Here is a 113082-nt window from a genome sequence, read left to right as displayed (position 1 = left end):
TCAGTGCCCGGGCGCTGATGTCGTCCAGGTTGCCGATGGGCGTCGCCACCACATAAAGCGAGCCAGCAGCGGAATTCGGGGAACCTGGAGCAGTCAAAGCGCACACCTCATGATCGGTAAAAGCGGCCATTGTAGCGCGTCACGAGGCTTGCGTTGCGCTCTGCCCGAGCACGGTTTTGCACGCTGTAACGCAGCGCCGCAACATTTACTCCAGCTAAATTGACCGTTTCACGCCACTAACATCGCGCCCCGGCCAGTGCTTGGGTACAATTCCACGCTAATTTGATCGAGTATCAGGAACACTTACATGATCGCTTGTCTGCGGCTGTTCACTGCCCTCTGCCTCGCTGCCTTATTGGCGGCCTGCGCCAGCTCCCCTTCCTCCAGCCTTGGCGAACTTCCACGGACTCCGGACGCCAGCATCGAGCAACTGCTCGCGCAGGCCAGCCAGGCGAGTACCCCGGAAAAAGCTGCCCTGTTGCGCCTGAGCGCGGCAGATCTGGCTTACCACCAGGGCGATGCCGGACGCTCCGCGCAAATCCTGCAACAAGTGCCGATGGAGCAACTGAAGCCCGGCCAGCAGATTTTCGCCAGCACGCTGAACGCTGAACTGGCGATGACGCGCAACCAGCCGAAAGCCGCGCTGACCGCTCTGAGCCATCCAAGCCTGCAGCATCTGGGCGAAATGCCTGAAGAGCAGCAAGTGCGCACCGGCACCGTTCACGCCCGCGCGCTTGAAGCCGATGGTCAGACCCTGGCTGCCGCTCGCGAGCGCGTCTTTATCGCGCCGCTGCTGAAGGGCGAAGCCGCCAGCAAAAACCACGAAGCGATCTGGACACTGATTGCCTCGCTGCCGACCGATCAACTGCAAGCCAACACCACCGACGACCTCGGCGGCTGGATGGGCCTGGCACTGGCGGTGAAATCCGCCGGTACGCTGGAACAGCAACAAGCCGCGATCGACACCTGGCGCGCGCAGAATCCAAAGCACCCTGCTGCGATCAACCTGCCGCAGCCGCTGACCAAACTCAAGGAACTGGCCAGCCAGCCCCTGAGCAAAATCGCCCTGCTGCTGCCACAAGATGGCCAACTGGCTGCCGTCGGCAAAGCACTGCGTGAAGGTTTCATGGCGGCGCACTATCAGGCGCAACAGGCCGGGCAGAAGCCACCCGCTATCGAGTTCTACGACAGCTCGAAACTGACCTCGATGGACGAGTTCTACCGCAAGGCTCAGGCTGACGGCGTGCAACTGGTCGTCGGGCCGCTGGAAAAACCACTGGTCAAACAGCTGAGCACTCGCCCGCAATTGCCGATCACCACCCTCGCGCTGAACTACAGCGAAGGCGATCAAGGCCCGGCGCAACTGTTCCAGTTTGGTCTGGCGGCTGAAGACGAAGCCCGCGAAGTGTCGCGCCGCGCCCGTGCTGATGGCCTGCATCGCGCTGCAATCATGGTGCCGAAAGGTGAATGGGGCGACCGCGTCATGCGCGCGTTCAGCCAGGACTGGCAGGCTAACGGCGGCACCATCGTTGCCACCGAGCGCGTTGATCAGCCGGTGCAACTGGCTCAGCAGATCGCCGACATGTTCCAGCTGCGTCAGAGCGAAGCGCGCGCCAAGAGCCTGCAAAACGCTGCCGGCACCAACGTCGCCGCACAGCCTTCGCGTCGTCAGGACATCGAGTTCATCTTCCTCGCCGCCACGCCGCAACAGGCGCAGCAGATCAAGCCAACCCTGAACTTCCAGTACGCTGGTGATGTTCCGGTTTACGCCACCTCGCACGTTTACAGCGCCAGCGGCGACGTCAACCAGTACAACGACATGAACGGCATTCGCTTCTGCGAAACCCCATGGTTGCTGGACAACAGCGACCCACTGCGCCAGCAAGTGGTTGCACAGTGGCCGCAAGCTGCCGGCAGCCTCGGCCGCCTGTACGCGATGGGTGTTGACGCCTATCGCCTGGCCCCGCGTCTGGATCAGCTCAAGGCATTGCCGGACAGCCGCATCGATGGTGAGTCGGGCAGCCTCGGCATGACCCAGACCCAGCGTGTGGTGCGTCAGTTACCTTGGGCACAGTTCGTCAGCGGTCAGGTGCAGCGCCTGCCGGACACCCCGCGCTAATGCCCGACAGGTCACGCTCGCAAAGCGGTAAGGATGCCGAGCGCCAAGCGCTCGAGCATCTTCAACAACAAGGTCTGCGCCTGTTGGCGCAGAACTGGTTTTGTAAACGCGGCGAGCTTGATCTGGTCATGCTTGATGGCGATACAGTAGTATTCGTTGAAGTTCGCTACAGAAAAAACACTCAATGGGGTGGCGCGCTCGCTAGCATCGATGGGCGCAAGCAGCAGAAACTGATTTTTGCCGCACAGTATTTTCTTCAGCGCGAGTCGCGTTGGGCCAATTCCCCCTGCCGCTTCGACGTGGTGGCCATCGACAGCCATCCGAGTCAGCTGAACTGGTTGCAGAATGCTTTCGACAGTTGATCGTCGGCGCTGCAATCCGGACAATCCCACCGACAAATTTTGCTCTTTGCTTTGCGGGCTGCACTTTCATGTGCCGAATAGCCGCGCTACTTAAGGTCACACAGATGGACATGCAATCCCGAATTCGCCAGCTTTTCCAGGCCAGTATCGACACCAAGCAACAGGCGATGGACGTACTTGCACCGCACATCGAGCAAGCCAGCCAGATCATGGTCAACGCCCTGCTCAACGAAGGCAAAATGCTTTCGTGCGGCAACGGTGGCTCGGCCGGTGACGCCCAGCACTTCTCTTCGGAGCTGCTCAACCGCTTCGAGCGCGAGCGCCCAAGCCTGCCGGCCATTGCCCTGACCACTGACACGTCGACGATCACCTCGATCGCCAACGACTACAGCTACAACGAAGTGTTCTCCAAACAGATCCGTGCGCTCGGTCAGCCAGGCGATGTCCTGCTGGCGATTTCGACCAGCGGTAACTCGGCGAACATTATTCAAGCGATCCAGGCCGCACATGATCGCGAAATGATTGTCGTAGCTTTGACCGGACGCGATGGCGGCGGCATGGCCTCGCTGTTGCTGCCCGAGGACGTCGAGATTCGCGTTCCGGCCAATGTCACTGCACGTATTCAAGAAGTCCACTTGCTGGCGATCCATTGCCTCTGCGATCTGATCGACAGCCAACTGTTCGGGAGTGAAGAATGACCCCTAATCGCCTTGGCCTTCTGGCCTTGACCCTGTGCCTCGGCATCAGCGGCTGCACGTCGGTGGTGAACGCCAGCCGTGAAGCACCGATCGATGACGACCGTGGCACGCGCACCTTCGGCAGCAAGATCGACGACTCGTTGATCGAAACCAAAGTGGGTGTGAACGTGGCGAAGGCCGACCCGGCGCTGGACAACGATTCGCACATCGTCGTGACCAGTTTCAACGGCGTTGTTCTGCTCGCCGGCCAAACTCCTCGTGCCGACCTGAAAGCCAAGGCCGAACAGGCGGCAGCCGCCGTTCAACGGGTCAAAACCGTGCATAACGAGCTGCAGGTTATTCCGCCGTCCGGTTTCCTGGCTCGCCAGAACGACACCTGGCTGACCTCCAAGATCAAGACGCAGATGCTCACCGATGCGAGCATTCCCGGCTCGCGCATCAAGGTTGTGACCGAGAACGGTATCGTCTACCTGCTGGGTCTGCTGACCAAACAGGAAGCCACTCAGGCTACCAACCTGGTGCAGGGCGTTTCCGGCGTGCAGAAGATTGTGAAGCTGTTCGAATACATCGACTGATACACATCTCTATGTAGGAGCTGCCGAAGGCTGCGATCTTTTGATCTTGCTTTAAAGATCAGGATCAAAAGATCGCAGCCTTCGGCAGCTCCTACAGTTTTGAGATGTATATGAAGTTTTGAGATGCGCATGCAGTTTTGAGATGTGTATGCAGATTTGAGATGTATGTGAAGTTTTGAGATGCGCATGAAAAAGGCGATCCATCCGGATCGCCTTTTTTTATTTCACCACTTTCAAACTTGGCCGGCCTGTTGGGCGCGGCGGTTCGCTGTCCGGTGGTGGCAAGTCGTCATCCGACTCGATCTCTTCCTCGTCATCCATCGGCGACTCGAGATCAAACACCATGCCTTGACCGTTCTCCCGGGCGTAGATCCCCAGGATGGCGCCAATCGGCACGTACAGGCTGTGCGGGACGCCACCGAAGCGACCTTCAAAGGTCACCACGTCGTTGTCCATGTGCAAATGCCGTACGGCACTTGGCGAGATGTTCAGGACAATCTGCCCGTCACTGGCGAAACCCTGCGGCACTTGCACCGCCGGGTACTCGGAGTTGACCAGCATGTGCGGGGTGCAATCGTTATCCACAATCCACTCATAGAGCGCGCGAACCAAATAAGGTCGACTGGAGTTCATAGCGGCTCCTTAAGCCTTAGCGCATATCGCGTTCGACACCAGACAGACTCGCCTGGAAAGCCTCACGCGCAAACGAGCGCTCCATGTAATCAAGCAGCGGCTTGGCTGGCCGCGGCAGTTCAATACCCAAAATCGGCAAACGCCAGAGTATTGGCAATAGGCAGCAATCCACCAGACTTTGTTCCTCACTGAGGAAAAACGGCTTGTCGGCAAACAGCGGCGACACGCCCGTCAGGCTTTCACGCAATTCCTTGCGCGCCACGACACGCGCGGCCTCTTTGGACTTTGGATCAAGAATCAGATCCACCAGACCACACCAGTCGCGCTGAATACGATGAATCAGCAGTCGACTGTTGGCACGCGCCACTGGATAAACCGGCAACAACGGCGGGTGCGGGTAACGCTCATCCAGATATTCCATCACCACAGTCGACTCCCACAGCGCCAGGTCACGATCGACCAGCGTAGGCAGACTTCCGTAAGGGTTCACCTCAATCAGTTTAGGCGGCTGACGACCAGCTTCCACATAAATGATTTCGGCGCTGACACCCTTCTCTGCAAGCACGATGCGCACTCGGTGGGAATAGTGGTCGGCGGGGTCGGAGTACAGGCCAACCGATTGGTCACGCCCATGGCGATCCTCCTCGCTTGTTGAAATGATTGGAACCGGAAAAACGCGCGCGCCCAGAGGGCGCCTCCCGCAATGTCTGGCGAACCAGACGTTGCGTTATCGGAGGCGCCCTTGGGCGCGCGCGATTAACAGCAATGCTTTGAAGCGTATCAGTGCACGTCTTTCCAGTATTCACGCTTGAGCAGGTAGGCGAACACAAAGAAGAACGCCAGGTACAGCAAGACGTAGGTACCGATGCGCTGATGTTGCAGCTTAACCGGGTTAGCCGAGTAAGCCAGGAAGGTTACCAGATTCTTGACCTTCTCATCGAACTGCTCTTCGTTCAGAGCACCGGATTTCGGCACGATGGTCAATTGATCGCACGCTTCATGAGTCAGCGGCGTACCGGTCAACGGATCATATTGCTTCTTGCCGTCTTCGACGATCTGCACCTGTTTGCAGCCCACCACTTGGCGACCTTGCAGGCCGACCAGTACGTTAGGCATGCCGACGTTCGGGAAGACCTTGTTGTTCACACCCCATGGGCGTGCCGGATCTTCGTAGAACGACTTCAGGTAACCGTAGAGCCAGTCGGTGCCACGCACGCGAGCCACCAACGTCAGATCCGGTGGTGCTGCGCCGAACCAGGTTTTGGCGTCCGCCGGCTGCATGCCGATGGTCATGTGATCACCGATCTTGGCACCGGTGAACACCAGCTTCTCCAGCATCAGTTCGTGCGGCACGCCGAGGTCGTCGGCAACGCGCTCGTAACGCTGGAACTTGGCGCTGTGGCAACCCATGCAGTAGTTGGCGAAGGTGCGCGCACCGTCCTGCAAAGCAGCTTTATCGGCGACATCGATGTCGACTTTTTCCAGCTCCGCACCGTGTTCAGCAGCGAACGACAAGACAGGCAACGCAGCAAAAATCAGAGCAAAAAATAACTTTTTCATCAGCCAGTCACCCTTTCCGGAACCGGTTTGGTCTTCTCGAGCCTGGTGTAGAACGGCATCAGAATGAAGTAGGCGAAGTACAGGAAGGTGCAGACCTGCGACAGCAAGGTTCGCTCCGGCGTCGGCGCAAGCACACCGAGAATGCCGAGAATCACGAACGAAATGCAGAACACTACCAGCCAGATTTTGCTCATCCAGCCTTTATAGCGCATCGATTTGACCGGGCTTCGATCCAGCCACGGCAGCACGAACAGCACCGCAATCGCCGCGCCCATGGCGATAACGCCCATGAGCTTGTCCGGGATTGCCCGCAAGATTGCGTAGAACGGTGTGAAGTACCAAACCGGCGCAATGTGCTCTGGTGTCTTGAACGGGTTAGCTTGCTCGAAGTTTGGTTTTTCGAGGAAGTAGCCGCCCATTTCCGGGAAGAAGAACACAATAAAGCAGAAGATAAACAGGAACACAACGACACCGACAATGTCTTTCACGGTGTAGTACGGGTGGAAGGCGATGCCGTCCAGCGGGATGCCGTTTTCGTCTTTGTGCTTCTTGATGTCGACGCCGTCAGGGTTGTTCGAACCCACTTCGTGCAGCGCCAGAATGTGCAACACCACCAGACCGAGAATCACGATCGGCAGCGCAACAACGTGCAAGGCGAAGAAGCGGTTCAGGGTAATGCCGGAGATCAGGTAGTCACCACGAATCCACTGGGTCAGGTCGTTACCGATCACCGGTATCGCACCGAACAGCGAGATGATCACCTGGGCACCCCAGTAGGACATCTGACCCCATGGCAGCAGATAACCCATGAAGGCTTCGGCCATCAGCGCCAGGTAGATCAGCATGCCGAACACCCAGACCAGTTCACGCGGTTTCTGGTACGAACCGTAGAGCAGCCCACGGAACATGTGCAGATAAACCACGATGAAAAACGCCGAAGCGCCGGTCGAGTGCAACAGACGCAAAATCGAGCCGTACTCGACGTCGCGCATGATGTATTCAACGGAAGCGAACGCTTCTTCTGCCGACGGCGTGTAGCTCATCGTCAGCCAGACACCAGTGACGATCTGATTTACCAGAACCAGCAGTGCCAGAGAGCCGAAGAAATAGAAGAAGTTAAAGTTTTTTGGCGCGTAATACTTGCTGAGATGGTCTTCCCACATTTTTGTCGCGGGAAAGCGCGCATCAACCCAATCCATGAACTTGCTCATCACGCTTTCTCCGTATCGACGCCAATGACAATCAGGTCATCGGTCTCATAGGAATGCGGGGGAACTGGCAGGTTCAAAGGCGCAGGTTGCGACTTGTAGACGCGGCCAGCCAGATCGTAGTGGGAACCGTGGCAAGGGCAGAAATAACCGCCTACCCAGTCTTTACCCAGATCCGCAGGTGCCACTTCGGGACGGAAGGTCGGTGAGCAACCCAGGTGTGTGCAGATCCCGATCAGCAGCAGAATTTCCGGCTTGATCGATCGCACTTCAGGGTCGACATAGGTGGGTTGCGTGGAGTTTTTGGATTCAGGATCGGAGAGCTGGCCCTCGATCTTTTTCAGATTATCCAGGATTTCCTTGGTACGGCGGACAATGAACACCGGCTGGCCACGCCATTCAGCAATCATCTGCTGTCCTGGCTCGACTTTGCTGACATTCACTTTCACCGGTGCACCGGCGGCTTTCGCCTTGGCACTGGGAAACCATGACCCCACGAACGGGACCGCAGCCCCCACCGCTCCTGCAGCACCCACCACGGATGTGGCTGCTACCAAGAAGCGACGCCGGCCTGCATTCACGCCGTCATTGCTCATTCAGTCCTCTCCCATCAGCTTTTGTGGCCTGTTAAATCAGGCATCTACTAAATAAATCAATGTTACTTATAAAAATTTTGCCGAATGGTAATGAAAAGCCCCAATTCTGACAAGGGAATTACCCGGAGCTCTTACCCTCAAGCCTTGCAGTATAGGGGGTCTACGGAAGTGGCAAGTTGTCGCAGCGCAATTCTTTGATAAATCACAGGCATAAAAAAACGCCCGCTTCCGTGAGGAGGCGGGCGTTCTTTTTGAACGTGGAAGCGGAATTAACGCTTCGAGTACTGCGGACGCTTACGCGCTTTACGCAGACCAACTTTCTTACGTTCAACTTCACGGGCGTCGCGAGTAACGAAGCCAGCTTTGCGCAGAGCGCCACGCAGGGTTTCGTCGTAGTCCATCAGAGCGCGAGTGATACCGTGGCGGATTGCGCCAGCTTGACCACTTACACCACCGCCGATCACGGTGACGTAGATGTCGAACTTCTCGACAGTCTCAGTCAGCTCCAGCGGCTGACGAACTACCATGCGGGCAGTTTCGCGGCCGAAGAAGTTTTCCAGCGAACGGTTGTTGATGGAGATGTTACCAGTACCCGGACGCAGGAAAACGCGTGCGGTTGCGGTCTTGCGACGGCCAGTGCCGTAATTTTGAGTCGCCGACATAATGTACTATTCCGTTAAAACTTCAGTTCTTGGGGCTGCTGAGCAGTATGTGGGTGTGCAGCGCCCGCATAGACTTTCAGCTTACGGTACATGTCGCGACCCAGTGGGTTTTTAGGCAGCATGCCTTTAACCGCGGTCTCGATCACGCGCTCAGGGGCTTTAGCGATCAGCTTTTCAAAGTTGATCGACTTGATGCCGCCCGGGAAACCGGAGTGGGAGTAGTAGATTTTGTCAGTGGTTTTAGCACCGGTAACACGAATCTGCTCAGCGTTGATTACGACGATGTAGTCGCCGGTGTCAACGTGAGGAGTGTACTCAGGCTTGTGCTTGCCACGCAGACGGCTCGCGATTTCGGTGGCCAGACGACCCAGGGTCTGACCAGCAGCGTCGACGACAAACCAGTCGCGCTTTACTGTTTCTGGTTTAGCAGTAAAAGTTTTCATTCTTTATAGCCTCAGGGGCCGCCCTGTAAATTAGACGGCGGATCTTACTGAATAGTGCGTACTTTGACAAGTCAAAGGCAGCCGGATACAGACGCTTTCGGGGGCTCGGGTCGGCGCGTCCGTTCAACGGCAAGATTCTTCGGCGGCGGCGCATCACTTCCACTGCAGAAAGAGGTCGGCAATTATGCAGATTGCGAAAAATAATTCAACCTGCTTTTATGATTGTTTTGCCCAAGGAGTTCCCGATGGACTATCGCCAGCTAGGCCGTACCGACCTGAACGTGAGCGCAATCTGCCTCGGCACCATGACCTGGGGCGAGCAAAACACTGAAGCTGAAGCCTTCGCCCAGATCGAACGCGCCAAGGAAGCCGGGATCAATTTCATCGACACCGCCGAGATGTACCCGGTGCCACCGAAAGCCGAAACCTACGCCACCACCGAGCGTTACATCGGCAATTATTTCAAAAGTCGCGGCGATCGTGCCGACTGGATCCTAGCCAGCAAGATCGCCGGCCCGGGCAACACCATCGACTACATCCGCGATAAAAACCTGCGTCACAACCGCCAGCACATCACCGCCGCGGTGGATGCCAGCCTCGAGCGCCTGCAGACCGATTACATCGATCTGTACCAATTGCACTGGCCGGAGCGCAGCACCAACTTTTTCGGACAACTGGGCTACAAGCACAAGATCGAAGCCAATCTGACACCGCTGGAAGACACCCTCGAAGCGCTCGACGAGCAAGTGAAGGCCGGCAAGATTCGCCACATCGGTCTGTCCAACGAAACGCCGTGGGGCACCATGCGCTTTCTCGCACTCGCCGAAGCCCGTGGCTGGCCGCGTGCGGTGTCGATCCAGAACCCGTACAACCTGCTCAACCGCAGCTTCGAAGTCGGTCTGGCAGAAATCGCCATCCGCGAACAGTGCGGCCTGCTCGCCTATTCGCCGCTGGCGTTTGGTTTTCTGTCAGGCAAGTACGAAAGTGGCGCACGTCCGCCGAAAGGCCGTCTGAGCCTCTATAGCCGCTTCAGCCGCTATTTCAATGCGCAGTCGGAAGCAGCGTGCAGCCGTTACGTCGCCCTCGCCCGTGAGCACGGTCTGGATCCGGCACAGATGGCGCTGGCGTTCGTGACCCAGCAACCGTTCGTCACCAGCAACATCATTGGCGCGACGACGCTTGAACAACTGGACAGCAACATCGCCAGTTTTGATCTGAAGCTTTCCGATGAAGTGCTGGAAGGGATTGAGGCGATTCACAAGGATCATCCGAACCCCGCGCCTTGATCGGTAGATAAACCGCCTTCGCGAGCAAGCTCGCTCCCACAGGAGATCACCGTACCTGTGGGAGCGAGCTTGCTCGCGAAGAGGTCTATCAGATCACCTCCGAAGCGGAACGCAGAGCGTCCCCGGCGGCATTCCCACGCAGAGCGTGGGAACGATCAAAACCTAGAGCGACCGCGCAATGATCTCTTTCATGATTTCATTGGTACCGGCATAGATCCGCTGCACGCGCGCATCCGCCCACGCCCGGGCCACCGGGTATTCCCACATAAAGCCGTAGCCGCCATGCAGTTGCACGCATTCGTCGAGCACCTTGCATTGCAGGTCGGTGCCCCAGTATTTGGCCATCGCCGCCGTCGGCACATCCAGCTTGCCTTGCAGATGCAGTTCCAGACATTTGTCGACAAACACTCGGCCGATCTGAATTTCAGTGGCCATCTCGGCCAGTTTGAAGCGAGTGTTCTGGAAATCGGCAATCGCCTTGCCGAACGCCTTGCGATCACGGGTGTAATCCAGCGTCCATTGCAACGCTGCTTCGGCTGAGGCCAGACCGCCAATCGCCACCGTCAGGCGTTCCTGAGGCAACTCCTGCATCAGATAAGCAAACCCTGCCCCGGCCTGCCCCAGCAGATTTTCTTTCGGCACGCGTACGTCCTGGAAGAACAATTCCGACGTGTCCTGCGCCTTCATCCCTACCTTCTCGAGGCGTTTGCCCTTCTCGAAACCCGGCGTATTCGCTTCGACCAGAAACAGGCTGGTGCCCTTGGCGCCAGCCTTGGGATCGGTCTTTGCAACGACGATCACCAGATCCGCGAGGAAGCCGTTGGTGATGAAGGTTTTCGAGCCATTGATCACGTATTCATCGCCGTCGAGAACAGCGGTGGTTTTCACGCCTTGCAGGTCGGAGCCCGCGCCAGGTTCGGTCATCGCGATGGCGGTGACCATCTCACCGGAGACCAGTTTCGGCAGGTATTTGTGTTTCAGCGCTTCACTGCCGTAATGCAGGATGTACGGCGCGACAATGTCCGAATGCAGCGAGAAACCGATGCCGGTCAGGCCCAGCCGGCCGACCTCTTCGATCACCACGGTGCTGTAGAGAAAGTCCGCCCCCAGCCCGCCGTATTCTTCCGGCAAATGCGAGCAGAGCATCCCCGCCTCCCCGGCCTTGTTCCACAGCTTGCGGTCGATGTGGCCTTGTTTCTCCCACTGCGCATGGAACGGCACGGCCTCTTTTTCGAGGAAGGTTCGTACGCTGTCGCGGAATAATTCGTGCTCGGAGCTGAACAAGGCTCTGGGGATCATGCGGCACCTTTCTTTCTTGTTGGAGGGAGATGACCCTCAGAGACTAAGCCTCCCCTCCGACACAGGACACTGGACACATCCGACAAAAAATAAGACGATCCAGCCGTCTGGTGACCACTTTCCCTTATAAAAACAAAACAAAAGTTGAATTATGTCCAAGCAAGTCTCCACGCCCTTGCGGCGCGTCAGCATCCTGGCTATCGACCGGGTTTTCGCCTTCACCCTCATGCAAGCCAAGGATTTTTTCCATGTGGCGAGCCTGCGCTACGGCAAACAACTGGGCCACGGCCTGACACCGGCGTTTGAAACGCGCATCGTCAGCCCCGACGGCAAACCGGTAACAAGCTTCAGCGATGTGGTGATCCCCGTCGACGGTGGTCTGGAAAACACCGATATCATCATCCTCCCGGCGTTCTGGGACGACTTCGAAACCCTGTGCACCCGTTACCCGCAAATCATGCCGTGGCTGCGTGAGCAACATGCTCGCGGCGCTGTGCTCTGCGGCGAAGCCACCGGGGTGTTCTGGCTGGCCGAAGCCGGGCTGCTGAATGGCAAGGAGGCGACCACGTACTGGCGTTTTTTCAACGCCTTCACCGAACGCTTCCCCAAGGTGCACCTGAATCAGGACAAGCACCTGACCGACGCCGACAACCTGTATTGCGCCGGCGGCACCACGTCGGCCTGCGACCTTTACATCTACTTGATCGAGCGCTTCTGTGGAGCCAACGTGGCGCAGGCTGTGGCCCGCGACATTCTTTACGAAGTGCAGCGCAATTATTCGCCGGGGCGCATTGGTTTTGGCGGGCAGAAGCTGCATCAGGACGTGATCATCCTGCAGATTCAGCATTGGCTTGAAGAGCACTTCGCCGACAAATTCCGCTTCGAAGATGTGGCGCGCGAGCATGGCATGAGCATTCGCAATTTCATGCGCCGCTTCCAGACTGCGACTGGCGACAAGCCGCTGCATTACCTGCAGCGGCTGCGCATCGAGACGGCGAAGGGCTTGTTGTCCGGCAGCCGCAAGAGCATCAAGACCATCAGTTATGAGGTCGGTTACGACGACGCGAGCTTCTTTGCGCGGTTGTTCCGTCAGCACACCGAGCTGTCGCCGAACCAGTATCGGCAGCAGTTTCAGCAAGCTGCCTAACCCTCCCCCCCGATGATCGTTCCCACGCTCTGCGTGGGAATGCTGCCAATGGACGCTCTGCGTCCGCCCCGGAATGTGACGCAGAGCGTCACGGTATGCATTCCCACGCGGAGCGTGGGAACGATCAAGATCGCAGCCTGCGGCAGCTCCTACAGAATGGCGTATACCTGTAGGAGCTGGCGAAGCCTGCGATCTTTTGATCTTCAGCGCATAAAAAAGGGCCTGCAATTGCAGGCCCTTTTTATTTGCCGAAATCCGCTTAAGGCTTGTGCGCCCGCGACAGGAATTCGTGCGATTGCATTTCCAGCAGACGACTCAGCGTGCGCTGGAATTCGAAGTTCAGACGGCCGCCGGTGTACAGATCCTTCAGCTCGACTTCAGCGGAAATGATCAGCTTGACGTTACGGTCGTAGAACTCGTCGACCATGTTGATGAAGCGGCGAGCGATGTCGTCAGTGGTGACGCTCATCTGCTCGACACCGCTGAGCAGCACGGCGTGGAAGATCTTGCCCAGTTCGATGTAGTCGTTCTGGCTACGCGGGCCGTCGCACAGTTCGCGGAAGTCGAACCAGGCCACGTCGTCGCAAGTACGCAGGGCGCGGATCTCGCGGTTTTCGATCATCAACACGTCATTCTCGACCGCAGCGGTGCATTCCGGCGTCAGCGCGCGGAAGCTCTTGCGCAGGCTTTCGTGGGACGCTTCGTCGAGCGGGAAGTGGAACAGCTCCGCTTGTTCGAGGTGACGCAGGCGATAGTCGACGCCGCTGTCGACGTTGACGATCTCGGTGTTCTGCTTGATCAGCGCGATGGCTGGCAGGAAGCGAGCGCGTTGCAGACCGTCCTTGTACAGACCGTCCGGGACGATGTTCGACGTCGCGACCAGAGTCACGCCGTTCTTGAACAACTCTTCCATCAACGTGCCGAGGATCATCGCGTCGGTGATGTCGGAAACGAAGAATTCATCGAAGCAGATCACTCGCGACTCGTCGGAGAAACGCTTGGCAATGATGGTCAGCGGGTTTTTCTCGCCGCCGAGGGTTTTCATCTCTTCGTGCACGCGCTTCATGAAGCGGTGGAAGTGGGTGCGGGTCTTTTCCTTGAACGGCAGCGCTTCGAAGAAGGTGTCGACCAGGTAAGTTTTGCCGCGACCGACGCCGCCCCAGAAATACAGGCCCTTGACCGGCGTCTGATCCTTTTTGCCGAACAGCTTGCTCAGCAGACCCGGCTTGTTTTGATCGGCGGCGATCAGATCATCGTACAGACGCTGCAAATGACGCACAGCAGTTTCCTGCGCGGCATCATGGAAGAAGTCCGGGCGTTTCAGATCAGCTTGGTATCGTTCTAGGGGCGTCATAATTCGTTAGCAAGGCAACAAAAACGGGCCGTCACTGTAGCGATGGCCCGGAGGAATGGCAATCGGCCCTTGGTCGGGCCGTGCCGCCGATTAGTCTTGAACCGGGGTCAGCGCGACGCGTACAGCAGCGATTCCTGCATCCCGAGAGTCGTTGTCATTGAATGCTGGACCGTCCGCAACGTGCTCCCCACCAACCCAGACCGAGAACTTGGAGCGGAGCTCATTACGAATTTCGTACGCGTGGCCAGATTGCAACGACTTGACTACTGCTCCAGCGGCTTTTCCGTCTTCAAAGTCCAATGAGCGCAACATTTCTACCCCATCCGGAGAGAGAAGGCGGAAACGGAAGCGTCCATCCTCGTCGCGGAAGCTGACGAAACGCGCGGCTTTCGCGGCTTTCTTCTTGGTGGTTGCGGCAACCTGAACCTGATTGACGAACGAACGCAGGCCAACGGCTTCGCGCAGTTCGTTGAGGAACGGAGTAGCCACAGCACGGGCCTTTTTCGCACCGATCTGCAGGATATCTTCCAGATCCGCCGGACGTTCGATCAGTTGGTGATACTTGTCGCGCGCTTCGCCGAGATCGTTGTCGAGCAACTGGAACAAACGGCTCTTCGCCTCGCCCCAACCCAGACCGCCGAGCAGTTCGCTGCGGAATTCGTCAGCCTGTGCTGGCGTGGCGAAGGCCTGGAACAGGGTGAACAAATGCGAGTTGTCCGGATCTTTCGCTTCGCCTGGCGCTTTCGAGTCAGTAACGATCCGCGAAATCGCGTCCTTCATGTCTTTGGCGCTGGAGAACAACGGGATGGTGTTGTCGTAGCTCTTCGACATCTTGCGACCGTCGAGGCCCGGCAACGTCGCCACGCTTTCTTCGATCAGCGCTTCGGGCATGGTGAAGAATTCTTTGCCCTGACCGAACAAGTGGTTGAAACGCTGGCCGATGTCGCGGGCCATCTCAACGTGCTGGATCTGGTCACGACCGACCGGCACCTTGTGCGCGTTGAACATCAGGATGTCCGCGGCCATCAGCACCGGGTAGCTGTAAAGGCCCATGGTGATGCCGGCGTCCGGGTCTTCACCGGTTTCAACGTTCTTGTCCACCGAGGCCTTGTAGGCGTGCGCACGGTTGAGCAGGCCCTTGGCGGCGACGCAGGTCAGCAGCCAGGTCAGCTCAGGGATTTCCGGGATGTCGGACTGGCGGTAGAAGGTCACGCGGTCGACATCGAGGCCACCGGCCAGCCAGGTCGCGGCGATTTCCAGACGCGAGCGCTGGATGCGCAGCGGGTCATCGCATTTGATCAGGGCGTGGTAGTCGGCCAGGAAGTAGAACGAATCGGCATTGCTGTCGCGGCTGGCGAGGATCGCCGGGCGGATGGCGCCGGCGTAGTTGCCCAGGTGCGGCGTGCCGGTGGTGGTGATGCCGGTGAGGATACGGGTACGGTTCGTCATGGGTAATCGCTTGTCAGACTGCAATCAATTCGAGAGACGCGGCAGGATCAGATCCTTGAGATCGGTCAGCTTGCCATGAAAAAAGTGTCCGCATTCTGCCACTTTCAGCAGCTCATGGGGGCGCTGGAGTTGTTCCGACCAGTCGTAAACCAATTGCGGATCGATGACTTCGTCGGTTTCCGGCTGGATCACGGTGAGTTCGCCCTGCTGCGGCAGTTGATCCTGCTCGCCAAGACGCATGACCGCCGGGGCGACCATGAACAGGTGCTTGAGCTGCACGCCTTGGGCTTCAAGACGACCGCCGAGACTTGCTGCAACAAATCCGCCGAAGGAGAAACCGAACAGGGTCAGCGGCAAGTTCGGATGTTTTTCGCGCAGCCATGCCGCAGCCGCCTGGGCATCATCGACTTCACCGGTGCCCATGTCGTGCGAACCTTCGCTGGCGCCGACGCCGCGATAGTTGAAGCGCAAGGTAATCAGGCCGGCGTCGCGCGCGGTGCGCTGCAGGGTCGAGACGACTTTGTTGAGCATGGTGCCGCCCTGCACCGGGTTCGGGTGGCAGATCAGCGCGATGCCGCGCGGCTGCTCGTTATCGAGGTACAAGGCTTCGATTTGGCCGACTGGGCCGGCAATCACTACAGGGGTTTCACGCATCAGCAAGGAAGGAACTCCGTGACCTCGAATCGGGTCGACTCGTCTAGCAAATTGTCTGTGCCAATCTATTGCGAGTGAATCGCGGTATACAGCGCAGGTTCGAGCCGTTAACGTAAAGCAAAGCCGTTTATAGAGGAAGGACTCGTGGAACACTCGCTCTTAGTTTGGTTGTTACCGACTCTTGCCCTGGTTGTGGGTGTCGCCATTGGATTCCTGATCGCGCGCGTTGCGCCGAACGCCGCGCCGAGCCGTACGCAGCGTCAACTGGATGATATCCAGGAGCGCTTCGACAGTTATCAAAACGAGGTGGTCACCCACTTCAACAGCACCGCGATGCTGGTCAAGAAACTGACCCAGAGCTATCAGGAAGTGCAGGATCACCTCGCCGAGGGCGCCAACCGTCTGGCCCTAGACGAGCAAACCCGCCAGCGCCTGATGGCCGCCCTGCACGCCGACGCGGCGCAGGCACCGCGCGAGCGCCTGACGCCACCGCACAACAATCAAGAACCGCCGCGTGACTACGCACCAAAAACCCCGAACGCGCCGGGCATGCTTGATGAGCACTATGGTTTGAAGAAGTAAGCAGTCTTCGCTGCAAACCAAAAGCCCCCGGACAGTGAAGTGTTCGGGGGCTTTTTTGTGTCTGGGGATGGGTATTGATTTTTAGATCCTCTTCGCGAGCAAGCCCGCTCCCACAGGGGAACGCATTTCCAATGTGGGAGCACCAGTCTTCGCTGAAACCCAAAAGCCTCCGGACAGTGATGTGTTCGGGGGCTTTTTTTGTGTCTGGGGATGTGTGTTGATTTTTAGGGCCTCTTCGCGAGCAAGCCCGCTCCCACATTTGGAATGCATTCCCCTGTGGGAGCGGGCTTGCTCGCGAAGGGGCAGGCACAGGTCACACAAAAAATGCCCGATCACCGGATCGGGCATTTCTTCATTCAGGCAATCGCTTACGGATACTGCTGAACCGTGCCCGGCTGCTGTTGCTGCGGCGCACCATACTGCTGACCCGGAATCGCCTTCAGGTTGACTTCAACCCGACGGTTCTGCGCACGGCCATTGACGTCACCGTTGCTGGCAATCGGATTATCCGGGCCGGCACCGCGCGCCGACAGGTTGGCACCGCTGACGCCTTGCGAGGTCAGGTAAGTCGCCACGCTCTGCGCACGACGCTGCGACAGATCCATGTTGTGCTGGCGGCTGCCGGTGCTGTCGGTGTAGCCGACGATCTCGATCTGGTTCTGGCTGAATTCCTTCAGCGAACTCGCGAGGTTGTTCAGTGGCTGATAGAAGCTAGAAGCGATGTTCGCCGAATCGGTGGCGAACGTGATGTTGCCCGGCATGATCAGTTTGATCTGATCGCCCTGACGCTGCACTTCAACGCCAGTGTTGGCCATGCTCGCGCGCAGCTTCTTCTCTTGCTGGTCAGCGTAGTAACCGTAACCGGCGGCAGAAGCACCGACCACGGCCGCGCCGATCAGCGCGCCTTTGCCACGGTTGTCGTGGCCGATGGCGGCACCGGCCAGTGCGCCGGCGAGTGCACCGAGGCCACCGTATTTGGCGGTTTTGCTCATTCCTTGGGAGCCACTGTCGGCCTGGCCCTGATTGTCATACGGGTTAGGCGAGGCGCAGCCGGACAGCAAGGCCACGGCAGTAGCGACAATAATCAAACGACGCGTGGTGAACATGAAGAGCTCCTACTTTTGCATTCTGTGGTGCAACGGCCATTGGCAATCGCCCGTGCGGGCGTTGGATCATGACAATGCACAAAAATTCCGCAGCAGACCCGTGACAAAATATTTAGGCTCGCACAAACGGGTTTTCGCGCATCTCATCCCCCAGACGCGTGTCCGGGCCATGCCCGGTCACGACAGTCGCGTCCTCGTCCAGCGTGTATAACCGCTGCTTGATCGACCGCACGATGGTCGCCTGATCGCCGCCCCACAAATCCGTGCGCCCTACGCCGCGACGAAACAGCGTGTCGCCGGCAATCAACAGCTTAGCCTCGGAAAACCAAAAGCTCATGGAACCGGGCGTATGCCCCGGCGTATGCAACGCCACGCCGCAGCCGCAGGCGAGTTCTTCGTCGTCGCTCAACCAGCGATCTGGCGACGGTACCGGCGTGTACGGCACGCCGAACATCTGGCATTGCATCTCGAGGTTGTCCCAGAGGAACTGATCTTCTTTGTGCAAATGCAGAGTCGCGCCGGTTTTCTCTTTCATCTGCCCCGAAGCGAGGAAGTGATCGAGATGCGCGTGGGTATGGATGATGCTGACCACTTTCAGCCCATGCGCATCGAGGCGCGCCATGATCAGATCGGGATTGCCGCCCGGGTCGACGACGATGGCTTTCTTGGTGATCGGGTCGCCGATGATAGTGCAGTTGCACTGCAAAGGGCCGACGGGGAAGGTTTCGCGGATTAGAAGAAAACTGCTCATCGCAATCCTTTATTATTTAATTAAAATTGATTCAAGTCAGCCTGAGCATTTTTTAGGGAACGCAGTACCAATCACGATCACGCGCAGAGCTATGCGAGCTCTGGCAGACTCACTTCATCCCTCGGCAACCAAGGCGAGAGGCAGATACTTCATCATCGTGCCTACATGAGTACTCAGAATCAACTCAAAGTCCCGTGTAACAATTTGCTTAGGAAGCTCGAACTGTGACTGCCCAAAACCTTATCTCAAATGGTATTGTGCATGCTATCCAGCAGCTAACGCCCAACCTAAACTTCGAGTATTGATATGACAGACTTTTTCGGGGAGCAAGGAATTCTCTTTTATGAAAACGTCCTTACATCAACCAAAACGTTAATTAGCTCAGGATTATGGAAAGATATAAATCTACGTTCCATTGAAAAATGGACGAAGTACTTCGAGAGCAGCGAAGAGAAAACCCTGTGTGGTCTCCTTCTGGACTCTCTCACATTCAGATCAAGGATACAGACCCAAGCGCTACTGTCTAACATCATTGAAAAATCAATCCCTCAAACAACTTTAATCTCCAACTTATCGAGCAAAACTCTTCAAAAGTCCCTTACAGCACAATACCCGGGAATACAAAAAGACATAATTAAAATAGTGCCAGTTATCAGCGACATGGACCCACCAACAAAAAGCGGCCCTCTAGTTGCACGCTTATACAAGAAAGAAATCGGAATAAACGAAAAATTCATGGAATGGCCTTGGAAACTCGAAGACCATGCCGACTCAGCAAAGCTAGTAATATTCATCGACGACTTCATTGGAACTGGCGATCAGTTCCTAGAATTCTTAGATCGTTTTTTTCCGAAAGGCAACTTCAAAGATGGAACTGATTATATATACGCACCACTGGGCGCATGCAAAAGCGGTGTAGATCACATTCTAAAAGAATCACCTAGAATAAAAATCTGCCATTCAGAATTAATACAGAAAGAAAACCATTTCTTCTCCGGCTTAAGCTCTCGATACAAAGAACTGGACGACGCGTTTGCGGACGAACTTCGCTTAGTTTATTTAGATTTTTTAAAAAAAGTCGGACTTAATGGTCTTAAAAACAAGTTTGGCTACGGCGATCTGGAACTGACATACGCTTACGCACATGGGACACCCAACGCGACGCTACCGATTTTTTGGGCAGCGAATGAAAATTACCAACCAGCTTTTTCGAGGTAATCATGGAGCTAAATTATAAAGACAGCCTAAGCGCAGTTCTCGCCAACAACCGAAGCGAGCACATTGGCATGGACGTATGGGAGGATTTTGTACTCCCCTATTTTTATAAAAAAATAGATTTCAATAGCAGTTTTCCTTTAAGAATTGAGGGGGGAGAGGTTGCGGAAAAACAATGCTTCTAAGATACCTGTCGTATCATAGTCGCTTCTCAGACAAAAGAACTAACATCCCTCTATCAGAACTAGAAGCTATTGGCCTTTACTTGCGAGCCGATACACAATTCCTAAGACAGCTACAGAAAAGAGGACTTGAAGAACATAAGTGGCAGTCAATCTTTTCACACTACATCAACATTTGCTTATTAATGGAGACGTCTAATGCCTTGATAAAAATATCGAGCGCTAGTTATTCAGAAGGCGAAAGCTTCGACGTCAGCAACTTAGAGTTGAGCTCGCTAAAAATATATGGCAGCAACTTCAGCGGTACAATTCTCGAGCTTTTTGAAGAATTTAGGAACCAAAGAAAACTTTGCGAACTTGCGGTCGCCAACCCTAGAATGATTGACGATCTTTTGATTCTTCCGGATTCAGCGTTGATCGACCTAATCAATGAAGTAAAAGAAAAAGTCGCCCCTAGAGAACTGAAATTCAAAGTCTACTTTGACGAGTACGAAAATTTACTTAAATACCAGCAACTCATCATTAACACTCGAATGAAACACTCAGAGCCACCTCTTATATTCAATATCGCGGCAAAGCTCAATGGTGTTCCTCACTCAGAAACAACTGGCAGTGAATCGCTCTCCTACAAACATGATTACACAATTGAAAACTTAGACACAAGACTTGCAGAAGAGTCATTCGAATGCTTTGCAGCCGAGATACTATTTTTAAGACTTTCCAAAAGCGACGCGAAATACAAAGACACATTTAGCGGCGTCCAGTTGAACTCGATTACGGATTTAGAGAAGCGACTGGAGCACGGCTATCAAGAACGTGTATTACAAGCTGCCAAAGGATTACTTCCTGGAAAAACTCACGAGGGCCTCGCCGAAGAAATTTTTTCAGAACCAAAGCTCTTAAAAAAACTAAAGAACGAAATAACCATAGGCTTAAAAAACAAGTCCTCACATTTGGATCCTGAATTATTTATAGACACAAATAACAAAAAAGCATCGATCGTTGCCTCTTCACTGATATTTAGGAAAAAGCTAAGCCCCGACGATATCGCACAACAGCTGAAAAGCCTAAGCGAGGGCAAAGATAACAAGTTCACTGGAACTACATCATGGATCCAGAATTTTTTCATCGGCAGCTATCTAAAACTTATAAGGTCTTTTAAAACTGAATCAACCTTTTACGCCGGCTTCGATGTATATGTTCTGCTATCGAATGCTAATATGCGCCACTTTCTTGAGCTATGCCGAACCGCATTTTCCAATTTCACACTGAAAAGTTCTGAAAATTTAAGCATCGACTGTCGAGCTCAACATATTTCAGCAATGCAAACAAGTGAAATTCTTTTTCGCGAAATATCTAGCTTTATGCCTCACGGTAAGAGGCTAAAAATATTCTGCGGTCGGCTTGGCGAAATTTTTAGTCTTTTTCAAGAGCGAAACTCCCAAAGCGAGCCTGAGATAACCCATTTCAGTATTAAAGGTGGATTCCTAACCATTACTACAGAAGAGCAAGACTTCCTTAAAGAAGCGGAAAAATGGGGAATTTTATACAGAACCGACTCAACCAAAGGCAAAAGCCTCGATGTGAAAGACGATAGTGACTGGGTTCTTAACCCTATTTATACTCCGTATTTCTTCATAAGCTATAGAAAGATTCGGAAAACCTACTTTGAACCGGAAGAAGTAAGTGCGATAATTAACGAATCAGAAACAGACTTCGATAGCATCCGCAATATTCGGAAGAAAAAGTTAGATCTGATAGAAGACACGGAAAGTCAAGATAGCTTCTACCAGAAGGGTCTTTTTTAATGGAAATTACTGAATACAACTCCTTGTCTGAAATTTCTGACAGCAGATGGAACGTTGCGATTCACGGGAAACATGCCGATGACAGAGACAAAGAAATACGAACATTCTTTAATGAGCATTGTGATTATGTCCACACATTCCGCTACGACCGCATAGAAATGCAAGCCCACCTTTCTATGGACGTACTTGAACTGCATGACATAGAAGACGCACTTAAAAAACTTAGTGGATTAAAAATCGTTATCGACGCAACGTCTTTTGATGTAGCAGAGCTCGCCATCATATGTAAAAGCTTAAAAACAGCTGGAATATCAAATTTCGACGTTATATACGCAGAGCCTTCAGAATACTCACACAACTCAACCAATGGTGAAAAAAACTTCAACCTTTCCGAAAGCCTACTTGGTTTTGAAGAGGCAGGTATCCCAGGAATATCCAAAGCGATTCCAACTACGGATCCGAAACTTTTCATTTTTTTCATGGGATATGAGGGGGATAGATTCAAGAACGCATTGGAGCTTTCTGAAATCTCAGGAAAAGAATGCAATTTGGTTTTCGGGGTTCCTGCATTTAAGTTTGGGTGGGATAAAAACTCTCTACTCAGCAGCGCAAGATCAATTTTAGAAAACAGCTTACAGGATTCATTTTTATTCTGTGGCGCGACAAACATCTATGGGGTTTCGAGATTACTTGAAGAATTACGCCATAAATATCAGAATGAAACCTTTTTCCTAGTACCACTTGGCCCAAAGCCTATGAGCATTGGCGCTATAAAATTTCTGTGTGATGATAAAAATGCTTCATTGCTGTATGATCACCCAGCTCGATCGGCGAATAGATCGAAAGGCATTGCAAGTATCCATTTAGTTCGAGGGTTCCTTTCTTGAGGAATTGTTTTTTTCCAACACCAGACGCTGTAGTTCAGACTATCATCAAATCTGAGGCATCAGGGAATTACCAGTGCGTTCTAGAGCCCGCAGTAGGAGATGGTGCGTTACTACGAGCACTAAACAAAAACTATCGAAAACTGGTTGCCTTTGATATAAACCAAGAAAACCTGGATAAAGTATATACATTCACAAACACAAAAAAAACCGAACTTTTTTGTACTGACTTTCTAAGTGCGACGCTAGACTCTCATTATGATCTAATATTATCAAACCCGCCATTTAACAACAACTTAGCCCATCACGTAACTTATAACGGAAAAAAAATTCCTGTTGAGGCAGCATTTGTTCTCAAGTGCTTAGAGCACTTAAGTTTGGGAGGCAAAGCTATATTCATACTTCCTCCTTCCATCATAACGGGGGATAAAATGAAATGGCTAAGATGCTACTTGGCCACCAACTATAAAATATCCTCAATTTATAAACTTCCAAAATTCTCCTTCAACAAGGTAGAAGGCGGATTTTATGTACTTTGCGTTCAAAGAGTCCGAGAGTTAAATTACACGATCTTATTGAGCTCCGAAACTTACCCCAATCATTTCATAAGCTCTACTCAGCTTCAAAACTACCACTATCACCTTGACCCCGACCACCTAAAGCGTCTCGCGACGTATAAAAAACACCTAGAAACTCTTGGCAGTGTTTCTCTTTCTAAGATGGGGAGTATTGTGCGAGGAAATGTAGGTGCTACGGAAAATAGGAAGTCCGTATACCACTCTACTGATTTTAAATCTCATACAGCCCCAGAAAAGCCACTCGACGGACTAGTTAATAGCTCCGCAACCTTGAGCAAATACGACATAGTTATCAAACGTGTTTGCAGATCTGCCAGTGCCAGCTTTTCTATTTACACTGGAAGTGCAATGGCCCCATGTAGCGACTGCCTTATCGTAATCACTCCATCTATAAAAAACAAAAACTCTTCAGTTCGTCTTCTTCTTGCGCTTAGAGTCTCTGTACTACTAGGAGCAGAAGCAAATTTCGAGAATTCTGGAAGTGGTGCAAATTACATTTCACTTGGTCGACTCAGAGAACTTAACATCCCATCACAACTATTAAACATTGATAAAAAAATTGTAGAAAAATATTCTAGGTATATTTTTTCAGGAAAGACTCAGGAAGCATTGGAAATTGAGAATAGTCTTTGCAAAGTATTTAGCGGCGAGCTGACTCACCATGACCTCACCGAAAACCAAAAGTGCACACTCGCAGCAAGTTAAGTAGAAAATTCAACCTAATAAAGTTAAATCATATTGTTTACATACAACTTCTAAATTCACCCCTTCTTGATTTTATTTCTTCATTGAAGAAATAGTTATTCATTTTAACGTTCGGTTACTATCAGCTCAAAACTCCCAGGTCTTTGGCCCGCGCCACCGCCTGCGTGCGCCGCTCAACCCCCAACTTGCTGTTGATATGGCTGGCGTGGGTTTTCACGGTGTGCAGGGAAATGAACAATTGCTCGCTGATCTCCTGATTAGAGCAGCCTTGAGCGATCAGGCGCAGAACGGCCAGTTCTCGACTGCTGAGCTGTTCAGCCACCGAAACCTCAGCGACCGGACGCGCAGCGGGAACAGGTAGGTATTCGAGCAATTGCTGACTGACGGCTGTCGACGCGCTCACTAACAATTGCCCGCGCAACCAGTCGCCATGCTCCTTCACTAGCAGATCGAAAGGCTGCGCCACGCCGCCGGTCGCCGCCTCCAGCGCCTGATTCAGTGCTTTTCTGGCCTCCGGCTCACGCCCCCCCACCAGCAGCAACGCCACTTTCTGTGTCAGCGCCATCACACTGAGCAACTGTCGCCCGGTTTGCTGACCGTTCTCGTGCAACACGTTCAAGCGCCCTTCGGCGAGCATCGGCTGGCCCTGAATCAGGTCGAGCAACGCCTGCTGCAATTCAACGTGTAACGGCAGTTGTGGATGAAACTCCGGTGGCGCGGCGGCACGCTCGCCGGTGTAGGTCTGGCCCAGGCGCGCCAGCCAGGCCTCGGCGAGATCGGTGCGGCCCTGCGCCAGCCACAGCTCGCATTTGACCAGGGTAATCATCGCCAGATAGTAGATCGGCGGCACGTCCCAGATGTGCATCAGCCGTTCGGCTTCAGAGAGTTCAGCGAAGGCTTTGGCGAATTCGCCGGTGGCACCGTCCAGCCGCGCTATCACGCAATGGCCGATCAACACGCTGATATCACGACAGGCGCGCGCCTCGCCGATGCCGGCCAACAACCGCGTGCGGGCGACTTGCGGCTGCAAGCGCATCGCTAACAGAAAACCTTCGTATAACGTCAGCCGTGCGCGCACCGCGTACAGACGTTGCGGCGACAGACCGCGCAAGCGCTCCAACCCTTGATGCACTTCATCCAGTGCCCGCAGAATTTCGCCACGCGCCTGCAACACGCGAGCGCGATCGTAATGCGCCAAGGCTTCGAACAACGGATTGCCGACACGCTGCGCCAGCTCCAGCGATTCACGGTTAAGTCCACGGGCGCGCCACAGATCACCGTCGGCAATCGCCAGATTGGACAGCGTCGACAGGCACATCAGACGCTGGCCATAACGCTTGGCCGGCAGGCTCTCCAGCGCTTCGCTGCAATATTTCAGGGTCAGTTCACGATGGCCGCGCCCGCGAGCGATGATCCCGCTCAGCGCCAGCCATTGCGCCAGCATCGACTTTTGCGCAGTGGCTGAGGGTGCCGGCAGGAAGCGGCTCAAATGGCTGGAAAGTTCTTCGGCAGCATCGAGCTGACAGGCCAGTCCCAACGCCCAGCTGTACAGCACGATCAGCCGTGGCGTACTGATCAGCAGACTGTCAGGCAAGTCCATTTTCCAGCGCAGCAGCATGCCGACGTTTTGCTCGGCCAGCAGTTGTTCTTCGGAAAGGTTCTGTACCAGATTCGCCGCGACATCGAGGTGGCCGGCGCGCAACGCCTGCTCCACCGCTTCATCGAGCAAGCCCTGAGCATTGAACCAGCGACAGGCGCGCAAGTGCAGCGTCGCGGTCGGCACCATGGCGTGTGCAATCGGGCGGCTGCGCAACAGATCGGAGAACAAATGGTGATAGCGATACCAGTGGCCGTGCTCGTCCAGCGGCACCAGAAACACCTGATGCGCCTGCAGAAAACGCAGAATCTCGGCGCTGTCATGGGCTTCGCGCACGGCGTCGCACAGTTCGCTGCAAAAACGTTCTTGCGGCGCGGTGTCGTAGAGAAAGGCCTGCACTTCGGCCGGCAGGCAATCGATGACTTCTTCGAGCAGATAATCGCGGATCAGCCCTTCCCCGCCGTTCAGCGCTTGCGGTAACGCGGCATCGTTGCCGGCTTCGGCCACCGCGAGCAACCAGAAACGCAACCCGGCAACCCAGCCTTCGCTGCGTTGAATCAGACTTTCCAGTGCTTCGCCGCGCAATGAGCTGCTGTGGCGATCGAGCAAAGTCAGGGCTTCGTCGTGGGTCAGGCGCAGATCCTGTTCATGCAGTTCAAGCAACTGACGCGACAGGCGCAAACGCGCCAGATGCCAGTCAGGACGCTGGCGACTGGTGACCATTACCAGCAAGCCGTCGGGCAAATGATTGAGGAAAAATTGCAGGCAACGGTCGAGCACCGGGCCTTGGGCGAGATGGTAATCGTCGAGCACCAGCAGCAACGGTGTCGCGGTATCGAGGTGCAGCGCCAACTCGTCAAGCAGGCCGTCGAGCCATTCTTCAAAGGCAAACGGCTGATGGCGCTGACGCATTTTCAGCAGCCCCAATGCGCGGCTGCCCACTTGGGGAAAGTAGTCCTGCAGGCCTTCGAGCAAACGTTCGAGAAAGCGTCCGGGGTCGCTGTCTCGCGGGCTCAGGCCCAGCCACAGACTTTGCCAGTGCGCCGGCAGGCTCTGACAGAACTCCACCGCCAGCGAACTCTTGCCGAACCCGGCCGGTGCGCTGACCAGCAACAATCGCCCGCCGAGCCCGGCTTGCAGGCGTTCGCACAGGCGTGGTCGCAAAACATAGCCGTCGGGCAACGGTGGACGGAAGAAACGCCCGTCCAGTGCCGCGACGGCAACGCTTGCAGGACCCGGAAGTGGGGACAGATCAGTCATGGCCGGCTCTTGTTTGAATGGCTATTGGCGGCGTTGCAGATGTCCGCAGACTAGCCTTAAACGTACCGGTAATGAAGGTTGCTGCTACAAATGGCTACAAAAGTCTTTCCAGAATGCGCCATTCGCCCTGCATTTCGGTCGCCGACGGGTTTGTGTAGGAGCTGCCGAAGGCTGCGATCTTTTGATTTTGTTGTTTGGGTTTTGGGGGCATATCCGTTGCTGCGGTTGGGGCTTCTGGCGGTTTCGCTCTTACAGCGACTCACTTTTCCAGACGCCGAAAAGTAAGCAAAAGGCTTTGCCCCCGGCGTACGGCACTTCGCTGAGGCTCAGTGTTCCCTCGCTACGGTGTCCATCCGGGGGCATCGCCTACGGTTTGCTTCGCTGCACCTCCTCTCGATGTATGCGGCTGCGCCGCACGGCGCTGCGCGCCTGCCCCGAATGAACACCTTCGCTCGGCCTGCCGATGGGGGCGAAGATCAAAAGCCAAAGCAAGATCAAAAGATCGCAGCCTTCGGCGGCTCCTACAAAAGCAATTCAGAGGCGCCGCGAAAAGCGCAAAAAAAAACGCCCCGAACCAGTCGGGGCGTTTTTACGAGGATGCGGCCTCGGGTTTACTGCGGTTTAGCGAACGCCATCCTGACGCAGAGCGGCCGGAGTGAAGTCGCTGGTAGTAGCGGTGAAGCCGAAGTCATACGCCTGCTTCTCTTCGTTCTTCATGCCCAGTGCCAGGTAACGGCCGGACTGCAGGTCGTAGAGAGTTTCCAGGGCGTACCACGGCACTTGCTTGTCGTAGTAGTCCTCGGCATGCGCCTCGGCTACGCGCCACAGTTGACCACGACCGTCGTAATGGTCGATAACCGCTGCTTGCCAGGTATCCTCGTCGATGTAGAAGTCACGTTTGGCGTAGATATGGCGCTGACCTTCCTTCAGGGTCGCCACCACGTGCCAGACGCGACGCAGCTCGTAACGCGCCAGATCCTGGTTGATGTGACCAGCCTTGATGATGTCGGAGTACTTCAGCTTCGGATCGTCGAGCTTGTAGCTGTCGGAAGCGATGTACATCTCTTTCTTGCCTTCGAGTTTCCAGTCGTAACGATCCGGCGCACCGTTGAACATGTCGAGGTTGTCGGAGGTACGCAGGCCATCTGCCGCAGTACCCGGGCCGTCATAGGACACTTGTGGCGCACGGCGCACACGACGTTGACCGGCGTTGTAGACCCACGCCGAACGTGGCTCTTTAACCTGATCGAGGGTTTCGTGCACCAACAGCACACCACCGGCCAGACGCGCTGGCGCGGTCACTTTCTGCTTGAAGTAGAACAGGATGTTGCCCGGGTTTTTCGGGTCGTAGTCCTTCATCTTGTCGCGGAACACGAACTGATCCTGGAAGTACACCAGGCTGTACGAGCCGTTCGGTTGCGGCGTGGCCTGGGTTACCAGACGGGTCACGCTGCCGCCGCGATAGCGGGTGATGTGGTTCCAGATGACTTCCACACCGCTTTTCGGAATCGGGAACGGTACTGCGGTTTCGAAGTTTTCCAGACCGTTGCCGCCGGACACCAGATTGGTGTTGGTGGCGTTTTTCTTGATGGCGGCGAACACGTCATCCGGCACAGTCGCGCCACGGTGGGACGGGTACACCGGCATCTTGAAGGTGTCCGGGTAGCGCTTGAACATCGCGTACTGCCCCGGCGCCAGTTTGTCCTTGTACTTGTCGACATCCTTGGCGGTGATGGTGAACAACGGTTGCTCACTGGCATAAGGATTGGACAGGAAACCGCGCGCATCGACGCTGCCGGCATTCTTCGGCAGTGGCTTCCACGCCGGGATCGAACCGTCAGCATTACCGGCCATTTCCGCGCCCATCGGCGTCAGGCTCTTGCCCAGTTTGTCGGCTTCGGCAGCCGGGACGGCCGCCATTACACCGGTCGCCAGCAACGACAGACCCAGAACACCCGCGTGGAACAGACTCTTTGTTATTTTCATAAATTCGTTCGTCCTGAAAATGCAGTGCTTAGAAGTTCACGCCGAAGCTGAGCGCAACGAAGTCGCGGTCGTCCACAGTGGTGTACTTGCCGTCAAAGAAGTTGGTGTAAGCCAGACTGGCGGTGTAGGTGTTCTGGTATTCAGCGTCGACGCCGAGGCTGACCGCTTTGCGACCTTCCTCGAAGTTGCCGCCAGGGCCTGGCGAGTAGCCGCTGACGTCGTGCTGCCAAGCCACGTTCGGCTTGAGGTTCACACCGGCGAACACGTCGTTGTATTCCCAGATGGCACGGCCGCGATAGCCCCACGACGTCGCAGTGGTGAAGCCTTCATTGGTGCAGTTGCGGCTGCGGTTGTTCTGCGGCGAACCCGGGCCGGCACCGTTGATGGTGCTGGCGTTGAGGATGTTGGCGCAGGTGTCGATGCCGCCAGTCGCTGGCAGCTCACCCGGGCCGTAGACCGGATCACGGCCATAACGAACATCAGAAGTGCTTTCCAGACCGCCAACGTGAGTCACGCCGACTTCACCCACGACGGTCAGACGGCTGGCGCCCATGACCTGATCGAAGAAGTGCGTCAGGGTGGTCTGGAACTGCGTCACTTCCTTGCGACGGTAGCCATGCAGATCCTGACCCGGAACGCCGTTGAGCAGCGAAGCGTTGGTCAGTGCGCCGCCCAGCGGACGTACACCGGCGAACAGAATGTCGGTGGAGTTCAGTTGTACCGGTGCATTCGGACGGTAGCTGATCTCACCGCTCCACGCGGTACCGGTAGGCAGAGTGGTGGAGAAGCTCAGGCCATAAAGACGGATGTCTTCCGGATACTCAACGAAATACTCCGAGTTACCCGCGACCAACAGCGGCGCAAGTGCCGCGAATGGGCCTGGCAGTGCACGTGCGGTGTTGTATACCGATTGTGGCGCACCGGTGGCACTGAAGATCGGCGCACGGCTGTGGTAGTTCATGAAGTAGGCGCCGAACTCGGTATCGATCGGGTCGTACATGTACTTGAAGGACGCGCCCCACTGGCCGCTGTCACGGGCATCACGGTCGCCGCCACGGCGTACCAGCACGCCCTCTTCGTCGACGTTGACGCCGTTGGCCGCCAAAGGCCCCAGCGCAACCGCCGGAATCTGCGAACGCTTGTTCAGTACGCGCAGGTTGTTGTCGCAGCCATCGGCAATGATGTCGGGTTGCGAGAAGAACGTGCCGCAGTTGTCGACAACGGTCTGATCCCATTCCAGCTGATAGAACGCTTCAGCCGAGAGATTTTCGGTCAGACTCTGCGAAACGTAGAACATGTTGACCGGAATCAGGCCTTCCTTGATCTCGGCACCCGGACGGCGGAACGCAGACACGTCGATCGGGTTGATCGAGTTGATGCCGCCGCCGATGAAGGTACTTTCACCCCAGCTCACCACCTGCTTGCCCAGACGCACGGAGCCCGGCTGATCGGCGATCGAGTAGTTGTGGTAGACGAAGGCGTCGAGGATCTGCCCGCCGGAGGACTTCGCGCCTTCCTTGCGGTTGTTGTCGCTGATGTCCTTGAACTCACGGCTTTCGTCTTTGAGTTCGAAGTCGTACCAGTATTTGCCACGGACGAACACGCCGGTGTCGCCGTACTTCAGTTCAAGGTCATGGATGCCCTTGAAGATTTTCGAGAAGGTTTCGCCGCTTTTGAAGTTGGCGTGACCGTCATCGGAAGTCTGCGACAGGCCATGGCCACCGTTGTTGACGCCGATGAGGTTCTTGTTCGGGCTCTGAGTAGACCAACTGGCACCGAGCGACAGGGACGAGTCGAACTGCCCCTCGATTTCACCGACGTTGAAACTGACGCCGAATGCGGGCCCGGCGAGCGAAGAGGCAAGACTGACCGCCAGAGGCAGTTTTGCCCGGCGCCAGAACTGGTTTACTGAGGTCATCGACGCTACTCCATGTGCATTATTGTTATGGCAGTGAGTACTTTTAAAAACGCTGTGGATGAGCGGGCGCCAGGGCTGCCCGAATTCATTCCAGAGTTACTCGCCCCAATCAGTGCGTGTGCTCCGTTCTTAAAAATCCTTGAATGGACTATATCCAGCAGGGGGTACTGCTTGATCCCTCTAAAGTGTGATTTGCAGTGGCCAACCACTCTGGAACAGTCCTTTCGCCAGTCCGACAGTCGTCGGCACGGCAAGGATGGCTGATTTTTTTGATTTCACAAGCCAAGCGCTTGCTTGGTGGGGCTGGCGCGCCGTTTTCGGCGCGCCAGAAGACACTCAAAGTGTCGAGAGGAAGGTGCTGTTATTGGCCTGCCATTCGGTGATGTCGAGGCGGATGCGCTTCTTGTCGAGCTTGCCGACACTGGTCTTGGGAATTTCGGTAACAAGGGCGATCTGACTCGGGATCGCCCACTTGCTCAGGTGGCCCAATTCCACGAACGGCTTGAGGTGTTCCTTGAGCTCACGGGCCCCGATCACGTGCCCTTCGCGGATCACCAGCAGTGCAAACGGGCGCTCGCCCCACTGCGGATCAGCGATGCCGACCACTGCTACTTCGCGTACCGCGACGTGACGGCTGATCAGATCTTCGAGGTCCAGCGAGGAAATCCATTCGCCACCGGTCTTGATCACGTCCTTGATGCGGTCGCGGATGTCGATCACGCCCATGCTGTCGAGCGTGGCGACGTCGCCGGTGTGCAGCCAGCCGCCGGCCCAGAGCTCTGCACCTTTTTGTGGCTCGTTGAAATAACCTTCGGTGAGCCATGGCGCGCGCAGCACCAGTTCGCCTTGGGTCTCGCCGTCCGCCGGGAGGAAATTGCCCTCGGCATCGACGATCGCCGCTTCCACCAGTGGCCCCGGCACACCGGCCTTGATCCGGTAAGTGGTGCGCTCGTCTTCGCTGCCGGCCATCAATTCATCATTGAGGTGTGCGCAGGAAACCAGCGGACCGGTTTCCGACATGCCGTACGCGGCCGTCAGTTGAATGCCGCGCGTCTTGGCGGTTTCGTACAGCGAGCGATTGAGCGCACTGCCGCCGATGACGATCTTCCAGCCGCCAAAATCGGTGCCCTGCGCGCCTTTGGCGTTGAGCAGCATTTGCAAAATGGTCGGCACGCAATGGGAGAACGTGACCTTCTCCTTGCGCCACAACTCCACGAGATATTCCGGATCGTAGCGCCCCGGATAAACCTGTTTCAGCCCGAGCATGGTCGCCACATAAGGCAGGCCCCAGGCGTGGACGTGGAACATCGGCGTGATCGGCATGTACACATCGTTGGTGCCGAGCAGGCGCACGCTGTCGATGGAACCCATGATCGTCGACACGCCCATGGTGTGCAGCACCAATTGCCGATGGGTGAAGTACACGCCTTTCGGGTTGCCGGTGGTGCCGGTGGTGTAGAACGTGGTCGCGACGGAGTTTTCGTCGAAATCCTGGAAATCGTACTGCGGGCTCGCAGCCGCCAGCAGTTGCTCGTATTCGCCGACCAGATTCGGCAAGTCGGCGGTTTTTTCCGGCAGATCGGTCAGCAGCAGGGTCTTCTCGACCGTGGTCAGGTGCGGCGCGATTGCTTGATAAAGGCCGACGAACTCGCTGTTGACGAGCACAAAGCGGTCTTCGGCGTGGTTCATGGTGTAGAGGATCTGTTCCGGCGACAGGCGCACGTTGATCGTGTGGATCACCGCGCCGATCATCGGAATCGCAAACATGCATTCCAGGTAACGATGGCTGTCCCAATCCATCACCGCAACAGTGTCACCGGCCTTCACACCGGCCGCTGTCAGCACGTTGGCCAGCCGCGCAACTCGCTCGATCAGGGTCGGGTAGCTGTAGCGGATCTGGTCACGGTAAATGATCTCGCGGGTTTTCTCGTAACGGGCGCCGGACATCAGCAGCCGTTTGATCAGCAATGGATACTGGTAGGCCCCATCGGCCGGGGGAATGACGCGAGTCTGCAACATATGAATCCCTTTTCTGGCTGCACGGTGTTGGCATAGAGATTTGTACTCTAGAACCCTTATACGCCAGCCAAATCAGCCAAAGGAATGATTTGCAGAGCCGTACAAATGCTAGCTTTGCGCCAGCACTTGCCATCGCAGGACGAGCTTCAACACATGTAGGAGCTGCCGAAGGCTGCGATCTTTTGACTTTGTTTTTTAACAATCAAGATCAAAAGATCGCAGCCTTCGGCAGCTCCTACAGTGGGTGGTTTTGGTGGGATCAATGCATCTCGGTAAACGCGATTTTCACGCCGAGAGCAATCAGCACCGCGCCCATGGTGCGGTCAAACCAGTGGCCCATGCGGGCAAAACCGGCGCGTACACGTTGTTGGCTGAACAGCATCGCCACCAGGCAAAACCACACGGCCGTCGCGACCGCCAGATAAATCCCGTAACCGGCTTGCACCGACAGCGGCGTGTGCGGGTTGATTACCACGGTGAACAGCGACAGGAAGAACAGCGTGGCTTTCGGGTTGAGGCCATTGGTCACGAAGCCCGAAGTGAACGCGCCGCGAGCCGTGCGTACGCCGGCTTCTTTGTGCAGATCGTCGGTGACGGTTTTCGCCGGTTGCGCGCGCAAGGCCTTGAAGCCGATGTACAGCAGATAAGCCGCCGCCGCCCATTTCAACGCGTTGAACAGCACGATCGATTGCGACACGATCAGGCCGATGCCCAGCAGCGAATAACCAACGTGGAGGAAAATCGCCGTACCGACACCGAGTGCCGTCCAGGTACCGGCGCGACGCCCGTGGGTCACGCTTTCGCGCACCACCACGGCAAAGTCCGGGCCGGGGCTGGCGACGGCCAGCAGGTGGATCAGTGCAACGGTCAAGAACTCGGTCCAGTACATGGGGGCTCCTCTGAAATTGATCAGGAAAATTGGATTCACTGTATAGATGCGGCTCCTTGTGGGAGCGGGCTTGCTCGCGAATGCGGTGTGTCAGGCAACCTCTATTCGCCTGACTCGCCCCCTTCGCGAGCAAGCCCGCTCCCACAGGTATTGCGAGTACCTATGGCACTGAGTAACCAATTGTTTCATCTGGTAGGCTCGGCAGATTACGCCCAACGCTCAAAGCCTAAAAGGTACAGTTGATGACGAACACGCGCCGCGCCGTATTCCTTGATCACCCGTCGCTCGATCTTGGCGACCTCGACCTCAGTCCGTTGCGCGAGTGTTTCAGCGATCTGCAACTCTTCGCCCAGACCCTGCCCGAGCAAGTCAGCGAACGCCTGCAAGGCGCCACCGTGGCCATTTCCAACAAGATCCTGATCGACGCCGCCGCGATGGCTGCCAACCCTGATTTGAAGCTGATCCTGATCACCGCCACCGGCACCAACAACGTCGACCTCGCCGCCGCCCGCGCTCACGGCATCACCGTGTGCAACTGTCAGGGTTACGGCACGCCGTCGGTGGCGCAACACACGATCATGCTGCTGCTCAACCTCGCCACGCGTCTGGCCGATTATCAGAAAGCCGTCGGCGAAGGTCGCTGGCAGCAGGCGAAACAGTTCTGCCTGCTCGACTATCCGATTGTTGAACTGGAAGGCAAAACCCTGGGTTTGCTCGGTCACGGCGAACTCGGTGGCGCGGTGGCGCGACTGGCCGAAGCCTTCGGCATGCGCGTTTTGCTCGGACAGATCCCCGGGCGCCCTGCCCGCTCGGATCGTCTGCCGCTGGAGGAACTGCTGCCGCAAATCGACGCCCTCACCCTGCACTGCCCGCTCAACGAGCACACCCGCCACTTCATTGGTGCCCGCGAACTGGCGTCGATGAAACCCGGCGCCTTCGTGGTCAACACCGCGCGTGGCGGTTTGATCGATGAACAGGCGTTGGCCGATGCGCTGCGTAATGGTCACCTCGGCGGCGCGGCGACGGATGTGTTGAGCGTCGAGCCGCCGACCCAGGGCAATCCGTTGCTCGCGGCGGACATTCCACGGTTGATCGTTACGCCGCACAACGCTTGGGGCAGTGTTGAAGCGCGCCAGCGCATCGTCGGTCAATTGACCGAAAACGCTCAGGCGTTCTTCAGCGGTAAGGCGCTGCGGGTCGTCAGTTGATAAACTGCGGCACTTTTTTTTGAGGAGCAGTTATGGATCCGCGCAGTGAAGTACTGCTTCGTCAGCCCGAGTTGTTTCAAGGTTCGTTGTTGTTGGCCGGTTTGCCCGCCGACGATCTGCTCGGGCGCTTGCCCAACGCGTTCGGCTGGTGCTGGCATGCCGGCGATCAAGCGGCGCTGGACGCTCGCTTCGAAGGTCGCAGCCATTTCGGCGTGAATGTTCCGGAGCGTGAGTTTGATAGCGCTGTGGTGTTCTTGCCCAAGTCCAAGGATCTGACCGATTACATCCTCAACGCCGTGGCCTCGCGTCTGGCCGGTCGAGAAGTTTTTCTGGTCGGGGAAAAACGCAGCGGCATCGAAGGCGCGTCGAAACAGCTCAATCCGTTCGGCAAGCCGCGCAAACTCGACAGCGCGCGTCACTGCCAGCTCTGGCAAGTCACCGTGGCCAACGCGCCAGAAACGAAATCGCTGGAAAGCCTCGCGCAGACTTATGAATTGCCGCTGGCCGAAGGCCCGTTGAAAGTGATCAGCCTGCCGGGCGTGTTCAGCCACGGTCGTCTTGATCGCGGCAGCGCCCTGCTGCTGGAACATCTGGACAAATTGCCGAGTGGCCATCTGCTCGACTTCGGTTGCGGCGCGGGTGTGTTGGGCGCGGCGGTGAAGCGTCGCTATCCGCATAATCAGGTGACGCTGCTTGATGTCGACGCGTTTGCCGCTGCCAGCAGTCGTCTGACATTGGCCGCTAACGGTCTGGAGGCCGAGGTGCTGACAGGCGATGGCATCGATGCGGCGCCGATGGGTTTGAGCGCAATTTTGAGCAATCCGCCGTTCCATGTCGGCGTACACACTGATTACTTCGCCACCGAGAACTTGCTGCGAAAAGCGGCCAAACATCTGAAAAACGGTGGCGAACTGCGCTTGGTCGCCAACAGTTTCCTCAAGTACCAACCGCTGATCGAAGAGCATCTAGGCGTGTGCGCGATCAAGGCCGAAGGCAATGGCTTCCGGATTTACCGGGCCAAGCGCGGCTAGAACTTCTTTCAAAAAAGAGGCTTGCTCAATCGGATTTGCCTAGGCAGAATCCGCTCCGTCCTAGGGGAGTAGTCTCCCACGAGCGCCAAGCTCGTCCGGCATACGTCAACATACTTGATCCTCAGATCATGGCGTATGCGACCCAAGCGTCCGCATCAGACGGATCGCAGGGTTTGACAAGACCTATGACACGCACACCTTACCCGGGGCGGGAAGGCTGTACGTGTCATAGCCGTGTCGACCCGCCCCTTAGGAAAATCCTGATGCTGGACTCGTTACTCGTTCCCACCGCAATCGTTGCCTTGGCCGAAATCGGCGACAAGACGCAACTGCTCGCGCTGATTCTCGCCGCTCGCTTCCGCAAACCCTGGCCGATCATTGCCGGTATTGTCGCCGCGACCCTGGCCAACCACGCAGCAGCCGGTGCGGTAGGCGCCTGGTTCGGCAGTTTCTTCTCGAATGCGACGCTGCACTGGATCCTCGCCGCGAGCTTCACGGCCACGGCGCTGTGGACGTTGGTGCCAGACAAAATGGACGACGATGAAAGCAGCACGGCACGTAAGTTCGGGCCGTTCCTGACCACGCTGATTGCGTTCTTCCTGGCTGAAATGGGTGACAAGACTCAGGTCGCGACGGTGATGCTGGCCGCGCAATACCCTGACTTGTGGCTGGTGATTATCGGGACGACGGCGGGCATGTTGATTGCCAACGTGCCGGTGGTATTGGCCGGTAACTTTGCCGCCGACAAATTGCCGCTGACCCTGATCCGTCGCCTCGCGGCGTCGGCGTTCATGATTCTGGCAATTGTCGCGGTGTACAAAGCGATGCAGAGCAGTGGTTGGGTTTAACAACGCACGTCGATAAACCGCGTGATCGTTCTTCGCGAGCAAGCCCGCTCCCACATTAGATGGCAGTGGACACAGATTATGTGCTCAAGCACATCCAGTGTGGGAGCGGGCTTGCTCGCGAAGGGGCCATCAGCCTCACTGCAAATTCATCAGGATTTCGGGGCTTGTTCGTAAAGCGGCATGACCTTTGGAATCGCTGCCTGCAACGAAGCAATCCGGCTAGCCGATGCCGGGTGAGTGCTCATGAACTCCGGTGGTGAACCTTCCGAGGCCTTGCTCATCTTGTCCCACAGGGTGATCGCGGCATTCGGGTTGTAGCCGGCGCGGGCGGCCAGTTCCAGACCAATCAGGTCGGCTTCGTTTTCGTTCGCGCGGCTGTTCGGCAGCGTCATGCCGTAGTTGGCCACGGTGTCGGCCAGCGCCAGGCTGTCTTGGCCCAGACCGAGCAACGCACCCGCGCCCTGCTTGGCCATTTCAATCCCGTAGGCCTTGGACATCGCCTCACGGCCGTGCTCGCGCAAGGCGTGGGCGATTTCATGGCCCATGACCGCGGCGATTTCATCGTCGGTGAGTTTCAGGCTGTCGATCAGCCCGGTGTAGAAAATGATCTTGCCGCCGGGGCCACAGTTGGCGTTGAGCTCGTCACTCTTGATCAGATTGACTTCCCATTTCCATTGCGCCGCATCGGGGCGGAAGTTCGGCGCCTGAGCGATCAAACGGTCGGCGATCGCCTGAACGCGTTTGGCGTCGCTGCTGGTCTTGTCCAGCACACCTTTGGTGGACGCTTCGCCGACGGTCTTCTGATACGACTGGGCATACATCTGGTCGACCTCTTGCGAGGACAGCATGCTGAACATGTACTGCTTGCGCTCCACACCCACGGCGCCGCCGCTGGTGGTGTTGACCGACTGACAACCGGCCAGCAACAACGCTGCGCTCAGTGCACTTACAACCAATGTCTTGTTCATTCAAAAGCTCCCTGAAAACCTGCCGGGTATCCTAGGCGGGTAATTGTATCGACGCCAGATACAACGGACGTGTTGCAGTGACTTTCAGACATGTCCCACAGTTCAAAAGCCCCTCACCCTAGCCCTCTCCCGGAGGGAGAGGGGACTGACCGAGTTGTCTTGCGCCATACATCGACCTGAGAAAGCGTGGCGATTATGGATTCAAAACAGAAGGTTCAGGTCGGTGCATCGCGTCAATATCCCCCGATCAGTCCCCTCTCCCTCTGGGAGAGGGTTAGGGTGAGGGGCTCTTGATAGACCAGACAACTCAACCCGGCGTCAAACACTCCGGCCCATTGAGCTTCGGATCATTGATCAGATTCGCCAACACCCGCTCCCGCAACACCGCCGGCTCACTCGCCAGCAACGCCTGCAACACATGCAACGGCGTCTCGGGATCCAGCCACGCCGCCTGCCCCGCCTCATCCAGAATCAACGGTCGGCGCTGACCCGACGCCGACTGCGTAATCACCGCCGTACTCAACCAGACCTGTTCCTGCACCGGATACGCTTCCCAGATCGCCGCGAAAAACAGCGACGCGCCCTCCCCCGGCGTCAGCCAGTACGGGCGTTTGCGCTGAGTGCCGCGCCATTCGTAAAAACCATTCGCCGGCAGCAGGCAGCGACGCTGACGCAGCGCCTCACGGAACATCGGCTGTTCGGCCACGGTTTCCGCGCGGGCATGCGCCGGTGTTTTCGACAGATCGGTCAGCCACGGCGGCGTCAGCCCCCAGCGGGCGTGGGCCAGCGTGCGTTCGCCGGCGTCACCGGCACGCAGCATCAACACCGAATCGTTGGGGGAAATGTTCCACTGCGCCTGTTGATCGGCGGGAAAACCTGGCAGGGCCGCGAAATCGCGGTTCCAGCGAAACAGGGCATAACGTCCACACATGGGGCAACAAGACTCTAAATAAAACGATCGTCAGCCTAACAGACCAGCGTCCCGGGGAAGCTCTCCGGTTCGTCGCCGGGCAGCGGCAGCGCGGCATTGTACGCGGTGATCAGCTCGCGGGCGTATTCGGCCTGGTCGTTGTCGACCGACAGCCCGAGCAAGCCGAAGATCGGCAGCTCACCGGTGCCGCCGAGCAAATCGCGGCCAACCAGGTGCGCCTCAATGCCTTCGCTGGCGAGCATGCCCTTGAGCATTTCGCCTTCCATCAGGTTTTCCGGCTCGTAGATTCGCTGCATGGGCGCGCCTCACTCGTTTTCGCTGAAGACTTCCAGAAACCAATCCTCTCCGTGTACCTGCAAGACGAACGTGATCGGCCGGCAACACACCTGACAGTCCTCAATGTAGGTCTGATCACCGCCGGACAGATCCACCGTCGTTTCAACTTGCTCACCACAATACGGACATTCGTACAGTGCGCTCTCCAGCATCGCGGTCTCCCAAGTGACTTGTGCGTATAATCGCCGGTCTATTTGCAGGGCTATTTTTGTCTGGCTGACTTTTCAGACCGTGCCCCGTTGGTTTTCGATCAAAACCTTTACTTACCCTAGCCGTTTCTAACAAGAGAGCATGATGGGCGAATTCGATGCCATCCGACCTTACGACGACAGCGAAGTACCTGTGGTACTGGCAAGACTGCTCGGCGACAAGGCGTTTCTAGATATCCTCACCCACTTCCGCTTCCCGCGTTTTGCCGGTGCTTTCGGCTGGATGCTCAAACCACTTATAGCCCATCGGCTGCGTCGTGAGTTCGCCGACGTGACCTCGGTGGCGACGTTGCAGGACAAGGTCGAGTCCTACGTCGACCACACCATCGAGCGCGCCACCGACGGCGTGACCTACACCGGTGTCGAGCAATTCAAGTCCGGCAGCGCCTATCTGTTCATCGCCAACCACCGCGACATCGTGATGGATCCGGCCTTCGTCAACTACGCCGTGTACCACGCTGGCCTGCCGACGCCGCGCATCGCCATCGGTGACAACCTGCTGCAAAAGCCGTTTGTCAGCGACCTGATGCGCTTGAACAAGAGTTTTATCGTTCACCGTTCGATCACCGGCCGTCGCGAGAAAATGGCTGCGTATCAGCTGTTGTCGGCGTACATCAACCACTCGATCCGCAACGATTGCGCGTCGATCTGGATCGCGCAGGCTGAAGGTCGGGCGAAGGATGGCGATGATCGCACCGAGTCGGCGATCCTCAAGATGTTCCACATGAGCCGCAAGGATGAGCCGTTCGGCGAAGTCATTCGCTCACTGAACGTCACCCCGGTGTCGATCAGTTACGAATACGACCCGTGCGACCAGGCCAAGGCCCGCGAGCTGTACATTCGCGCCACCACCGGCACCTACGCGAAAGCGCCGGGCGAGGACGACGTGAGCATTGCCAAGGGCATCACCGGCTACAAGGGCCGCGTGCACGTGAACTTTGCTGCGCCGATCACCGAGCTGTTCGAAGACACCAAGCAATTGGCGGTCGAGATGGACAAGCAGATTCTCGGCGGCTACCGGTTATTCCCGGTGCATTACCTGGCGTACGCGCAGTGGGCTGATGCGGATCCGCAGTTGAATGTGCCGAAAGCTGCCGAGGTGTTTGCGGCGGATGAATTGGCCAAGGCGCAGGAAGAATGGCAGAGCCGACTGGATGCTTGCCCTGCAGAGCATCGTCCGTATCTGGTGCTGCAATATGCGACGCCGGTGCGTAACCAATACCGCGTTAAGGCCGGGTTGCCGCTTTAAATTTTCAGAGCAAGATCAAAAGATCGCAGCCTTCGGCAGCTCCTACAGTGGATTCATGTAGGAGTTGCCGAAGGCTGCGATCTTTTGCTTTTAGTAACGCGTGCTGATCCACGAGACGATCAGTGCCAGCCCCAGGCAAGCAAAACCAAATCGATAGAAAAACCGGTTCATGCGCAAGGTCGCCCAATCAAGAATGGGCTCGGCATTCGGCTGCGCGTTGCGCTGAGCGGCGATGCTGGCCATTGCGCGTTGTTCGCGGCGGCGCGTTGCGTGCAGCAGCCAACTGCCGGGGAACGCCAACAGCAGCGCCAGCAGGTTGATCAATTTGGCGGGATGGGCGGTAAACAGCGTCATCAAGTGCAGCGACATCACAGACCTCTATCTAAACCGGTGTGGCAGGCGCCAGACCGACGACCGCGGCGCGAATTCTACCGAAACACGCCTGCCCTGCCCCAGCCTTTACGACAAATAACGTAACAATCGACCGATGGCTGTCCTGTGTCACGGCATCGTCATCTGGATAAACCAAGATGCGCGCCTCGAAACCGACAGGGAACGCGTCATGCTCCACGCCGAAAACCAGGATCGCCTCTACCTCATCACCCCGACCGACGAACAACAAAGCCTCGTCGGCAGCCTTGCCTTCAATGTTCAGGATCGCCACTGGCTGGTGTATTGCGCGCTGGGCGGGCATCAGCATGCGGACTTGCCGGAGACGGATTTGTTGACGGGGGTTAGCGTGCTCGACTTTTACTCGCAGGCTGCCTGAAAGCAAAAGCCCCTCACCCTAACCCTCTCCCGGAGGGAGAGGGGACTGACCGGGTTGTTTGGTCGAGGTACATCGACCTGAAAAACTCGAGTTGAACTCCGGTTCTGAAAAGCCCCCGATCGGCTCCCTTTCCCCCTCGCCCCCCCTGGGGGAGAGGGCTGGGGTGAGGGGGTACGATTTCATGCCCCACAAAAAAGCCCGGGGTCATCACTGGCCCCGGGCTTTTTCACATCCGCTGAAAGCTTACTCAGCGAGCACCTGACCCACGGTCGGATCCTTGAACAGACGCGTCAGCGCATCGCTCAACACGTCGCTGACCAGTTTGGTGTTGGTTTCCTGGTTCGGCGCCATGCCGAAACGCTGATCCAGCGACGCGCCGTAACGGCCGCTGTAACGGCGGTTGGCGTTCTGCACGTCGGAGCGGAAGGTCGCGCCGATGGTCGCTTCCGTCACGTACATGCCTTCTTTCGGCGACTGGTATTTCAGCTCGGCCAGGGTCACGGTCAACTGAGGCGCGTTCGGTGCATTGTTGGTCGGGGTGAAACCGAGCAGACGCACGGCGGCTTCAGCCTGAGCTTGCAGCTTCGGCAGGATCTGCTCGCGCTGCACGGTGATGGCGCTGGTTTCCGGGTACAGGCCGCCACGGGTGCCGAGGGTTGGCGACGGACGCCCGTCAACCACACGCACGATAACGGGTTGACCACGGCCGACCGCAGGCAACTGCGTGGTCAGCTTCGGCTCCGGATTCAGTTGTTGCGGGCTGTGGGCGCAGCCGGCCAGGGTCAAACCGGCCACAGTGATCAAACCGAACAACAGGCGTTGCAACATGCTCTTCTCTCCAGAATCAGGCACAAACAGGCCGGCAGTATAGCGGTGGGCCACTGCGGGTCACCAGCGTCACACGGTGAATACTGAAATGTCTGACACAGCCGTGGCAGGCCGGTTCCTGTCACGCCGCTGTCATCTGCCGTACATGTTGACGTCACGCCCTGCTGGCAACCTTCAAACAAGTCCTCCAGCAAGGTAATCGGCCATGCGTTATTTGATCTCGTTGTTTGCGCCACGCCCGTTGCACCGCAGCTTTGCCCTGCTCGACCGCAACGGCCATTGTCAGGCATTCAAGCAGTGCAGCCTGCAACCGATGGGTGACGGTTGGGTGGAAATCGAAGAAATTCGTCTCAACTGGTTGCACCACCCATTGCCCGCCAGCGCCCGCGTCATAGCGCCGCAGCCTCGTGCACGCGCTCAGGCGATGTTGAGCATCTGACCGGATGCCTAATAAAAGTCATTAAACACGACCAACTCCCCGCATTTCTTCGATACAATCTCCCCCCGATTATAAGGACGTCTCCTGATCGGGCCCCGCAACAGCGTCAATGCGCATCGCATCGACATCAAAATCGCCCACAGAGAGCCGCCCACACAGATCGAGTGAAGTTGGCGCGCTTGCCTGTTCTTCCGGCAAAAACCCCGCTTTTCGCGAATCTGCAGAGCTGTCAAGACGCTCGGCCACCGCGTTGTTTTTGCCCTCGGGCACGGTGCCAAGCCAAGACAGCCCTTTTTTGAGGTTCACGTCTTCAAAAGAGCGTGAAAAAAACGGGTTTTCACAACTTCACAAGAGTGTGGCGAGCAAATGAATAGTTTTGCGTCTGAACATGCACCATTAGCGTCTGGAACAGCCCAACGACACAGGACCGGGTATACCTCGAATATCGGAGCCTGAAGCCTGTCCGCTACGGATTTGGTTGCACAAAAACGGATGTCTCGACCATAAGTCGAATTGCCAGCTGCGTGCTGAAATGAGTTCATGGAGCTCTTGAAGCCAGGCCGCATGCATCCGTCGAAGTTGCGAAAAATTGCGAAGATTCGGACATGGCGAACCTGACCACGGATAGCCTGGACACAATTGATCTGTCCCGGAACGCCTGGCAGCCATGCCGACAATTTGGTGCTGCAGATTTTGGAGACGCGTTAAATGGCGCATAACGAAGCAGTCGACGTAGTACTGGTTGGGGCCGGCATCATGAGTGCCACCCTCGCCGTACTGCTCAAAGAGCTCGACCCCGCGATCAAGCTGGAAGTCGTCGAGCTGATGGATTCCGGTGCTGCGGAGAGTTCCAACCCGTGGAACAACGCCGGTACCGGTCACGCTGGTCTTTGCGAGCTGAATTACACGCCGCAGGCCGCCGATGGCACCGTCGACATCAAGAAAGCCGTGCACATCAACACCCAGTTCGAGGTGTCGAAGCAGTTCTGGTCGTACCTGACCAAGAAAGGCACCTTCGGCTCGTGCAAATCGTTCATCAGCCCGGTACCGCACCTGAGCTTCGTGCAGGGTGATTCCGGCGTGTCGTTCCTCAAAGAACGCTTTGACGTGCTGCACAAGCACCACGCCTTCGCCGACATGGAATACACCGAAGACAAGGCGAAAATGGCCGAGTGGATGCCGCTGATGATGCCGGGCCGCTCGCCGGACGAAGTCCTCGCTGCCACCCGCGTGATGAACGGCACCGACGTCAACTTCGGCGCGCTGACCAATCAGTTGCTCAAGCACCTGACCAGCGCTCCGGACGCGCAAGTCAAATACTGCAAGCGCGTGACTGGTCTCAAGCGTAACGGCAGCGGCTGAACCGTCAGCATCAAAGACGTCAACAACGGCAACACCCGTGAAGTCGACGCCAAGTTCGTTTTCCTCGGTGCAGGTGGCGCGGCGTTGCCGTTGCTGCAGGCTTCGGGCATCGAAGAAAGCAAAGGCTTCGGCGGCTTCCCGATCAGCGGCCAGTGGCTGCGTTGCGACAACCCGGAAGTGGTCAAACAGCACCAGGCCAAGGTTTACAGCCAGGCCGCTGTGGGTTCGCCACCGATGTCGGTGCCGCACCTGGACACCCGCGTGGTCGACGGCAAGAAATCCCTGCTGTTCGGGCCATACGCCGGTTTCACCACCAAGTTCCTCAAGCACGGCTCCTTCATGGACCTGCCGCTGTCGGTTCGCGCCGGCAACATCGGGCCGATGCTGGCCGTGGCGAAAAACAACATGGATCTGACCAAGTACCTGGTCAGCGAAGTGATGCAATCGATGGAACAGCGTCTGGATTCCCTGCGCCGTTTCTACCCGGAAGCGAAAGCCGAAGACTGGCGTCTGGAAGTGGCTGGCCAACGGGTGCAGATCATCAAGAAAGACCCGAAAAAGGGCGGCATCCTGCAATTCGGTACCGAACTGGTGTCGGCCAAGGACGGTTCGCTGGCCGCGCTGCTCGGCGCTTCGCCAGGCGCTTCGGTGACCGTTTCGATCATGCTGGAACTGATCGAGAAGTGCTTCCCGAATCAGGCCAAGGGTGAGTGGGCGGCGAAACTGGCCGAGATCTTCCCGGCCCGTGAAAAGGTGCTGGAAACCGATGCTGCGCTGTATCGCAAGATCAACACGCAGAACAACATCGCGCTGGAACTGGTTGAAGAAAGCAGCGAGACACCAAGCTACGCTTGATCTTGCGGCATAAAAAACGCCCCGGACTCAGAGAGTGCGGGGCGTTTTTTTATGCGGATAAACAGTCAGCCACAAAATCTATGGTGTGAGTGACATCGCTTTCGCGAGCAAGCCCGCTCCCACAGTGAATCTCCTGTGCACACAAGATGTGTGGCAACAGAGATCAATGTGGGAGCGGGCTTGCTCGCGAAAGGGCCAGAGCCAACACCACCCATCTGGCAAGAATGTGTTTTTGCCAAATGTCAGGTACGGGACTTTTCGATCAGTTCGATGTAGTCCGGGGCATTACGCTGATCGGCGATCAGCTCAACAAAGGTCTTGCCCTGTTCGTCCTTGCCATCAACGTCATAACCGGCCTCAACGAAGAAACCCAGGAAGCGTTCGAAGTCGTCGATACGCAGACCACGGTAGGCCTTGATCAGTTTGTGCAGCGACGGCGAAGTGGCGTCGACCGGTTCAAAATCGAGGAACAGCTTGATCTGCTCATCGCCGATCTCGTCACCAATCACTTGTTTCTTATCTTTACGCATTGCCGACTCCAGCTCGCAGACATTACACGGGGCGGGCAGTTTACCCCTGCCCTGCCGCCGGGCTCAACGCGAACGCGTGCTGCCGGTGTGCAAATCAGCCCAGATATGGCCGTTGGCGTAACTGAGGAACTGCACATACACGGTATCATTGCGCAGCAGATCGATGATCACGCGGTATTGGGCCAGCGGATAAAACAACGTCAGGGTTTTGCTTTTGTCGTCGTAAATCGGCTTTTTCAGGCTTTTGCTTTCGCCGTCAAAATTGACCAGCACCTGCGTGATCGTCGCACCCTTGTTCAGGGATTTGCCCTTGAGGCGGATCAGCAGCGGAGACGTGACCGGAATCGGTTGTTGATTGGATTGACGTTGCGCGCCCACCACCACGGAATAATCGGTGACCTGCATGAGTTGCTGTTGCTCGGGCTCGGCATCGCGCACGGTCAGATCGTCCGGCGGCAGGAATTGACTGTGCATCGGCGCGGCGGACAGAGGCAGGCTGAAGATCAGGAAAAGCGCGGCGAGGCTGCGGATCAAGAGGCTCATGACAGGCTCCGGAGGGCGGGGCCGAGCACTCTAGCATGGGTATCACGAATGGATCAGCACGCACAAAACTACTGTGGGAGCGGGCTTGCTCGCGAAGGCGACCTGACATTCAAAACAAATGTCGACTGATACACCGCTTTCGCGAGCAAGCCCGCTCCCACATTGGATCGGGGCTTAAATTACATGCCTTTAACGGCAAAAATCCCGTTGGCGTTGCGCCAGTAGCCTTTGTAGTCCATGCCGTAACCGAAGATATAACGGTCGATGCACGGCAGGCCGACGAAATCGGCTTTGAGGTCAGGACGCGCTTTGCGGTCGTGATCCTTGTCGATCAGCACGGCGGTGTGCACTTTGCGCGCGCCGGCGTGTTTGCAGAAGTCGATGATCGCGCCGAGGGTGTGACCTTCGTCGAGGATGTCGTCGATGATCAGCACGTCGCGGTCGATGAACGAGACCTCCGGCTTGGCTTTCCAGAACAGGTCGCCGCCGCTGGTTTCGTTGCGATAACGGGTTGCGTGCAGGTAGGACGCTTCCAGCGGGAAGTGCAGATGCGTCAGCAATTTGCCGGAAAAGATCAGGCCGCCGTTCATCACGCAGAACACCACAGGGTTGCTGTCAGCCAGTTGTTCGTTGATTTGTGCACCGACACGGGCGATGGCCGCCTCGACTTCAGCTTCGGTGTACAGGCAGTCAGCCTCTCGCATGACTTGACGGATATGCTCGAGATCAGCGGACATGGCGCTCTCCAGGGGGTTCGATTTCGGAAAAGCGGGCAAAGGTACGCATCCCGCGAGGTCGAATCAAGCATTTGTGGACTAACGTACTGTATGTCCTATAGGACATCACCCTCGGATAGATTAATCTAGGCCGGTTTTTTTGCCCGCCGCCGGAGTTTTTCCATGCCCATCCTCGAGATCCGCCATCCGCTGATCCGTCATAAACTCGGCCTGATGCGCCGCGCCGATATCAGCACCAAGAACTTCCGTGAGCTCGCTCAGGAAGTCGGCGCCCTGTTGACCTATGAAGCTACAAAAGATTTGCCGCTGGAGTCCTACGATATTGCAGGCTGGTGCGGCACCGTGTCGGTCGAGAAGATCGCCGGCAAGAAGATCACCGTCGTGCCGATCCTGCGCGCCGGCATCGGCATGCTGGAAGGCGTGCTGAGCCTGATCCCGGGTGCCAAGGTTTCCGCTGTGGGTGTCGCCCGCAACGAAGAAACCCTGCAAGCGCACACCTATCTGGAAAAACTGGTTCCGGAAATCGACGAACGGTTGGCGATGATCATCGACCCGATGCTCGCCACTGGCAGTTCGATGGTTGCGACCATTGACCTGCTGAAAAAGGCTGGCTGCAAAGACATCCGCGCGATGGTGCTGGTTGCCGCGCCGGAAGGCATTGCTGCCGTCGAGAAGGCTCACCCGGACGTGACCATCTACACCGCGTCCATCGATGAGCGTTTGAACGAACACGGTTACATCATCCCTGGGCTTGGCGACGCCGGTGACAAGATCTTCGGCACCAAGCAGAAGGACGCGTAACCATGCAGCAAGAGTTCAACGATCCGCTCTGGCGCACGGTGCTGTCCGGCGCCCAGATGCTGTTCGTGGCTTTCGGCGCTTTGGTGCTGATGCCGCTGATCACGGGCCTCGACCCGAACGTGGCACTGTTTACCGCAGGTCTGGGGACGATCCTGTTCCAGATCGTCACCGGGCGTCAGGTGCCGGTGTTTCTGGCGTCGAGCTTCGCTTTCATTACTCCGATCATTCTCGCCAAGGGCCAGTTCGGCCTCGCCGCGACCATGGGCGGTGTGATGGCGGCCGGTTTCGTCTACACCTTCCTGGGCCTGGCCGTGAAGATCAAAGGCACCGGTTTCATTGACCGTTTGCTGCCGCCGGTAGTGATTGGCCCGGTGATCATCTCCATCGGCCTGGCCATGGCGCCGATTGCCGCGAACATGGCGATGGGCAAGGCTGGCGACGGTTCTGAACTGATCCACTACCAGACCGCGATGCTGATCTCGATGCCAGCGCTGCTGACCACGTTGATCGTGGCGGTGTTCGGTAAAGGCATCTTCCGCCTGGTGCCGATCATTTCCGGTGTGCTGGTCGGTTTTGCCATGTCGTTCTATTTCGGCGTGGTCGACACCGCAAAGATTGCCGCCGCGCCATGGTTTGCGATTCCGCACTTCACCGCGCCGGAGTTCAACTGGCAGGCGATTCTGTTCATCGTTCCGGTGGCCTTGGCCCCGGCCATTGAACACATCGGCGGCGTGATTGCTGTGGGTAGCGTGACCGGTCGCGACTATCTGAAGAAGCCGGGCCTGCATCGCACCTTGCTCGGTGACGGCATTGCCACCACCGCTGCCGGCCTGTTCGGCGGTTCGCCGAATACTACCTACGCCGAAGTGACTGGCGCGGTGATGCTGACCAAGAACTACAACCCGAAAATCATGACTTGGGCGGCGGTTTTCGCCATCACCCTGGCGTTCATCGGCAAGTTCGGCGCGCTGCTGCAAAGCATTCCGGTGCCGGTAATGGGCGGGATTCTGTGCCTGTTGTTCGGTTCGATCGCGGCGGTGGGCATGAACACCCTGATCCGTCACAAGATCGATTTGGGCGAAGCACGCAATCTGGTGATTGTCTCGGTGACGTTGGTGTTCGGGATTGGCGGTGTGCTGGTCGGTACTGGCACTGGCCCGGACGACTTCGGCCTCAAAGGCATCGCGCTGTGCGCGGTGGTGGCGATTGCGCTGAACCTGATCCTGCCGGGCAATGATGGCTGGAAGAACAAGAAGGCGGATGAGCCGCTGATCTAAACTTTTAGATCCTTGTTGTCTGATAGAGAGCTTTCGCGAGCAAGCCCGCTCCCACATTGGAATGCGTTCAAATGTGGGAGCGGGCTTGCTCGCGAAGCTGTTGGCTTTTAAAGGGCCAACGGTGCTCTTTCACAGAGGGTCGCCAACGCCTTCGCCCATTGCGGGTCGTCGTTCAGGCACGGCACAAGAATCAACTCCTCGCCTCCCGCTTCGCGGAACTGTTCCTTGCCGCGATCGCCAATCTCTTCCAGCGTTTCGATGCAGTCGGCGACAAACGCCGGGCACATCACCAGCAACTTCTTCACCCCGCTTTTACCCAATTCATCCAGCCGCGCTTCGGTGTACGGCTCGATCCACTTTGCCTTGCCCAACCGCGACTGAAACGACACCGACCACTTGCCGTCCGCCAATCCCATGCGCTCGGCAAACAGCGCGGCGGTGCGCAGGCATTGCGCGCGATAACAGGTGGCCAATACCGCCGGCGAAGCGTTCTTGCAGCAATCTTCGTTCTTGAAACAATGACTGCCCGTCGGGTCGAGCTTGGTCAGGTGCCGCTCCGGCAAGCCATGAAAGCTCAGCAACAAGTGATCGTAATCCTGCAGCAGATGCGGCTTGGCACTTTCAACCAGCGCGTCGAGGTATTCCGGCTGATCGTAGAACGGTTGCAGCACCGACAATTGCACATTCAACTTCTTCTCACGAATCACCCGTTTGGCTTCTTCGATCACCGTGGTTGTGGTGCTGTCGGCGAACTGCGGATACAGCGGCGCCAGCGTGATGCGTTTGTGCCCCGCCGCGACCAGCTTCAGCAAGCAGGTTTCAATCGACGGCTCGCCGTAGCGCATCGCCAGTTCGACCGGCCCTTGCGTCCACTGCGCCTTCATCTGCTGTTGCAGGCGTTGGCTGAGCACTACCAGCGGCGAGCCCTCCTCCCACCAGATCGACGCGTAGGCATGGGCTGATTGCTCCGGGCGTTTGATCAGGATCAGCGACACCAGCAACCGCCGCAGCGGCCATGGCAGGTCGATCACGTACGGATCCATCAAAAACTGATTGAGGTAACTGCGCACATCGGCCACCGAAGTGGAGGCCGGGGAGCCCAGGTTGACCAGAAGCAAGGCGTGATCGGTCATGCAACGTCCTATTTCAGAGGCGGCTGGAGAGATCATCCAAAGCCGCACGTAATTCCGTGAACTGGAAAGTGAAACCCGCTTCCAGCAAGCGTGCCGGCGTAGCCTTTTGGCCGCCGAGCAACAACAAAGACATCTCGCCGAGACCGACCTTCAGTGCCAGGGTCGGCATCGGCATAAACGCCGGGCGGTGCAATACGCTGCCCAGGGTTTTGGCAAATTCGCGATTGCGCACAGGTTGCGGCGCGCACGCATTATAAGGACCACTGGCCTGCTCGCGGTGCAGAAGAAAATCAATCAGGGCGATTTGATCATCGATATGAATCCACGGCATCCATTGCCGACCGTTGCCCAAAGGCCCGCCCAGCCCAAGCTTGAACGGAAACAGCAGCCGCGACAAAAAGCCGCCCTCGGCCGACAGCACCAGACCGGTTCGCACCAGCACCACGCGAATACCCAGCGCTTCAGCACGTTGCGCGGTTTCTTCCCAGGCGATGCACAGCTGACTGGCGAAATCATCGATCACCGGCGGCGATTCTTCCGTCAGCTCACGTTCGCCACCATCGCCGTACCAGCCGATCGCCGAGCCGGAAATCAACAGCGCCGGTTTCTGCGCGCGGGTTTCGAGCCACGCCAGCAAGGTTTCCGTCAGCGTGATGCGACTGCTCCACAGCAACGCCTTGCGCCGATGCGTCCACGGCCGATCGGCAATCGGCGCGCCAGCGAGGTTGATGATCGCGTCTAACGGCTCATCACCCAGGTCTTCGAGACGAGCGATGCCACGCACCTGTGCGCCGCAAATTTTCGCGACTTTTTCCGGCGTGCGGCTCCAGACCGTCAGACGATGACCCTGCGCGAGCCAGTGTCGGCAGAGTTGTCGGCCGATCAAACCAGTACCGCCGGTCAGCAATATGTGCATGACATCTTCCTCGCGTGGCGTTTAACCCGGATCACTAGTCTATTTTTAAAAGCAGGGATCTTTTCTATCGGGCAGGCTCTATTGTTTAACCATAGGCCAAGCTGTCAGAACGAGAACGCTAGAAGTTATACCAGAAAACAAAATTGTACAGGTTTCAATCACGGCGTAGTCTGTACAGAAAGGTAAACGAGGCCCCTATGACTGTACCTATCGCAATCATCGGCACCGGCATCGCCGGGCTCTCCGCCGCCCAGGCTCTGACAGAGACCGGGCATACCGTGCAACTGTTCGATAAAAGCCGCGGCAGTGGCGGGCGCATGTCGAGCAAGCGCAGCGACGCCGGTTCGCTGGACATGGGCGCGCAATATTTCACCGCCCGCGACCGTCGCTTCGTCACCGAAGTACAGCGTTGGCAAAGCCAGGGCTGGGTCGCCGAGTGGACGCCGCAGCTCTACACCTATCAGGGCGGGCAACTGAACCTGTCGCCGGACGAGCAGACACGCTGGGTCGGCGCGCCGCGCATGAGCGCCATCACCCGTGGTTTGCTCGACGGTCTGGAAGTGCATTTCGCCTGCCGCATCACCGAAGTTTTTCGCGGTGAAGAGCACTGGCATTTGCAGGACGCCGAAGGCTTCACCCACGGCCCCTTCAGCCACGTAGTGATCGCCACGCCGGCGCCGCAAGCCACGGCATTATTGGCCGCGGCACCGAAACTCGCCGGCGCCGCTGCGGGGGTGAAGATGGATCCGACATGGGCCGTTGCCCTCGCCTTCGACACGCCTTTGGATACGCCAATCGAAGGCTGCTTCGTGCAGGACAGCCCACTCGACTGGCTGGCGCGCAACCGCAGCAAACCCGGCCGCGACAACACCCTCGACACCTGGGTGCTGCACGCGACCAGCGCATGGAGTCGGCAACACATCGACTTGTCCAAGGAAGCGGTGATCGAACATCTGCACGGTGCATTCGCTGAATTGCTGCACAGCGCGATGCCAGCGCCGAGCTTCAGCCTCGCCCATCGCTGGCTCTATGCACGCCCGGCAACGGGGCATGAATGGGGCACGCTGGCCGATGCCGATCTGGGCTTGTATGCCTGCGGCGACTGGTGCCTGTCCGGGCGTGTGGAGGGTGCATGGTTGAGTGGTCAGGAGGCTGCGCGCCGCTTGCACGAACACCTGCAATGAACCGCATCAATCCGCGCAAATTGCTGCTGTCGAAATGGACAGCAGCCCACCCGCAGAATCGCGAAAAGCATTTTCTGGTGACCGAATTGTTCCGCGATGAGGAAGGCACGGTGCTGGAAGTTGAGTTGCAGGCGGTGCTGACCAAACGCGCCGAACGGCTTGATTGGCAGACGCTCCAAAACCACGCTGAATGGCTGCAAGGCTGGAAATAAACACCGGCCCCTGTGGGAGCGGGCTTGCTCGTGAAAGCGGTGTATCAGCTAATACAGGTGTTGAATGTTAAGCCGCATTCGCGAGCAAGCCCGTTCCCACAGGGGATTGTGTTCGGCCAGCAAAAAGTTATACAAACAATTTGACTTGTACACCTTTGAATCTATGCTAACGCAATGTTGTACAGAGATTGCACTCTGTACAGGTTTAGATTCGAGGTGCCTATGCTTGCCCTGCCCGCCGCCAAACCGAAAATCGCCATCAGTGCCTGCCTGTTGGGTGCCGAGGTGCGCTACAACGGTGGCCACAAGGAATCGCGCCTGTGCAGCCGCACCCTCACTGAATATTTCGAATTCGCCCCGGTTTGCCCGGAAGTCGCTATCGGCCTCGGCATTCCCCGCGAGCCGATTCGCCTCGTCGGTGATCCAGAGAATCCTGAAGCCATCGGCACAGTCAATCCGGCGATCAACGTCACCCAGCCACTGGCCGAATACGGCGAGAAAATGGCCGCTGAACTTGATGACATCTGCGGCTACATCTTTATGCAGCAATCGCCGTCCTGCGGGCTGGAGCGGGTCAAGGTTTATCACGCCAACGGCGCTCCGGTGAATGGCGGCGGGCGTGGCATTTACGCCCAAGCCTTCTGCGCGCAACACCCGGATTTGCCCGTGGAAGAAGCCGGGCGTCTCAACGATCCGGTGCTGCGGGAAAACTTCATCACCCGCGTGTTTGCCTACAGCGCCTGGCAGCAGGTACTCGCCGATGGCCTGAGCCGCCGCGCCCTCACCGAATTTCACTCGCGCTACAAATACCTGCTGATGGCCCACAACCCGCTGCAATACAAAGCGTTGGGCAAACTGCTGGGCAACATGGCGCACACCGATCCCGCCGAACTCGGCCCGCGCTACTTCAGCGAACTGATGGCCGCGCTGAAAAAATGCGCCACGCGCGGCACGCACTGCAACGTGCTGCTGCACATCAGCGGTTATCTGAAACAAGTAATCAGCGCCGAAGACAAACAGGAAATGGTGCACGTCATCGACCAATACCGCCTCGGCATCGTGCCGCTGGTGGTGCCGTTGACGCTGCTCAAGCATCACTTTCGCCAACACCCCGATCCGTACATCGCGCAACAGGTTTACCTGCAACCGCACCCGGAAAACCTCAGCCTGCGAAACGCCATCTGATGAACGACAAACTCGACTCCAGCGCCCAGGAAGACCTCGGCGCCGATTTCAAGAAAGCTCTTGATGAAGGCTGGTTGCCGATCCGCGAAGTCGCGCGGCAAACCGGCGTCAACGCGATCACTTTGCGCGCTTGGGAACGTCGCTACGGGCTGATCGTGCCGCAACGCACGCCCAAGGGCCATCGACTGTATTCGGCTGAGCATGTGCAACGAATTCTGGCGATCCTGACCTGGCTCAATCGTGGCGTTGCAGTCAGCCAGGTCAAGCCGCTGCTCGACACCCCGCAAGCCTTCAGCGAACCGGTGGAAAACGATTGGCAACGCCTGCGTCAAACATTGCTCGCCGCCGTCACCCAGCTCAACGAGCGCAACCTCGACGACAGCGTCAACCAAGCGATGGCGCTGTACCCGCCGCGCACCTTGTGCGAGCAGTTGTTGATGCCGCTGCTGGCTGAGCTCGAACAACGCTGGCAGGGCCAATTCGGTGCGCAGATGGAGCGCACGTTCTTTTTTTCCTGGCTGCGCAGCAAATTCGGTGCGCGCATCTACCATAACAATCGTCAGCTGCACGCCGCACCGCTGCTGTTGATTAACCACTCCGACCTGCCACTGGAACCGCATCTGTGGCTATGCGCGTGGCTGATCAGCAGCGCCGATTGCCCGGTGCAAGTGTTTGACTGGCCGTTACCGGCCGGCGAACTGGCGCTGGCCGTCGAACACCTGCAAGCCCGTGGCGCGCTGCTCTATTCGAGCAAGGCCATGAACCTTGCCCACCTGCCCAAGCTACTGAACGGAGTCAGTTGCCCGAAAATGATTGTCGGACCAACGGTATGCATCCACCACGCCGAGTTGTCCGTAAGAACTTCCGAGATCGCTGATGTGTACCTGGCTGAAGATGCGCTGTCAGCGCACCAGGTACTCGTTCAGCGTGGACTGATTTAATGATGGGCTTAATGTCATGCAATTGATCTGGCTGCGCAGCGACTTGCGCCAACACGACAACACCGCCCTCGCGGCCGCCGCAGCCCGCGGCCCGACCGTGGCCGTGTACCTGTTGAGCCCGCAGCAGTGGCTGGAACACGACGATGCCGCGTGCAAGGTCGACTTCTGGTTACGCAATCTCAAAGAACTGAGCAACAGCCTCGGCGAGCTGAACATCCCCTTGTTGATCCGCACTGCCAATCATTGGGATCAGGCTCCAGCGGAGCTGCTCAAGCTGTGCCGCGAACTGAAGGTCGAAGCGGTTCACGTCAACGAAGAATACGGCGTCCACGAAAGTCGTCGCGATGCCGCCGTGGCGGAAAGCCTGCAGGCCGAAGGCATCGAGTTTCACAGCTACCTCGATCAACTGCTGTTCAAACCCGGCACCGTGCTGACCAAAACCGACACCTATTTCAAGGTGTTCAGCCAGTTCAGAAAGGTCTGCTACGAACGCCTGCACCGCTCCATGCCGGCGCTGGTCAAGGCGCCCGGCAAACAGGCAACACTCAAGGTCGACAGCGACCCGATTCCTGACTCGGTCAAAGGCTTCGCCACCCCGAGCGAATCCTTGCAAGCCCTGTGGCCGGCTGGTGAAGAAGAAGCGCGCCGACGCCTCGACACCTTCACCGACGCGCAGATCGAATACTACAAAAGCGAACGCGACTTCCCGGCCAAACCCGGCACCAGTCAGCTCTCGGCGTACCTAGCCGCCGGCGTGATCTCGCCGCGCCAATGCCTGCACGCCGCGCTGCAAAGCAATCAGGGCGAATTCGAAAGCGGCAACGTCGGTGCCGTCACCTGGATCAACGAACTGCTGTGGCGCGAGTTCTATAAACACATTCTGGTTGGCTATCCACGGGTCTCGCGTCACCGTGCCTTTCGCCCGGAAACCGAGGAATTGGCCTGGCGTGATGCACCGGAGGAACTCAAGGCCTGGCAAGAGGCGCGCACGGGTCTGCCGATCATCGACGCGGCGATGCGCCAATTGCTCGAAACCGGCTGGATGCACAACCGTCTGCGCATGGTCGTGGCGATGTTCCTGACCAAAAACCTGTTGATCGATTGGCGTGAAGGCGAGCGCTTTTTCATGCGTCATCTGATCGACGGCGATCTGGCGGCGAACAACGGTGGCTGGCAATGGAGCTCCTCGACCGGCACCGACTCCGCGCCGTACTTCCGCATTTTCAATCCGTTGAGCCAGTCGGAAAAATTCGACAGCGAAGGCCTGTTCATCAAGCACTGGCTGCCCGAACTCGCCGGGCTGAACAAAAAGGAAATCCACAACCCGGCCAACCTAGGCGGGCTGTTCGGCGTTGCCGATTATCCGTCGCCAATCGTCAATCTCAGCGCCTCCCGTGAGCGCGCACTGGCCGCGTTCAAGCGCCTGCCATCGCGCACGGCAATGGAGGGCAGTGATGAGTGAATTCCTGCGCCGCTTCGCCCAACAATTCTGCGAGTTGAACAAAGACAACCTGCACCGGCTGGGCGAGCTGTACAGCGATGACATTCACTTCACCGACCCGTTGCACGAAGTGCAGGGGCTCAAGCAACTGCACGATTATTTCAGCGAGCTGTACGCCAACGTCAGCGAGCTGCGGTTTGATTTTCATGGCTTCGATCAGATCAGCGACGGCGAAGGCTATCTGCGCTGGGTCATGAGTTACCGCCATCCGCGCCTGGCGAGTGGTCAGGTGATTCGCGTCAGCGGCTGCTCGCATCTGCTCTGGCGCGACAAGGTTTATCGCCACCGGGATTACTTCGATGCCGGGGCGCTGTTGTATGAACATTTACCCGTATTGGGCCGGGTCATCGCCTGGCTAAAAAGGAGAATGGGATGAGTCGTACACCTCCACGACGCTATTGGTTGACCGGGGCCAGCAGTGGCATCGGCGCGGCGCTCGCTGAAGAGATTCTGAAAAGCGGCGCGCACCTGGCGGTCAGCTCGCGCTCGGTCGCGGCACTGAAAGTCTTGTCGCAACGCTATTCGGGCCAGGTTTTAGTGGTGCCGGGGGATTTGACCAACAGTCAGACCGTGCGCGAAATCGGTGAGCAGATCGCTGAAGTTTGGGGTTCGCTGGATTCGGTGATTCTCAACGCCGGCACCTGTGAATATGTCGACGCCAAGCAGTTCGATGCGTCGATCATCGAGCACGTGGTGCGCACCAATCTGCTCGCCAGCAGCTACTGCATCGAAGCCGCCCTGCCGCTGTTGCGCAAAGGCACCGCGCCGCATCTGATCGGCGTCGCCAGTTCGGTGACGTACCTGCCACTGCCTCGGGCCGAAGCCTATGGCGCGTCGAAGGCCGGACTGCGTTATCTGTTCGAATCGCTGCGCATTGATCTGGCGGATGAAGGCATCGAAGTCACCATCGTCAGCCCCGGTTTCGTCGAAACGCCGCTGACCGCGAAGAACGATTTCCCGATGCCGCTCAGTTGGCCTGTGGATAAAGCCGCGCGGCACATCTTCGCCAAGCTCAAGGATCGGCCACTGGAAATCGCCTTTCCGGCGCTGTTCATGGCGGCGCTGTGGCCGCTGTCGAAATTGCCCGCCAGCCTGCAACTGGCGATCGGCAAGCGCATGGTGCGTAAATCGCCGCCGCTGCGAGATCCAGCATGAAAATCGCCATCGTCGGCAGCGGGATCGCCGGGCTCACCTGCGCCCACTTGCTCAATCGCCGACATGACGTGCACGTGTTCGAGGCCAGCGACTGGGTCGGTGGCCACACGCACACGGTCGAAGTGACGGTCGACGGCCAGCAGTACGCGGTGGACACCGGGTTTATCGTGTTCAACGATTGGACGTACCCGAATTTCATCCGCTTGCTCGGCCAGCTCGGCGTGCCGTTCAAAGCCACCGAAATGAGTTTTTCGGTGAGCGACCCGGACACCGGTCTGGAATACAACGGCAACAATCTCAACAGCCTGTTCGCCCAGCGCAGCAATCTGTTGTCGCCGGGGTTCTGGGGCATGTTGCGCGACATTCTGCGCTTCAATAAAGAAGCCCAGCGCGACCTCGCCGAACTGCGCATTTCCAGCGACATGACCCTCGACGATTACCTGAAAGCAGGCAACTACGGCGAGCGTTTTATCCTGCATTACATCGTGCCGATGGGCGCGGCGATCTGGTCGATGCCGATGGCCGAGATGCTCAATTTTCCGCTGCAATTTTTTGTGCGTTTCTTCAAGAACCATGGACTGTTGTCGGTGAGCAATCGTCCGCAATGGCGGGTGATCGAGGGCGGTTCCAGCGCTTACATTGCGCCGCTGACCGCCGCGTTCAAAGACAAGATCCGCCTCAATTGCCCGGTAACGCGGGTCGATCGTGACGAGCACGGCGTAGTTATCCACAGCGCGGAGGGCAGCGAGCAGTTCGACAAAGTGGTGTTCGCCTGCCACAGCGATCAGGCCCTGAAATTGCTCGCCGAGCCGAGCGATGCCGAACGCGAGATCCTCGGCGCCCTGCCCTACGCCGACAACGAAGTGGTGCTGCACACCGACACGCGTTTGCTGCCGACTCGCAAACTGGCTTGGGCCAGCTGGAACTATCGGCTCAGCGGCGCCGGCCACACTCACGCCGCCGTCACTTACGACATGAACATTCTGCAAGGCATTCAGAGCGACACCACGTTCTGCGTCAGCCTCAATCAGAGCGCCGGCATCAGCCCGTTCAAAGTGCTCGCCAGATACACCTACGCTCATCCGCAATACAGCCTAGCGGCGGTAGCGGCGCAGAATCGCTGGGCGGAATTGGACGGCGCGCAACATACGCATTATTGCGGCGCTTACTGGGCCAATGGTTTCCATGAAGACGGCGTGGTCAGTGCGTTGCGCGTGGCTTCGGCGTTCGGGGAAACCTTATGAACAGCGCCCTTTACAGCGGCTGGATCGGCCATCGGCGCTTCTCGCCGCGCAAGCATCAATTCCGCTACAAGATCGGTTTGCTCTATCTCGATCTCAGCGAGCAGGACGCCGTGCTCGCGCTGTCGCCGCTGGCAGGTCGCAGCCGATTTGCACCGTTCTCCTTTCGCGAGACCGACTACCTCAAATCCTTCACCAGTCGCGGCGTGCGTTTGATTGATGCGGTGCGCCAACAGGTCGGCGCCGCCATCGGTCACGAACCGCAAGGCGCGATCTGCCTGCTGACCCAGGCGCGCAGTTGGGGTTTGTCGTTCAATCCGGTGAGCTTCTTTTATTGCCACGAGGCCGATGGGCAACTGGCAGCGATCGTCTGCGAAGTCACCAACACGCCGTGGCGCGAGCGTTATCACTATGTGTTGCCGGCCCGTGCGCCAAGCAATCTGCAGGATTTTCACCAGCATTTTGCCGTGGCCAAGGCCTTTCACGTTTCGCCGTTTCTGCCGCGCGACCTCGAATACCGCATGAGCTTCAGCCCCGCCGCGAAAAATCTCGGCGTGCACATGGCCGACTGGCAGGGCGAAGAAAAACTGTTCGACGCGACGCTCAATCTGCAACGCGAAGCCCTCGACCGTCGCAGCCTGCATCGCTACCTGAAACGCTTTCCGTGGATGACCGCGAAAACCGCGTTGGCCATTTACTGGCAAGCGCTGCGGCTGTTGCTTAAACGCGTACCGATCTTTGCTCATCAGGCTGCTGACGGCAGCTTTCAAACCGCCACTGTGCCTCCCAAGGAGCACCGCCATGAAATCCTCTAGCCTGTCGGTCAGTCGGCTCAGCACTAACGGTTTGACCGGTTCGTTGCTGCGCCGCGGCGTATTGCGCCAATTGGGTCAGCTCAAACACGGGCAACTGCTGGTGGTCGAGGATGGCGAACGCTTGATGTTTGGCACGCCGGGCAGTGCGTTGCTCGGGGAAATCCATGTGCTGGATTCGGCCCTGTGGGGCATGGTTGCCAGCAACGGTTCGATCGGCGCGGGCGAGGCGTTTATCCACGGTTACTGGAGTTCGCCGGATCTGACGGCGGTAGTGCGCGTGTTCGTCAGCAACCTTGAAGTGCTCGATGCGATGGAAGGCGGACTGGCCCGCATCAGTCGGCCGTTGGTGCAAGGTCTGCACTGGCTCAATCGCAATACACGCAAGGGTTCGCAGAAGAACATCGCGGCGCATTACGACCTCGGCAATGACCTGTTCGAACAGTTTCTCGACCCGACCATGATGTATTCGGCGGCGCAATTTCTTACTCCCGAAGACACGCTGGAGCAGGCGCAACTGAACAAACTGGAGCGCATCTGCCAGAAGCTCGCGCTCAAGCCCAGCGACCATTTGCTCGAGATTGGCACTGGTTGGGGCAGCATGGCGCTTTACGCCGCACAGAATTACGGTTGCCGCGTCACCACCACGACGCTGTCGAAAGAGCAGTACGCCTTCACCGCCCAACGCATCGAACAACTCGGTTTGCAGGATCAAGTGACGCTACTGCTGGAGGACTACCGCGACCTCACGGGCGAGTACGACAAACTGGTGTCGATCGAGATGATCGAAGCGGTCGGCCATCGCTTCCTGCCGACCTATTTCAAACAGTGCGCGCACTTGCTCAAGAGCAACGGTTTGATGCTGATCCAGGCGATCACCATTCGTGAGCAACGCTACGAGCAGGCCAAACGCGGCGTCGACTTCATTCAGCGCTACATCTTCCCCGGTGGCGCCCTGCCCTGTGTGCAGAAGATGCTCGAAGTGGTCAGCCGCGACACCGACATGAACCTGCTGCACATGGAAGATTTCGGCCTGCATTACGCCAAGACCCTGCGCCTGTGGCACGAGAACTTCCGCCGCGCCCATGGCCGTTTGACCGAGCTGGGTTACGACGATTATTTCCTGCGGCTGTGGGAGTTTTACCTGTGCTACTGCGAAGGTGGTTTCCTCGAACGCACCATCGGCACCGCGCAATTGCTGCTGGCCAAACCCGCGGCGATGACTGCGCCATTGCTTGGCCGCTTCGATGCTTGAGCGTGTCGCCAATGCCGTGCTGTTCCAGATCGGCTGGCTGACCTGTGTAATCGGCGGCAACAGTCTGTGGTTGTTGCTGGCATTGGCAGTGCTGGTGATTCATCTGCGCTGGATCAGCAGTTGGGCGGCTGAGGGACGTTTGATTCTCAGCGTGGTGATTGTCGGTACAGCGGTGGACAGCGTTTTGCGCGGCGCCGGCGTGTTTGAATTTCAGGATCAATCGCCGCTGATTCCGCTGTGGCTGATGCTGCTGTGGGCGTTGCTTGCGACCACGTTGCGGCACTGTCTGCAATGGAGTGGTCGGCCCTGGTGGCTAGCGAGTGGATTGGGCGCGGTGGGTGGCGCGTTGTCGTATTACGGCGGTGGACGACTGGCCGGTGTGCAATTTCCCTACGGCGAATTACCGACGCTGATTGGCATCGGCCTGCTCTGGGCACTGCTGTTTCCGCTTTTGCACACCATGGCGCGGCGGTTGGCGGGCTGAGCGTCTGTCAGACCATTCACACGCACCGCAGCGACTGCCTTACACTGGCGCCATGAAAACCATTCCCCACCAGCAAATCACCGAGCCTGCAGTCACCTGCTCGACCTGCGCGGCGTGCTGCTGCCAGCTCGAAGTGATGCTGATCACCGACACCGGCGTGCCTGATCGTTTTATCGATACCGATGAGTGGGGCGGCGAAGTGATGCTGCGTCTGGACGACGGCTGGTGCGCGGCGCTGGATCGCGACACGATGATGTGCACGATCTACGAAAAACGCCCGCTGATCTGCCGCGAATTCGAGATGGGCGCCCCCGAGTGCCTCGAAGAACGCCAAGGCATCACCACCGCGTACCGCTAACTTCGCCAACACCGCAAGACACATGCGGGCTTGCTCGCGAAAGCGGTGGGTCAGCCAACTCCATATCAACTGATACACCGCATTCGCGAGCAAGCCCGCTCCCACAGGGGTGATGCGTACAGCCGCCGAATCGCCTCGAGTCCAAAGGCTTTTTAGAGCCTGGCGTTAATTCCACCAACACCGCAAAAACAAATGTGGGAGCGGGCTTGCTCGCGAAAGCGGTGGGTCAGCCAATTCACCTATCGATTGATACAACGCTTTCGCGAGCAAGCCCGCTCCCACAGGGGTGATGCGTACAGCCGCAGAATCTGCGCAAATCCAAAGGCCTTTTAGAGCCTGGCGTTAATTCCACCTACACCGCAAAAACAAATGTGGGAGCGGGCTTGCTCGCGAAGGCGGTGGGTCAGCCAATTCCATATCGACTGATACACCGCATTCGCGAGCAAGCCCGCTCCCACAGGGGTGATGCGTACAGCCGCCGAATCTGCGCAAATCCAAAGGCCTTTTAGAGCCTGGCGTTAATTCCACCTACACCGCAAAAACAAATGTGGGAGCGGGCTTGCTCGTGAAGGCGGTGGGTCAGCCAATTCCATATCGACTGATACACCGCATTCGCGAGCAAGCCCGCTCCCACAGGGTTATCGCGAGCAGTTAAATCCGGGGTTACAACGGCATTGTGTAGTGCAGCGCGTAGCTTTCTACGCCGTCGTTACTGCTGGCCAGGCCCGCGTTGGAATAGTGCGTCGCACGGATTCCGACTTCATGCCCGCCATTGAAACGCAGACCAAATCCGAGGCGGTCTTCGAACTGGAAGGCGCCACCGATGTTGTTGTCTTCGTACTCAGTATTGGAGAACAACGCGACACCGATGCCCGCCTCTACATACGGTTTGACCGACTGGCCGGCAAACTCGTAAACAAATACCGGCGAGAACGACAAGCTGTTGTTGCTGGAGGTTTTGTCACCTTCCCAATAGGTGTAGGCGCCGCTCCAGTAACCGGTCAGGCGACCGACGTCGCTCTGCAGCCAGCTCTGATCCCAATCAAAATTCATCCCCAGGCGGTAGGTCATGGTCGAATCGCTGGTGGCCCCCACCGCAAATTCAACACCTGCCGCTTGTGCAGTAATGCTTTGCCCCATTAGTGCGGCCGCAATCGCGGCCAAGCAGAATAGTCGCTTCACTTTGAAACTTCCTTTTCCGGAACGATCGTTTGGTTTTCTGGTTAACTCAACGCTATAGAAGTCTGCGCCTGAACAGAAGTTCAGACGAATTTCAGCTTATTTCACGTTTTTTTCACAAACCGAAGTTTTGCACATCATTTGCGGTTTGCCCCAGCAACGGCAGGACATTTTTGAAGGACTGCAGATCCGCGCTCGTCCAGAATCTGACCGATCGGTTCGGCCCCTCAGCCAGCAGATCGCGCTCGGCCAGCAGCCGTTGAAGTTGCCGCGCCACAGCGGCGCCGGTGTCGATCAAACTGATGTCCGCCGGGATCATCGATTTGAGCATCGGCTTGAGGAAGGGATAGTGCGTGCAACCAAGAATGATCGTGTCGCAACCGTTGGCCAGCAACGGATCGACATAACTTTTCAACAACGCGCGCAATGTGTCGCTGTGCAGGTCTCCGCTTTCAATCAGCTCGACCAGTCCGGGACAAGGCTGGGTAATCACCCGCACATCGGTGGCGAAACGATCGAGTAATGCCGCGAACTTGGCACTCTGCAAAGTGCCCGTAGTGGCGAGCACGCCGACCACACCGCTACGGGTCGCAGCCGCCGCCGGTTTCACCGCAGGTTCCATGCCGACAATCGGCCAGTCCGGGTAATCACGGCGCAAATCGGCAACCCCGGCGACGGTCGCCGTGTTGCAAGCCAACACCAACGCCTTGGCGCCCTGCTCGCGGAAAAACCCGGCCATCACGCTGCAACGCTGGCGGATAAATTCCGGGGTTTTCTCGCCGTAGGGAATTTGCCCGCAATCGGCGACATAGAGCAGCGATTCGCTGGGCAACAATTGCTGGATTTCTGCCAGTACCGACAGACCGCCGACACCGGAATCGAACACGCCGATCGGCGCTTCACGCATGGCGCGAGCCACAGACACTGCAACCCGGATCACGCTTGACGCGCAGCTCACGGAAACGCGAGCCCAGCGCATCGATCAGCAACAAACGGCCCACCAGCGGCTCGCCGAAACCGACCAGCACCTTCAACGCTTCAAGCGCTTGCAGACTGCCAACCAGCCCCACCAACGGCCCGACAACACCCGCTTCGCTGCAGGTCAATTCGGCTTCGCTGCCGTGGCCGTACAAGCAGTGGTAGCACGGGCTCTCATCGCGGCGCGGGTCGAACACCGACAATTGCCCTTCAAGGCGAATCGCCGCGCCGCTGACCAGCGGTTTGCGCGCCGCCACACACGCGGCGTTGACCGCCTCGCGCGTAGAAAAATTATCGGAACAGTCGAGCACCAGATCCACCGCTGTCACGGCGGCGGCGAGAGAATCCTCGTCCAGCGCCTGCCGGTGGGCGATCAACTGGATCTCCGGATTGATCGCGCTCAGACGCTTGAGCGCCGAATCGACCTTGCTCATGCCGACGCTGTCGGTGTCATGAATGATCTGGCGTTGCAGGTTGGTCAGATCGACCGTGTCGAAATCCGCCAGATGCAATTCACCGACACCCGCCGCCGCCAGATACAAGGCGACCGGCGCGCCGAGACCACCGAGGCCGACGATCAGCACGCGACTGTCCTTGAGCTTCAACTGGCCATCGATGTCGATGTGTTGCAGCAGAATCTGCCGGCTGTAGCGCAGCAACTCCTGATCATTCAGCACGGCAGGCGTCCCAGACTGATGCGTTGATGGCCGCCCAGATCGGTGCGGCTGTGGACTTCTTCAAAACCGCGCGTCAGCAACAAATCGCGCACGGCTTCGGCTTGATCATAGCCATGTTCGAGCATCAGCCAGCCACCGGCCTCGAGATACTCCGGGGCCTGTTCGACGATCAAGCGCAGATCATCGAGGCCGTCTTCACCGGCGACCAAGGCGCTGGCCGGCTCGAAGCGCACATCGCCTTCGACCAGATGCGGATCGGCCGCCGCAATATACGGCGGGTTGCTGATGATCAACTGAAAACGCTGACCAGCCAGCGAGCTGAACCAATGGCTGCTCAGCACCGTGGCATTGTTCAAATGCAGGCGCTGACGATTGCGTTCGGCCAGTGCCACGGCTTCGAGTACGCGATCCACCGCCGTGACTTTCCACGCCGGACGTTCACTGGCCAGAGCCAAGGCGATCGCGCCGCTGCCAGTGCCGAGGTCGAGCACTTTGGCCGGGGTCGCGGACAGCAATTCCAGCGCCGCTTCTACCAGCAACTCAGTGTCCGGACGCGGGATCAGCGTGTGCGGCGCGACTTCCAGATCGAGTTTCCAGAAACCCTGCTGACCAAGAATGTAGGCCACCGGCTCACCGCCACGGCGACGTTGCAGGTATTCGGCAAAGGTCAGCGCCGCGTCACTCGGCACGATGCGCTCGGGCCAGGTGTGCAGAAAACTGCGCGACTTGCCCAGTGCAGCGGCCAGAAGCAATTCGGCGTCCAGACGCGCAGTGGGCGAGTCCGGCAGTTCGGCGGCGCGCAACAGGCTGGCAATGATGGTCATTTATTCACCTATCGCTGCGAGTTGATCAGCCTGGTATTCGGCCAGCAACGGCTCGATCACCGCATCAACGCCACCGGCGAGAATTTCATCAAGGGAATACAAGGTCAGGTTGACGCGATGGTCGGTGACCCGGCCCTGAGCAAAGTTGTACGTGCGAATGCGCTCGGAGCGATCGCCGGAACCGACCAGCAATTTACGCTCGCTGGCGATGGCATTCGCCGCCGCTGCGGTTTGCTGATCGTTGAGTTTCGCCGACAGCCAGGCCATCGCCCGGGCACGGTTCTTGTGCTGGGAACGCTCTTCCTGACACTCGACGACGGTGCCGGTCGGGATGTGCGTAATGCGGATCGCCGAGTCGGTGGTGTTGACGTGCTGACCGCCGGCCCCGGAGGAGCGGAACGTATCAACACGCAAATCCGCCGGGTTGATCTCGATGGCTTCGCGCTCATCCGGCTCGGGCAATACCGCCACGGTGCAGGCCGAGGTGTGGATACGGCCCTGAGATTCGGTGGCGGGTACACGCTGAACGCGGTGCGCGCCGGATTCGAATTTCAGCTTGCCGTAAACATTGTCGCCTTCGATGCGCGCGATGACTTCTTTATAGCCGCCGTGTTCGCCTTCGTTTTCCGAGAGGATCTCCACGCGCCAGCCGCGACGCTCGGCGTAACGCGAGTACATGCGGAACAGGTCGCCGGAGAAGATCGCCGCCTCGTCGCCACCGGTGCCGGCGCGAATTTCGAGGAAGACGTTGCGCCCGTCATTCGGATCCTTGGGCAACAGCATGCGTTGCAGGTCGGCTTCCAGGGTGATCAGCGATTCTTTGGCTTCGCGGACTTCTTCCACGGCCATTTCACGCATGTCCGGGTCGTTGTCCTTGAGCAGCGCCTGCGCGCTTTCAAGATCGCTTTGTACGCTGAGGAGCTTTTTATAGCCTTGTACGACCGGCTCGATTTCGGCGTATTCCTTGGAATAGGCGCGGAATTTACTCTGATCGGCAATGACTTCGCCGTCGCCGAGCAGCGCGGTCAGTTCCTCGAAACGATCCTGGAGGATGTCCAGCTTATTGTGCAGTGACGCTTTCATTGCGGTTTTTTATCCGAAAAGCTATCCGGTGAGCCCTCGAGGGCAAAGAGTTCCTGGGCCATGGCCAGCGCATCGAGGCGGCCTTCGGCAGAAAGCTTTTTCAGTTGCACGCTGGGCGCATGCAACAGTTTATTGGTCAGGCCACGGGCCAGTTGCCCGAGCACGTCTTCGGCGTTGCCGCCATTGGCCAGCAGACGCAGGGCTTTTTGCAGCTCTTCGTCACGCAGACGTTCGCTCTGTTGACGATAGGCCTTGAGCACATCAACCGCCGCGAGTTCGCGCAGGCGCACCATGAAATCGTCGGCGCCGACCGAAACCATCTCTTCGGCGGCTTGCGCTGCGCCCTGGCGGCTCTTGAGGTTTTCGGCGACCACTTCGTGGAGATCGTCGACGCTGTACAGGTAAACGTCGTCCAGTTCGCCGACTTCCGGTTCGATATCCCGGGGAACCGCGATGTCGACCATGAAGATCGGTTTGTGCTTGCGCAGCTTCAGAGCGCTTTCCACCGCGCCTTTGCCGAGAATCGGCAACTGACTGGCGGTCGAACTGATCACGATGTCGCTGCGCACCAGTTCTGCCGGGATGTCCGAGAGCAGCACTGCATGGGCGCCGAATTGTTCGGCGAGCAGACTGGCACGTTCGAGCGTGCGATTGGCGACGACGATGCGCTTGACGCCCAGCTCGTGCAAATGGCGGGCGACCAGCGTGATGGTCTCGCCGGCGCCGATCAGCAAAGCCTGGCTGCGTTGCAAATCACTGAAAATCTGTTTGGCCAGACTGACGGCGGCAAATGCCACCGATACCGGGTTTTCGCCGATGGCGGTGTCGGTGCGCACCTGCTTGGCGGCATTGAACGTCGCCTGAAACAATCGCCCCAGCAGCGGGCCGATGGTGCCAGCCTCACGGGCCACGGCGTAGGCCGATTTCATTTGGCCGAGAATCTGCGGTTCGCCCAACACCAGCGAGTCGAGCCCGGAGGCGACGCGCATCATGTGACGAACTGCCGCATCATCTTCATGCACATAAGCACTCGCGCGCAGTTCATCGAGGCTTAAATGATGGTAATCAGCCAGCCAGCGCAGTACGACATCGGCAGAAAGCTGATCCTGTTCTATATAAAGCTCACTGCGATTGCAGGTGGAGAGGATCGCGGCTTCGCGGCTGTCGGTCAGTCGGCAAAGCTGCTGCAAGGCCTCCACCAGTTGCTCAGGCGTAAAAGCCACGCGCTCGCGGACGTCTACTGAAGCAGTCTTGTGGTTGATACCGAGTGCAAGGAAGGCCATTCAAAGTCGCTGGTGGTGACGTGAAGCCGGCAATTGTCCTACTTCGTCAGATTCAGAACAACTACCGCTGACTATTGTCCCAATGGTCAGTCCCTATAATGGGCACAATTTGGCTCCTTGTAGGAGCTGCCGCAGGCTGCGATCTTTTGATTGATCGTTCCCACGCTCGGCGTGGGAATGCAGCCCGGGACGCTCCGCGTCTCAAACAACGTCAAAAGATCGCAGCCTGCAGCAGCTCGTACAGGCGATAAGCCGTAAATTGCCTGAGCGGTTATGTTTGGCCGAAGGCTTGTGTCATGATGATCCGACCGCAGGTTAGTCGTCCTCTTCCTATATGAATAGATCTTCCGCGTTGCTCCTCGCTTTTGTCTTCCTCAGCGGCTGCCAGGCCTTGGCACCCGTGTCGCCGGACGGTACGCCGCCGGTCGAAGACACCACGCCCGCGCCTGAAAAGCCCAAGGTTTACAGCTCGTTCAGCGAGGAAACCGTCTTCAGCCTGTTGAGCGCCGAACTCGCCGGCCAGCGCAATCGCTTCGATATTGCGCTGGATAACTACGTGACCCAGGCGATCAATACGCAAGATCCGGGCGTTTCCGAGCGTGCGTTTCGCATCGCCGAATATCTGGGCGCCGATCAACCGGCCCTCGATACCGCGCTGATCTGGGCAAAAAACGCTCCGGAAGACCTCGAAGCGCAACGCGCCGCCGCCGTGCAACTGGCGCGCGCCGGGCGCTACGACGACTCTATGGTCTATATGGAGAAAGTCCTGCAGGGCAAGGGCGACACCCACTTCGACTTCCTCGCCCTGTCGGCGGCTGACACTGATCAAGAAACCCGCAACGGTCTGATGAAAAGTTTTGACCGTTTATTGCAACGCCACCCGAACAACAGTCAGCTGATTTTCGGCAAAGCCCTGCTGTTGCAACAGGACGGCGATAATAAAGCGGCCCTGACCCTGCTCGAAGACCATCCGCCGGAAGAAGGCGAGATCGCCCCGATTCTGTTGCGCGCACGCCTGCTGCAAGTGATGAACCGTGGCGACGAAGCGCTGCCGCTGCTGCGAAAAAACATCAAGAAATACCCGGACGACAAACGCCTGCGCCTGACTTACGCGCGCATGCTGGTTGAGCAAGACCGGATGGACGACGCCAAAGTCGAATTCTCCAGCCTCGTTCAGCAATACCCGGAAGACGACGAACTGCGTTACTCGCTGGCGCTGGTGTGCCTCGAAGCCAAGGCCTGGGACGAGGCCAAGGGCTATCTGGAAGACTTGATCGCCCGTGAAAGCCACGTCGATTCAGCCCACCTGAACCTCGGTCGCATCGCTGAAGAGCGTAACGATCCGCAAGGCGCGCTCATCGAGTACGCCCAGGTCGGCCCGGGCAACGACTATCTGCCGGCGCAATTGCGTCAGGCCGATATTCTGATGAACAACGGCAAAACCGCTGAAGCGCAAAGCAAACTGGCGGCGCAGCGTGACGAAGAACCGGATTACGCGATCCAGTTGTACCTGATTGAAGCGGAAACCCTGTCGGCCAATAAACAGGACGACAAGGCCTGGAAAGTCTTGCAGCAAGCGTTGCTGCAATACCCGGACGACCTGAATTTGCTCTACACCCGCGCGATGCTCGCGGAAAAACGCAATGATCTCGGGCAGATGGAAAAAGACCTGCGCCTGATCATCAAGCGTGATCCGGACAACGCCATGGCGCTGAATGCGCTGGGTTACACCCTCTCCGACCGCACGACCCGCTACGCTGAAGCGAAGACGCTGATCGAGCAGGCGCACCAGATCAATCCGGAAGACCCGGCCGTACTCGACAGCCTCGGCTGGGTGAATTACCGCTTGGGCAATCTGGACGACGCCGAGAAATATCTGCGTCAGGCGCTGGAGCGTTTCCCTGATCACGAAGTCGCCGCGCATCTGGGCGAAGTGTTGTGGGCCAAGGGCAATCAGCGTGAAGCCAAACAAATCTGGGGCAAATTCCTCAAGGATCAGCCCGACAGCACCATTCTGCGCAGCACCATCAAGCGCCTGACCGGATCCGAGACTCTTTAACTCATGTTTTTGCGCCACGTTATTGTTTTCAGCTTCATCGCCCTCCTCGCTGGTTGCTCGGGTTTTGGTACTCGCGAATCGGTCGAGGGCCACGGCAGTCCGGCTCAATGGGCGGCGAACAAACAGCAGCTGACCGGCCTCGACGGCTGGCAGATCGACGGCAAGATCGGCATCCGCGCACCGAAAGATTCCGGTAGCGGCACGTTGTTCTGGCTGCAACGTCAGGATTACTACGACATTCGTCTGTCCGGCCCGTTGGGTCGTGGCGCTGCACGCCTGACCGGTCGTCCGGGCAAGGTGTCGCTGGAAGTCGCCAATCAGGGTCGCTACGAATCGCAATCGCCGGAAGCCCTGCTCGAAGAGCAACTGGGCTGGAAGTTGCCGGTGTCGAATCTGGCCTGGTGGGTGCGTGGCCTGCCGGCTCCGGACACTAAAAGTCGCCTGAACCTGGACGCCGACAGCCGTCTGGCCAGCCTGGAACAGGACGGCTGGAAAGTTGAGTACACCGCGTACACCGAACAAAACGGTTACTGGTTGCCCGAGCGCATCAAGCTGCACGGCACCGACCTCGACGTCACGCTGGTGATCAAGACCTGGCAACCGCGCAAGTTGGGGCAATAACGCATGACCGCTGCACGTCTGACCCTGCCCTCGCCGGCCAAACTCAATCTGATGCTGCACATTCTTGGTCGCCGTGAAGACGGTTATCACGAGTTGCAGACGCTGTTTCAGTTTGTCGACTACGGCGATGAAATCACTTTTGCCGTGCGCGATGACGGCGTGATTCAGTTGCACACCGAATTTGCCGGCGTGCCGCATGACAGCAATCTGATCGTGCGCGCAGCAAAAATGCTTCAGCAACAATCGGGTTGTACGCTGGGTATCGACATCTGGATCGACAAAATTCTGCCCATGGGCGGCGGCATTGGTGGCGGCAGCTCGAACGCGGCGACCACCTTGCTCGGTCTGAATCACTTGTGGCAGCTGGGCTGGGATGAAGATCGCCTGGCGGCACTGGGTCTGACGCTTGGCGCCGACGTGCCGGTTTTCGTCCGTGGTCACGCGGCTTTTGCCGAGGGCGTGGGCGAGAAACTCACCCCGGTCGATCCCGAAGAACCGTGGTATCTGGTGCTCGTACCGCAAGTCTCTGTAAGTACGGCAGAAATTTTTTCCGATCCTTTGTTGACACGTAACACGCCGCCCATTAAAGTGCGCCCCGTTCCCGAGGGAAACAGTCGAAATGACTGCTTGCCGGTGGTTGCAAGGCGTTATCCAGAGGTACGTAACGCATTGGATTTGTTAGGTAAATTTACCGAAGCAAAGCTCACCGGAACTGGAAGTTGTGTGTTTGGGGGCTTCCCAAGCAAAGCTGAAGCTGATAAAGTCTCGGCCCTTCTGACAGAGACCCTTACAGGGTTTGTAGCGAAAGGAAGCAACGTTTCGATGTTGCATCGCAAGCTGCAAAGTCTGCTCTAAAGGAACCAAGTGCACGGCACTTGATGCAACAGATACAGGGGCGTCGCCAAGCGGTAAGGCAGCAGGTTTTGATCCTGCCATGCGTTGGTTCGAATCCAGCCGCCCCTGCCATTTTCTATACTCATCCAGGTTACCCTCAGCCTCTAGGTACTGCGCGTGTCCAAGATGATGGTCTTTACGGGGAACGCTAACCCCGATCTGGCTCGGCGTGTTGTACGTCAGCTGCATATCCCTCTCGGTGACATCTCTGTCGGTAAGTTTTCCGACGGCGAAATTACAGCCGAGATCAATGAAAACGTTCGCGGTAAAGACGTTTTCATTATTCAGCCGACTTGCGCTCCGACCAACGATAACCTGATGGAACTGGTAGTGATGGCTGACGCCTTCCGCCGCTCCTCGGCTACTCGTATCACTGCTGTTATTCCTTATTTTGGTTATGCCCGTCAGGATCGCCGTCCGCGTTCCGCACGTGTGGCTATCAGCGCGAAAGTCGTTGCTGACATGCTTACCGTAGTCGGCATCGACCGTGTTCTCACGGTTGATCTGCATGCTGACCAGATTCAGGGTTTCTTCGATATTCCGGTAGATAACATCTACGGCTCCCCGGTATTGGTGGATGACATTGAAGATCAGCGCTTCGAAAACCTGATGATTGTGTCCCCGGACATTGGTGGCGTCGTGCGTGCACGTGCTGTTGCCAAATCCCTGGGCGTGGATCTCGGGATCATCGACAAACGCCGTGAGAAAGCCAATCACTCTGAAGTGATGCATATCATCGGTGATGTCGAAGGGCGTACCTGTATTCTGGTCGATGACATGGTCGATACCGCCGGCACTTTGTGCCACGCGGCCAAGGCCCTGAAAGAGCATGGCGCAGCCAAGGTCTTTGCCTACTGCACACACCCTGTGCTGTCGGGTCGGGCCATCGAGAATATCGAAAATTCCGTGCTGGACGAGCTGGTGGTGACTAACACCATCCCGCTGTCCGCTGCAGCACAAGCCTGTGCACGTATCCGTCAACTGGATATCGCACCGGTTGTTGCCGAAGCGGTTCGCCGCATCAGCAATGAAGAATCGATCAGCGCGATGTTCCGTTAAGGGCCCTGCCCTTCTCGAAATGTCTCGTTGACGAAAAGCGCCCCGCCCCGGCATTCCTGCCGGGGCGGGGCTTTTTTGCCCATACCGTGTTTGGCGCTGGTCGCAAACGTCAACCCGGTCATGGCTATTTTGGAGATACACAATGAACGATTTTACTCTGAATGCTGAACTGCGTTCCGACCTGGGGAAAGGTGCGAGCCGCCGCCTGCGTCGTCTCGCCGCTCTGGTTCCAGCTGTTGTTTACGGTGGCGAAAAAGCCCCTGAATCCATCAGCATGCTGGCCAAAGAAGTTGCCAAACTGCTCGAAAACGATGCTGCCTACAGCCACGTTATCGAACTGAACGTTGGCGGCAAAAAGCAGAACGTCATCATCAAGGCTCTGCAACGTCACCCGTCCAAGGGTCACGTTCTGCACGCTGACTTCGTACGCGTCGTAGCTGGCCAGAAACTGACCGCTATCGTGCCTGTGCACTTTGTTGGTGAAGAAGCTCCGACCAAGAAAGGCGGCGAGATCTCGCACGTCCTGAACGAAATCGAAGTTTCCTGCCTGCCGAAAGATCTGCCTGAGTTCATCGAAGTCGACCTGTCGGCTCTGGAAATCGGCGCAATCGTTCACCTGTCCGACCTCAAAGCCCCTAAAGGCGTTGAGTTCGTTGCACTGGCTCACGGCGACGACAAAGCTGTTGCAAACGTACACGCTCCACGCGTTGCTCCAGAAGCTGAAGAAGGCGCAGCAGAGTAATTCACTCTGTCATGCCTGAGTGAGCAAGTAACATCGCGGACTGGAACGTAGCGAGAAAGCGGGCGAGAACGCGGAGTTTACATCCATGGTAAATGAGCATTTTTCGTCCACTTTCGCCGCTTTCCCTGATCGCGGCGATGTTACTCACCACTCAAAGGAAGGGCCCCTATCGTGACTGCCATCAAACTGATCGTTGGCCTGGGAAATCCAGGCGCCGAATACGACCAGACCCGGCATAACGCAGGGGCCCTTTTTGTTGAGCGCATCGCCCACGCACAGAATGTGAATCTTGTGGCCGATCGCAAATATTTCGGCCTGACCGGGCGCTATTCGCATCAGGGTCAGGATGTTCGTCTGCTGATTCCCACCACCTACATGAACCGCAGCGGCCAGGCCGTCGCGGCACTCGCCGGTTTCTTCCGCATCAAGCCTGAAGAAATTTTGGTGGCGCATGACGAACTCGACTTGCCTCCGGGCGTTGCCAAGCTCAAGCAGGGCGGCGGCCATGGCGGTCACAACGGGTTGCGCGACATCATTGCGCAACTGGGTAATCAGAATACGTTCTACCGCCTGCGGCTTGGCATTGGCCACCCGGGCGTCGCCAGTATGGTTTCAAATTTCGTCCTGGGTCGTGCGCCACGCGCCGAACAGGAAAAACTCGATGCCAGCATCGACTTTGCCCTCGGCGTGCTGCCGGATATCCTCGCCGGTGAATGGAACCGTGCGATGAAAAACCTGCACAGCCAGAAGGCCTGACTCTTATCCGAGGGGAAACACCATGGGATTCAATTGCGGCATCGTCGGCCTGCCTAACGTCGGCAAGTCCACCCTGTTCAACGCCCTGACCAAATCCGGTATCGCGGCCGAAAACTTCCCCTTCTGCACCATCGAGCCGAACAGCGGCATCGTGCCGATGCCGGATCCGCGTCTGGACGCTCTGGCGGCCATCGTCAATCCAAAGCGCATCCTGCCGACCACCATGGAATTCGTCGACATCGCTGGCCTGGTTGCCGGCGCCTCGAAAGGTGAAGGCCTGGGCAACAAGTTCCTCGCCAACATCCGCGAAACCGACGCGATCGCTCACGTCGTGCGCTGCTTCGAAGACGAGAACGTGATCCACGTTTCCAACAGCGTCGACCCGAAGCGCGACATCGAAATCATCGACCTGGAACTGATCTTCGCCGACCTCGACAGCTGCGAGAAGCAACTGCAGAAAGTCGCGCGTAACGCCAAGGGTGGTGACAAGGACGCCGTGGTTCAGAAAGCTCTGCTGGAGCAACTGATCGCGCACTTCACCGAAGCCAAGCCGGCACGCAGCCTGATGAAGAACATGAGCGCGGACGAAAAAGCCGTGATCAAGGGCTTCCACCTGCTGACCACCAAACCGGTCATGTACATCGCCAACGTCGCTGAAGACGGTTTCGAGAACAACCCGCACCTGGACGTGGTTCGCGCCATCGCCGAAGAAGAAGGCGCAATGGTCGTTCCGGTCTGCAACAAGATCGAAGCAGAAATCGCCGAGCTCGATGACGGCGAAGAGAAGGACATGTTCCTCGAGGCCCTGGGTCTGGAAGAGCCTGGCCTGAACCGCGTGATCCGCGCCGGCTACGAAATGCTGCACCTGCAGACCTACTTCACCGCCGGTGTTGAAGAAGTCCGCGCCTGGACCGTCAAAGTCGGTGCCACCGCACCTCAGGCTGCCGGCGTGATCCACACCGACTTCGAGAAAGGCTTCATCCGCGCCGAAGTGATCGCCTACAACGACTTCATCCAGTACAAGGGCGAAGCCGGTACCAAAGAAGCCGGTAAATGGCGTCTGGAAGGCAAGGATTACATCGTCAAAGACGGCGACGTGATGCACTTCCGCTTTAACGTGTAAGCGTTACGCCCAAGAAAAAGCCGCGTTTGATACGCGGCTTTTTTGTGCCTGAAATTTATCGCTGTACGCAATTCCCCTGTGGGAGCGGGCTTGCTCGCGAAGGCGTCGTGTCAGCCAGTACATGTGTAGCTGATACCCCGCATTCGCGAGCAAGCCCGCTCCCACATTGGATTTGTGTGGGATCAGGCCTTTTTGGTACGCGGCAAGAAGATCGCCAACACGCCAAACAGCGGCAGGAACGAGCACAGGTAATACACGTACTCAATACCGTGAATATCCGCCAGATGCCCGAGCAGCGCCGCGCCGATCCCGCCGAAACCAAACATCAAACCGAAGAACACCCCGGCAATCATCCCGACGTTGCCCGGCACCAGTTCCTGCGCGTACACCACAATCGCCGAGAACGCCGAGGCCAGAATGAAGCCGATCACCACGCTAAGGACAGTCGTCCAGAACAGATCAACGTGGGGCATCAGCAGCGTGAACGGTGCCACGCCGAGGATCGAGAACCAGATCACCGCCTTACGGCCGATCTTGTCGCCAATCGGCCCGCCGAAGAAGGTGCCCGCCGCTACCGCACCGAGAAACAGGAACAGGTGCAACTGCGAGCTCGCCACCGACAGGTCAAACTTCTCGATCAAGTAAAAGGTGAAGTAGCTGGTGAGGCTGGCCATGTAGAAATACTTGGAGAACACCAACAGCCCCAATACCACCAGCGCACTGGTCACCCGGCCCTTCGACAGTCCGTGAGTCGCTGCCTGACCGGCCTTGAGCTTGAACAGGTTCAAGTGGTGCGCGTACCAGCGGCTGATGCGGTACAGCACGAACAGCGCAAACACCGCGAACAAACCGAACCACGCCACGTTGGCCTGACCGAACGGAATGATGATCGCCGCCGCCAGCAACGGGCCGAATGCGGAACCGGCGTTACCACCGACCTGAAAGGTCGATTGCGCCAGACCAAAGCGTCCACCGGAAGCCAGCCGCGCAATCCGCGAGGCCTCGGGGTGGAACGTCGAGGAGCCGATGCCGATTAGCGCCGCCGCCAGCAGAATCATCGGAAAACTGCCGACCATCGACATCATCACGATGCCGATCAATGTGCAGATCGAACCGGCCGGCAACAGCCACGGTTTCGGATGCCGATCGGTGTGGTAACCGACCCACGGCTGCAACAGCGACGCGGTCAGTTGGAAGGTCAGGGTGATCAGGCCGACCTGGGTAAAGGTCAGGCCGTAATTGGCCTTGAGCATCGGGTAGATCGACGGCAAGACCGACTGAATCAGGTCGTTGATCAGATGCGCCAGCGCCACCGCGCCGATGATACGCATCACCAATGGACTGCTTTGGGGAGCAGCGGGCGCCGAGGCAGCGGCGGTCTGAACGTTGCTGATAGCCATGGAAGTTTCCGGACAGCAGATGGGTGCACGCAGGCAGGTGCGTCAATGTGCCATTTTTCAGTGCGTGAGCGCCATCCCCTTAGCCAGCTAACTAACCACCCTGCCCTGAATCACCCAATCATGTAGGAGCTGCCGAAGGCTGCGATCTTTTGATCTTTTAAAAAACAACATCAAAAGATCGCAGCCTTCGGCAGCTCCTACAGGGAACGGGATTTAGGTGATAGCTCAACGCCATGGTCTGAATCTTGCCTTGCTACTGCCCCTGAACGCGGTCGCCTTACAAAGGTGATCGACAATGGGAAGTTTCGCTACAGAACCTGCCTACAGAGCGGGTGAGAGTGAACTTTCGAGGCCTTTTAGCAGGGCACAACATCAACGTCGAACGACCGCGATGCACGCCGATGGTGCGTGGTGTCCAGAGGAGTCATGGGGCATGCAGGCTTTCCTTTCACCGGGGATCAAATTGCTGGGGCGGTTTGGCTTCGCGGGTAAATTCCAGTTGTTGTTTCTGCTGTTCATTTTGCCGTTGGCCGGCAGCCTGTTGATGATCGGCCAGGACTATCGCGACAAGCTCAATCTGATTGCCGGCGAACGTGCCGGCGTGCGCCAGTTGCTCGCGCTGGATGCGCTGGACAACCTGCTCGCCGCCCAACGCGACCGCGCCGCCCGTTGGCGCGCCACCGAAACCAATCGCCAGCCGACACCGGCCACCCTCGCCGCCATGGGCGCGTTCGCCGCGGTGCAACCGGCGGTTGTGCAAGCCACCACGGATCTGGGCAATGCCCTGCAAAACGAAGGCGCGGAAGGTGAAACCCTCAGCCGCTATCAAACGCTGCAAACCGCACTCAATGGACTGGATTCGAAAAGCCTCAGCGGCGTCGGTTGGTGGCCGGACGGTTATGACCGTTTCACCAACGCCCTGAGCGCCCTGCAAGCGTTGCGCGAGCAGATCGTCATGGACAATCGCCTGACCCTCGCGCCGTGGCTGGAAACCTATCTGCTGACGCAAATCTCCACGCAACATGCGCCGGACTTGATTGAACGCGTTGGTCGCCTCGCCGCTGTCGGCCAGGCCTCAGTAGTTTCGGGCCAGTTCACCCTGCAAAGCCGTTTGCAGTTGCGCGATCTGCGCAGCCGTATCGGTGATGCTCGCGAGCAACTGGTGAAAACCGCCACGCTGCTCGAAGCACGCCTGCCGAAAGATCAGCAGAGCTGGGCCAACCAATACCACGAGAGCCTCAAACACCTCGACAGCGGCCTGAAGGTGCTGGACGACGGCGTGTTTGGCGGCAGCATCAATCTCAAACCGGAAGACTTCGAACGCAGCCTCGATGCGCTGTTGACGGATCTAGCCGCCCTGCGCCAGCAATCGTTGGTCTCGCTGGATCAACGACTCGACGCCTATCACGGTTCGGCGATTCGTCAGTTCATCATCGTCGCCGCCGTATTCGGTTGCCTGCTGCTCGCGGCGCTGTACCTGTTCATCTGCTTGCAAGCCTCGATTCGTCGCAGCGCCAGCGGCATCACCCTGCTCGCGGAAGCCCTGCGCGACGGCAACCTCAGCCTGCAAGTGCCGGTGGAGGGTCGCGATGAACTGGCGGCGATCAGCACCGCGCTCAACGTCGCCGTGGTGCAACTGCGCAGCAGCATGCTCGGAGTCGATCACGAGACTTCGCAACTGAGCGACGCGGTGCGCAGCCTCAACGATCACTCCAGCGGTGCCCTCGGCGAAGTCGAAGCGCAGCAGTTGCAGATCAGCCAGATCGCCGCTGCGGCCACGCAATTGGCCGCGACCTCGCAAGGCGTGGCGCAGAGTTGCGAACAGGCTTCCGGCAGCGCTCAGCTCACCCAGCGTATCGCTGCCGACAGCAGCCGCGACAGTCAGCGCACCACAGCGAGCATTCAACAGCTCAATCAGCGTTTGAACGACACCGCTGCGGCGCTCGGTCGGGTCAGCGAGCAAGGCCAGCAGATTCAATTGGTGGTCGACACCATTCGCGGGGTGGCCGAACAGACCAACCTGTTGGCGCTCAATGCGGCGATTGAAGCCGCGCGCGCCGGTGAACAGGGACGCGGCTTTGCCGTCGTGGCGGACGAGGTGCGCAGCCTGTCGCAACGCACGCAATCATCCACCGCGCAGATCGCTGGAACGGTCGACAGCCTGCGCGCAACGGTCAACGAAGCCGTGAGTTTGATGGAAGCTGCCTGCGGCCAGGCGCAAACCGATGCCGAGTCAGTCACCGGGCTTGGCGAACGGTTGGGCGAAATCGCCAATGCCGTGCAGAGCGTCACCGACACCCTCGCGCAAATCGCCACGGCGGTGGAGGAACAGGCGTGCACCGCCGATGAAGTCAGCGGCAATATCCAGCAGGTCGATCAAGCGGCGGTGCGTTTGCTCGAAGGCGCGCGAGCGGTAAATCTGGCGGCAGACACCCTGCGCCTCGGCAGCCAGGCACTGAGCGAGAACACGGCGCGCTTTCGCCTCAACTGATCACCGCTTGCGGGAAATCCTTTTCCAGCTCGGTTTTCAGCCACTGGATAAACCACACGGCGTCCGCCGAGAGTTCGGCGGACGCGGTCAGCACCCGGTAACTTTCCAGCTTCACCTCATCATCAATCGCGCGCACCAGTTTGCCGCTGGCCAGCTCATGGCGCACCAGCACTTCGTTGGCCAGCGCAATGCCCTGCCCGCTCTCGGCCACCGACAAGGCGTGATCGTTATTGACGTACAGCAGGTCGGATTTCAGGTGAATATCGAGGTCATGGGCGGCGAACCACAGGTTCCACCACTCACCGTCATCGACGTGAATCAGCTCGTGCTTGATCAGATCTCTCGGGCTGTCGATAGGATCGATGCTTGCCAGATACTCCGGCGTGCAAATCGGAAACACCCGAGGGCAAATCAGCGCTTCCCGCGAATCGGCGTACTCCCCGTCGAGGCCGTAGACGATGCCCAGATCGGCACTTTTGCCATCCACTTCGGTGAAGGTCGAGTTGGGTTCGATGGCAAATTTCAGCCCCGGCCGCAGGTGCCGCATCGCTTCGATCCGTGGCATCAACCAGCGCTTGGCGAACCCCGGCACCACCATGATCCGCAGCCAGCGTTCGGCGTCTTTGGGTTGCGCTTCCTTGCCGGCCTCGATGATCAACTGCAACGCGGCGCTGATCTTGCGGTGGTATTTCTCGCCCGCCGGGGTCAGGTTGACCCCGCGCGAGGTGCGTTCGAACAATTGAATGCCCAACCAGTCTTCGAGCAATTTCACATGCCGGCCTATCGCAGGCTGGGTCACGTGCAGCGCTTTCGAGGCTTCGACGTAGCTGCCCAATCGCGCGGCGGCATCAAAGGCACGCACCGCATTCAGCGGCGGCAATCGGTGGTCGGGCATGATTCCTGGCACCTTAGGCTATTAAATTAACTAACAGCTGCCATGTTTAAATTGAAGTGTCGCCCCGCGCAACCCCTGGCTGATAATCGAGCCACAGCAGAACAAAAAAACAGCTGGTTATTACACCCCGAACGCAATCTCGATCCTGCCCAAAAAAATAATATCCATGGCCCGACGGCAACGCTTTTCAGAGCGAACCGCAGGCGATGGGGGAATCGGAGGTAACGCATGAATGCCCTGCATTCGCTGCAAACACTGGCGGTATCAATCCGTTCGGTGCGCAAGGTTTACGGTGATCCGCAAACCGGTCCAGTGGCGCTGAAAAGCATTGATCTGGATATCCGCGACAACGAATTCTTCACCCTTCTCGGCCCTTCCGGCTGCGGCAAAACCACGCTGCTGCGGATGATCGCCGGTTTCGAATTTCCCACCGAAGGCGAGATTCTTCTCTACGGCGAAAACATCGCCGATCGCCCACCCTTCGAGCGGCCGGTCAACACGGTGTTTCAGCATTACGCGCTGTTCCCGCACATGACCATCGCTGAAAACCTGGCCTTCGGCCTCGAATCGCACCCGATGGGCAAAGTCCTCACCAAGGCGCAAATCAGCGAACGTGTCCGCGAGATGCTCGCGCTGGTGCAGATGGAGCGCTTCGCCAATCGCAAACCGGCGCAACTGTCCGGCGGCCAGCAACAACGTGTCGCCCTCGCCCGCGCTTTGGCGCCGCATCCAAAAGTGTTGCTGCTTGATGAGCCGCTGTCGGCACTCGATCTCAAGCTGCGTCAGGCCATGCGCGAAGAGCTGAAAACCATTCAGGCGAAAACCGGCATCACCTTCATCTTCGTCACCCACGACCAGGAAGAAGCGCTGACCATGTCCGACCGCATCGCCGTGCTCTCTGAAGGCGAAGTGCAACAGGTCGGGCGGCCGGAAGAAATCTACGAACGTCCGCGCAATCGCTTCGTCGCTGACTTCATCGGCGAAACCAATTTCATCGAAGGCACCGTGACTCGTGTGGAAGACGGTCAGGCGTGGTTCGCTGGGCCGGCCGGGCATCCGCTGCCGGCGCAAGCGTGCGATGACGTGCAGGTCGGCGCCAGCGTATCGCTGTCGGTACGCCCCGAGCGCCTGCATCTGGTGCCGGCCGCTACCGAGGCTGCCTTGCCGTGCCGGATCGACGCGCAGATCTACCTCGGCACCGACCTGCAATATCAGGTCAGCCTCAGCGACGGTTCGCGTCTCACCGTGCGCACGCCCAATTGCGTCGACCAGAGCCTGCGCTTTGCCGTCGGCTCCCAGGCCGGTCTGCTGTTTGACCGTGGTAGCGCCAGCGTCCTGCACGATTGAGCCGGAGAAATTGTCATGCACGCCTTACCGATTGCCAACACGCTGGAACGTCGCAAGGCCTTCCAGAGTTTCCTCGGTGTCAGCCCGGCGCTGACCGCCATCTGCCTGTTTCTGGTGGTGCCGATCCTGATTGTCATCGGCTATTCGCTGATGGAAGCCAACCCCTACGGCGGGGTCAATAAAGTCTTCAGCAGTGAGGCTTACACCTCGTTGCTGTTCGAGCGGCAAATGGATGACAGCCTGGCGTTTACCGACTCCTATCTGCTCATCGCCCTGCGCTCGATCGGCATCGCCGGGCTGACCACGATCATCACCCTGCTGATCGGTTTTCCGGTCGCCGTGTGGCTGGCGATGCAACCGGCGCATCGGCGCGGCTTGCTGATTTTTCTGATCACCGTGCCGTTCTGGGCCAACCTGCTGATCCGCACCTACGCGTGGATTTTGCTGCTGCGTAACACCGGCGTAATCAACAACAGCCTGATGGGCATGGGCGTGATCCATGAACCGTTGCAGTTGTTGTACACCGACGGCGCGGTGCTGCTGGGGCTGGTTTACACCTACGCGCCATTCGTGGTTTTGCCGATCTACGCCACGCTGGAAAAAATGGACATTCGCCTGCTCGAAGCTGCGCAGGATCTCTACGCCGGCCGCGTGCGCACCTTGCGCAAAGTGGTGTTGCCGATCGCCAAACCGGGGATTCTCGCCGGCGCCATCCTCACCTTCGTACCGTGCCTGGGCGCGATGATTGCCCCGGAACTGCTCGGCGGCGGCACGCGAATGATGCTCGGCAACCTGATCTTCCGCCAGTTCAGTGACTCGCGTAACTGGCCATTCGGCGCGGCGCTGTCGCTGGTGCTGATGGCCGCAGTGATGTTGGTGCTGACTGTGTATGCCTTGCGCGCCGAGCGTCAGCGCATCGCCAAAGGAGGTGCGTGATGCTGGCTTTATTCAAACGCAAAGGGCTGGGCGTGCAGGACTTTCCAGGGTTCGGCGGCTTCAGTTTTCTGTTCTATCTGTACCTCTATGCGCCGATCGTGGTGCTGGTGGTGTTCTCGTTCAACGCCAATCAGTCGGCGACGGTGTGGACTGGTTTCAGCCTCGACTGGTACCGCGCCGCGTTCGCCAATCAGGCCTTGCGCCAGGCCGCCAGCAACAGCCTGATGATCGCGGTGTGCGCCAGCATGATCGCCACAGCGATCGCCACCCTCGCCGCGCTCGGTACCTCGCGCGGGGCCAAGTTCAAAGGCCTGCAACTGTCGATGGGCGCGATCATGTTGCCACTGGTATTGCCGGAAATTGTCGTCGGCGTGGCAACGCTCGCGCTGTTCTCGACCATCGGCCTGTCGCTGGGTTACGGCAACCTGATCATCGCGCACACGGTGTTCTGCATCCCTTTCGCCTACCTGCCGATTCGTGCACGTCTGAACGATATGGATCTGTCGCTGGAGCAAGCCTCGGCCGATCTCTACGCCGGCCCGTGGCGCACCTTTCGCAAGGTCACGCTGCCGCTGCTGATGCCGGGGATTTTCTCCGGGTTGATGCTGGCCTTCATCGTCTCGCTGGATAACTTCGTGATCTCGATGATGGTCTCGCAGGCCGGCACCACCACCCTGCCGATCTTCATCTTCGGCCTGCTGCGCATGGGTGTGACACCCGACGTCAACGCCGTCTCGACGCTGATTTTGGGCGTCTCGGTGCTGTTCGTCAGCCTCTCTTATCTGTTGGGCAAAAAGAACGCCTGAACCTTCTACCTACCGTGGGGAAATGACATGAGCAAGTGGATAAAAAGCGTCGGCACTTCGTTGTTCCTGACTGTGCCGCTGACCATGGCCGTCAGTGTTCAGGCCGCCGAGAAACTCAACGTGGTGAGCTGGAGCGGCTACTTTTCGCCGGAGATTCTCGCCAAGTTCCAGAAGCAGACCGGCATCGAAGTCACCGTCGATTCCTATGACTCAAACGAGACGCTGCTGGCGAAACTGAAACAGGGCGGCGCCGGTTATGACGTGGCGATTCCGTCGCATCAATTCGTGCCGATCCTGATTCAGGAAAAACTGCTGGAGCGCTTCGACCCGGTCAAAGAAGCGTATTACGCCAACGTTGCCGACAACCTGAAAAAACCAAGCTGGGATCCCGAGGGCGCGTATTCGGTGCCGTTCATTTGGGGTACCACCAGCGTGGTGCTCGACACCGCACGCTACAGCGGCCCGGTCGACAGCTACAAAGTCTTGTACGAGCCGCCGGCCGAACTGCAAGGCCGGATCAACATGTTCGACGCGGTCAGCGATGCGGTAGACATGGCCAGCCTCTACCTCGACATCCCGTTGTGCACCGAAGATCCGAAGCAGATGCAGCAGATTCTGACGTTGCTCAAGGCGCAGAAGCCGTACGTGAAAACCTACAGCTCGAAGGCCGGTTCGATCCGCGAAAACCTCGCTTCGGGTGAAATCGACATGTCGATGTTCTGGGGCGGCTCGTCGATGCGCGCTCGCGAAATGAAACCGACGCTGAAATATCTGTACCCGAAAGAAGGCGTGCTGGCGTGGGTCGACAACATGGTCATTCCGACCGGCAGCAAGAATCCAGCGAATGCCAAGGCGTTCATTGCGTTCCTCAGCCAGCCTGAAAATGCGGCGATGACGCAGAACTTCCTCAAGCATCAGAGCCCGATCAAAGGCGTCGAACCGTTCCTCGATGCCTCGCTCAAGGACGCACCGGAGCTGCACATTCCGCAAGGCACCAAAGTGGTGTTCAGCAAGACCTGCGGCGAAGGCTCGATCCGTCTGGCCGACCGCCTCTGGACCAACCTGATGCGTTGATCCCTGCCGCCCCGGTGCGAGGCCGGGGCGTTTTTCCAGTCGTCTTGAAGGCTGCTTGCAATGAATTCTAATAACATCAGCGAACTGGTCCTGTTGCAGGCCCATGAGCTCGCCGAGCGCATTCGCCTGCGCCAGGTTTCCTGCCGCGAAGTGATGCAGACCTATCTCGCGCACATCGAACGCTTCAACCCCAAGGTCAATGCGTTGATCAGCCTGCAGGCGCCTGAAGATCTGCTGGCTCAGGCCGATCAGCGCGACGCTGAACTGCTGCGCGGCGAATACCATGGCTGGATGCACGGCCTCCCGCACGCGATCAAGGATCTGTCGCTGACCCGTGGCATTCGCACCACCATGGGTTCGCCGCTGTACAAGGATTTTGTGCCCGAGCGTGACGGCATCATGGTCGAGCGGATCAAGAACGCCGGCGCGATCATCATCGGCAAGACCAACACCCCGGAATTCGGCCTCGGCTCGCAAAGCTACAACCCATTGTTCGGCGCCACCGGTTGCGCGTATGACCCGAGCAAAACCGCCGGCGGCAGCAGCGGTGGCGCAGGCGCGGCGCTGGCGATGCATCTGGTGCCGGTGGCCGATGGCAGCGACATGATGGGCTCGCTGCGCAACCCGGCGGCGTTCAACAACATCTTCGGCTTCCGCCCGTCGCAGGGTCGCGTACCGTTTGATGACAGTGCCGATCTGTTTATCGATCAACTCGGTTATGAAGGCCCGATGGCGCGCAGCGTGCGTGACGCGGCGTTGCTGCTGTCAGTGCAGGCCGGCGCCGATGCGCGAGCGCCGCTGTCCATCGCCGAATCCGGTGAGGCGTTTGCCGCGCCGCTGAAACGTGATTTCAAAGGCACACGTCTGGGCTGGCTGGGTGACTTCAATGGTTATCTGCCGATGGAGAACGGCGTGCTGTCGCTGTGCGAGAAGACCTTCGCCGACTTCGAAAGCATTGGCTGCCACGTCGAGGCAGCGGATACGGGTTTCGCGCCTGAGCGCTTGTGGAGCAGTTGGCGCACGTTGCGGCACTGGATGGTCGCCGGTTCGTTGGGCGCGACTTACGCCGATCCGCAAAAGCGTGCGCTGTTGAAACCGGAAGCGATCTGGGAAGTGGAAAACGGTTTGCAGCTTTCCGCCAGCGAAGTGTTTACCGCGTCGGCGGTGCGCAGCGATTGGTATCGGGCGATCTCGAAGTTATTCGAAAAATACGACTACCTGTTGTTGCCGAGCGCTCAGGTGTTTCCGTTCGATAAAACCCAGCCGTGGCCGACGTCGATCGATGGCGTGAGCATGGACACTTATCATCGCTGGATGGAAGTGGTCATCCCCGGCACGTTATCGGGTTGCCCGGTGGCGAGCGTTCAGGCTGGATTCAATGCGCAGGGTTTGCCGATGGGGCTGCAGATCATCGGCAAGCACCAGGCAGACTTCGCTGTTCTGCAATTGGCGCACGCTTATGAACAGGCCAGCCGCTGGTTCCAACGCTGCCCTTCGCCGCTGCTGAGCCAGTGATTTTGATAAACGGTTGAAAGCGTAGAAAAAATTTTTAAATTTACGCTTGACGCTTTTCCATTTCAGGGGAATAATGCGCGCCACTTGGCTACATAGCTCAGTTGGTTAGAGCATAGCATTCATAATGCTGGGGTCCGGGGTTCAAGTCCCTGTGTAGCCACCAAGTACTAAAAACGGCTTACCGAAAGGTAGGCCGTTTTTTTATGCCTCGAGAAAAGCGCCGGTTTTATGGTGAGGGGATTTCTCCCCTCATCCAGCGTTTCAGCCTGCCAGTGCCGCCAATCCTTTCGCCCAGATTTGCCGGGTACGCAAACCCACCATCGCCCGCCAGTCGGGATCGGCCGGGTAAAACTGCTCCAGCAGATTCAGTTTGATCACCCTTCCCGTCGCATCCAGCGGATCGCCGTGAAGATGCAACCAATGGTCGTCACGTAAATACCGATGCACATCCGCGCCGGGATAGGTGCCGCACTCGATCACGAACGGCATCAATTGCACGTCCGGCAAGGCATCGAGCAATGCTTGAGAGGTGTAACCGGTGGCGGTCGCGGCGACGCCGGTTTCGCTCAGGGTGTCGGCGCCGGTGTGCAGCGTGTAAAGCCATGGCCCGTAAATCGACTGCGCCTTGGGGAGTGCCGGGTACGGTGTTTGGGTGATGGTCAGCAACATCGGATGACCGTATTCGCCAGCGCCGGTGTGCAGGTCGAAACACATCACGGTGTCCGCGCCGGCCAGGTGCGCTTCGATGATTTGATGCAACGTGCGATTCGACCAGCTCGGCGCGCGACCGCCGTAGAACAATCCATCCGGATGACTGTGTTGACCACCCTCGACAATCGACATCACCGCCGGCCAGCCGTGTTCGTTGATCTGCGCATCGAGCAAGGCATCGGCGCGTTGACGCTCAGGGCCATTCAGGTCGGTGCAGGCGTAGATATCGTGTAATGACGCGTAAGCTCGGTTATCCGGCAACGCTTCGGTGAAATCCAGATGATTGCGGTTGAGGTCGATGTTGTCTTCGTTGACTCGACGCAGCCACACCGTGCCCCACGGGTTGATCAGGTGAACCATGATCACCGCGACATCCTTGGGCAGCGAGCCGGGTGCGAATGCTTTCAGCCAATCGATTTGGCAGTCGGAACCGTAATAGCCCTCCACGCCGTGGGTACCGCTGAGCGCCACCAGACGTTTTTTGGCCTGCGGGTCACCGAGCACGGCGACGTCGGTGCTTAACGGCTCGCCAAACGGGCCACAGCGCGGATGTGCGTAGGAGGTGATTGTCGCCCCGGCGGCATTGGCGGCGGCGAGAAACTGTTCGCGTTGATTGCGGTAACTGGACTCGGTGGGAAACTCGCTGTGCATGCCTGGCCTCTTGTGATTTTTATGCCTTTCAACTGTAGGAGTGAGCCTGCTCGCGATAGCGCTGGATCAGTCAGCAATGATGTTGAATGTGATGACGCTATCGCGAGCAGGCTCACTCCTACAGGGAGTCGTTATGGTCTATCAGTTGAGGTCGACCCTAGCGAACATCCGCCCTGAAAAGAAAGACAAAAATGCCCATCGGTTTGCGTCTCGACCGACCGGTCGATAGAGTCCCTCAGACTTTTAATCCACGGACGGAGAGCCCGCGTGTTTTCAGCCTTGCCCTTGAGCCGCTTTCGCCTGCCTGCCCTGACGCTGATCATCAGCGCCCTGACCCTCGCCGCGTGCAACGCCCCGCCCTCCTCGGTCATGCCTTTGGCACCGGAAGCCGCGTCGGGTTTCCGCACCGATCTGCAAACCCGTCACGCCAGCAAACACATGGCCGCCGCTGCCAATCCACTGGCTGCCGAGGCCGGTCGCGAGATGTTGCGTCAGGGCGGTTCGGCGATTGATGCAGCGATTGCGATGCAGGCCGTGCTGACGCTGGTTGAGCCGCAATCTTCCGGGATCGGTGGCGGTGCGATGATCGTGCTGTGGGACGGCAAACAGGTGCGCACCTATGACGGTCGCGAAACCGCGCCGGCCGGCGCAACCGAGAAACTCTTTCTGCGCCCTGACGGCAAACCGATGTCGTTCCCGCAGGCGCAAATTGGCGGCCGCTCCGTTGGCACTCCTGGCGTTTTGCGCGCACTGGAAATGGCGCATAAACAACACGGTCGCCTGCCATGGGCCAAGCTGTTTGAACCGGCGATAAAACTCGCTGAACAAGGTTTCGCGATTTCCCCGCGCCTGCATTCGCTGCTGGAATCTGATCCGGTGATCCGCAACTCGCCGGACATGGCCGCGTACTTCCTCAATGCCGATGGCAGCGTCAAAGCGGTCGGCACGCGCTTGCAGAATCCAGCGTTGGCCGCCGTGCTCAAACGCATCGCCAACGAAGGCGCCGATGCGCTGTACAAAGGCCCGATCGCCGAAGAAATCGTCGCCAAGGTACAGGGCCACGCCAACCCGGGCAGCCTGTCGCTGAACGATCTTCAGCACTATCAAGCCAAAGAACGCGCGCCGCTGTGCACCGACTACAAGCGCTGGCAAGTCTGCGGCATGCCGCCACCGTCGTCGGGCGGCATCGCCGTGGCGCAGATTCTCGGCACCTTGCAGGCGCTGGAAACCCGCGATCCGCGCTTGTCGCTCACCCCGCTGAAACCAGTGAAAACCGACAAACCCGCCGGCATCGAACCCGCGCCACAAGCGGTGCACCTGATCGCCGAAGCTGAACGTCTGGCCTACGCCGATCGTGCGCAATATGTCGCCGATACCGACTTCGTTCCGGTGCCAGTGAAAGGCCTGGTCGACCCGGGTTATCTGGCCAATCGCGCCAGCCTGATCGGCGAGCGCAGCATGGGCACCGCCAAACCCGGCACACCGCCGGGCGTGCAGGTGGCCTACGCACCGGATCGTTCGCCACTGCGCATCTCAACCTCGCAAGTGGTCGCGGTGGATGACCTCGGCGGCGCCGTATCGATGACCACCACCATCGAAGCGGCGTTCGGTTCGCACCTGATGGTTCAGGGTTTTCTGCTTAACAACCAGATGACCGACTTCTCCTTTATCCCTGAAGAGAACGGCCAAAAAGTCGCCAACCGCGTCGAACCCGGTAAACGTCCACGCTCGTCGATGGCCCCGACTCTGATCTTCGATCGCAACAGCGGCGAATTCCTCGCCAGCGTCGGTTCACCGGGCGGCTCGCAGATCATCGAATACGTGGCAAAAACTACCATCGGTCTGCTCGACTGGAACCTCGACCCACAAAGCGCTATCAGCCTGCCCAACTTCGGCAGCCGCAACGGCCCGACCGAACTGGAACAAGGCCAATTCAGCCCGACGCTGATTCAGGCGTTGAAGGACAAAGGGCATGCAGTGAATGAAATCGACATGACCAGCGGCACCCAAGCGATTGTTCGGGTCAAGGATGCGCAGCGCAATGCAACGCTGGAAGGTGGAGCGGATCCACGGCGTGAAGGGGAAGCGTTGGGGGATTGAGGCTTACATGCAAGACGGAAAAGGCTTACCGGGAGGTAGGCCTTTTTTATGCGGGAACGGAAGCTTCGGCCATGTCATGTCGCCTTTTCCTACCCCTGAAAATTGTACGCAGAGGTAGAGTGAGTCCGTTCGTTGAAATGGAGTTTTCCCCATGAACATCCGTCCGATCCACACCGAAGAAGACTACCGTGCGGCGCTCAAAAACGTTTCCGCACTTTTCGACAATGAACCTGAACCTGGTACGCCTGAAGGGGATTACTTCGAGGTAATGATCACCTTGATCGAAGCCTACGAAGAGAAGCATTTTCCTCTCGACTTGCCCTGAGACAGATACACCCAATGCGCTCAACGACTCGCCACCAGATGTGCGCCAAACAGCAAGTAGCAACCACCGGCCAGTCGATCCAGCCACTTACGCGAGCGTTCGTAAACACTCGCCACCCGGCGGCTGGCGAAAAACAGTGCGACGCTGCAATACCAACTGAATGACAGCGTGGCCATGGTCAGTACCGCCAGCGCCAGCAATAACGGCGGTATGTGTGCCGGCATTGCGGTAGCGAAGATGGTGGCGACGAACAGTGCCGATTTTGGATTGGTCATGTTGCCGAGAAAGCCTCGGGCATAGGCGCCGCGCAGTGTTTGCTGCGACGCGTCCACGGTGCCCGGCGCGATGGCAGCCTTGCGTTTGAATTGCTTGAGGCCGAGGTAGATCAGGTAGCAGCCCCCGGCGATCTTGAAACTGAGATACAGCGTCGGTGCGGCGCTGAACAATGACTGGATGCCCAAGCCGCCGGCCAGTCCCCACAGTACCGTGCCGCTGGCCACACCCAGTGCGGCAACGACGCCATGGCGTCGCGAACGGCTGACGGCCAGTTGCGCGATGTTGAAGAAGTTCGGCCCCGGCGTGACCACGGCGACTGTCCACAACAGCGCCAGCGACAGCAGTGGAGCGAGGTAGCTCACGGCAGAGATATCCATGGGGCATGTGCCTGATTGATTCGACAATGCCCACACCTTGCAACATCCCGCCGCGTTTTGCCATGGGTTGGGCAGTGCTTTTAAACAGCCGGTTCGCTCTCCGGCACGCGGATCAGCAAGTCGCCGGGTTGGCAGTTGAGGTATTCACAAATGGCGTCCAGGGTCGCCAGACGCAAACCTTTGACCTTGCCCTGTTTGAGCAGGGAAAGATTGGCTTCGGTGATGCCAATGGCGGCGGCCAGATCCTTGGATTTGACTTTGCGCAGGGCGAGCATCACGTCCAGTTGAATCACGATAGACATAGCGATCTCAAATAAAAGTACGGTTTTCGGAATCCACTTCGCTGGCCTGCGACAGGATACGCGCAATGATCGAAATGCAGCCGGCCATGAACAACGCGACGAAGGTGGACGCTGTGACGCTTAAGGTCACCATTCGCTCGCCGACCGGCGCATTTTGAGTAATCCACAGGCTGAGCATCGGTTCGCATAGAAAATCCAGCAGCACCCAGAGCGCCACGGCGCGCCCGACTTTGCCCAGATGACCGGCGGCTTCGGCGGAAAAATACTCACCCGTGGCGTAGCACTGGAACAGACGACGCAGCGCCCTCAAACCATAGGCCAGTGCGATCAGGGGAATACTTGACAGTACGATGGCGCCCAATGTTTGCCACCATGGAAACACTGCGGCGGCACTGGTCATGTCCGAGAGCTGGCGATCGCTCAGTGCGAACCCCAGGCCCAAACCATCCTTGCTGGCCAACGTCGGGAACAGCCAGACCGCAGCGTTGAGCACCAGCATCAGGATGATCAGCAGCAATGTAATCGTGGCCATACGGCGGCTGAATTGCGCGAGAGAAACGGAAGTCATGGGAAGCCTCACAGATTGAATGTGAGACAAACCATAGACGATTAAATTATCGCAAAACAATAATTAATTGCTGCAAAACGTTAATTTATGTTTCATTTCGATGGATTGGCCTCCAGCACTTTGCCATCCAAAGCGTCGCCAATGGTGAGGAAATGCCCGCCCGCCACATGGTGCAGCGTGCGCAACGAATCGTGGCCGTCGAAATGCCAACGCCCTTCGCTAAACACGCGCGCATCGGCGTGCGCGGCAATCACTTCGGCGAGGAAAAGATCGTACTGCTGGTGATTGTGCGGCTCCGGCAACAAACGACATTCAAGCCAGGCGACGCAGCCGTCGAGCAGCGGCGCCTCAACAAGATCTCCGGCGAAGGTTTGCAGGCCATACGCTTCGAATTTGTCGCGGCTTTGACTGCCAACGATGTCCAGACCGGAAGTGTTACCGACGGTTTGCACGATATCGGCCTGTTGCGCACACGGAACGTTGAGGACGAAGGTGCCCGAGGCTTCGAGCAACTGGCGCGTCCAGGTTGATTTATCGAGTACGACGGCGACTTTCGGTGGTTCGAAATCCAGCGGCATTGCCCAGGCGGCAGCCATGATATTGCGCTGGCCGTTGTGCGCGGCGCTGACCAATACGGTCGGCCCATGGTTGAGCAAACGGTAGGCTTTGTTGAGGGGAACCGGGCGGCGATGGTCGGCGCTCATGGGGATCTGCTCCGGGGAGAAAAGGAGCCGATTGTAGCGCTGCCACTGAAATATCTGCTGGTGAAAAACCTGTAGGAGCTGCGGAACGCTGCGATCTTTTGATGTTGGCCCTCAACATCAAGATCAAAAGATCGCAGCCTCGTTTTACTCGACAGCTCCTACAGGGATTGGGTGGATGTTCAGTTGGAAAGTTGATTGGCGAACTGGCCGACGGCATTCACCACTTTCTGCGCACCATCCTGAATCTCGACAATCACCGTGCCCGCCTCTGCCGCCAGCGCCAGCCCCTGTTCGGCCTGCAGCTTGCCGTCAGTCATAAGGGCCACAGCATTGCGCGCCATTTCCTGGTTCTGCCGCACCACGCCGACAATTTCGTCCGTCGCCTGACTGGTGCGCGAAGCCAGTTGCCGCACTTCATCGGCCACCACGGCAAAACCGCGCCCCTGTTCACCGGCACGCGCCGCTTCGATCGCCGCGTTGAGCGCCAGCAGGTTGGTCTGTTCAGCAATGCCGCTGATGGTTTTGACGATGGTACCGATCACCAGCGACTGCTCGTTCAGCGCTTCAATGCCCTCACCCGCCGTCTGCATGTGCCGCGACAAATCGCGCATCACATTGACCGCCTCGGTCACCACCGTGGTGCCGCGCTGCGCCGTGCTGTCGGTTTGCTGCGAGGTGCTGTAGGCAATGTTGGCGGCTTCGGCAACGGCCTTTTCGCGGTTGACCTGATCGGTGATCACCGTGGCGAACTTCACCACTTTGTACAGTTTGTTGTTGGCATCGACCACAGGGTTGTAGGACGCTTCCAGCCAGACTGTACGACCATGGCTGTCGACCCGTTTGAAACGGTCGGCGACGAACTCACCGTTGTTCAAACGACGCCAAAAGTTTGCGTACTCGGCGCTGTTGTACTCCTGCGGCTCGCAAAACATCCGGTGATGTTTGCCCTTGATCTGCGCCAGGCTGTAACCCATGCCGCTAAGGAAACGATCATTGGCGGCCAGTACATTACCGTTGAGATCGAACTCGATCACGGCGGTGGAACGCACCAATGCGCCGATCAGGTTTTCGTGTTCGCGGGAGGCTTCGATTGTGCGCGTCAGGTCGCTGGCATAGATCGAGATGTTTTTGATCCGCCCATCCGACGTGCGCACCGGCTGCACAATCGAACGCAGCCACGCCTCTTCACCATTGCCGCGCAGCAAACGAATCGCGCCAGCGAAATGCTCGCCACGGTTCATGGCGTTTTTGAAGCGGTGATGAAACTCATCGGACTTCACGTGGGCCGGAACGATGTCTTCGATCGCGCGGCCAATCAGATCGTGGCTCTTGTAGAGCATCTCGGTGAGGAAGTTCTGATTGACCGACTGCACCCGGCCGTCGGGCTCGAGGGTCAGCACCAGCATCTCGCTTTCCAGGCTTTCCTTCACTTGCACAAGGCTGGAGAGTTCTTCACGAAGAGCGGCCAGCTCTTGCTTCAAGCGTTTGTTGAACATGGGAAAGTACCGATGGACAGGTTAGAGAGCGGGATGCAGCCTAACCATCGGCCTTGCGCAGCGTTTCTGAAGAGCGCTTGAGACTCCTCAGTCAAAAATAGTTCGGACGTACGTTGTCAGGCAGTTCCGGCTACCTGACATTGTCCCGTGCGCGGCATGCGCGCACCGAAATACGCCGCGCTGACGATACCGACCGCGCCCATCACCGCGCAGAACATCACGCATATCCACGGACTCCACGGCATCAGACCGATCAGCAACAGCGGTGTGATACTTGCCCACGCGGCGTAGGCAATGTTGTAGGTGAAGGAAATGCCTGACACGCGAATACGCGCCGGGAACAACCCGACCATCACCGACGGCACCGCACCCACCACGCCGCAGGCGAGACCCGCGATGGCGTAGGCGATGCCAATCCAGTCGCCGCCGCTGATCAGGCAGCCGTAGAGCACGGCAATGCCCAGCGGCAGCAGCAGGCTATAGAGCATGACCGTGCGCCAGGCGCCGATGCGGTCGACCAGCAACCCGGCGATCACGCAGCCGATATTGAGGAAAACGATGCCCAATGCGCTGAGGGCGAAGGTGTGGCTGGCGCTCATGCCGAAGGTTTTCTGCATCATCGTCGGCGTGATGACGACGAACACCACCACCGCCGAGGTCAGCACGCAGGTCAGCAGCATCGCCGGTAGCATCGCCAGTCGGTGTTCGCGCAACACCGTGCGCAACGGCAGTTCGACGCGCGCCTCACGCTGCGCTTCCATGGCCATGAACACCGGGGTTTCGCTCAGCCAGCGGCGCAGATAAACGCCGATCACGCCGAACACACCGCCAAGCAGGAACGGATAGCGCCAGGCGTAATCGAGGATTTCCGCCGGGGTGAACACTTGCGCCAGAAACGTCGCGGTCAACGCGCCGATCAGGTAACCGAAGGTCAGCCCGGCCTGCAAGAAGCCCAACGCATAACCGCGATGGCCAGCAGGTGCATGTTCAGCGACGAACACCCAGGCACTCGGCACTTCGCCGCCGACCGCCGCGCCTTGCAGGATGCGCAGCGCCAGCAGCAACAGCGGCGCGAAATAACCGATCTGCGCGTACGTCGGCATGATCCCGATCAGCAGGCACGGCAGCGCCATCATCAGGATGCTCAGGCTGAAGACTTTCTTGCGACCCATGCGGTCGGCGAAATGCGCCATCAAAATACCGCCCAGCGGCCGCGCCAGGTAACCGGTGACAAAGATCCCGAAGCTTTGCAGCAGGCGCAGCCATTCGGGCATTTCCGGCGGGAAAAACAGCTGACTGAGGGTCAGGGCGAAGAACACGAAAATGATGAAATCATAGATTTCCAGCGCGCCACCGAGGGCTGCAAGGCCGAGGGTCTTGTAGTCGGAGCGGCTGAACGGCGCGGGTTGCGCAGCGGAATTGGCAGTCATGACAAAGAACTCTGGCACAGGCAAAAAACCAAGGCGCACATGGTCTACGCAAATGGACGGATGGACAACCCGTTAGACCATAGTCCTGATTTGGAAAAACCTGCTCACAAAACGCCTCGGCTTGATTTACTGTTGGGGCCTGTCCGCAGCCTAGTGAAAAACCTGTGGGAGCGGGCTTGCTCGCGAATGCGGTGGGTCAGCCAGAAAAGTGCCGACTGCCCCACCGCATTCGCGAGCAAGCCCGCTCCCACCCAAAGCACTGATCGCTCTGCAGACCCAAAATAACCATAAAAAAATCCGAGGTACTTCTGTGGCCGCTGATATCGAAGATAGCCGCTCCGCGCGCTTCGCCTTGCGCTGTTCCAACTTCGCCGAACGCTGGTTTCCCGATTCCTGGGTGTTCGCCGCACTGGCCGTGATCATCGTCGCGCTGGCGACAATGGCCATGGGCGCCAAACCCACCGACGCCGCGATGGCTTTCGGTGACGGCTTCTGGAGCCTGATCCCGTTCACCATGCAAATGGCCTTCGTGGTGATCGGCGGCTACGTCGTCGCCAGCTCGCCGCCCGCCGTGAAACTGATCGATCGTCTGGCGCGCATCCCGAAAAACGGCCGCTCCGCCGTGGCCTGGGTCGCACTGATTTCGATGGTTGCGTCGCTGCTCAACTGGGGCCTGTCGCTGGTGTTCGGCGGTTTGCTGGTACGCGCCCTCGCCCGCCGCACCGATCTGAAAATGGATTACCGCGCTGCCGGGGCCGCTGCCTATCTGGGGCTTGGCGCCGTGTGGGCCTTGGGCCTGTCGTCGTCGGCCGCACAGTTGCAGGCCAACCCGGGCAGCCTGCCGCCGTCGATCCTGTCGATCACCGGAGTGATTCCGTTCACCGAAACGATTTTCCTCTGGCAGTCCGGCGTGATGCTGCTGGCGCTGATCGTGATCTCGATCATCATCGCTTACGCCACCGCGCCCGGCCCGAACTCAGCACGGGACGCCAAGGCCTGCGGCATCGACCCGGCGTTCAACCTGCCACCGCTGCAACCGCGCACTCGTCCGGGCGAATGGCTGGAACACAGTCCGCTGCTGATCATCGTGCTGGTGCTGCTGGCGGCGGGATGGTTGTTCCACGAGTTCTCGACGAAACCGGCGATCACCGCGATTTCCGGGCTGAACACCTACAACTTCCTGTTCATCATGCTCGGCGCGCTGCTGCACTGGCGCCCGCGCAGCTTCCTCGATGCGGTGTCGCGCGCGGTACCGACCACCACCGGCGTGCTGATCCAGTTCCCGCTGTACGGCTCGATTGCCGCACTGATGACCACGGTCAAAGGCGCCGACGCGCAAACGCTGGCGCACCACATCTCGACGTTCTTCGTCAGCATCGCCTCCCACGACACCTATGCCCTGCTGATGGGCGTGTACTCGGCGATTCTCGGCTTCTTCATTCCGTCGGGTGGCGGCAAGTGGATCATCGAAGCGCCGTACGTGATGCAGGTCGCCAACGATCTGCAATACCACCTCGGCTGGGCGGTGCAGATCTACAACGCGGCCGAAGCGCTGCCGAACCTGATCAACCCGTTCTACATGCTGCCGCTGCTGGGCGTGCTCGGACTGAAGGCGCGGGATCTGATCGGCTTCTCGTTCGTGCAACTGCTGGTGCACACGCCGCTGGTGCTGTTTTTGCTGTGGGCGCTGGGGACGACATTGGCGTATACGCCGCCGGTGATGCCGTAACTTGATGGGGTTGCACCTGCTTCAGTGCAGGTGCAATCAATTTTGCTGAGTGGGAAGCACCTTCAAGAGTTCGGGCAATGCGACCTGAACCGTGTCCCACACTACATCCAGATTGATATCGAAATAACCGTGGGCAATTCGATTGCGCATTCCGCGCATGCTGCGCCAGGGAACTGGGGTGTTCTGTGCAGTGAACTCAGGAAACCGATCCATCACTTTGGTAGCCGCTTCGCCAATGATGACCAGACTCATGATGACCGCTTGCTGCGTACGCTTGTCGTCGACGAATTCATCCTTGCTCAGTCCCTCGATAAAAATCAACGCGTCGCTAGCGGCTTGACGCATATGCTCAAGGTAATCGCCGAGCCGATTTTCGATCATACGGGACGGGCCTGATCCAGAACTTGCTGACGAAACTTCAGCGGCAAATCTCCCGGTGTCAGCAGATCAACGGTCACACCCAGCAAATCCTCAAGCTCCACCTGAAGTCCGCCGAGATCAAACAACGTGGCGCCCGGAAGTGGATCAACCAACAGATCAAGGTCGCTGCCTTCAAGATCAGTTCCCAGTGCTACGGAACCAAATACACGCGGATTAGCCACACGAAATCTTCCGACAACCTCACGGATGGCAGTTCGTTGCAAATCAAGAGCAGTGGAAGGTTTCATGAATCACCGTAGCCGGAATCATTAACGCAGCAGTCTAGCAGTGCCGAAGCGTGCTAGACACCACACCATTTGTAACCCAACCGTCACATCCCCCCAATGGGAAAAGCTCGACGGCCTCAAGCAGCGCGATGACGCGATGACTGCGCGCGGGCAACAACCCATGGGCGATCTGAGCAGCGCCCTGCACTTTCCGGCCGGATAAACCCGCCTGCGACTTGCGCACAAAAAACCGTGTTGTCCGGCTTTTCCGGGCAACACGGCTGATCCACTATGAGGCGCCCCCGAACGAGGGGGACTCACGCTGAAAAGGATCTGAGCATGTTGAAAATCGCAGGACTCACCCTCGCCGCGCTCACGCTGAGCGCCGCCGCCCACGCCGATGTCGACCTGAAACTCGGCAGCAGCGAACGCGTTACCCGTCTCTTCGCCTACCCCAACAACTGCAGCGTCATCTGCTTTCGCAACTGGACGCTGGAGCAGACCGTCGCCCACTACCTGAACCAGAGCGTACAACGCGACGGTTACGCCAATGCGAAGGTGTTGGTGAGGACTGATAACGGTCAGCTCTACGCCGAGATAACCGGCGTGCCGAAGGGTTATGACAAACCGTTGTCGGCGCTGCTCGATGCTGGCGATCTGGCTTACAAAGGCGCCAGCCAACTCAACGCCGACGACAAATGGGCGTACAGCTGGTATCTGTTCCTGCCGCTGGGCATGGCCTTGGAAAACCGTAAAAGCATCGAACTGCTGCACTTCCCGCCGGATTATTCGCTGACCCAAGCGCAGGATTACCTGCGCTCGAACACCACCGATCGCTGGGCAACGTTGCTGACCGCAAACGGTATTCCTGCGGCGCAAACACCGGCGTTTCAAACCATCATCGACATCGCCCCGATCGCCGCGCCCGCCAGCGCCGGCAGTGATCTGGAAGGCGTCTACGGTTACTTCAAGGACTACCAGACCACGCTGGTCAAACAGTTCAGCCAGAGCGCCAGCGGTAGCGTGCTGCCGATGGTCGCTTTCGGGGCGCCAGTGCGAAACTGGATCAAAGACCAATACGGGCCGACTGTGGGCGTGCTGGGCCTCGCCACCATCACGCCGAGCAAGGGGGTGAACGTGCCGGTATTGGGCTCCAATCACCCGAGTTACATCTGGTACGCCGCCGACCCGAAAAGCTACACCGGTGATGACGCACAAGCCAAAGCCGATGCCGCCGGCCTGAAAGTGATGGGACAGGATTTGAGCGCCGCTTGCTGGCAGGCCGGAATGGGCAGCAAACCGGGCAGCGACCCGAAGCCCATGCTCAACCGTTGCACGCAAACCTGGCAGGTGACGCAGAAGGTCAAAACCTGCGAGCTGTTCTACACCTCGATTCGCAATCTGAGCGCAGAACAAGCCGCCGCGAAATGCACCACCACGCCGATCAAGGCTGAACTGCAGAAATTGCAGGCACCGCTGCCTGCCGCTGCCGTCCCGGCCCCACACTTATAGAAGTGTTGCGCGTCAGTTTTGGCTGACGCGCAAAAGCGCGAATCGCGCCTGTCAGATCTGACAGTAGACCGGTTCTGTCATATATCGCAGGATTGGATCCATAAATCGTGTTGCAGGACTGACAGGACGTCAGCCTACGGAAGTCGCAGCACCCGTTGGACAAGGATTGTTATGAACAGTCATGCCGTTCACGCCCGTCATGCGGGTGATACGCCGGGCATTTATCCGTTTGCCGGCCTCCCCGTGCGTCTCGGGTTTCCAGCCAGCGATGACTTCGAAATCATTCATGATGACGATGGCGCCGATGCCGTGATCGCACATCGGGAGTTTCTGCGCATCACTCGCATGTGTCGCGTATCGGGACAAGTGTTGCCCTATCGATGTCGGCAGACCCGGCAACTGCAAACCGGCCTGCATCTTTACGACCCACGCTTCTGCGGATTGCTGGAACATTCCTGCAACCCCAACGTGTTTCTCGACATGAGCGAATTGTGGCTGTGGGCGCTGAAAGATATCCACAGGGGCGAACGGCTGACCATGGATTTCGCGGCCACTGAAGACAAGCTCTTGCGCCAGTTCGCTTGCCATTGCGGATCGTCGCAATGTCGTGGGTGGATCACCGGTTACGACGAACCACCCAACCGCGAAGGCCAACAGTTTTTACAGCGCAGGCGCCACGCGGGCCTGCGCTGAAACGCTGATTACGGCGCGCCGACCGGACGCAAACGATACTGCGGCGGCAATTGCTCGAAACCACTGATGGTGGTGTCGAGACTTTTCCAGCGGCCATCCTTGATGCCATAGATGCAGCCGTGGATCGACAGGCTCTGCCCACGATGCCAAGCGTTCTGGATGATGCTGGTGTGGGCGACGTTGGCCACTTGCTGGATTACGTTGAGTTCGCATAGGCGATCGACCTGTTCTTCTTCGGTCGGCAACTTGGCCAGTTCTTCACGCTTTTCGTAATACAGATCGCGAATCGAACGCAGCCAGCCGTCGATCAGGCCGAACTGGCGATCCTGCATCGAGGCGCGCACACCGCCGCAACCATAGTGACCGGTAACGAGAATGTGCTTAACCTTGAGCACATCAACCGCGTACTGAATCACCGACAGGCAATTGAGGTCGGTGTGCAGCACCACGTTGGCGACGTTGCGGTGAACGAACAGATCGCCCGGCAACATGCCGACGATTTCGTTGGCCGGTACGCGCGCGTCGGAACAGCCGATCCACAGATACTCCGGCGTTTGCTGGCGGGCCAGTTTGGCGAAGAAATCCGGGTCTTCCTTGGTGATCGCGTCAGCCCAACGCTCGTTGTTATCAATCAGGTCTTGTAAGTCATGCATGCTGTAAGGCCTCAAGAAAGATGCGCTGGTATGACAGTCGACCGCCCGTCGGGGTCACGCTTGAGCCGAAAGTGATTTCGTTGGAATTCTCGTGTGCCCGGTGAGTCCACCTTAGTAAGGCCCACAGTATGAGGAATTGCCATGACTGATTCACGACGCCCCTACGATGCGGTACAGCCGGAGCCCATCGATGATAACGAAGACCGCATGGGTTCGGTGCATGAGCTGGATTTCGATGAAGACGAGCCCAGCGCGAAGATCGGTGATGAGATCCCAGAGCGGGAACGCGAGCAGTTGATGCCCAATGAACGCGTGCGTGAGGCGGGGATGACTGGCGCCTCGGTTGCCGACCATGAGCCGACTGACGATGACATGAGCCCGGAAACGCTGATTCATGAAGACGGCGCGCGGGATGCCGAAGAGGCTGGTGAAGGCAATCAGGCGGATTGGGATTTGAGCATTGTCGATGAGGATGACATTGGCGGTGGAAATGGGCTGGATGAGGCGGAGCTGGCGCAGCGCGATCCGATGGATGGCAAGCGCTGATAATCGTTGCCTGACCGGACACTTTCGCGAGCAAGCCCGCTCCCACATGGGTTTTGTGTTGATCACAATGTTTGTGAACGGCTCAATTCCAATGTGGGAGCGGGCTTGCTCGCGAAGCTTTTAAAGGGGTTCAGTCAACCAAAGTGCAGGCCATGACCACCGCATCTTCACGCCCGCCCACCGCCGGATAATAATCCCGACGCCGGCCAATCTCGTTAAAGCCATAACGCTCATACAACCGGAACGCCGCCGTATTACTGTCGCGCACTTCGAGAAAACACTCCCGAGCCGCAGCCGCATACGCACGCGACATCAGATGCTCCAGCAATGTCAGCCCCAACCCTCGCCCCTGACTCTCCGGTTTCACCGTGATATTGAGCAGATGCGCCTCATCGAGAATGATCTGCACCACACCATGCCCAACCTGTTGCTCACCTTCGAACATCAGCCAGATCTGGTATTTGCCCAAGCCGTCGAGAAAAATCCCGCGCGTCCACGGATGGCTGTACGCGGCGAATTCAATCTTCAGCACAGCGTCCAGATCCGCCTCGATCATCGGGCGGAACGATACAGCGTCACTCATTCGATTCTTTCCATCGCGCCATCAGCCGACGCATGGCTTGCCACACAGCGGCTTTGCGCTGTGGCTCTTCCATTAACAATTCCAGACCGGGAATGGCCCAGGCTGAGCCCAGACCTTCGATCTGCAATTCACGATTGAATGCTTCAGCGTCCGCTTCACCGGCGAAACGCACTGCCGGCAGACCGATCAGCCACAGGCAGGCGCAGGGTGCGGATTCCATTTGTACCGAAAGGAAACCCTGCACAAAGTCGCGCGCCGCATCCGGGCCCTGATCCATGGTGCCGCGATTGAGCCACGGCCAACGCACTGGCTCGCCGACAATTTGCGGCGCATCCGGCAGACCGGCGGCACGCAGCATGTCTTTGAGCAATAAATAAGCAGGATCACGGCTCTGGAACGGTTCGCCTGTGGGTAACTCGACCAGCAGCAAGCAACGCCCGGCCCGCAATAATTGCAGGGCGAAACGCGGCGGCGGCACCGGTGCGGGCTTGGCGACGACAGGCGTGTCGTCGGCCTCTTCCACCGGTTTGGCGTTGGTTCGCGTGCTCGCCAGCGACGGGCGTGGCACTTCGATCTTCGGCCGCTCGCTCGTTCGCGCAACAGGCTGCACCGGCGCTTCGGCCTGAGGCGCGGGCACCAGCGGCGCTTCTACCTCGGGCTCGGGCATGTCCAGCAGCTCGGGGCGCGAGGGCGCGGCGAAAGGCAATTCGGTGCGCGGCAGCCAATTGACCACCTGCATGGCGTTCAAATAGGCGCGGCGGCGGGACTCGATAAGCAAAGGGTCGGCCACTTGTGGATAACTGAAGTGGGCTGATTCTACCGCCCTTCGTCCAAGATCGCCCGTTGTTGATCAATCACTTGACCGAAAGAAAAACAACAGCCTGTCCCTGGATTGAATCGTATCGGCTGCGATGCAGTACAATCGCCGCTTTTCATTGCCAACCAGCCGGGCATTCCGATGATCGAACCCAAGCGCGTCTTGCGCGCCCTCGCTGAACACTGGGCGCTTCTGGAGCCTTTGTGTGAGCACTTCGACCAAGGCACATTGAGCCTCAACGAACTGCGCACGCAACTGGCCGCCCAACAACTGGACAGCACGCCGCAGGACATTACCAGCCTGCTCGACGTGTGGATTCGCCTCGATATTCTGGTGCCTGTGGCGAAAAGCCCGAACCGGTTCGAGCTCAATGCGCAGATTCACGACTTCCTCGCTTACCTGCGTCGTGAACACCGTTTGGGCCTGTGCCTGGAAATCGAAGCCTATTTGCGTCACCTCGAACGCCTGGCCGGTTACATCCAGGATGCGTTCGACGTTCGCGACGGTCACGACCTCGCCCGTCAGCTGCGTTTGCTCGACATGCGCGTGCGCGATGTTTTGAAGAAACTCGACAACGACGAACAAGCGCTGGTTGCAGTAGCCGAACGCGCCAAAACCAGTGACCGGCAGATTCCCTTGCGTCAGCGTTACGCCGAAGTACTGGCGACGTGGGACGAATACGTCGAGCCGATGATCGATCTGGTGAACGCCGACGGCGCCTTCGAACAAGGCGTGCGCAAGGTCGAAACCGTGTTGCTGAAAATGCTCAGCGAGCAACAGCGCCTCGGCCATCTGGTTGACGATGACATGCTGCTGCGCACCCACGCGCGCATCCTCGAAATGCAGACCAGCGCCCAGTTGACCTTGCGCCATGCCCGCGAACTGTTGCTGCCGCTGCGTGAAGAAGCGCGCCGGCACAACGCCGTGACCCGTGGCGCCGCGCTCGCACTGGCGGCGATCCGCCGCAAAGGCATCGACGCCGTGCCGCAAGCCGTGATGCCGATGTTCACCCGCCCGCAAAGCACCTTCCTCGGCAGCGCCAGTCAGGTCGAAGCCTACGTGTACGCGTTGGCGCGTTTCGAGCCGAAACCGGCACGCTTCCCGAAAGCGCACAAAACCCAGAAAGGCGAAGCCCCACGCGCACCCCGCACCGTGCGCGAGATGGTCGACCGTTGCGAAGAATCCCTGCCAATGCCGGATCTGATGACCTGGCTGCTCGAGCAGGAACCGGACGGCGCCACCGACGAATTGCTCTATTGGTTCTCGCGCCTGTCGCGGGAAAAACGCTTCACCCGCGAGCGTCTGGAACGCCGCGACTACCACACTCATGAGCACCAGGTCAGCCTGCGCTCCTTCGCCCTGCTCTCGGCCCGCGACAGTGCCGCCGAGGATTCTGCGAGCATCCCCAATGCATCTTGATCTCTCCGAACTGTCCCAACTGGCACCGATCTTCCGCGAGCTGTTCAAGGGTTACCACGTCAGCCGCCGCGACCCGGAACTGTACGCGCAACTGTCGAACTTCCAGGATCAATACCGCACGCTGTTTAAGGCGCTGGGTTTTGAACTGGTCTGCGACACCCGTGGTTTCTACTACTTTGTGCCGGACATGGCCGCTGCGGCGGTGAACAAGACGGCGCAGCGTCTGGCGCTGTTCACCTTCATCCTCGTCGAGCATCTGGCCGATCAGGGCCGCGACCCGATCGCCGTGCTCGATGGCGGCAGCCTCGGCCGCGAAGAGTTGCCGTCGCTGCTGGAGAAGTACCGCGACCTGTTTATTCAAGCCGAAGTGCAGACCGTCGAAGAGCTCGAAGAAAAGATCATGCGCCGCATGACTCAACTCGGTTTCGCCGGTGAAGAAAACGGTGTGTACCGCTTCCTGCCACCGATGCACCGTTTCCTCGACGTGTGCCTGTCGGTGCAGCAAGACCGCGATCTGGCGGCCAGCGTGCACAGCGTATTGCCGCTGCCAGCGCCGGTGCTGATCGACGAAGCGGCGGAAGCCAAATTCCTCGAAACCGACGATCCGCTCGATCTCAGCGAATTTGATGAAGAGAGCGAAGAAGACGCACTGGCCCGCGCCATTGCCGAAGAACAGGAGTCCGACGCATGAGCCAGGAACGCTACGGCATCCGCCGCTTTGCCCTATTGAACACTGCCGGTTACAGCCTCGGCCTGTTCCCGCTGGAAGAACCGTTGTCGGTTTACGGCGCGAACAACCTCGGTAAATCGGCGTCGATCAACGCCTTGCAGTTCCCGATTCTGGCGCGCATGTCGGACATGAGTTTCGGCAAGTACAGCCTCGAACAATCGCGGCGCTTCTACTTCGCTTCCGACACCAGTTACATCCTTGTCGAAGTGAACCTGCCACACGGCCCGCACGTGATCGGCGTGGTCGGTCGTGGCCCGGGCGGTGGTTTCGGTCACCAGTTCTTCGCCTACGCCGGCAAACTCGATCTGGCGCATTACCAGAAAAACGACACCTGCCTGCGTCAAAAAGAGCTGTTCAACAACCTTGAGAAAGAAGGCCTGAAAGCCTACGAACTCAAGCCGGATGAGCTGCGTCGTTTGCTGGTGGGCGGTCACACTTCGATCCCGCTGGATCTGACCCTGATCCCGCTGCGCTCCACCAGCGAACAGAGCCTGAAGACTTTCCGCGCGCTGTTCATCAACCTGCTGCACATGCGCGAAATTACTGCGGCGAAGTTGAAGCAGTTGTTCCTCGATGCCTTCGAACACAGCCTGCGTTCCGGCAGTGTCGATTACATCGCCGCGTGCGAAGAAGCCTTCCGCGACGTGCGTCGTATGGAACAGGACTACAACTCGCTGGTCGCTGCCGGCCCGTTGGTTGAAGCCTTGGCCAACGGCGTGAAACAGCGCGACGTGCTGCGCGGCAAGTTACATCGGCTGTCGCCGCTGCTCGATTCGTTGCTCGGTACTTGGTCGGATTACGCCAGTGCGCGCAAGGAAGAGCTGACCATTCAGGCCGACCACTACCGTGGCGAGCAGGACAGTCTGCAAAACAATCAGCGCGGCGGTACTCAGGAGCTGATGCGTCTGGAGCGGGAAATTTCCGGCATCCAGCGCTGGCTCGGCGAGCTGTCGGTACTGAAGAATCGCTTTGCTTTGGTCGATGACGTCAAAGTGTTGGAGCAACAATTGCTCGCGGCCAAAGACGCCCACGACGAACTCGCCGGCGCCTTGGCGCAATCGCGTCAGTTCAGTGCAGAAGATCTCGAAGAGCGTTTGCGCGATCTGGAAAAACGCCTGAAGTCGGTGAAGCAGCAACTCGATCACGCCGACAACAACAGCTACGCGCGACTGCGCGAAGAATTTTCGCAACCCGACGTCGAACGGTTGATGCGTCTGTTCAACAGCGCACTGTTCAGCCTGCCGCTGGGCGAACACGGCATTACCCTCGACGAGGGTGGCGAATGGGTCAAATCGGTTGAGCTGATCCTTGATGGCTTCAAGGGTGAACGCTTCGAAGTGCCGGGCCTGTCGATAGACCTCTCGCACATTGAGCCACCGGCGCTGCAAGCACTGGCCGACCGTGCCGCGTTGCGCGACCAGAAAGAACGTCTGGACAAAGAGCTGAAACAGCTCAAGACCCAGCAGGCCGTTGCCGCTGACCGCTCGGCGAGCAAGACCCAGACCGAAGCGCTGTACCAGCAAGTGCTGGACGCGCAAAAGGCGCTGGAAGATTTCCGTCGCACGCAAACGTTGAGCGCTGAAGAAGGCGACAAGCTCGAGCAACTGGCGCAGATGGAAGGCGCGCAGGACGAACTCAAGCGTTCCAGCGATGCCTTTACCGAGCGCGTCCAGCAACTGTCGGCCAAGCTGCAACTGGTCGGCCGCCAGATCGCCGATATGGAAGCCAAGCAACGCACGCTCGACGATGCATTGCGCCGTCGTCAGTTGCTGCCGGCGGATCTGCCGTTCGGTACGCCGTTCATGGATCCGGTCGACGATTCGATGGACAACCTCCTGCCACTGCTCAACGACTACCAGGACAGCTGGCAAGGCTTGCTCCGTGCTGACGGTCAGATCGAAGCGCTGTACGCGCAAGTGCGCCTCAAAGGTGTGGCCAAGTTCGACAGCGAAGACGACATGGAGCGCCGTCTGTCGCTGCTGATCAACGCTTACGCGCACCGTACCGATGAAGCGCTGACGCTGGGCAAGGCCCGTCGTGCAGCGGTCACCGACATCGCCCGTACTCTGCGCAATATTCGCAGCGACTACGACAGCCTTGAGCATCAACTGGCGCTGTTCAACCGCGAGATCAACAAGCGTCAGGTCTCCAACCTGCAGAGCTTCCGCATCGTCCTCGCGCCGAACAAGGAAGCCCTCAAGCACATCGATCAGATCATCCACAGCGCCGGTCAGTACGAAGAAGGCGAAACCCTGTCGGTGTTCGACCTCAGCCAAAGCGCCGAGCAAGACAACAAGAACGAAGAGGCCAAGGAATACCTTGCGCGGTTGGTGGCGGCAAACCACAACCAGCTCGGCCTCAAGGACTTGTTCGAACTGGCGTTCGAGATTACCAAGGTCAACGGCCAGCCGGTGATCCACACCGACATCGACGGCGCGGCGTCCAACGGCACGACCATGACCATCAAGGCGCTGACCAACATGTACTTGTTGCTGCACTTGATGGATCGCGATCAGGCCGGCCGTGTGCGTCTGCCGTACTACCTCGACGAGGCGGCGGATATCGATGAGAAGAACCAGGCCGCACTGCTGGAAACCAGCCTGCAACTGGGCTTCGTGCCGATTCTGGCGAGCGTGAAGCCGCAGGTCTGCGCGAGTGTCGCGATCGACCTGGAAGGCGGCAGCGGCCCGGCGGGGATCTACATTGATGAGGCGGACTGGAAGTACATCCGTCGCCATGATGTGGTGAAGGCCACGGTGAATGTTGAAGCGGATGAACCGGAGCTGGATGCGGTTTGATCGGCGTTAACTGAAGACAAAAAAAGGGCCGCGATCTGCTGGGATCGCGGCCCTTTTTTATGGCTTGGGGTTTGTGCTGAATTGGCTGGCCCTATCGCGAGCAGGCTCACTCCTACAGTTGGAATGCGTTCCCCTGTAGGAGTGAGCCTGCTCGCGATGGCCCCACTTCAAACACCGCAGAATTTATTTACCGAGCGAAATCTTCGGCGCCCACGTCAGCCACTCATCCTCAAACTTGTCGAACAACGGGAACGTCTGCTCCGCCCGAGCCTGACCGCCCATCCGCTCACCCTCCGGCGTAGCGAATGCGATGCCGCCCTGAATCGCTGTCTCCAGCGATTCGGTGCGCACCGTCAGCCCGTTGAACAAACCGATATCAAACCCGACACCGCTGGTGTTCCAGAAGCGGCTGCCGCTGCGTACGAGCGGCGCGTATTTCGGCTCGATCAGAATGTGCACCAATACGCGATCAGCGGTCTGGCCCAGTTCATAACCCGTAACTTTACCCACGGTAATTTCACGGTAAGTCACCGGCACACCCGGCTTCAACGAACCACGGCGAGCGGCGCTCAACACCAGACTCAGACCCGCCTCTTGTTTGGTGACTTCCGGCGCTGTGGCCAGTGCAACGAAGTTCTTCTGCGGGCCAAGGTTCTTCGCCGCTGGCTGCACTTCGATGTACTTGCCGGTCACCAGGGTTTCCAGATTTTCTGTCTTGATCAGGCCGAGCTCAGGCTTGACCACCCAGAACTGACTGCCAACCCGGGCAATCTTCTCCGGCACTTCCGTGATGCGCGCGGTGAGGATGACCGATTGCAAGTCGTCAGTCAGATCGACGCTTTCAATCTTGCCGACATCCAGCCCTTTGAAACGAACCGGCGTGCCGCTGCTGAGACCGTCGGCGCGATCGACTTTGATCGTTACTACGCTGCCTTTTTTACTGGCGTCGTCATGATTGGCAAACAGACGGAAACGCGGAATGCGTTTCTGCAGCGGCGCCTTGGCCTGCGGTGTTTCGAAGGCGATACCGCCGGCCATCAGGGTTTGCAGGGATTCACTCTTGACCTGAATGCCGCCGGTCAACCCACCAGTCAACGTCACACCGCTGACATTCCAGAACCGCGTCGAAGCGTTGACCAGGTTTTCGTATTCCTTCTCGATGTGCACGCCGACGATGATTTGTTTGCGCGTCTTGGAGAATTGGTAGCTCTGTACCGAACCGACCTTGACCTGCTTGTACAAGATCGGACTGCCGACATCGATCGAACCCAGCGTGTCGGTGAACAGCACCAGGTGCAGACCCGGCGAACGCAGATCCAGCGGCGGCGCTTTCGGACGTGCTTCGAACTCACGTTTCGGGGCGGCACCTTTGTCACCCGGACGCACGGCGATGTAGTTACCTTTCACCAGCGCTTCGAGACCCGTGATGCCGGCCAGCGAGATCGACGGTTTGACCACCCAGAACTGAGTGCCCTCCACCAGATAATCTTCGGCCAACGGATCGAGAGTCAGCTCGGCGGTGGCGCTGTTCAGATCGGCATCGACTTTCAATGCTTTCAGGTTGCCGACCTGAATGCCTTTGTACATCACTGGCGTACGGCCAGCCTGCAGGCCTTCGAAGTCGCTGAGTTTGACCTTCACACGAATACCGGCAGCGGCGGCGTCGAAGTCCTCGTAGAGACGGAATGGCAGGCTCGGATCGGTTGGCGGACTGTCCTTGCGATTCTCCGGCGTGGCGAAGGCGATACCGCCAGCGACGATGCTGGCCAGCGATTCGCTGCGCACTTTGACCCCGGACAGGTTGGCGTCGATGCTGATGCCGCTGGCGTTCCAGAAACGTGTATGTTTGCGCACCAGTTTGGCGTAGGTCGGTTCGATGAACACTTTGAGCTCAACGGTGCTTTGGTCTTCCGACAGCACATAGCTTTTGACCTGACCGACTTTGATTTGCTTGTAGAACACCGGGCTGCCACGGCTCAGCGAACCGAGACGATCAGCCTTGATGGTCAAGTGCAGACCAGGTTTGGCGTCGGACAGCGGCGGCTCTTCGGCCAGCGCCTTGAACTTGCGCGCGGGCTCGCCTTCGCCGGGACTGATAGCGACGTAGTTACCTGAGACCAGCGTCTCCAGACCAGTGATGCCGGCCAGAGTTACGCTCGGTTTGACCAGCCAGAAACGCGTGCTGGTTTTGAGGTATTGCTCGACGTCCTTGTTCATCTCGACGGTGGCAATGACGCCTTTGGAGTTGCCCTCGTCGTCGAGCTTCAGCGTTTTGACCTTACCGACCGACATGCCCTTGTACATGATCTCGGTTTTATTGGCCTGGATGCCTTCGCCGCTTTCAAAGCGAATCTGGATCTCGATGCCGGTTTCGGAATAGGCACGCCAGCCGAGCCAGCCACCGATGATCAACGCGATCAGAGGCAGTACCCAAATGGCAGACCAGTTCGAGGCCGGTCGGGTTTTCGCTACGGGCAAATCAGTCATGGTCGTCGTCCGACTCCGTGTTATCCCAAATCAGTCGGGGATCAAAAGTTACTGCAGCAAGCATCGTCAGAATCACCACACTGGCGAAGGCGATGGCGCCAAGATTGGCTTCGACACTGGCTAAGCGGCCGAAATTGACGACCGCCACCAGAATGGCGATCACAAAAATATCGAGCATCGACCAGCGGCCAATGAACTCGATGAAGCGGTACATCCAGATGCGCTGCCGCGCCGACAACGGTTGTTTGCGTTGTACTGAAAACAACAGCAGTGCGATGCCCACCAGTTTGAAAGTCGGCACCAGAATACTGGCGATGAACACTACGGCAGCAATCGGGATCATGCCGTGCTGCACCAACTGGATCACGCCGGACATGATCGTGCTTGGGTCACCTTGACCCAAAGAACTGACAGTCATGATCGGCAACACGTTGGCCGGTATGTAGATAATCGCCGCCGTGATCAGCAGGGCCCAGGTACGGGTGAGGCTGTTCGGCCGGCGCGCGTGAACCAATGCACCACAGCGGGTGCAGGTTTGCTCGTCGTTGTCCGCCTCCTGCCGGTTCAACTCATGGCATTCGGTGCACGTCAGAATGCCTGCATCAATCGCCCGCATGAGCATCTTCCCCTGATAACGCCTGCCAGATCTGGTGCGGCGACATCACCACTTCCAGCCAGACCTGAACCAGCAACAAGCCGATAAAACACGCCAGACCAAGGCCGACGGTGATGGCGGCCATGTCCGCCAGTTTGACGATCGCCACCAGTACGCCCATGAGGTAAACCTCGAGCATTCCCCAGTCTTTGAGGTGGTGGTAAATGCGGTAGAGCAACAAGCCATAGCTGCGACCGATATCGAAACGGATCGTCAGCAGCACAAACAATTGGCACAGCAACTTGAGCAGCGGAATGGCCATGCTGCACAGGAACACAACAATCGATACGCCTTGCATGCCGGTATTGAACAGACCGAGCACGCCGCTCCAGACCGTATCATCCGAAGACTGCCCGAGTAGATTGAGCTGCATGATCGGCAAAAAGTTCGCTGGTATGTACAGCAGCAGTGCCGCAATCACCAGAGCAAGGCTGCGCTGCACCACGTTATGGCGATGGGCGTACAACTCGTATCCGCAGCGGGGGCAGAGGGCTTTCTCGCCGTGGGCAAGTGTTGGCTTGCGCATCAGCAGGTCACACTCGTGACAGGCCACCAAGTCTTCCAGCGGTAGATCTGACAGCCCGGGGGCGTCAACCGACTCTGACATAAAGGCTCTGGCTCCAAAAAAGGTGGGGCTATTCTAGTGTTCTGGTTCGAAAATAACTGTGCAAATTTGTTCGATGAACCGTGCAAAAACTTTCCTGCGGGCAAAACAAAACCCCAACTGCTTTCGCAATTGGGGTTTCGGAATTTAATCTTGACGATGACCTACTCTCACATGGGGAAACCCCACACTACCATCGGCGATGCATCGTTTCACTGCTGAGTTCGGGATGGGATCAGGTGGTTCCAACGCTCTATGGTCGTCAAGAAATTCGGGTACTGAGTCGTGACCAGATGGCCTCGCTTCAGCAAATTGGGTATGTGACAGCTAGGTGTTTTGTGAGCGTTTCGAACTTTCGGTTCGTTTCGTCTTCACACACCGCAATCTGGTGCTCTTTCGCTTTTCAGCTTCGAAGCAAGCAAATTGCTTGGGTGTTATATGGTCAAGCCTCACGGGCAATTAGTATTGGTTAGCTCAACGCCTCACAGCGCTTACACACCCAACCTATCAACGTCGTAGTCTTCGACGGCCCTTCAGGGAACTCAAGGTTCCAGTGAGATCTCATCTTGAGGCTAGTTTCCCGCTTAGATGCTTTCAGCGGTTATCTATTCCGAACATAGCTACCCGGCAATGCCACTGGCGTGACAACCGGAACACCAGAGGTTCGTCCACTCCGGTCCTCTCGTACTAGGAGCAGCCCCTCTCAAATCTCAAACGTCCACGGCAGATAGGGACCGAACTGTCTCACGACGTTCTAAACCCAGCTCGCGTACCACTTTAAATGGCGAACAGCCATACCCTTGGGACCGGCTTCAGCCCCAGGATGTGATGAGCCGACATCGAGGTGCCAAACACCGCCGTCGATATGAACTCTTGGGCGGTATCAGCCTGTTATCCCCGGAGTACCTTTTATCCGTTGAGCGATGGCCCTTCCATACAGAACCACCGGATCACTAAGACCTACTTTCGTACCTGCTCGACGTGTCTGTCTCGCAGTCAAGCGCGCTTTTGCCTTTATACTCTACGACCGATTTCCGACCGGTCTGAGCGCACCTTCGTACTCCTCCGTTACTCTTTAGGAGGAGACCGCCCCAGTCAAACTACCCACCATACACTGTCCTCGATCCGGATAACGGACCTGAGTTAGAACCTCAAAGTTGCCAGGGTGGTATTTCAAGGTTGGCTCCACGCGAACTGGCGTCCACGCTTCAAAGCCTCCCACCTATCCTACACAAGCAAATTCAAAGTCCAGTGCAAAGCTATAGTAAAGGTTCACGGGGTCTTTCCGTCTAGCCGCGGATACACTGCATCTTCACAGCGATTTCAATTTCACTGAGTCTCGGGTGGAGACAGCGCCGCCATCGTTACGCCATTCGTGCAGGTCGGAACTTACCCGACAAGGAATTTCGCTACCTTAGGACCGTTATAGTTACGGCCGCCGTTTACCGGGGCTTCGATCAAGAGCTTCGCGTTAGCTAACCCCATCAATTAACCTTCCGGCACCGGGCAGGCGTCACACCCTATACGTCCACTTTCGTGTTTGCAGAGTGCTGTGTTTTTAATAAACAGTCGCAGCGGCCTGGTATCTTCGACCGGCATGAGCTTACGGAGCAAGTCCTTCACCCTCACCGGCGCACCTTCTCCCGAAGTTACGGTGCCATTTTGCCTAGTTCCTTCACCCGAGTTCTCTCAAGCGCCTTGGTATTCTCTACCCAACCACCTGTGTCGGTTTGGGGTACGGTTCCTGGTTACCTGAAGCTTAGAAGCTTTTCTTGGAAGCATGGCATCAACCACTTCGTGTTCTAAAAGAACACTCGTCATCAGCTCTCGGCCTTAAGATCCCGGATTTACCTAAGATCTCAGCCTACCACCTTAAACTTGGACAACCAACGCCAAGCTGGCCTAGCCTTCTCCGTCCCTCCATCGCAATAACCAGAAGTACAGGAATATTAACCTGTTTTCCATCGACTACGCTTTTCAGCCTCGCCTTAGGGACCGACTAACCCTGCGTCGATTAACGTTGCGCAGGAAACCTTGGTCTTTCGGCGTGGGTGTTTTTCACACCCATTGTCGTTACTCATGTCAGCATTCGCACTTCTGATACCTCCAGCAAGCTTCTCAACTCACCTTCACAGGCTTACAGAACGCTCCTCTACCGCATCACCCGAAGGTGATACCCGTAGCTTCGGTGTATGGTTTGAGCCCCGTTACATCTTCCGCGCAGGCCGACTCGACTAGTGAGCTATTACGCTTTCTTTAAAGGGTGGCTGCTTCTAAGCCAACCTCCTAGCTGTCTAAGCCTTCCCACATCGTTTCCCACTTAACCATAACTTTGGGACCTTAGCTGACGGTCTGGGTTGTTTCCCTTTTCACGACGGACGTTAGCACCCGCCGTGTGTCTCCCATGCTCGGCACTTGTAGGTATTCGGAGTTTGCATCGGTTTGGTAAGTCGGGATGACCCCCTAGCCGAAACAGTGCTCTACCCCCTACAGTGATACATGAGGCGCTACCTAAATAGCTTTCGAGGAGAACCAGCTATCTCCGAGCTTGATTAGCCTTTCACTCCGATCCACAGGTCATCCGCTAACTTTTCAACGGTAGTCGGTTCGGTTCTTCCAGTTAGTGTTACCCAACCTTCAACCTGCCCATGGATAGATCGCCCGGTTTCGGGTCTATTCCCAGCGACTAGACGCCCTATTAAGACTCGCTTTCGCTACGCCTCCCCTATTCGGTTAAGCTCGCCACTGAAAATAAGTCGCTGACCCATTATACAAAAGGTACGCAGTCACAGAACAAAGTCTGCTCCCACTGCTTGTACGCATACGGTTTCAGGATCTATTTCACTCCCCTCTCCGGGGTTCTTTTCGCCTTTCCCTCACGGTACTAGTTCACTATCGGTCAGTCAGTAGTATTTAGCCTTGGAGGATCTGCCCCCCCATATTCAGACAAAGTTTCTCGTGCTCCGTCCTACTCGATTTCATGACTAAGAGATTTTCGCGTACAGGGCTATCACCCACTATGGCCGCACTTTCCAGAGCGTTCCGCTAATCTCAAAGCCACTTAAGGGCTAGTCCCCGTTCGCTCGCCACTACTAAGGGAATCTCGGTTGATTTCTTTTCCTCAGGGTACTTAGATGTTTCAGTTCCCCTGGTTCGCCTCTTGCACCTATGTATTCAGTACAAGATAACCATCTTATGATGGCTGGGTTCCCCCATTCAGACATCTCCGGATCAAAGTCTGTTTGCCGACTCCCCGAAGCTTTTCGCAGGCTACCACGTCTTTCATCGCCTCTGACTGCCAAGGCATCCACCGTATGCGCTTCTTCACTTGACCATATAACCCCAAGCAATCTGGTTATACTGTGAAGACGACATTCGCCGAAAATTCGAATTTCTCAACTAAGAGAACTCACAAATTTTACCTTAGCCTGATCCGTTACCAGTGAAAGTAACGTTCAGTCTATCTTTCTATCACATACCCAAATTTTTAAAGAACGAACTAGTCAAAGACTAGAAATCAACATTCATCATCACAACGATGGAATGCTCATTTCTAAGCTTTCAAACTTCAGAAGCAGTAGTGGTGGAGCCAAACGGGATCGAACCGTTGACCTCCTGCGTGCAAGGCAGGCGCTCTCCCAGCTGAGCTATGGCCCCGTATTTCTACAGGCGTTTCCCACACAAAATTGGTGGGTCTGGGCAGA

General features: G+C 58.0%; 104 protein-coding genes, 4 tRNA genes, 2 rRNA genes, 5 pseudogenes and 1 riboswitch (2 of these 116 cut by a window edge). Of the genes and pseudogenes, 56 read left to right on the top strand and 59 right to left on the bottom strand.

Translation table 11 applies throughout. From position 1 onward, the window contains the following. Positions 1–130, bottom strand: partial view of a 16S rRNA (cytidine(1402)-2'-O)-methyltransferase gene (gene rsmI / locus ACZZ0D_RS01705; RefSeq protein ID WP_159815078.1) — the 5' portion only. It extends 776 nt beyond the left edge of the window; only the first 130 of its 906 coding nucleotides appear in the window; its start codon is at positions 128–130; its stop codon lies off the left edge, out of view. 177 nt (positions 131–307) lie between these two features. On the opposite strand from rsmI, the gene ACZZ0D_RS01700 reads away from it, so the two are divergent. The 4 genes from ACZZ0D_RS01700 to ACZZ0D_RS01685 all read left to right on the top strand — a co-directional run bounded on the left by ACZZ0D_RS01700 (position 308) and on the right by ACZZ0D_RS01685 (position 3754). Further along, a complete protein-coding gene (locus tag ACZZ0D_RS01700) occupies positions 308–2119 on the top strand; it encodes a penicillin-binding protein activator (protein ID WP_401244311.1) in 1812 nt (603 codons plus the stop codon). Then, on the top strand, positions 2119–2481 hold the full coding sequence (locus ACZZ0D_RS01695) for a YraN family protein (RefSeq protein ID WP_053123656.1): 363 nt from the start codon (positions 2119–2121) through the stop codon (positions 2479–2481). Before ACZZ0D_RS01700 ends, ACZZ0D_RS01695 begins: the two co-directional genes overlap by 1 nt. 104 nt (positions 2482–2585) lie before the next feature. Continuing rightward, complete coding sequence (locus ACZZ0D_RS01690) at positions 2586–3179, top strand: phosphoheptose isomerase (protein ID WP_008082788.1); 594 nt, start codon at positions 2586–2588, stop codon at positions 3177–3179. Continuing rightward, positions 3176–3754: a BON domain-containing protein gene (locus ACZZ0D_RS01685; protein ID WP_007917023.1), complete on the top strand. Its 579-nt coding sequence runs from the start codon at positions 3176–3178 to the stop codon at positions 3752–3754. The genes ACZZ0D_RS01690 and ACZZ0D_RS01685 overlap by 4 nt, the downstream gene beginning before the upstream one ends. 219 nt (positions 3755–3973) lie before the next feature. Here the strand turns inward: ACZZ0D_RS01685 and ACZZ0D_RS01680 are convergent, their stop codons facing one another. From ACZZ0D_RS01680 to rplM, 7 genes are all read right to left on the bottom strand, one after another. After that, on the bottom strand, positions 3974–4387 hold the full coding sequence (locus ACZZ0D_RS01680; RefSeq protein ID WP_053123658.1) for a ClpXP protease specificity-enhancing factor: 414 nt from the start codon (positions 4385–4387) through the stop codon (positions 3974–3976). A 16-nt stretch (positions 4388–4403) separates the two neighbouring features. Beyond that, on the bottom strand, positions 4404–4997 hold the full coding sequence (locus tag ACZZ0D_RS01675) for a glutathione S-transferase N-terminal domain-containing protein (RefSeq protein ID WP_463554752.1): 594 nt from the start codon (positions 4995–4997) through the stop codon (positions 4404–4406). A gap of 170 nt (positions 4998–5167) precedes the next feature. Beyond that, positions 5168–5947, bottom strand: coding sequence for a cytochrome c1 (locus ACZZ0D_RS01670; RefSeq protein ID WP_053123660.1), 780 nt, complete (start codon positions 5945–5947; stop codon positions 5168–5170). Beyond that, a complete protein-coding gene (locus ACZZ0D_RS01665) occupies positions 5947–7158 on the bottom strand; it encodes a cytochrome b (RefSeq protein ID WP_016985147.1) in 1212 nt (403 codons plus the stop codon). Before ACZZ0D_RS01665 ends, ACZZ0D_RS01670 begins: the two co-directional genes overlap by 1 nt. Continuing rightward, on the bottom strand, positions 7158–7751 hold the full coding sequence (petA, locus tag ACZZ0D_RS01660) for a ubiquinol-cytochrome c reductase iron-sulfur subunit (RefSeq protein ID WP_053123662.1): 594 nt from the start codon (positions 7749–7751) through the stop codon (positions 7158–7160). Before petA ends, ACZZ0D_RS01665 begins: the two co-directional genes overlap by 1 nt. A 269-nt stretch (positions 7752–8020) precedes the next feature. After that, positions 8021–8413 (bottom strand): 30S ribosomal protein S9, encoded by a 393-nt coding sequence (gene rpsI, locus ACZZ0D_RS01655; RefSeq protein ID WP_008080273.1) that lies wholly within the window; start codon positions 8411–8413, stop codon positions 8021–8023. A gap of 14 nt (positions 8414–8427) precedes the next feature. Further along, on the bottom strand, positions 8428–8856 hold the full coding sequence (rplM, locus tag ACZZ0D_RS01650; RefSeq protein WP_019693576.1) for a 50S ribosomal protein L13: 429 nt from the start codon (positions 8854–8856) through the stop codon (positions 8428–8430). A 245-nt stretch (positions 8857–9101) separates the two neighbouring features. On the opposite strand from rplM, the gene ACZZ0D_RS01645 reads away from it, so the two are divergent. Then, the gene (locus ACZZ0D_RS01645; RefSeq protein WP_463552304.1) at positions 9102–10142 is read left to right on the top strand and encodes an NADP(H)-dependent aldo-keto reductase; all 1041 of its coding nucleotides are present in this window, start codon (positions 9102–9104) and stop codon (positions 10140–10142) included. Between the two features lie 162 nt (positions 10143–10304). Here the strand turns inward: ACZZ0D_RS01645 and ACZZ0D_RS01640 are convergent, their stop codons facing one another. Next, the gene (locus tag ACZZ0D_RS01640) at positions 10305–11441 is read right to left on the bottom strand and encodes an acyl-CoA dehydrogenase family protein (RefSeq protein WP_463552303.1); all 1137 of its coding nucleotides are present in this window, start codon (positions 11439–11441) and stop codon (positions 10305–10307) included. A 250-nt stretch (positions 11442–11691) separates the two neighbouring features. Here ACZZ0D_RS01640 and ACZZ0D_RS01635 point away from each other — a divergent pair, with 250 nt between their 5' ends. Beyond that, positions 11692–12588 carry a GlxA family transcriptional regulator gene (locus ACZZ0D_RS01635; protein WP_172680158.1) on the top strand — a complete coding sequence of 299 codons (897 nt, stop codon included), beginning with the start codon at positions 11692–11694 and terminating at the stop codon, positions 12586–12588. A 259-nt stretch (positions 12589–12847) separates the two neighbouring features. On the opposite strand, the gene zapE is transcribed toward ACZZ0D_RS01635, so the two are convergent. The 3 genes from zapE to ACZZ0D_RS01620 all read right to left on the bottom strand — a co-directional run bounded on the left by zapE (position 12848) and on the right by ACZZ0D_RS01620 (position 16045). Then, positions 12848–13942 carry a cell division protein ZapE gene (zapE, locus tag ACZZ0D_RS01630; protein WP_053123668.1) on the bottom strand — a complete coding sequence of 365 codons (1095 nt, stop codon included), beginning with the start codon at positions 13940–13942 and terminating at the stop codon, positions 12848–12850. 90 nt (positions 13943–14032) lie between these two features. Then, positions 14033–15391 (bottom strand): tryptophan--tRNA ligase, encoded by a 1359-nt coding sequence (locus ACZZ0D_RS01625; RefSeq protein WP_463552302.1) that lies wholly within the window; start codon positions 15389–15391, stop codon positions 14033–14035. Positions 15392–15415: 24 nt separating this feature from the next. Continuing rightward, entirely contained in the window at positions 15416–16045 is a 630-nt protein-coding gene (locus ACZZ0D_RS01620; RefSeq protein WP_212548768.1) for an alpha/beta hydrolase, read from the bottom strand. Positions 16046–16189: 144 nt separating this feature from the next. Between ACZZ0D_RS01620 and ACZZ0D_RS01615 the strand changes: the two genes are divergently transcribed. Then, positions 16190–16627, top strand: a complete 438-nt coding sequence (locus ACZZ0D_RS01615; RefSeq protein ID WP_053123671.1) for a Z-ring associated ZapG family protein — start codon at positions 16190–16192, stop codon at positions 16625–16627. Between the two features lie 368 nt (positions 16628–16995). Here the strand turns inward: ACZZ0D_RS01615 and ACZZ0D_RS01610 are convergent, their stop codons facing one another. Together ACZZ0D_RS01610 and ACZZ0D_RS01605 are read right to left on the bottom strand one after the other, a co-directional pair. Then, on the bottom strand, positions 16996–17733 hold the full coding sequence (locus tag ACZZ0D_RS01610) for a YiaD family glycine zipper/OmpA-like lipoprotein (protein ID WP_212545532.1): 738 nt from the start codon (positions 17731–17733) through the stop codon (positions 16996–16998). Positions 17734–17845: 112 nt separating this feature from the next. Further along, positions 17846–18484 carry an MBL fold metallo-hydrolase gene (locus ACZZ0D_RS01605; protein ID WP_463552301.1) on the bottom strand — a complete coding sequence of 213 codons (639 nt, stop codon included), beginning with the start codon at positions 18482–18484 and terminating at the stop codon, positions 17846–17848. A 306-nt stretch (positions 18485–18790) separates the two neighbouring features. Here ACZZ0D_RS01605 and ACZZ0D_RS01600 point away from each other — a divergent pair, with 306 nt between their 5' ends. From ACZZ0D_RS01600 to ACZZ0D_RS01585, 4 genes and pseudogenes are all read left to right on the top strand, one after another. Further along, entirely contained in the window at positions 18791–19702 is a 912-nt protein-coding gene (locus ACZZ0D_RS01600) for a phosphoribosyltransferase-like protein (RefSeq protein WP_463552300.1), read from the top strand. A gap of 160 nt (positions 19703–19862) precedes the next feature. Next, a pseudogene (locus ACZZ0D_RS01595) lies at positions 19863–21689 on the top strand (ORC-CDC6 family AAA ATPase); the annotation flags it as partial. Further along, positions 21689–22576, top strand: coding sequence for a hypothetical protein (locus tag ACZZ0D_RS01590; protein ID WP_463552299.1), 888 nt, complete (start codon positions 21689–21691; stop codon positions 22574–22576). The pseudogene ACZZ0D_RS01595 and the gene ACZZ0D_RS01590, both read left to right, overlap by 1 nt. Beyond that, positions 22573–23856: an N-6 DNA methylase gene (locus ACZZ0D_RS01585; RefSeq protein WP_463552298.1), complete on the top strand. Its 1284-nt coding sequence runs from the start codon at positions 22573–22575 to the stop codon at positions 23854–23856. Before ACZZ0D_RS01590 ends, ACZZ0D_RS01585 begins: the two co-directional genes overlap by 4 nt. Positions 23857–23977: 121 nt before the next feature. On the opposite strand, the gene ACZZ0D_RS01580 is transcribed toward ACZZ0D_RS01585, so the two are convergent. The 5 genes from ACZZ0D_RS01580 to ACZZ0D_RS01560 form a co-directional block, all read right to left on the bottom strand. Then, positions 23978–26713, bottom strand: coding sequence for a LuxR C-terminal-related transcriptional regulator (locus ACZZ0D_RS01580; RefSeq protein ID WP_463552297.1), 2736 nt, complete (start codon positions 26711–26713; stop codon positions 23978–23980). Between the two features lie 621 nt (positions 26714–27334). Beyond that, on the bottom strand, positions 27335–28699 hold the full coding sequence (locus ACZZ0D_RS01575; protein WP_053123680.1) for a DUF1329 domain-containing protein: 1365 nt from the start codon (positions 28697–28699) through the stop codon (positions 27335–27337). 28 nt (positions 28700–28727) lie between these two features. Beyond that, positions 28728–30617: a DUF1302 domain-containing protein gene (locus tag ACZZ0D_RS01570; RefSeq protein WP_426619165.1), complete on the bottom strand. Its 1890-nt coding sequence runs from the start codon at positions 30615–30617 to the stop codon at positions 28728–28730. 336 nt (positions 30618–30953) lie between these two features. Beyond that, positions 30954–32636: a fatty acid--CoA ligase gene (locus ACZZ0D_RS01565; RefSeq protein WP_463552296.1), complete on the bottom strand. Its 1683-nt coding sequence runs from the start codon at positions 32634–32636 to the stop codon at positions 30954–30956. 259 nt (positions 32637–32895) lie between these two features. Then, positions 32896–33525, bottom strand: a complete 630-nt coding sequence (locus ACZZ0D_RS01560) for a LysE family translocator (protein ID WP_053123690.1) — start codon at positions 33523–33525, stop codon at positions 32896–32898. Between the two features lie 242 nt (positions 33526–33767). Here ACZZ0D_RS01560 and ACZZ0D_RS01555 point away from each other — a divergent pair, with 242 nt between their 5' ends. From ACZZ0D_RS01555 to ACZZ0D_RS01545, 3 genes are all read left to right on the top strand, one after another. Then, the gene (locus tag ACZZ0D_RS01555; protein ID WP_463552295.1) at positions 33768–34733 is read left to right on the top strand and encodes a 2-hydroxyacid dehydrogenase; all 966 of its coding nucleotides are present in this window, start codon (positions 33768–33770) and stop codon (positions 34731–34733) included. Positions 34734–34765: 32 nt separating this feature from the next. Further along, the gene (locus ACZZ0D_RS01550) at positions 34766–35764 is read left to right on the top strand and encodes a class I SAM-dependent methyltransferase (RefSeq protein ID WP_212545528.1); all 999 of its coding nucleotides are present in this window, start codon (positions 34766–34768) and stop codon (positions 35762–35764) included. Between the two features lie 50 nt (positions 35765–35814). After that, positions 35815–35939, top strand: a riboswitch (yybP-ykoY riboswitch). 88 nt (positions 35940–36027) lie between these two features. After that, complete coding sequence (locus ACZZ0D_RS01545; protein WP_053123696.1) at positions 36028–36612, top strand: TMEM165/GDT1 family protein; 585 nt, start codon at positions 36028–36030, stop codon at positions 36610–36612. A 149-nt stretch (positions 36613–36761) separates the two neighbouring features. On the opposite strand, the gene ACZZ0D_RS01540 is transcribed toward ACZZ0D_RS01545, so the two are convergent. From ACZZ0D_RS01540 to ACZZ0D_RS01525, 4 genes are all read right to left on the bottom strand, one after another. Next, positions 36762–37580 carry a M48 family metallopeptidase gene (locus tag ACZZ0D_RS01540; RefSeq protein WP_053123698.1) on the bottom strand — a complete coding sequence of 273 codons (819 nt, stop codon included), beginning with the start codon at positions 37578–37580 and terminating at the stop codon, positions 36762–36764. A gap of 307 nt (positions 37581–37887) precedes the next feature. After that, the gene (locus tag ACZZ0D_RS01535; RefSeq protein ID WP_463552294.1) at positions 37888–38511 is read right to left on the bottom strand and encodes an SOS response-associated peptidase; all 624 of its coding nucleotides are present in this window, start codon (positions 38509–38511) and stop codon (positions 37888–37890) included. A 35-nt stretch (positions 38512–38546) separates the two neighbouring features. Continuing rightward, positions 38547–38807 carry a putative signal transducing protein gene (locus ACZZ0D_RS01530; RefSeq protein ID WP_025109321.1) on the bottom strand — a complete coding sequence of 87 codons (261 nt, stop codon included), beginning with the start codon at positions 38805–38807 and terminating at the stop codon, positions 38547–38549. Positions 38808–38816: 9 nt separating this feature from the next. Continuing rightward, positions 38817–38999: a CPXCG motif-containing cysteine-rich protein gene (locus ACZZ0D_RS01525; RefSeq protein ID WP_053123703.1), complete on the bottom strand. Its 183-nt coding sequence runs from the start codon at positions 38997–38999 to the stop codon at positions 38817–38819. 142 nt (positions 39000–39141) lie between these two features. Between ACZZ0D_RS01525 and ACZZ0D_RS01520 the strand changes: the two genes are divergently transcribed. Next, complete coding sequence (locus tag ACZZ0D_RS01520) at positions 39142–40305, top strand: 1-acyl-sn-glycerol-3-phosphate acyltransferase (protein WP_172680153.1); 1164 nt, start codon at positions 39142–39144, stop codon at positions 40303–40305. A gap of 90 nt (positions 40306–40395) precedes the next feature. Here ACZZ0D_RS01520 and ACZZ0D_RS01515 read toward each other — a convergent pair whose 3' ends face one another. Beyond that, a complete protein-coding gene (locus ACZZ0D_RS01515; protein ID WP_053123707.1) occupies positions 40396–40674 on the bottom strand; it encodes a hypothetical protein in 279 nt (92 codons plus the stop codon). 193 nt (positions 40675–40867) lie between these two features. On the opposite strand from ACZZ0D_RS01515, the gene ACZZ0D_RS01510 reads away from it, so the two are divergent. Beyond that, positions 40868–41074: a hypothetical protein gene (locus ACZZ0D_RS01510; RefSeq protein WP_027612213.1), complete on the top strand. Its 207-nt coding sequence runs from the start codon at positions 40868–40870 to the stop codon at positions 41072–41074. Between the two features lie 243 nt (positions 41075–41317). Here the strand turns inward: ACZZ0D_RS01510 and ACZZ0D_RS01505 are convergent, their stop codons facing one another. Further along, positions 41318–41902: a YajG family lipoprotein gene (locus tag ACZZ0D_RS01505; protein ID WP_400651165.1), complete on the bottom strand. Its 585-nt coding sequence runs from the start codon at positions 41900–41902 to the stop codon at positions 41318–41320. A gap of 205 nt (positions 41903–42107) precedes the next feature. Between ACZZ0D_RS01505 and ACZZ0D_RS01500 the strand changes: the two genes are divergently transcribed. Beyond that, positions 42108–42341, top strand: a complete 234-nt coding sequence (locus tag ACZZ0D_RS01500) for a hypothetical protein (RefSeq protein ID WP_053123709.1) — start codon at positions 42108–42110, stop codon at positions 42339–42341. 69 nt (positions 42342–42410) lie between these two features. Here ACZZ0D_RS01500 and ACZZ0D_RS01495 read toward each other — a convergent pair whose 3' ends face one another. Beyond that, positions 42411–42647, bottom strand: coding sequence for a hypothetical protein (locus ACZZ0D_RS01495; RefSeq protein ID WP_463552293.1), 237 nt, complete (start codon positions 42645–42647; stop codon positions 42411–42413). A gap of 402 nt (positions 42648–43049) precedes the next feature. Between ACZZ0D_RS01495 and mqo the strand changes: the two are divergent. Further along, positions 43050–44558, top strand: a pseudogene (gene mqo / locus ACZZ0D_RS01490) (malate dehydrogenase (quinone)). A 242-nt stretch (positions 44559–44800) separates the two neighbouring features. On the opposite strand, the gene ACZZ0D_RS01485 reads toward mqo, so the two are convergent. The 3 genes from ACZZ0D_RS01485 to ACZZ0D_RS01475 form a co-directional block, all read right to left on the bottom strand. Continuing rightward, a complete protein-coding gene (locus tag ACZZ0D_RS01485; RefSeq protein WP_400754536.1) occupies positions 44801–45088 on the bottom strand; it encodes a PA4642 family protein in 288 nt (95 codons plus the stop codon). A gap of 63 nt (positions 45089–45151) precedes the next feature. Then, entirely contained in the window at positions 45152–45631 is a 480-nt protein-coding gene (locus tag ACZZ0D_RS01480) for a hypothetical protein (RefSeq protein ID WP_053123718.1), read from the bottom strand. A 179-nt stretch (positions 45632–45810) separates the two neighbouring features. Beyond that, on the bottom strand, positions 45811–46368 hold the full coding sequence (locus ACZZ0D_RS01475; RefSeq protein WP_159814630.1) for a hypoxanthine-guanine phosphoribosyltransferase: 558 nt from the start codon (positions 46366–46368) through the stop codon (positions 45811–45813). Between the two features lie 162 nt (positions 46369–46530). On the opposite strand from ACZZ0D_RS01475, the gene upp reads away from it, so the two are divergent. Together upp and ACZZ0D_RS01465 are read left to right on the top strand one after the other, a co-directional pair. Further along, complete coding sequence (upp, locus tag ACZZ0D_RS01470; protein WP_007912842.1) at positions 46531–47169, top strand: uracil phosphoribosyltransferase; 639 nt, start codon at positions 46531–46533, stop codon at positions 47167–47169. A gap of 2 nt (positions 47170–47171) precedes the next feature. Continuing rightward, positions 47172–48446, top strand: coding sequence for a uracil-xanthine permease family protein (locus tag ACZZ0D_RS01465; RefSeq protein WP_463552292.1), 1275 nt, complete (start codon positions 47172–47174; stop codon positions 48444–48446). A 107-nt stretch (positions 48447–48553) separates the two neighbouring features. Here ACZZ0D_RS01465 and hemH read toward each other — a convergent pair whose 3' ends face one another. Together hemH and ACZZ0D_RS01455 are read right to left on the bottom strand one after the other, a co-directional pair. After that, complete coding sequence (gene hemH, locus ACZZ0D_RS01460) at positions 48554–49579, bottom strand: ferrochelatase (protein WP_463552291.1); 1026 nt, start codon at positions 49577–49579, stop codon at positions 48554–48556. Positions 49580–49592: 13 nt separating this feature from the next. Further along, positions 49593–50495: a TIGR01777 family oxidoreductase gene (locus tag ACZZ0D_RS01455; protein ID WP_463552290.1), complete on the bottom strand. Its 903-nt coding sequence runs from the start codon at positions 50493–50495 to the stop codon at positions 49593–49595. Positions 50496–50692: 197 nt separating this feature from the next. On the opposite strand from ACZZ0D_RS01455, the gene ACZZ0D_RS01450 reads away from it, so the two are divergent. The 12 genes from ACZZ0D_RS01450 to ACZZ0D_RS01395 all read left to right on the top strand — a co-directional run bounded on the left by ACZZ0D_RS01450 (position 50693) and on the right by ACZZ0D_RS01395 (position 60823). Further along, positions 50693–51679, top strand: a complete 987-nt coding sequence (locus ACZZ0D_RS01450) for an NAD(P)/FAD-dependent oxidoreductase (protein WP_053123729.1) — start codon at positions 50693–50695, stop codon at positions 51677–51679. Beyond that, complete coding sequence (locus ACZZ0D_RS01445; RefSeq protein ID WP_400754548.1) at positions 51676–51891, top strand: TIGR02450 family Trp-rich protein; 216 nt, start codon at positions 51676–51678, stop codon at positions 51889–51891. Before ACZZ0D_RS01450 ends, ACZZ0D_RS01445 begins: the two co-directional genes overlap by 4 nt. Positions 51892–52113: 222 nt before the next feature. Continuing rightward, complete coding sequence (locus ACZZ0D_RS01440; protein ID WP_463552289.1) at positions 52114–53076, top strand: YbgA family protein; 963 nt, start codon at positions 52114–52116, stop codon at positions 53074–53076. After that, positions 53076–54017, top strand: a complete 942-nt coding sequence (locus ACZZ0D_RS01435; RefSeq protein WP_463552288.1) for a MerR family transcriptional regulator — start codon at positions 53076–53078, stop codon at positions 54015–54017. The genes ACZZ0D_RS01440 and ACZZ0D_RS01435 overlap by 1 nt, the downstream gene beginning before the upstream one ends. Before the next feature lie 16 nt (positions 54018–54033). Beyond that, positions 54034–55479, top strand: coding sequence for a deoxyribodipyrimidine photo-lyase (phrB, locus tag ACZZ0D_RS01430; RefSeq protein ID WP_463552287.1), 1446 nt, complete (start codon positions 54034–54036; stop codon positions 55477–55479). Next, a complete protein-coding gene (locus tag ACZZ0D_RS01425; protein WP_053123738.1) occupies positions 55472–55894 on the top strand; it encodes a nuclear transport factor 2 family protein in 423 nt (140 codons plus the stop codon). The genes phrB and ACZZ0D_RS01425 overlap by 8 nt, the downstream gene beginning before the upstream one ends. Continuing rightward, complete coding sequence (locus tag ACZZ0D_RS01420) at positions 55891–56673, top strand: SDR family NAD(P)-dependent oxidoreductase (protein WP_401244119.1); 783 nt, start codon at positions 55891–55893, stop codon at positions 56671–56673. The genes ACZZ0D_RS01425 and ACZZ0D_RS01420 overlap by 4 nt, the downstream gene beginning before the upstream one ends. Further along, positions 56670–57917: an NAD(P)/FAD-dependent oxidoreductase gene (locus ACZZ0D_RS01415; protein ID WP_463552286.1), complete on the top strand. Its 1248-nt coding sequence runs from the start codon at positions 56670–56672 to the stop codon at positions 57915–57917. The genes ACZZ0D_RS01420 and ACZZ0D_RS01415 overlap by 4 nt, the downstream gene beginning before the upstream one ends. Continuing rightward, entirely contained in the window at positions 57914–58729 is an 816-nt protein-coding gene (locus tag ACZZ0D_RS01410) for a DUF1365 domain-containing protein (RefSeq protein ID WP_053123744.1), read from the top strand. The genes ACZZ0D_RS01415 and ACZZ0D_RS01410 overlap by 4 nt, the downstream gene beginning before the upstream one ends. Then, positions 58716–59981 (top strand): SAM-dependent methyltransferase, encoded by a 1266-nt coding sequence (locus ACZZ0D_RS01405; RefSeq protein WP_053123746.1) that lies wholly within the window; start codon positions 58716–58718, stop codon positions 59979–59981. The genes ACZZ0D_RS01410 and ACZZ0D_RS01405 overlap by 14 nt, the downstream gene beginning before the upstream one ends. Next, a complete protein-coding gene (locus ACZZ0D_RS01400) occupies positions 59974–60465 on the top strand; it encodes a DUF2878 domain-containing protein (RefSeq protein ID WP_463552285.1) in 492 nt (163 codons plus the stop codon). Before ACZZ0D_RS01405 ends, ACZZ0D_RS01400 begins: the two co-directional genes overlap by 8 nt. Positions 60466–60517: 52 nt before the next feature. Then, positions 60518–60823 (top strand): YkgJ family cysteine cluster protein, encoded by a 306-nt coding sequence (locus ACZZ0D_RS01395; RefSeq protein WP_053123751.1) that lies wholly within the window; start codon positions 60518–60520, stop codon positions 60821–60823. Positions 60824–61486: 663 nt separating this feature from the next. On the opposite strand, the gene ACZZ0D_RS01390 is transcribed toward ACZZ0D_RS01395, so the two are convergent. The 6 genes from ACZZ0D_RS01390 to hemA form a co-directional block, all read right to left on the bottom strand. Then, positions 61487–62005 (bottom strand): acyloxyacyl hydrolase, encoded by a 519-nt coding sequence (locus tag ACZZ0D_RS01390; RefSeq protein ID WP_212545512.1) that lies wholly within the window; start codon positions 62003–62005, stop codon positions 61487–61489. A 112-nt stretch (positions 62006–62117) separates the two neighbouring features. Further along, positions 62118–62909 carry a glutamate racemase gene (gene murI / locus ACZZ0D_RS01385; RefSeq protein WP_463552284.1) on the bottom strand — a complete coding sequence of 264 codons (792 nt, stop codon included), beginning with the start codon at positions 62907–62909 and terminating at the stop codon, positions 62118–62120. After that, positions 62902–63657, bottom strand: a complete 756-nt coding sequence (locus ACZZ0D_RS01380; protein WP_159814618.1) for a molybdopterin-synthase adenylyltransferase MoeB — start codon at positions 63655–63657, stop codon at positions 62902–62904. The genes murI and ACZZ0D_RS01380 overlap by 8 nt, the downstream gene beginning before the upstream one ends. After that, positions 63651–64481: a peptide chain release factor N(5)-glutamine methyltransferase gene (gene prmC / locus ACZZ0D_RS01375; RefSeq protein WP_463552283.1), complete on the bottom strand. Its 831-nt coding sequence runs from the start codon at positions 64479–64481 to the stop codon at positions 63651–63653. Before prmC ends, ACZZ0D_RS01380 begins: the two co-directional genes overlap by 7 nt. After that, positions 64482–65564 carry a peptide chain release factor 1 gene (prfA, locus tag ACZZ0D_RS01370; protein WP_053123761.1) on the bottom strand — a complete coding sequence of 361 codons (1083 nt, stop codon included), beginning with the start codon at positions 65562–65564 and terminating at the stop codon, positions 64482–64484. Beyond that, complete coding sequence (hemA, locus tag ACZZ0D_RS01365) at positions 65561–66847, bottom strand: glutamyl-tRNA reductase (protein ID WP_053123763.1); 1287 nt, start codon at positions 66845–66847, stop codon at positions 65561–65563. Before hemA ends, prfA begins: the two co-directional genes overlap by 4 nt. Before the next feature lie 334 nt (positions 66848–67181). On the opposite strand from hemA, the gene ACZZ0D_RS01360 reads away from it, so the two are divergent. The 8 genes from ACZZ0D_RS01360 (at position 67182) to ychF (ending at position 74101) form a co-directional block, all read left to right on the top strand. Beyond that, entirely contained in the window at positions 67182–68906 is a 1725-nt protein-coding gene (locus ACZZ0D_RS01360) for a tetratricopeptide repeat protein (protein ID WP_159814616.1), read from the top strand. 3 nt (positions 68907–68909) lie between these two features. Next, positions 68910–69527 carry a lipoprotein insertase outer membrane protein LolB gene (gene lolB / locus ACZZ0D_RS01355; RefSeq protein ID WP_053123767.1) on the top strand — a complete coding sequence of 206 codons (618 nt, stop codon included), beginning with the start codon at positions 68910–68912 and terminating at the stop codon, positions 69525–69527. Between the two features lie 3 nt (positions 69528–69530). Beyond that, the gene (ispE, locus tag ACZZ0D_RS01350; RefSeq protein ID WP_053123769.1) at positions 69531–70382 is read left to right on the top strand and encodes a 4-(cytidine 5'-diphospho)-2-C-methyl-D-erythritol kinase; all 852 of its coding nucleotides are present in this window, start codon (positions 69531–69533) and stop codon (positions 70380–70382) included. A 36-nt stretch (positions 70383–70418) separates the two neighbouring features. Continuing rightward, a tRNA-Gln gene (locus ACZZ0D_RS01345) sits at positions 70419–70493 on the top strand. Between the two features lie 45 nt (positions 70494–70538). Continuing rightward, positions 70539–71480: a ribose-phosphate pyrophosphokinase gene (locus tag ACZZ0D_RS01340; RefSeq protein ID WP_003171603.1), complete on the top strand. Its 942-nt coding sequence runs from the start codon at positions 70539–70541 to the stop codon at positions 71478–71480. 142 nt (positions 71481–71622) lie between these two features. Beyond that, positions 71623–72222 carry a 50S ribosomal protein L25/general stress protein Ctc gene (locus ACZZ0D_RS01335; protein WP_053123771.1) on the top strand — a complete coding sequence of 200 codons (600 nt, stop codon included), beginning with the start codon at positions 71623–71625 and terminating at the stop codon, positions 72220–72222. A gap of 171 nt (positions 72223–72393) precedes the next feature. Next, positions 72394–72978, top strand: coding sequence for an aminoacyl-tRNA hydrolase (gene pth / locus ACZZ0D_RS01330; RefSeq protein ID WP_008079560.1), 585 nt, complete (start codon positions 72394–72396; stop codon positions 72976–72978). A gap of 22 nt (positions 72979–73000) precedes the next feature. Then, on the top strand, positions 73001–74101 hold the full coding sequence (ychF, locus tag ACZZ0D_RS01325; RefSeq protein ID WP_016987222.1) for a redox-regulated ATPase YchF: 1101 nt from the start codon (positions 73001–73003) through the stop codon (positions 74099–74101). A gap of 182 nt (positions 74102–74283) precedes the next feature. Here ychF and ACZZ0D_RS01320 read toward each other — a convergent pair whose 3' ends face one another. Continuing rightward, entirely contained in the window at positions 74284–75501 is a 1218-nt protein-coding gene (locus ACZZ0D_RS01320) for an MFS transporter (protein WP_463552282.1), read from the bottom strand. 433 nt (positions 75502–75934) lie between these two features. Between ACZZ0D_RS01320 and ACZZ0D_RS01315 the strand changes: the two genes are divergently transcribed. Continuing rightward, positions 75935–77992, top strand: a complete 2058-nt coding sequence (locus ACZZ0D_RS01315) for a methyl-accepting chemotaxis protein (RefSeq protein ID WP_463552281.1) — start codon at positions 75935–75937, stop codon at positions 77990–77992. Here ACZZ0D_RS01315 and ACZZ0D_RS01310 read toward each other — a convergent pair. Beyond that, positions 77985–78887, bottom strand: a complete 903-nt coding sequence (locus ACZZ0D_RS01310) for a LysR substrate-binding domain-containing protein (protein WP_053123797.1) — start codon at positions 78885–78887, stop codon at positions 77985–77987. The genes ACZZ0D_RS01315 and ACZZ0D_RS01310 overlap by 8 nt on opposite strands. 228 nt (positions 78888–79115) lie before the next feature. On the opposite strand from ACZZ0D_RS01310, the gene ACZZ0D_RS01305 reads away from it, so the two are divergent. The 6 genes from ACZZ0D_RS01305 to ACZZ0D_RS01280 all read left to right on the top strand — a co-directional run bounded on the left by ACZZ0D_RS01305 (position 79116) and on the right by ACZZ0D_RS01280 (position 84728). Next, positions 79116–80234: an ABC transporter ATP-binding protein gene (locus ACZZ0D_RS01305; protein WP_212545505.1), complete on the top strand. Its 1119-nt coding sequence runs from the start codon at positions 79116–79118 to the stop codon at positions 80232–80234. A 15-nt stretch (positions 80235–80249) separates the two neighbouring features. After that, a complete protein-coding gene (locus ACZZ0D_RS01300; RefSeq protein WP_053123801.1) occupies positions 80250–81170 on the top strand; it encodes an ABC transporter permease in 921 nt (306 codons plus the stop codon). Further along, positions 81170–81976 carry an ABC transporter permease gene (locus tag ACZZ0D_RS01295; RefSeq protein WP_426619146.1) on the top strand — a complete coding sequence of 269 codons (807 nt, stop codon included), beginning with the start codon at positions 81170–81172 and terminating at the stop codon, positions 81974–81976. The genes ACZZ0D_RS01300 and ACZZ0D_RS01295 overlap by 1 nt, the downstream gene beginning before the upstream one ends. A 27-nt stretch (positions 81977–82003) precedes the next feature. Continuing rightward, positions 82004–83050: an ABC transporter substrate-binding protein gene (locus ACZZ0D_RS01290; protein WP_463552280.1), complete on the top strand. Its 1047-nt coding sequence runs from the start codon at positions 82004–82006 to the stop codon at positions 83048–83050. 60 nt (positions 83051–83110) lie between these two features. Next, positions 83111–84565, top strand: coding sequence for an amidase (locus ACZZ0D_RS01285; protein ID WP_463552279.1), 1455 nt, complete (start codon positions 83111–83113; stop codon positions 84563–84565). A gap of 86 nt (positions 84566–84651) precedes the next feature. Further along, positions 84652–84728 (top strand) — tRNA-Met (locus ACZZ0D_RS01280). 98 nt (positions 84729–84826) lie between these two features. Here the strand turns inward: ACZZ0D_RS01280 and ACZZ0D_RS01275 are convergent. Then, positions 84827–85927 (bottom strand): DUF2817 domain-containing protein, encoded by a 1101-nt coding sequence (locus ACZZ0D_RS01275; RefSeq protein WP_463552278.1) that lies wholly within the window; start codon positions 85925–85927, stop codon positions 84827–84829. A 267-nt stretch (positions 85928–86194) separates the two neighbouring features. On the opposite strand from ACZZ0D_RS01275, the gene ggt reads away from it, so the two are divergent. Beyond that, a complete protein-coding gene (gene ggt / locus ACZZ0D_RS01270; protein ID WP_463552277.1) occupies positions 86195–88027 on the top strand; it encodes a gamma-glutamyltransferase in 1833 nt (610 codons plus the stop codon). A gap of 151 nt (positions 88028–88178) precedes the next feature. Next, positions 88179–88349 (top strand): annotated as a pseudogene (locus ACZZ0D_RS01265) (helix-turn-helix domain-containing protein); the annotation flags it as partial. A 23-nt stretch (positions 88350–88372) separates the two neighbouring features. Here the strand turns inward: ACZZ0D_RS01265 and ACZZ0D_RS01260 are convergent. The 7 genes and pseudogenes from ACZZ0D_RS01260 to ACZZ0D_RS01230 all read right to left on the bottom strand — a co-directional run bounded on the left by ACZZ0D_RS01260 (position 88373) and on the right by ACZZ0D_RS01230 (position 93505). Further along, positions 88373–89005 carry a LysE family translocator gene (locus ACZZ0D_RS01260; protein WP_282358943.1) on the bottom strand — a complete coding sequence of 211 codons (633 nt, stop codon included), beginning with the start codon at positions 89003–89005 and terminating at the stop codon, positions 88373–88375. 80 nt (positions 89006–89085) lie between these two features. Continuing rightward, entirely contained in the window at positions 89086–89307 is a 222-nt protein-coding gene (locus tag ACZZ0D_RS01255) for a helix-turn-helix domain-containing protein (protein ID WP_463552276.1), read from the bottom strand. A 7-nt stretch (positions 89308–89314) separates the two neighbouring features. Further along, the gene (locus ACZZ0D_RS01250) at positions 89315–89875 is read right to left on the bottom strand and encodes a DUF2975 domain-containing protein (protein WP_400650865.1); all 561 of its coding nucleotides are present in this window, start codon (positions 89873–89875) and stop codon (positions 89315–89317) included. Positions 89876–89967: 92 nt separating this feature from the next. Beyond that, a complete protein-coding gene (locus tag ACZZ0D_RS01245) occupies positions 89968–90579 on the bottom strand; it encodes a flavin reductase family protein (protein WP_463552275.1) in 612 nt (203 codons plus the stop codon). A 179-nt stretch (positions 90580–90758) separates the two neighbouring features. Further along, positions 90759–91196, bottom strand: a pseudogene (locus ACZZ0D_RS01240) (methyl-accepting chemotaxis protein); the annotation flags it as partial. Positions 91197–91298: 102 nt separating this feature from the next. Next, positions 91299–91985 (bottom strand): annotated as a pseudogene (locus ACZZ0D_RS01235) (PAS domain-containing protein); the annotation flags it as partial. Positions 91986–92191: 206 nt separating this feature from the next. Further along, positions 92192–93505 (bottom strand): MFS transporter, encoded by a 1314-nt coding sequence (locus tag ACZZ0D_RS01230; RefSeq protein ID WP_463552274.1) that lies wholly within the window; start codon positions 93503–93505, stop codon positions 92192–92194. Between the two features lie 310 nt (positions 93506–93815). On the opposite strand from ACZZ0D_RS01230, the gene ACZZ0D_RS01225 reads away from it, so the two are divergent. Then, on the top strand, positions 93816–95234 hold the full coding sequence (locus ACZZ0D_RS01225; protein WP_053123825.1) for a short-chain fatty acid transporter: 1419 nt from the start codon (positions 93816–93818) through the stop codon (positions 95232–95234). A gap of 36 nt (positions 95235–95270) precedes the next feature. Here the strand turns inward: ACZZ0D_RS01225 and ACZZ0D_RS01220 are convergent, their stop codons facing one another. Beyond that, positions 95271–95615, bottom strand: coding sequence for a HepT-like ribonuclease domain-containing protein (locus tag ACZZ0D_RS01220; RefSeq protein WP_463552273.1), 345 nt, complete (start codon positions 95613–95615; stop codon positions 95271–95273). After that, complete coding sequence (locus ACZZ0D_RS01215; protein ID WP_159815610.1) at positions 95612–95902, bottom strand: nucleotidyltransferase family protein; 291 nt, start codon at positions 95900–95902, stop codon at positions 95612–95614. Before ACZZ0D_RS01215 ends, ACZZ0D_RS01220 begins: the two co-directional genes overlap by 4 nt. Before the next feature lie 318 nt (positions 95903–96220). Between ACZZ0D_RS01215 and ACZZ0D_RS01210 the strand changes: the two genes are divergently transcribed. Together ACZZ0D_RS01210 and ACZZ0D_RS01205 are read left to right on the top strand one after the other, a co-directional pair. Beyond that, positions 96221–97393, top strand: coding sequence for a hypothetical protein (locus tag ACZZ0D_RS01210; protein ID WP_463552272.1), 1173 nt, complete (start codon positions 96221–96223; stop codon positions 97391–97393). A gap of 171 nt (positions 97394–97564) precedes the next feature. After that, entirely contained in the window at positions 97565–98086 is a 522-nt protein-coding gene (locus tag ACZZ0D_RS01205) for an SET domain-containing protein (protein WP_463552271.1), read from the top strand. Between the two features lie 8 nt (positions 98087–98094). On the opposite strand, the gene can is transcribed toward ACZZ0D_RS01205, so the two are convergent. After that, positions 98095–98739 carry a carbonate dehydratase gene (can, locus tag ACZZ0D_RS01200; protein WP_186534371.1) on the bottom strand — a complete coding sequence of 215 codons (645 nt, stop codon included), beginning with the start codon at positions 98737–98739 and terminating at the stop codon, positions 98095–98097. Between the two features lie 141 nt (positions 98740–98880). On the opposite strand from can, the gene ACZZ0D_RS01195 reads away from it, so the two are divergent. After that, the gene (locus tag ACZZ0D_RS01195) at positions 98881–99285 is read left to right on the top strand and encodes a serine kinase/phosphatase (protein WP_463552270.1); all 405 of its coding nucleotides are present in this window, start codon (positions 98881–98883) and stop codon (positions 99283–99285) included. Positions 99286–99415: 130 nt separating this feature from the next. On the opposite strand, the gene rimI is transcribed toward ACZZ0D_RS01195, so the two are convergent. Beyond that, a complete protein-coding gene (rimI, locus tag ACZZ0D_RS01190; protein ID WP_463552269.1) occupies positions 99416–99868 on the bottom strand; it encodes a ribosomal protein S18-alanine N-acetyltransferase in 453 nt (150 codons plus the stop codon). Next, the gene (locus ACZZ0D_RS01185) at positions 99861–100607 is read right to left on the bottom strand and encodes an energy transducer TonB (protein ID WP_463554751.1); all 747 of its coding nucleotides are present in this window, start codon (positions 100605–100607) and stop codon (positions 99861–99863) included. Before ACZZ0D_RS01185 ends, rimI begins: the two co-directional genes overlap by 8 nt. A gap of 219 nt (positions 100608–100826) precedes the next feature. Between ACZZ0D_RS01185 and mksB the strand changes: the two genes are divergently transcribed. The 3 genes from mksB to mksF are packed head-to-tail and all read left to right on the top strand — an operon-like array spanning position 100827 to position 105632. Beyond that, positions 100827–102104: an Mks condensin complex protein MksB gene (gene mksB / locus ACZZ0D_RS01180; protein ID WP_463552268.1), complete on the top strand. Its 1278-nt coding sequence runs from the start codon at positions 100827–100829 to the stop codon at positions 102102–102104. Next, positions 102094–102795, top strand: coding sequence for an Mks condensin complex protein MksE (mksE, locus tag ACZZ0D_RS01175; protein ID WP_053123840.1), 702 nt, complete (start codon positions 102094–102096; stop codon positions 102793–102795). Before mksB ends, mksE begins: the two co-directional genes overlap by 11 nt. Next, complete coding sequence (gene mksF, locus ACZZ0D_RS01170) at positions 102792–105632, top strand: Mks condensin complex protein MksF (RefSeq protein WP_463552267.1); 2841 nt, start codon at positions 102792–102794, stop codon at positions 105630–105632. The genes mksE and mksF overlap by 4 nt, the downstream gene beginning before the upstream one ends. A 183-nt stretch (positions 105633–105815) precedes the next feature. Here the strand turns inward: mksF and ACZZ0D_RS01165 are convergent, their stop codons facing one another. The 7 genes from ACZZ0D_RS01165 to ACZZ0D_RS01135 form a co-directional block, all read right to left on the bottom strand. Further along, the gene (locus ACZZ0D_RS01165) at positions 105816–108119 is read right to left on the bottom strand and encodes a PqiB family protein (RefSeq protein ID WP_159815604.1); all 2304 of its coding nucleotides are present in this window, start codon (positions 108117–108119) and stop codon (positions 105816–105818) included. Continuing rightward, the gene (locus ACZZ0D_RS01160) at positions 108112–108735 is read right to left on the bottom strand and encodes a paraquat-inducible protein A (RefSeq protein WP_053123847.1); all 624 of its coding nucleotides are present in this window, start codon (positions 108733–108735) and stop codon (positions 108112–108114) included. The genes ACZZ0D_RS01165 and ACZZ0D_RS01160 overlap by 8 nt, the downstream gene beginning before the upstream one ends. Then, positions 108722–109381, bottom strand: coding sequence for a paraquat-inducible protein A (locus ACZZ0D_RS01155; protein ID WP_159815603.1), 660 nt, complete (start codon positions 109379–109381; stop codon positions 108722–108724). Before ACZZ0D_RS01155 ends, ACZZ0D_RS01160 begins: the two co-directional genes overlap by 14 nt. A gap of 148 nt (positions 109382–109529) precedes the next feature. Then, positions 109530–109645, bottom strand: a 5S ribosomal RNA gene (gene rrf / locus ACZZ0D_RS01150). Between the two features lie 171 nt (positions 109646–109816). Continuing rightward, positions 109817–112712: ribosomal RNA gene (locus tag ACZZ0D_RS01145) — 23S ribosomal RNA — on the bottom strand. 247 nt (positions 112713–112959) lie between these two features. Next, positions 112960–113035, bottom strand: a tRNA-Ala gene (locus ACZZ0D_RS01140). Between the two features lie 30 nt (positions 113036–113065). Continuing rightward, a tRNA-Ile gene (locus ACZZ0D_RS01135) sits at positions 113066–113082 on the bottom strand; it runs 60 nt beyond the window's last position.

The sequence above is a fragment of the Pseudomonas sp. AC193 genome (assembly GCF_979258075.1).
The sequence above is the reverse complement of the archived record's forward strand: the minus strand, read 5'-3'. Positions and strand labels throughout refer to the sequence as shown.

Bases quoted from the DNA above. Each gene is read 5' to 3' on its own strand.
- ACZZ0D_RS01700 (WP_401244311.1), top strand. From the start codon at position 308: ATGATCGCTTGTCTGCGGCTGTTCACTGCCCTCTGCCTCGCTGCCTTA.
- ACZZ0D_RS01695 (WP_053123656.1), top strand. From the start codon at position 2,119: ATGCCCGACAGGTCACGCTCGCAAAGCGGTAAGGATGCCGAGCGCCAA.
- ACZZ0D_RS01690 (WP_008082788.1), top strand. From the start codon at position 2,586: ATGGACATGCAATCCCGAATTCGCCAGCTTTTCCAGGCCAGTATCGAC.
- ACZZ0D_RS01685 (WP_007917023.1), top strand. From the start codon at position 3,176: ATGACCCCTAATCGCCTTGGCCTTCTGGCCTTGACCCTGTGCCTCGGC.
- ACZZ0D_RS01680 (WP_053123658.1), bottom strand. From the start codon at position 4,387: ATGAACTCCAGTCGACCTTATTTGGTTCGCGCGCTCTATGAGTGGATT.
- ACZZ0D_RS01670 (WP_053123660.1), bottom strand. From the start codon at position 5,947: ATGAAAAAGTTATTTTTTGCTCTGATTTTTGCTGCGTTGCCTGTCTTG.
- ACZZ0D_RS01665 (WP_016985147.1), bottom strand. From the start codon at position 7,158: ATGAGCAAGTTCATGGATTGGGTTGATGCGCGCTTTCCCGCGACAAAA.
- petA (WP_053123662.1), bottom strand. From the start codon at position 7,751: ATGAGCAATGACGGCGTGAATGCAGGCCGGCGTCGCTTCTTGGTAGCA.
- rpsI (WP_008080273.1), bottom strand. From the start codon at position 8,413: ATGTCGGCGACTCAAAATTACGGCACTGGCCGTCGCAAGACCGCAACC.
- rplM (WP_019693576.1), bottom strand. From the start codon at position 8,856: ATGAAAACTTTTACTGCTAAACCAGAAACAGTAAAGCGCGACTGGTTT.
- ACZZ0D_RS01645 (WP_463552304.1), top strand. From the start codon at position 9,102: ATGGACTATCGCCAGCTAGGCCGTACCGACCTGAACGTGAGCGCAATC.
- ACZZ0D_RS01640 (WP_463552303.1), bottom strand. From the start codon at position 11,441: ATGATCCCCAGAGCCTTGTTCAGCTCCGAGCACGAATTATTCCGCGAC.
- zapE (WP_053123668.1), bottom strand. From the start codon at position 13,942: ATGACGCCCCTAGAACGATACCAAGCTGATCTGAAACGCCCGGACTTC.
- ACZZ0D_RS01625 (WP_463552302.1), bottom strand. From the start codon at position 15,391: ATGACGAACCGTACCCGTATCCTCACCGGCATCACCACCACCGGCACG.
- ACZZ0D_RS01620 (WP_212548768.1), bottom strand. From the start codon at position 16,045: ATGCGTGAAACCCCTGTAGTGATTGCCGGCCCAGTCGGCCAAATCGAA.
- ACZZ0D_RS01610 (WP_212545532.1), bottom strand. From the start codon at position 17,733: ATGTTCACCACGCGTCGTTTGATTATTGTCGCTACTGCCGTGGCCTTG.
- ACZZ0D_RS01605 (WP_463552301.1), bottom strand. From the start codon at position 18,484: ATGAGCAGTTTTCTTCTAATCCGCGAAACCTTCCCCGTCGGCCCTTTG.
- ACZZ0D_RS01600 (WP_463552300.1), top strand. From the start codon at position 18,791: ATGACAGACTTTTTCGGGGAGCAAGGAATTCTCTTTTATGAAAACGTC.
- ACZZ0D_RS01590 (WP_463552299.1), top strand. From the start codon at position 21,689: ATGGAAATTACTGAATACAACTCCTTGTCTGAAATTTCTGACAGCAGA.
- ACZZ0D_RS01580 (WP_463552297.1), bottom strand. From the start codon at position 26,713: ATGACTGATCTGTCCCCACTTCCGGGTCCTGCAAGCGTTGCCGTCGCG.
- ACZZ0D_RS01575 (WP_053123680.1), bottom strand. From the start codon at position 28,699: ATGAAAATAACAAAGAGTCTGTTCCACGCGGGTGTTCTGGGTCTGTCG.
- ACZZ0D_RS01570 (WP_426619165.1), bottom strand. From the start codon at position 30,617: ATGACCTCAGTAAACCAGTTCTGGCGCCGGGCAAAACTGCCTCTGGCG.
- ACZZ0D_RS01565 (WP_463552296.1), bottom strand. From the start codon at position 32,636: ATGTTGCAGACTCGCGTCATTCCCCCGGCCGATGGGGCCTACCAGTAT.
- ACZZ0D_RS01560 (WP_053123690.1), bottom strand. From the start codon at position 33,525: ATGTACTGGACCGAGTTCTTGACCGTTGCACTGATCCACCTGCTGGCC.
- ACZZ0D_RS01555 (WP_463552295.1), top strand. From the start codon at position 33,768: ATGACGAACACGCGCCGCGCCGTATTCCTTGATCACCCGTCGCTCGAT.
- ACZZ0D_RS01550 (WP_212545528.1), top strand. From the start codon at position 34,766: ATGGATCCGCGCAGTGAAGTACTGCTTCGTCAGCCCGAGTTGTTTCAA.
- ACZZ0D_RS01545 (WP_053123696.1), top strand. From the start codon at position 36,028: ATGCTGGACTCGTTACTCGTTCCCACCGCAATCGTTGCCTTGGCCGAA.
- ACZZ0D_RS01540 (WP_053123698.1), bottom strand. From the start codon at position 37,580: ATGAACAAGACATTGGTTGTAAGTGCACTGAGCGCAGCGTTGTTGCTG.
- ACZZ0D_RS01535 (WP_463552294.1), bottom strand. From the start codon at position 38,511: ATGTGTGGACGTTATGCCCTGTTTCGCTGGAACCGCGATTTCGCGGCC.
- ACZZ0D_RS01530 (WP_025109321.1), bottom strand. From the start codon at position 38,807: ATGCAGCGAATCTACGAGCCGGAAAACCTGATGGAAGGCGAAATGCTC.
- ACZZ0D_RS01525 (WP_053123703.1), bottom strand. From the start codon at position 38,999: ATGCTGGAGAGCGCACTGTACGAATGTCCGTATTGTGGTGAGCAAGTT.
- ACZZ0D_RS01520 (WP_172680153.1), top strand. From the start codon at position 39,142: ATGGGCGAATTCGATGCCATCCGACCTTACGACGACAGCGAAGTACCT.
- ACZZ0D_RS01515 (WP_053123707.1), bottom strand. From the start codon at position 40,674: ATGTCGCTGCACTTGATGACGCTGTTTACCGCCCATCCCGCCAAATTG.
- ACZZ0D_RS01510 (WP_027612213.1), top strand. From the start codon at position 40,868: ATGCTCCACGCCGAAAACCAGGATCGCCTCTACCTCATCACCCCGACC.
- ACZZ0D_RS01505 (WP_400651165.1), bottom strand. From the start codon at position 41,902: ATGTTGCAACGCCTGTTGTTCGGTTTGATCACTGTGGCCGGTTTGACC.
- ACZZ0D_RS01500 (WP_053123709.1), top strand. From the start codon at position 42,108: ATGCGTTATTTGATCTCGTTGTTTGCGCCACGCCCGTTGCACCGCAGC.
- ACZZ0D_RS01485 (WP_400754536.1), bottom strand. From the start codon at position 45,088: ATGCGTAAAGATAAGAAACAAGTGATTGGTGACGAGATCGGCGATGAG.
- ACZZ0D_RS01480 (WP_053123718.1), bottom strand. From the start codon at position 45,631: ATGAGCCTCTTGATCCGCAGCCTCGCCGCGCTTTTCCTGATCTTCAGC.
- ACZZ0D_RS01475 (WP_159814630.1), bottom strand. From the start codon at position 46,368: ATGTCCGCTGATCTCGAGCATATCCGTCAAGTCATGCGAGAGGCTGAC.
- upp (WP_007912842.1), top strand. From the start codon at position 46,531: ATGCCCATCCTCGAGATCCGCCATCCGCTGATCCGTCATAAACTCGGC.
- ACZZ0D_RS01465 (WP_463552292.1), top strand. From the start codon at position 47,172: ATGCAGCAAGAGTTCAACGATCCGCTCTGGCGCACGGTGCTGTCCGGC.
- hemH (WP_463552291.1), bottom strand. From the start codon at position 49,579: ATGACCGATCACGCCTTGCTTCTGGTCAACCTGGGCTCCCCGGCCTCC.
- ACZZ0D_RS01455 (WP_463552290.1), bottom strand. From the start codon at position 50,495: ATGCACATATTGCTGACCGGCGGTACTGGTTTGATCGGCCGACAACTC.
- ACZZ0D_RS01450 (WP_053123729.1), top strand. From the start codon at position 50,693: ATGACTGTACCTATCGCAATCATCGGCACCGGCATCGCCGGGCTCTCC.
- ACZZ0D_RS01445 (WP_400754548.1), top strand. From the start codon at position 51,676: ATGAACCGCATCAATCCGCGCAAATTGCTGCTGTCGAAATGGACAGCA.
- ACZZ0D_RS01440 (WP_463552289.1), top strand. From the start codon at position 52,114: ATGCTTGCCCTGCCCGCCGCCAAACCGAAAATCGCCATCAGTGCCTGC.
- ACZZ0D_RS01435 (WP_463552288.1), top strand. From the start codon at position 53,076: ATGAACGACAAACTCGACTCCAGCGCCCAGGAAGACCTCGGCGCCGAT.
- phrB (WP_463552287.1), top strand. From the start codon at position 54,034: ATGCAATTGATCTGGCTGCGCAGCGACTTGCGCCAACACGACAACACC.
- ACZZ0D_RS01425 (WP_053123738.1), top strand. From the start codon at position 55,472: ATGAGTGAATTCCTGCGCCGCTTCGCCCAACAATTCTGCGAGTTGAAC.
- ACZZ0D_RS01420 (WP_401244119.1), top strand. From the start codon at position 55,891: ATGAGTCGTACACCTCCACGACGCTATTGGTTGACCGGGGCCAGCAGT.
- ACZZ0D_RS01415 (WP_463552286.1), top strand. From the start codon at position 56,670: ATGAAAATCGCCATCGTCGGCAGCGGGATCGCCGGGCTCACCTGCGCC.
- ACZZ0D_RS01410 (WP_053123744.1), top strand. From the start codon at position 57,914: ATGAACAGCGCCCTTTACAGCGGCTGGATCGGCCATCGGCGCTTCTCG.
- ACZZ0D_RS01405 (WP_053123746.1), top strand. From the start codon at position 58,716: ATGAAATCCTCTAGCCTGTCGGTCAGTCGGCTCAGCACTAACGGTTTG.
- ACZZ0D_RS01400 (WP_463552285.1), top strand. From the start codon at position 59,974: ATGCTTGAGCGTGTCGCCAATGCCGTGCTGTTCCAGATCGGCTGGCTG.
- ACZZ0D_RS01395 (WP_053123751.1), top strand. From the start codon at position 60,518: ATGAAAACCATTCCCCACCAGCAAATCACCGAGCCTGCAGTCACCTGC.
- murI (WP_463552284.1), bottom strand. From the start codon at position 62,909: ATGCGTGAAGCGCCGATCGGCGTGTTCGATTCCGGTGTCGGCGGTCTG.
- prmC (WP_463552283.1), bottom strand. From the start codon at position 64,481: ATGACCATCATTGCCAGCCTGTTGCGCGCCGCCGAACTGCCGGACTCG.
- prfA (WP_053123761.1), bottom strand. From the start codon at position 65,564: ATGAAAGCGTCACTGCACAATAAGCTGGACATCCTCCAGGATCGTTTC.
- hemA (WP_053123763.1), bottom strand. From the start codon at position 66,847: ATGGCCTTCCTTGCACTCGGTATCAACCACAAGACTGCTTCAGTAGAC.
- ACZZ0D_RS01360 (WP_159814616.1), top strand. From the start codon at position 67,182: ATGAATAGATCTTCCGCGTTGCTCCTCGCTTTTGTCTTCCTCAGCGGC.
- lolB (WP_053123767.1), top strand. From the start codon at position 68,910: ATGTTTTTGCGCCACGTTATTGTTTTCAGCTTCATCGCCCTCCTCGCT.
- ispE (WP_053123769.1), top strand. From the start codon at position 69,531: ATGACCGCTGCACGTCTGACCCTGCCCTCGCCGGCCAAACTCAATCTG.
- ACZZ0D_RS01335 (WP_053123771.1), top strand. From the start codon at position 71,623: ATGAACGATTTTACTCTGAATGCTGAACTGCGTTCCGACCTGGGGAAA.
- ychF (WP_016987222.1), top strand. From the start codon at position 73,001: ATGGGATTCAATTGCGGCATCGTCGGCCTGCCTAACGTCGGCAAGTCC.
- ACZZ0D_RS01320 (WP_463552282.1), bottom strand. From the start codon at position 75,501: ATGGCTATCAGCAACGTTCAGACCGCCGCTGCCTCGGCGCCCGCTGCT.
- ACZZ0D_RS01315 (WP_463552281.1), top strand. From the start codon at position 75,935: ATGCAGGCTTTCCTTTCACCGGGGATCAAATTGCTGGGGCGGTTTGGC.
- ACZZ0D_RS01310 (WP_053123797.1), bottom strand. From the start codon at position 78,887: ATGCCCGACCACCGATTGCCGCCGCTGAATGCGGTGCGTGCCTTTGAT.
- ACZZ0D_RS01305 (WP_212545505.1), top strand. From the start codon at position 79,116: ATGAATGCCCTGCATTCGCTGCAAACACTGGCGGTATCAATCCGTTCG.
- ACZZ0D_RS01300 (WP_053123801.1), top strand. From the start codon at position 80,250: ATGCACGCCTTACCGATTGCCAACACGCTGGAACGTCGCAAGGCCTTC.
- ACZZ0D_RS01295 (WP_426619146.1), top strand. From the start codon at position 81,170: ATGCTGGCTTTATTCAAACGCAAAGGGCTGGGCGTGCAGGACTTTCCA.
- ACZZ0D_RS01290 (WP_463552280.1), top strand. From the start codon at position 82,004: ATGAGCAAGTGGATAAAAAGCGTCGGCACTTCGTTGTTCCTGACTGTG.
- ACZZ0D_RS01285 (WP_463552279.1), top strand. From the start codon at position 83,111: ATGAATTCTAATAACATCAGCGAACTGGTCCTGTTGCAGGCCCATGAG.
- ACZZ0D_RS01275 (WP_463552278.1), bottom strand. From the start codon at position 85,927: ATGCACAGCGAGTTTCCCACCGAGTCCAGTTACCGCAATCAACGCGAA.
- ACZZ0D_RS01260 (WP_282358943.1), bottom strand. From the start codon at position 89,005: ATGGATATCTCTGCCGTGAGCTACCTCGCTCCACTGCTGTCGCTGGCG.
- ACZZ0D_RS01255 (WP_463552276.1), bottom strand. From the start codon at position 89,307: ATGTCTATCGTGATTCAACTGGACGTGATGCTCGCCCTGCGCAAAGTC.
- ACZZ0D_RS01250 (WP_400650865.1), bottom strand. From the start codon at position 89,875: ATGACTTCCGTTTCTCTCGCGCAATTCAGCCGCCGTATGGCCACGATT.
- ACZZ0D_RS01245 (WP_463552275.1), bottom strand. From the start codon at position 90,579: ATGAGCGCCGACCATCGCCGCCCGGTTCCCCTCAACAAAGCCTACCGT.
- ACZZ0D_RS01230 (WP_463552274.1), bottom strand. From the start codon at position 93,505: ATGACTGCCAATTCCGCTGCGCAACCCGCGCCGTTCAGCCGCTCCGAC.
- ACZZ0D_RS01220 (WP_463552273.1), bottom strand. From the start codon at position 95,615: ATGATCGAAAATCGGCTCGGCGATTACCTTGAGCATATGCGTCAAGCC.
- ACZZ0D_RS01215 (WP_159815610.1), bottom strand. From the start codon at position 95,902: ATGAAACCTTCCACTGCTCTTGATTTGCAACGAACTGCCATCCGTGAG.
- ACZZ0D_RS01210 (WP_463552272.1), top strand. From the start codon at position 96,221: ATGTTGAAAATCGCAGGACTCACCCTCGCCGCGCTCACGCTGAGCGCC.
- ACZZ0D_RS01205 (WP_463552271.1), top strand. From the start codon at position 97,565: ATGAACAGTCATGCCGTTCACGCCCGTCATGCGGGTGATACGCCGGGC.
- can (WP_186534371.1), bottom strand. From the start codon at position 98,739: ATGCATGACTTACAAGACCTGATTGATAACAACGAGCGTTGGGCTGAC.
- ACZZ0D_RS01195 (WP_463552270.1), top strand. From the start codon at position 98,881: ATGACTGATTCACGACGCCCCTACGATGCGGTACAGCCGGAGCCCATC.
- rimI (WP_463552269.1), bottom strand. From the start codon at position 99,868: ATGAGTGACGCTGTATCGTTCCGCCCGATGATCGAGGCGGATCTGGAC.
- ACZZ0D_RS01185 (WP_463554751.1), bottom strand. From the start codon at position 100,607: ATGCAGGTGGTCAATTGGCTGCCGCGCACCGAATTGCCTTTCGCCGCG.
- mksB (WP_463552268.1), top strand. From the start codon at position 100,827: ATGATCGAACCCAAGCGCGTCTTGCGCGCCCTCGCTGAACACTGGGCG.
- mksE (WP_053123840.1), top strand. From the start codon at position 102,094: ATGCATCTTGATCTCTCCGAACTGTCCCAACTGGCACCGATCTTCCGC.
- mksF (WP_463552267.1), top strand. From the start codon at position 102,792: ATGAGCCAGGAACGCTACGGCATCCGCCGCTTTGCCCTATTGAACACT.
- ACZZ0D_RS01165 (WP_159815604.1), bottom strand. From the start codon at position 108,119: ATGACTGATTTGCCCGTAGCGAAAACCCGACCGGCCTCGAACTGGTCT.
- ACZZ0D_RS01160 (WP_053123847.1), bottom strand. From the start codon at position 108,735: ATGCGGGCGATTGATGCAGGCATTCTGACGTGCACCGAATGCCATGAG.
- ACZZ0D_RS01155 (WP_159815603.1), bottom strand. From the start codon at position 109,381: ATGTCAGAGTCGGTTGACGCCCCCGGGCTGTCAGATCTACCGCTGGAA.